The organism is Microbacterium sp. NPDC059771, from assembly GCF_042732495.1.
Classification (GTDB): domain Bacteria; phylum Actinomycetota; class Actinomycetes; order Actinomycetales; family Microbacteriaceae; genus Microbacterium; species Microbacterium sufflavum.
Map to the genome: position 1 here is coordinate 2634594 of NZ_JBHWHK010000001.1, position 107690 is coordinate 2742283.

Annotated in this window: 131 protein-coding genes and 2 pseudogenes (2 of these 133 cut by a window edge); 41 read left to right on the forward strand and 92 right to left on the reverse strand. The window is 67.8% G+C overall.

From position 1 onward, the window contains the following. Positions 1-413, reverse strand: the 5' portion of a protein-coding gene (locus tag ACFV3I_RS12600; RefSeq protein ID WP_136031278.1) for a MerR family transcriptional regulator. The gene continues 274 nt to the left of window position 1, outside the view; only the first 413 of its 687 coding nucleotides appear in the window; its start codon is at positions 411-413; its stop codon lies beyond the left edge, outside the window. Further along, complete coding sequence (locus tag ACFV3I_RS12605; protein WP_378822976.1) at positions 413-898, reverse strand: FHA domain-containing protein; 486 nt, start codon at positions 896-898, stop codon at positions 413-415. Before ACFV3I_RS12605 ends, ACFV3I_RS12600 begins: the two co-directional genes overlap by 1 nt. A gap of 100 nt (positions 899-998) precedes the next feature. On the opposite strand from ACFV3I_RS12605, the gene ACFV3I_RS12610 reads away from it, so the two are divergent. Both ACFV3I_RS12610 and lpdA read left to right on the forward strand, forming a co-directional pair. Further along, positions 999-1649, forward strand: coding sequence for a copper resistance protein CopC (locus ACFV3I_RS12610; protein WP_378822979.1), 651 nt, complete (start codon positions 999-1001; stop codon positions 1647-1649). Between the two features lie 9 nt (positions 1650-1658). Next, the gene (gene lpdA / locus ACFV3I_RS12615; RefSeq protein WP_136031272.1) at positions 1659-3056 is read left to right on the forward strand and encodes a dihydrolipoyl dehydrogenase; all 1398 of its coding nucleotides are present in this window, start codon (positions 1659-1661) and stop codon (positions 3054-3056) included. A gap of 51 nt (positions 3057-3107) precedes the next feature. On the opposite strand, the gene ACFV3I_RS12620 is transcribed toward lpdA, so the two are convergent. The 6 genes from ACFV3I_RS12620 to ACFV3I_RS12645 form a co-directional block, all read right to left on the reverse strand. Beyond that, a complete protein-coding gene (locus ACFV3I_RS12620; protein WP_247638905.1) occupies positions 3108-4229 on the reverse strand; it encodes an NAD(P)/FAD-dependent oxidoreductase in 1122 nt (373 codons plus the stop codon). Beyond that, complete coding sequence (locus ACFV3I_RS12625) at positions 4216-4938, reverse strand: methyltransferase domain-containing protein (RefSeq protein WP_247638904.1); 723 nt, start codon at positions 4936-4938, stop codon at positions 4216-4218. The genes ACFV3I_RS12620 and ACFV3I_RS12625 overlap by 14 nt, the downstream gene beginning before the upstream one ends. After that, positions 4935-6095: a type III polyketide synthase gene (locus ACFV3I_RS12630; RefSeq protein WP_136045486.1), complete on the reverse strand. Its 1161-nt coding sequence runs from the start codon at positions 6093-6095 to the stop codon at positions 4935-4937. The genes ACFV3I_RS12625 and ACFV3I_RS12630 overlap by 4 nt, the downstream gene beginning before the upstream one ends. A 62-nt stretch (positions 6096-6157) precedes the next feature. After that, positions 6158-6775, reverse strand: coding sequence for a CYTH domain-containing protein (locus tag ACFV3I_RS12635; protein WP_136031264.1), 618 nt, complete (start codon positions 6773-6775; stop codon positions 6158-6160). Further along, positions 6768-6980 (reverse strand): hypothetical protein, encoded by a 213-nt coding sequence (locus ACFV3I_RS12640; protein ID WP_046749348.1) that lies wholly within the window; start codon positions 6978-6980, stop codon positions 6768-6770. Before ACFV3I_RS12640 ends, ACFV3I_RS12635 begins: the two co-directional genes overlap by 8 nt. 48 nt (positions 6981-7028) lie before the next feature. Further along, positions 7029-7499 carry an A24 family peptidase gene (locus tag ACFV3I_RS12645; RefSeq protein WP_247638903.1) on the reverse strand — a complete coding sequence of 157 codons (471 nt, stop codon included), beginning with the start codon at positions 7497-7499 and terminating at the stop codon, positions 7029-7031. Between the two features lie 130 nt (positions 7500-7629). Here ACFV3I_RS12645 and ACFV3I_RS12650 point away from each other — a divergent pair, with 130 nt between their 5' ends. The 3 genes from ACFV3I_RS12650 to ACFV3I_RS12660 are packed head-to-tail and all read left to right on the forward strand — an operon-like array spanning position 7630 to position 13402. Then, a complete protein-coding gene (locus tag ACFV3I_RS12650; protein WP_136035397.1) occupies positions 7630-8415 on the forward strand; it encodes a hypothetical protein in 786 nt (261 codons plus the stop codon). Further along, positions 8412-9950 (forward strand): DNA polymerase Y family protein, encoded by a 1539-nt coding sequence (locus tag ACFV3I_RS12655; RefSeq protein ID WP_136031258.1) that lies wholly within the window; start codon positions 8412-8414, stop codon positions 9948-9950. Before ACFV3I_RS12650 ends, ACFV3I_RS12655 begins: the two co-directional genes overlap by 4 nt. Then, positions 9950-13402 (forward strand): error-prone DNA polymerase, encoded by a 3453-nt coding sequence (locus ACFV3I_RS12660; RefSeq protein WP_136031256.1) that lies wholly within the window; start codon positions 9950-9952, stop codon positions 13400-13402. The genes ACFV3I_RS12655 and ACFV3I_RS12660 overlap by 1 nt, the downstream gene beginning before the upstream one ends. Before the next feature lie 91 nt (positions 13403-13493). Here ACFV3I_RS12660 and ACFV3I_RS12665 read toward each other — a convergent pair whose 3' ends face one another. Both ACFV3I_RS12665 and ACFV3I_RS12670 read right to left on the reverse strand, forming a co-directional pair. Next, complete coding sequence (locus ACFV3I_RS12665) at positions 13494-13877, reverse strand: hypothetical protein (protein WP_206253268.1); 384 nt, start codon at positions 13875-13877, stop codon at positions 13494-13496. A 532-nt stretch (positions 13878-14409) separates the two neighbouring features. After that, entirely contained in the window at positions 14410-14637 is a 228-nt protein-coding gene (locus ACFV3I_RS12670; RefSeq protein WP_378822982.1) for a hypothetical protein, read from the reverse strand. Between the two features lie 99 nt (positions 14638-14736). On the opposite strand from ACFV3I_RS12670, the gene ACFV3I_RS12675 reads away from it, so the two are divergent. Next, complete coding sequence (locus ACFV3I_RS12675; RefSeq protein WP_378822985.1) at positions 14737-15600, forward strand: DUF72 domain-containing protein; 864 nt, start codon at positions 14737-14739, stop codon at positions 15598-15600. Between the two features lie 10 nt (positions 15601-15610). Here ACFV3I_RS12675 and ACFV3I_RS12680 read toward each other — a convergent pair whose 3' ends face one another. Then, complete coding sequence (locus ACFV3I_RS12680) at positions 15611-16192, reverse strand: NADPH-dependent FMN reductase (RefSeq protein WP_136031252.1); 582 nt, start codon at positions 16190-16192, stop codon at positions 15611-15613. Between the two features lie 128 nt (positions 16193-16320). Between ACFV3I_RS12680 and helR the strand changes: the two genes are divergently transcribed. Together helR and ACFV3I_RS12690 are read left to right on the forward strand one after the other, a co-directional pair. Further along, the gene (helR, locus tag ACFV3I_RS12685) at positions 16321-18453 is read left to right on the forward strand and encodes an RNA polymerase recycling motor ATPase HelR (protein ID WP_378822988.1); all 2133 of its coding nucleotides are present in this window, start codon (positions 16321-16323) and stop codon (positions 18451-18453) included. A 53-nt stretch (positions 18454-18506) separates the two neighbouring features. Then, positions 18507-18665, forward strand: coding sequence for a hypothetical protein (locus ACFV3I_RS12690; RefSeq protein WP_168442822.1), 159 nt, complete (start codon positions 18507-18509; stop codon positions 18663-18665). A gap of 4 nt (positions 18666-18669) precedes the next feature. Here the strand turns inward: ACFV3I_RS12690 and ACFV3I_RS12695 are convergent, their stop codons facing one another. Both ACFV3I_RS12695 and ACFV3I_RS12700 read right to left on the reverse strand, forming a co-directional pair. Beyond that, positions 18670-18876 (reverse strand): DUF2188 domain-containing protein, encoded by a 207-nt coding sequence (locus tag ACFV3I_RS12695; RefSeq protein WP_136045527.1) that lies wholly within the window; start codon positions 18874-18876, stop codon positions 18670-18672. After that, positions 18876-19193, reverse strand: coding sequence for a sugar ABC transporter ATPase (locus ACFV3I_RS12700; protein WP_136031249.1), 318 nt, complete (start codon positions 19191-19193; stop codon positions 18876-18878). The genes ACFV3I_RS12695 and ACFV3I_RS12700 overlap by 1 nt, the downstream gene beginning before the upstream one ends. A 163-nt stretch (positions 19194-19356) precedes the next feature. Between ACFV3I_RS12700 and ACFV3I_RS12705 the strand changes: the two genes are divergently transcribed. Together ACFV3I_RS12705 and ACFV3I_RS12710 are read left to right on the forward strand one after the other, a co-directional pair. Then, positions 19357-19863, forward strand: a complete 507-nt coding sequence (locus ACFV3I_RS12705; RefSeq protein WP_378822990.1) for an NADPH-dependent FMN reductase — start codon at positions 19357-19359, stop codon at positions 19861-19863. An 81-nt stretch (positions 19864-19944) separates the two neighbouring features. Next, positions 19945-20511, forward strand: a complete 567-nt coding sequence (locus tag ACFV3I_RS12710) for a flavin reductase family protein (protein WP_247638899.1) — start codon at positions 19945-19947, stop codon at positions 20509-20511. A gap of 1332 nt (positions 20512-21843) precedes the next feature. Here ACFV3I_RS12710 and ACFV3I_RS12715 read toward each other — a convergent pair. Beyond that, the gene (locus ACFV3I_RS12715) at positions 21844-22014 is read right to left on the reverse strand and encodes a hypothetical protein (RefSeq protein ID WP_168387267.1); all 171 of its coding nucleotides are present in this window, start codon (positions 22012-22014) and stop codon (positions 21844-21846) included. A 242-nt stretch (positions 22015-22256) separates the two neighbouring features. Here ACFV3I_RS12715 and ACFV3I_RS12720 point away from each other — a divergent pair, with 242 nt between their 5' ends. Next, positions 22257-22514 carry a hypothetical protein gene (locus tag ACFV3I_RS12720; RefSeq protein WP_136029239.1) on the forward strand — a complete coding sequence of 86 codons (258 nt, stop codon included), beginning with the start codon at positions 22257-22259 and terminating at the stop codon, positions 22512-22514. 160 nt (positions 22515-22674) lie between these two features. Here ACFV3I_RS12720 and ACFV3I_RS12725 read toward each other — a convergent pair whose 3' ends face one another. Both ACFV3I_RS12725 and ACFV3I_RS12730 read right to left on the reverse strand, forming a co-directional pair. Then, on the reverse strand, positions 22675-23775 hold the full coding sequence (locus tag ACFV3I_RS12725; protein WP_136029237.1) for an acyl-CoA desaturase: 1101 nt from the start codon (positions 23773-23775) through the stop codon (positions 22675-22677). Between the two features lie 24 nt (positions 23776-23799). After that, entirely contained in the window at positions 23800-24306 is a 507-nt protein-coding gene (locus ACFV3I_RS12730; protein ID WP_136029235.1) for a hypothetical protein, read from the reverse strand. 195 nt (positions 24307-24501) lie between these two features. On the opposite strand from ACFV3I_RS12730, the gene ACFV3I_RS12735 reads away from it, so the two are divergent. From ACFV3I_RS12735 to ACFV3I_RS12745, 3 genes are all read left to right on the forward strand, one after another. Beyond that, on the forward strand, positions 24502-24672 hold the full coding sequence (locus ACFV3I_RS12735; RefSeq protein ID WP_378822994.1) for a hypothetical protein: 171 nt from the start codon (positions 24502-24504) through the stop codon (positions 24670-24672). A gap of 344 nt (positions 24673-25016) precedes the next feature. Further along, entirely contained in the window at positions 25017-25193 is a 177-nt protein-coding gene (locus tag ACFV3I_RS12740; RefSeq protein ID WP_168442779.1) for a hypothetical protein, read from the forward strand. After that, positions 25190-26503, forward strand: a complete 1314-nt coding sequence (locus ACFV3I_RS12745; protein WP_136029231.1) for a hypothetical protein — start codon at positions 25190-25192, stop codon at positions 26501-26503. The genes ACFV3I_RS12740 and ACFV3I_RS12745 overlap by 4 nt, the downstream gene beginning before the upstream one ends. Positions 26504-26570: 67 nt before the next feature. On the opposite strand, the gene ACFV3I_RS12750 is transcribed toward ACFV3I_RS12745, so the two are convergent. The 27 genes from ACFV3I_RS12750 to ACFV3I_RS12880 form a co-directional block, all read right to left on the reverse strand. Further along, entirely contained in the window at positions 26571-28211 is a 1641-nt protein-coding gene (locus ACFV3I_RS12750) for a hypothetical protein (RefSeq protein ID WP_378822996.1), read from the reverse strand. A gap of 172 nt (positions 28212-28383) precedes the next feature. Continuing rightward, on the reverse strand, positions 28384-28845 hold the full coding sequence (locus tag ACFV3I_RS12755; RefSeq protein WP_136029227.1) for a hypothetical protein: 462 nt from the start codon (positions 28843-28845) through the stop codon (positions 28384-28386). Then, positions 28845-29390 (reverse strand): holin, encoded by a 546-nt coding sequence (locus ACFV3I_RS12760; RefSeq protein WP_378822998.1) that lies wholly within the window; start codon positions 29388-29390, stop codon positions 28845-28847. Before ACFV3I_RS12760 ends, ACFV3I_RS12755 begins: the two co-directional genes overlap by 1 nt. Next, positions 29387-29965 (reverse strand): hypothetical protein, encoded by a 579-nt coding sequence (locus tag ACFV3I_RS12765; RefSeq protein WP_378823000.1) that lies wholly within the window; start codon positions 29963-29965, stop codon positions 29387-29389. Before ACFV3I_RS12765 ends, ACFV3I_RS12760 begins: the two co-directional genes overlap by 4 nt. A gap of 2 nt (positions 29966-29967) precedes the next feature. Then, entirely contained in the window at positions 29968-30333 is a 366-nt protein-coding gene (locus ACFV3I_RS12770; RefSeq protein ID WP_136029223.1) for a hypothetical protein, read from the reverse strand. Between the two features lie 30 nt (positions 30334-30363). Continuing rightward, positions 30364-31170 (reverse strand): hypothetical protein, encoded by an 807-nt coding sequence (locus ACFV3I_RS12775; protein WP_378823002.1) that lies wholly within the window; start codon positions 31168-31170, stop codon positions 30364-30366. 2 nt (positions 31171-31172) lie between these two features. Continuing rightward, positions 31173-32147: a hypothetical protein gene (locus ACFV3I_RS12780; protein WP_378823003.1), complete on the reverse strand. Its 975-nt coding sequence runs from the start codon at positions 32145-32147 to the stop codon at positions 31173-31175. After that, entirely contained in the window at positions 32147-33214 is a 1068-nt protein-coding gene (locus tag ACFV3I_RS12785; RefSeq protein WP_378823005.1) for a hypothetical protein, read from the reverse strand. The genes ACFV3I_RS12780 and ACFV3I_RS12785 overlap by 1 nt, the downstream gene beginning before the upstream one ends. A 15-nt stretch (positions 33215-33229) precedes the next feature. Further along, positions 33230-34003: a hypothetical protein gene (locus ACFV3I_RS12790; protein ID WP_378823007.1), complete on the reverse strand. Its 774-nt coding sequence runs from the start codon at positions 34001-34003 to the stop codon at positions 33230-33232. Next, positions 34000-37323 carry a tape measure protein gene (locus tag ACFV3I_RS12795; RefSeq protein ID WP_378823010.1) on the reverse strand — a complete coding sequence of 1108 codons (3324 nt, stop codon included), beginning with the start codon at positions 37321-37323 and terminating at the stop codon, positions 34000-34002. The genes ACFV3I_RS12790 and ACFV3I_RS12795 overlap by 4 nt, the downstream gene beginning before the upstream one ends. A gap of 15 nt (positions 37324-37338) precedes the next feature. Then, positions 37339-37701 carry a hypothetical protein gene (locus tag ACFV3I_RS12800; RefSeq protein WP_378823012.1) on the reverse strand — a complete coding sequence of 121 codons (363 nt, stop codon included), beginning with the start codon at positions 37699-37701 and terminating at the stop codon, positions 37339-37341. Continuing rightward, on the reverse strand, positions 37698-38072 hold the full coding sequence (locus ACFV3I_RS12805; protein WP_136036968.1) for a hypothetical protein: 375 nt from the start codon (positions 38070-38072) through the stop codon (positions 37698-37700). The genes ACFV3I_RS12800 and ACFV3I_RS12805 overlap by 4 nt, the downstream gene beginning before the upstream one ends. Before the next feature lie 94 nt (positions 38073-38166). Beyond that, entirely contained in the window at positions 38167-38937 is a 771-nt protein-coding gene (locus tag ACFV3I_RS12810) for a hypothetical protein (protein WP_378823014.1), read from the reverse strand. A 100-nt stretch (positions 38938-39037) separates the two neighbouring features. Beyond that, on the reverse strand, positions 39038-39478 hold the full coding sequence (locus tag ACFV3I_RS12815; RefSeq protein ID WP_378823016.1) for a hypothetical protein: 441 nt from the start codon (positions 39476-39478) through the stop codon (positions 39038-39040). After that, positions 39475-39765 (reverse strand): HK97 gp10 family phage protein, encoded by a 291-nt coding sequence (locus ACFV3I_RS12820; RefSeq protein WP_378823017.1) that lies wholly within the window; start codon positions 39763-39765, stop codon positions 39475-39477. The genes ACFV3I_RS12815 and ACFV3I_RS12820 overlap by 4 nt, the downstream gene beginning before the upstream one ends. Before the next feature lie 14 nt (positions 39766-39779). Further along, a complete protein-coding gene (locus ACFV3I_RS12825; RefSeq protein WP_378823019.1) occupies positions 39780-40190 on the reverse strand; it encodes a hypothetical protein in 411 nt (136 codons plus the stop codon). Beyond that, positions 40190-40546 carry a hypothetical protein gene (locus ACFV3I_RS12830; protein WP_378823021.1) on the reverse strand — a complete coding sequence of 119 codons (357 nt, stop codon included), beginning with the start codon at positions 40544-40546 and terminating at the stop codon, positions 40190-40192. Before ACFV3I_RS12830 ends, ACFV3I_RS12825 begins: the two co-directional genes overlap by 1 nt. 18 nt (positions 40547-40564) lie before the next feature. Continuing rightward, a complete protein-coding gene (locus ACFV3I_RS12835; RefSeq protein WP_378823023.1) occupies positions 40565-40930 on the reverse strand; it encodes a hypothetical protein in 366 nt (121 codons plus the stop codon). After that, on the reverse strand, positions 40930-41844 hold the full coding sequence (locus ACFV3I_RS12840; RefSeq protein ID WP_378823025.1) for a hypothetical protein: 915 nt from the start codon (positions 41842-41844) through the stop codon (positions 40930-40932). Before ACFV3I_RS12840 ends, ACFV3I_RS12835 begins: the two co-directional genes overlap by 1 nt. 14 nt (positions 41845-41858) lie before the next feature. Beyond that, the gene (locus ACFV3I_RS12845; protein WP_378823026.1) at positions 41859-42221 is read right to left on the reverse strand and encodes a capsid cement protein; all 363 of its coding nucleotides are present in this window, start codon (positions 42219-42221) and stop codon (positions 41859-41861) included. A 2-nt stretch (positions 42222-42223) separates the two neighbouring features. Beyond that, on the reverse strand, positions 42224-43426 hold the full coding sequence (locus ACFV3I_RS12850) for a head maturation protease, ClpP-related (protein ID WP_378823027.1): 1203 nt from the start codon (positions 43424-43426) through the stop codon (positions 42224-42226). Then, positions 43423-44868, reverse strand: coding sequence for a DUF935 family protein (locus ACFV3I_RS12855; protein ID WP_378823029.1), 1446 nt, complete (start codon positions 44866-44868; stop codon positions 43423-43425). Before ACFV3I_RS12855 ends, ACFV3I_RS12850 begins: the two co-directional genes overlap by 4 nt. A gap of 16 nt (positions 44869-44884) precedes the next feature. Then, positions 44885-46477 carry a hypothetical protein gene (locus tag ACFV3I_RS12860; RefSeq protein WP_378823031.1) on the reverse strand — a complete coding sequence of 531 codons (1593 nt, stop codon included), beginning with the start codon at positions 46475-46477 and terminating at the stop codon, positions 44885-44887. Further along, positions 46407-46838, reverse strand: a complete 432-nt coding sequence (locus ACFV3I_RS12865; RefSeq protein ID WP_136036028.1) for a hypothetical protein — start codon at positions 46836-46838, stop codon at positions 46407-46409. The genes ACFV3I_RS12860 and ACFV3I_RS12865 overlap by 71 nt, the downstream gene beginning before the upstream one ends. A gap of 140 nt (positions 46839-46978) precedes the next feature. Continuing rightward, positions 46979-47722, reverse strand: coding sequence for a DUF4145 domain-containing protein (locus ACFV3I_RS12870; protein ID WP_168443085.1), 744 nt, complete (start codon positions 47720-47722; stop codon positions 46979-46981). Between the two features lie 93 nt (positions 47723-47815). Further along, the gene (locus tag ACFV3I_RS12875; RefSeq protein ID WP_136036030.1) at positions 47816-48157 is read right to left on the reverse strand and encodes a hypothetical protein; all 342 of its coding nucleotides are present in this window, start codon (positions 48155-48157) and stop codon (positions 47816-47818) included. Further along, entirely contained in the window at positions 48154-48459 is a 306-nt protein-coding gene (locus ACFV3I_RS12880) for a hypothetical protein (protein WP_136036031.1), read from the reverse strand. Before ACFV3I_RS12880 ends, ACFV3I_RS12875 begins: the two co-directional genes overlap by 4 nt. A gap of 206 nt (positions 48460-48665) precedes the next feature. Between ACFV3I_RS12880 and ACFV3I_RS12885 the strand changes: the two genes are divergently transcribed. Next, entirely contained in the window at positions 48666-48878 is a 213-nt protein-coding gene (locus ACFV3I_RS12885) for a hypothetical protein (RefSeq protein ID WP_136036032.1), read from the forward strand. A gap of 366 nt (positions 48879-49244) precedes the next feature. Here ACFV3I_RS12885 and ACFV3I_RS12890 read toward each other — a convergent pair whose 3' ends face one another. Continuing rightward, entirely contained in the window at positions 49245-49874 is a 630-nt protein-coding gene (locus tag ACFV3I_RS12890) for a hypothetical protein (RefSeq protein ID WP_136036033.1), read from the reverse strand. Between the two features lie 299 nt (positions 49875-50173). Between ACFV3I_RS12890 and ACFV3I_RS12895 the strand changes: the two genes are divergently transcribed. Then, positions 50174-50344, forward strand: a complete 171-nt coding sequence (locus ACFV3I_RS12895) for a hypothetical protein (protein WP_192576694.1) — start codon at positions 50174-50176, stop codon at positions 50342-50344. Positions 50345-50388: 44 nt separating this feature from the next. Next, positions 50389-50709, forward strand: a complete 321-nt coding sequence (locus ACFV3I_RS12900) for a hypothetical protein (protein ID WP_136036035.1) — start codon at positions 50389-50391, stop codon at positions 50707-50709. Positions 50710-50714: 5 nt separating this feature from the next. On the opposite strand, the gene ACFV3I_RS12905 is transcribed toward ACFV3I_RS12900, so the two are convergent. The 9 genes from ACFV3I_RS12905 to ACFV3I_RS12945 all read right to left on the reverse strand — a co-directional run bounded on the left by ACFV3I_RS12905 (position 50715) and on the right by ACFV3I_RS12945 (position 54673). After that, a complete protein-coding gene (locus tag ACFV3I_RS12905) occupies positions 50715-51197 on the reverse strand; it encodes an XF1762 family protein (protein WP_378823035.1) in 483 nt (160 codons plus the stop codon). Beyond that, positions 51181-51738 carry a hypothetical protein gene (locus ACFV3I_RS12910; protein WP_136036037.1) on the reverse strand — a complete coding sequence of 186 codons (558 nt, stop codon included), beginning with the start codon at positions 51736-51738 and terminating at the stop codon, positions 51181-51183. Before ACFV3I_RS12910 ends, ACFV3I_RS12905 begins: the two co-directional genes overlap by 17 nt. Then, complete coding sequence (locus tag ACFV3I_RS12915) at positions 51716-52195, reverse strand: single-stranded DNA-binding protein (RefSeq protein WP_378823037.1); 480 nt, start codon at positions 52193-52195, stop codon at positions 51716-51718. Before ACFV3I_RS12915 ends, ACFV3I_RS12910 begins: the two co-directional genes overlap by 23 nt. Further along, entirely contained in the window at positions 52195-52482 is a 288-nt protein-coding gene (locus ACFV3I_RS12920; protein WP_378823039.1) for a hypothetical protein, read from the reverse strand. The genes ACFV3I_RS12915 and ACFV3I_RS12920 overlap by 1 nt, the downstream gene beginning before the upstream one ends. Beyond that, positions 52479-52712 carry a hypothetical protein gene (locus tag ACFV3I_RS12925; protein ID WP_378823041.1) on the reverse strand — a complete coding sequence of 78 codons (234 nt, stop codon included), beginning with the start codon at positions 52710-52712 and terminating at the stop codon, positions 52479-52481. The genes ACFV3I_RS12920 and ACFV3I_RS12925 overlap by 4 nt, the downstream gene beginning before the upstream one ends. After that, the gene (locus ACFV3I_RS12930; protein ID WP_378823043.1) at positions 52696-53379 is read right to left on the reverse strand and encodes a hypothetical protein; all 684 of its coding nucleotides are present in this window, start codon (positions 53377-53379) and stop codon (positions 52696-52698) included. The genes ACFV3I_RS12925 and ACFV3I_RS12930 overlap by 17 nt, the downstream gene beginning before the upstream one ends. Positions 53380-53715: 336 nt before the next feature. Next, entirely contained in the window at positions 53716-53979 is a 264-nt protein-coding gene (locus tag ACFV3I_RS12935; RefSeq protein ID WP_378823044.1) for a hypothetical protein, read from the reverse strand. Next, on the reverse strand, positions 53976-54278 hold the full coding sequence (locus ACFV3I_RS12940; RefSeq protein WP_136036611.1) for a hypothetical protein: 303 nt from the start codon (positions 54276-54278) through the stop codon (positions 53976-53978). The genes ACFV3I_RS12935 and ACFV3I_RS12940 overlap by 4 nt, the downstream gene beginning before the upstream one ends. After that, positions 54275-54673 carry a hypothetical protein gene (locus tag ACFV3I_RS12945; protein WP_378823045.1) on the reverse strand — a complete coding sequence of 133 codons (399 nt, stop codon included), beginning with the start codon at positions 54671-54673 and terminating at the stop codon, positions 54275-54277. The genes ACFV3I_RS12940 and ACFV3I_RS12945 overlap by 4 nt, the downstream gene beginning before the upstream one ends. A gap of 26 nt (positions 54674-54699) precedes the next feature. Here ACFV3I_RS12945 and ACFV3I_RS12950 point away from each other — a divergent pair, with 26 nt between their 5' ends. After that, the gene (locus ACFV3I_RS12950; RefSeq protein WP_136036613.1) at positions 54700-55179 is read left to right on the forward strand and encodes a hypothetical protein; all 480 of its coding nucleotides are present in this window, start codon (positions 54700-54702) and stop codon (positions 55177-55179) included. An 8-nt stretch (positions 55180-55187) separates the two neighbouring features. On the opposite strand, the gene ACFV3I_RS12955 is transcribed toward ACFV3I_RS12950, so the two are convergent. From ACFV3I_RS12955 to ACFV3I_RS12995, 9 genes are all read right to left on the reverse strand, one after another. Continuing rightward, the gene (locus tag ACFV3I_RS12955; protein ID WP_378823047.1) at positions 55188-55622 is read right to left on the reverse strand and encodes a hypothetical protein; all 435 of its coding nucleotides are present in this window, start codon (positions 55620-55622) and stop codon (positions 55188-55190) included. Next, complete coding sequence (locus ACFV3I_RS12960) at positions 55619-56371, reverse strand: hypothetical protein (RefSeq protein ID WP_378823048.1); 753 nt, start codon at positions 56369-56371, stop codon at positions 55619-55621. The genes ACFV3I_RS12955 and ACFV3I_RS12960 overlap by 4 nt, the downstream gene beginning before the upstream one ends. Further along, positions 56358-57338 (reverse strand): hypothetical protein, encoded by a 981-nt coding sequence (locus tag ACFV3I_RS12965; RefSeq protein ID WP_378823050.1) that lies wholly within the window; start codon positions 57336-57338, stop codon positions 56358-56360. Before ACFV3I_RS12965 ends, ACFV3I_RS12960 begins: the two co-directional genes overlap by 14 nt. Next, positions 57335-57661 (reverse strand): hypothetical protein, encoded by a 327-nt coding sequence (locus ACFV3I_RS12970; RefSeq protein WP_378823052.1) that lies wholly within the window; start codon positions 57659-57661, stop codon positions 57335-57337. The genes ACFV3I_RS12965 and ACFV3I_RS12970 overlap by 4 nt, the downstream gene beginning before the upstream one ends. 65 nt (positions 57662-57726) lie before the next feature. Then, the gene (locus ACFV3I_RS12975) at positions 57727-58473 is read right to left on the reverse strand and encodes a phage antirepressor KilAC domain-containing protein (protein ID WP_378823054.1); all 747 of its coding nucleotides are present in this window, start codon (positions 58471-58473) and stop codon (positions 57727-57729) included. Then, entirely contained in the window at positions 58470-58715 is a 246-nt protein-coding gene (locus tag ACFV3I_RS12980) for a hypothetical protein (protein ID WP_378823055.1), read from the reverse strand. The genes ACFV3I_RS12975 and ACFV3I_RS12980 overlap by 4 nt, the downstream gene beginning before the upstream one ends. A gap of 59 nt (positions 58716-58774) precedes the next feature. Then, a complete protein-coding gene (locus ACFV3I_RS12985; protein WP_378823057.1) occupies positions 58775-59371 on the reverse strand; it encodes a hypothetical protein in 597 nt (198 codons plus the stop codon). Next, positions 59368-59643 (reverse strand): helix-turn-helix domain-containing protein, encoded by a 276-nt coding sequence (locus ACFV3I_RS12990; protein WP_378823058.1) that lies wholly within the window; start codon positions 59641-59643, stop codon positions 59368-59370. Before ACFV3I_RS12990 ends, ACFV3I_RS12985 begins: the two co-directional genes overlap by 4 nt. Next, positions 59640-59912 carry a helix-turn-helix domain-containing protein gene (locus ACFV3I_RS12995; protein WP_378823061.1) on the reverse strand — a complete coding sequence of 91 codons (273 nt, stop codon included), beginning with the start codon at positions 59910-59912 and terminating at the stop codon, positions 59640-59642. The genes ACFV3I_RS12990 and ACFV3I_RS12995 overlap by 4 nt, the downstream gene beginning before the upstream one ends. 77 nt (positions 59913-59989) lie before the next feature. On the opposite strand from ACFV3I_RS12995, the gene ACFV3I_RS13000 reads away from it, so the two are divergent. The 3 genes from ACFV3I_RS13000 (at position 59990) to ACFV3I_RS13010 (ending at position 61875) form a co-directional block, all read left to right on the forward strand. Further along, on the forward strand, positions 59990-60313 hold the full coding sequence (locus tag ACFV3I_RS13000; protein WP_378823063.1) for a hypothetical protein: 324 nt from the start codon (positions 59990-59992) through the stop codon (positions 60311-60313). A 189-nt stretch (positions 60314-60502) separates the two neighbouring features. Further along, positions 60503-60817, forward strand: coding sequence for a hypothetical protein (locus ACFV3I_RS13005; protein ID WP_378823065.1), 315 nt, complete (start codon positions 60503-60505; stop codon positions 60815-60817). A 50-nt stretch (positions 60818-60867) separates the two neighbouring features. After that, positions 60868-61875 carry a tyrosine-type recombinase/integrase gene (locus ACFV3I_RS13010; protein WP_378823067.1) on the forward strand — a complete coding sequence of 336 codons (1008 nt, stop codon included), beginning with the start codon at positions 60868-60870 and terminating at the stop codon, positions 61873-61875. 499 nt (positions 61876-62374) lie between these two features. Here ACFV3I_RS13010 and ACFV3I_RS13015 read toward each other — a convergent pair whose 3' ends face one another. The 4 genes from ACFV3I_RS13015 to ACFV3I_RS13030 are packed head-to-tail and all read right to left on the reverse strand — an operon-like array spanning position 62375 to position 67635. Next, on the reverse strand, positions 62375-63109 hold the full coding sequence (locus ACFV3I_RS13015) for a hypothetical protein (protein ID WP_378823069.1): 735 nt from the start codon (positions 63107-63109) through the stop codon (positions 62375-62377). Positions 63110-63111: 2 nt separating this feature from the next. Further along, the gene (locus tag ACFV3I_RS13020; RefSeq protein WP_378823070.1) at positions 63112-63978 is read right to left on the reverse strand and encodes a DUF5677 domain-containing protein; all 867 of its coding nucleotides are present in this window, start codon (positions 63976-63978) and stop codon (positions 63112-63114) included. Position 63979: 1 nt separating this feature from the next. Next, a complete protein-coding gene (locus ACFV3I_RS13025) occupies positions 63980-66643 on the reverse strand; it encodes a DEAD/DEAH box helicase (protein WP_378823072.1) in 2664 nt (887 codons plus the stop codon). Then, complete coding sequence (locus ACFV3I_RS13030) at positions 66640-67635, reverse strand: DUF1837 domain-containing protein (RefSeq protein WP_378823074.1); 996 nt, start codon at positions 67633-67635, stop codon at positions 66640-66642. The genes ACFV3I_RS13025 and ACFV3I_RS13030 overlap by 4 nt, the downstream gene beginning before the upstream one ends. 301 nt (positions 67636-67936) lie before the next feature. On the opposite strand from ACFV3I_RS13030, the gene ACFV3I_RS13035 reads away from it, so the two are divergent. Next, entirely contained in the window at positions 67937-68614 is a 678-nt protein-coding gene (locus ACFV3I_RS13035; RefSeq protein WP_378823076.1) for a DCL family protein, read from the forward strand. Positions 68615-68679: 65 nt separating this feature from the next. Then, positions 68680-69249 carry a hypothetical protein gene (locus ACFV3I_RS13040; protein ID WP_378823078.1) on the forward strand — a complete coding sequence of 190 codons (570 nt, stop codon included), beginning with the start codon at positions 68680-68682 and terminating at the stop codon, positions 69247-69249. Between the two features lie 146 nt (positions 69250-69395). Here the strand turns inward: ACFV3I_RS13040 and ACFV3I_RS13045 are convergent, their stop codons facing one another. Then, positions 69396-69656 carry a DUF3892 domain-containing protein gene (locus tag ACFV3I_RS13045; protein ID WP_378823080.1) on the reverse strand — a complete coding sequence of 87 codons (261 nt, stop codon included), beginning with the start codon at positions 69654-69656 and terminating at the stop codon, positions 69396-69398. Positions 69657-69840: 184 nt separating this feature from the next. Between ACFV3I_RS13045 and ACFV3I_RS13050 the strand changes: the two genes are divergently transcribed. Next, positions 69841-70389 (forward strand): hypothetical protein, encoded by a 549-nt coding sequence (locus ACFV3I_RS13050; protein ID WP_378823082.1) that lies wholly within the window; start codon positions 69841-69843, stop codon positions 70387-70389. A 207-nt stretch (positions 70390-70596) separates the two neighbouring features. Here ACFV3I_RS13050 and ACFV3I_RS13055 read toward each other — a convergent pair whose 3' ends face one another. Next, positions 70597-71538 (reverse strand): GlxA family transcriptional regulator, encoded by a 942-nt coding sequence (locus ACFV3I_RS13055; protein ID WP_378823084.1) that lies wholly within the window; start codon positions 71536-71538, stop codon positions 70597-70599. 107 nt (positions 71539-71645) lie between these two features. On the opposite strand from ACFV3I_RS13055, the gene ACFV3I_RS13060 reads away from it, so the two are divergent. After that, positions 71646-71957: a putative quinol monooxygenase gene (locus ACFV3I_RS13060; RefSeq protein ID WP_378823086.1), complete on the forward strand. Its 312-nt coding sequence runs from the start codon at positions 71646-71648 to the stop codon at positions 71955-71957. 765 nt (positions 71958-72722) lie between these two features. After that, a pseudogene (locus ACFV3I_RS13065) lies at positions 72723-72994 on the forward strand (ISL3 family transposase); the annotation flags it as partial. A 124-nt stretch (positions 72995-73118) separates the two neighbouring features. Here the strand turns inward: ACFV3I_RS13065 and ACFV3I_RS13070 are convergent. The 6 genes and pseudogenes from ACFV3I_RS13070 to ACFV3I_RS13095 form a co-directional block, all read right to left on the reverse strand. After that, positions 73119-74249: an NAD(P)/FAD-dependent oxidoreductase gene (locus ACFV3I_RS13070; RefSeq protein WP_378823088.1), complete on the reverse strand. Its 1131-nt coding sequence runs from the start codon at positions 74247-74249 to the stop codon at positions 73119-73121. Positions 74250-74391: 142 nt separating this feature from the next. Further along, positions 74392-74694 (reverse strand): putative quinol monooxygenase, encoded by a 303-nt coding sequence (locus ACFV3I_RS13075; RefSeq protein WP_378823089.1) that lies wholly within the window; start codon positions 74692-74694, stop codon positions 74392-74394. Next, the gene (locus ACFV3I_RS13080; RefSeq protein ID WP_378823091.1) at positions 74691-75260 is read right to left on the reverse strand and encodes a type 1 glutamine amidotransferase domain-containing protein; all 570 of its coding nucleotides are present in this window, start codon (positions 75258-75260) and stop codon (positions 74691-74693) included. The genes ACFV3I_RS13075 and ACFV3I_RS13080 overlap by 4 nt, the downstream gene beginning before the upstream one ends. A 1-nt stretch (position 75261) precedes the next feature. Then, positions 75262-76428: a glutathione-independent formaldehyde dehydrogenase gene (locus tag ACFV3I_RS13085; protein WP_378823093.1), complete on the reverse strand. Its 1167-nt coding sequence runs from the start codon at positions 76426-76428 to the stop codon at positions 75262-75264. A 253-nt stretch (positions 76429-76681) separates the two neighbouring features. Next, a pseudogene (locus tag ACFV3I_RS13090) lies at positions 76682-77787 on the reverse strand (transposase). Positions 77788-77932: 145 nt separating this feature from the next. Continuing rightward, complete coding sequence (locus ACFV3I_RS13095; RefSeq protein WP_365768167.1) at positions 77933-80599, reverse strand: excinuclease ABC subunit UvrA; 2667 nt, start codon at positions 80597-80599, stop codon at positions 77933-77935. Position 80600: 1 nt separating this feature from the next. Between ACFV3I_RS13095 and ACFV3I_RS13100 the strand changes: the two genes are divergently transcribed. Next, complete coding sequence (locus ACFV3I_RS13100) at positions 80601-80864, forward strand: hypothetical protein (RefSeq protein WP_378823095.1); 264 nt, start codon at positions 80601-80603, stop codon at positions 80862-80864. 642 nt (positions 80865-81506) lie between these two features. On the opposite strand, the gene ACFV3I_RS13105 is transcribed toward ACFV3I_RS13100, so the two are convergent. Further along, positions 81507-81773, reverse strand: a complete 267-nt coding sequence (locus ACFV3I_RS13105; RefSeq protein ID WP_114552731.1) for a hypothetical protein — start codon at positions 81771-81773, stop codon at positions 81507-81509. Between the two features lie 9 nt (positions 81774-81782). Beyond that, positions 81783-82382, reverse strand: coding sequence for a recombinase family protein (locus ACFV3I_RS13110; protein WP_171467210.1), 600 nt, complete (start codon positions 82380-82382; stop codon positions 81783-81785). Positions 82383-82659: 277 nt separating this feature from the next. Here ACFV3I_RS13110 and ACFV3I_RS13115 point away from each other — a divergent pair, with 277 nt between their 5' ends. After that, positions 82660-83103, forward strand: a complete 444-nt coding sequence (locus ACFV3I_RS13115) for an AAA family ATPase (RefSeq protein WP_378823226.1) — start codon at positions 82660-82662, stop codon at positions 83101-83103. Between the two features lie 139 nt (positions 83104-83242). On the opposite strand, the gene ACFV3I_RS13120 is transcribed toward ACFV3I_RS13115, so the two are convergent. The 3 genes from ACFV3I_RS13120 to ACFV3I_RS13130 form a co-directional block, all read right to left on the reverse strand. Beyond that, positions 83243-84454: an IS30 family transposase gene (locus ACFV3I_RS13120; RefSeq protein ID WP_378823098.1), complete on the reverse strand. Its 1212-nt coding sequence runs from the start codon at positions 84452-84454 to the stop codon at positions 83243-83245. Between the two features lie 167 nt (positions 84455-84621). After that, positions 84622-85836, reverse strand: coding sequence for a chromate efflux transporter (gene chrA, locus ACFV3I_RS13125; RefSeq protein ID WP_378823228.1), 1215 nt, complete (start codon positions 85834-85836; stop codon positions 84622-84624). Positions 85837-85838: 2 nt separating this feature from the next. Then, the gene (locus ACFV3I_RS13130) at positions 85839-86171 is read right to left on the reverse strand and encodes a PadR family transcriptional regulator (protein WP_365763876.1); all 333 of its coding nucleotides are present in this window, start codon (positions 86169-86171) and stop codon (positions 85839-85841) included. Between the two features lie 106 nt (positions 86172-86277). Here ACFV3I_RS13130 and ACFV3I_RS13135 point away from each other — a divergent pair, with 106 nt between their 5' ends. The 5 genes from ACFV3I_RS13135 (at position 86278) to ACFV3I_RS13155 (ending at position 90774) form a co-directional block, all read left to right on the forward strand. Further along, entirely contained in the window at positions 86278-87063 is a 786-nt protein-coding gene (locus tag ACFV3I_RS13135) for a phosphatase PAP2 family protein (protein WP_378823099.1), read from the forward strand. A gap of 291 nt (positions 87064-87354) precedes the next feature. Continuing rightward, complete coding sequence (locus ACFV3I_RS13140; RefSeq protein ID WP_036275916.1) at positions 87355-87714, forward strand: helix-turn-helix transcriptional regulator; 360 nt, start codon at positions 87355-87357, stop codon at positions 87712-87714. Next, positions 87711-89636 carry a cation-translocating P-type ATPase gene (locus tag ACFV3I_RS13145; protein WP_197491836.1) on the forward strand — a complete coding sequence of 642 codons (1926 nt, stop codon included), beginning with the start codon at positions 87711-87713 and terminating at the stop codon, positions 89634-89636. The genes ACFV3I_RS13140 and ACFV3I_RS13145 overlap by 4 nt, the downstream gene beginning before the upstream one ends. Then, positions 89636-90244, forward strand: a complete 609-nt coding sequence (locus tag ACFV3I_RS13150) for a cadmium resistance transporter (protein WP_036275918.1) — start codon at positions 89636-89638, stop codon at positions 90242-90244. Before ACFV3I_RS13145 ends, ACFV3I_RS13150 begins: the two co-directional genes overlap by 1 nt. Further along, positions 90241-90774, forward strand: a complete 534-nt coding sequence (locus ACFV3I_RS13155; protein WP_029264099.1) for a signal peptidase II — start codon at positions 90241-90243, stop codon at positions 90772-90774. Before ACFV3I_RS13150 ends, ACFV3I_RS13155 begins: the two co-directional genes overlap by 4 nt. A gap of 228 nt (positions 90775-91002) precedes the next feature. On the opposite strand, the gene ACFV3I_RS13160 is transcribed toward ACFV3I_RS13155, so the two are convergent. From ACFV3I_RS13160 to ACFV3I_RS13195, 8 genes are all read right to left on the reverse strand, one after another. Continuing rightward, positions 91003-91314 (reverse strand): hypothetical protein, encoded by a 312-nt coding sequence (locus tag ACFV3I_RS13160; protein WP_029153956.1) that lies wholly within the window; start codon positions 91312-91314, stop codon positions 91003-91005. 102 nt (positions 91315-91416) lie between these two features. Beyond that, complete coding sequence (locus tag ACFV3I_RS13165) at positions 91417-91671, reverse strand: hypothetical protein (protein WP_081859903.1); 255 nt, start codon at positions 91669-91671, stop codon at positions 91417-91419. Positions 91672-92091: 420 nt separating this feature from the next. Then, positions 92092-92937, reverse strand: a complete 846-nt coding sequence (locus ACFV3I_RS13170; protein ID WP_378823101.1) for a F510_1955 family glycosylhydrolase — start codon at positions 92935-92937, stop codon at positions 92092-92094. A gap of 143 nt (positions 92938-93080) precedes the next feature. Next, on the reverse strand, positions 93081-93677 hold the full coding sequence (locus ACFV3I_RS13175; RefSeq protein WP_026049681.1) for a DUF305 domain-containing protein: 597 nt from the start codon (positions 93675-93677) through the stop codon (positions 93081-93083). A gap of 86 nt (positions 93678-93763) precedes the next feature. Next, positions 93764-94204 carry a DUF6153 family protein gene (locus ACFV3I_RS13180; protein WP_042538298.1) on the reverse strand — a complete coding sequence of 147 codons (441 nt, stop codon included), beginning with the start codon at positions 94202-94204 and terminating at the stop codon, positions 93764-93766. Positions 94205-94251: 47 nt separating this feature from the next. After that, positions 94252-96390, reverse strand: coding sequence for a heavy metal translocating P-type ATPase (locus tag ACFV3I_RS13185; protein WP_164479519.1), 2139 nt, complete (start codon positions 96388-96390; stop codon positions 94252-94254). 55 nt (positions 96391-96445) lie between these two features. Beyond that, positions 96446-96769: a heavy-metal-associated domain-containing protein gene (locus tag ACFV3I_RS13190; protein ID WP_060921756.1), complete on the reverse strand. Its 324-nt coding sequence runs from the start codon at positions 96767-96769 to the stop codon at positions 96446-96448. A gap of 30 nt (positions 96770-96799) precedes the next feature. Beyond that, positions 96800-97081: a metal-sensitive transcriptional regulator gene (locus ACFV3I_RS13195; RefSeq protein ID WP_053095982.1), complete on the reverse strand. Its 282-nt coding sequence runs from the start codon at positions 97079-97081 to the stop codon at positions 96800-96802. 215 nt (positions 97082-97296) lie between these two features. Between ACFV3I_RS13195 and ACFV3I_RS13200 the strand changes: the two genes are divergently transcribed. Both ACFV3I_RS13200 and ACFV3I_RS13205 read left to right on the forward strand, forming a co-directional pair. After that, complete coding sequence (locus ACFV3I_RS13200; RefSeq protein ID WP_082750002.1) at positions 97297-97698, forward strand: four-helix bundle copper-binding protein; 402 nt, start codon at positions 97297-97299, stop codon at positions 97696-97698. After that, positions 97695-98213, forward strand: a complete 519-nt coding sequence (locus ACFV3I_RS13205; protein ID WP_200838872.1) for a DUF305 domain-containing protein — start codon at positions 97695-97697, stop codon at positions 98211-98213. The genes ACFV3I_RS13200 and ACFV3I_RS13205 overlap by 4 nt, the downstream gene beginning before the upstream one ends. A gap of 369 nt (positions 98214-98582) precedes the next feature. Here ACFV3I_RS13205 and ACFV3I_RS13210 read toward each other — a convergent pair whose 3' ends face one another. The 3 genes from ACFV3I_RS13210 to ACFV3I_RS13220 all read right to left on the reverse strand — a co-directional run bounded on the left by ACFV3I_RS13210 (position 98583) and on the right by ACFV3I_RS13220 (position 101215). Beyond that, on the reverse strand, positions 98583-98732 hold the full coding sequence (locus ACFV3I_RS13210; RefSeq protein ID WP_179516243.1) for a hypothetical protein: 150 nt from the start codon (positions 98730-98732) through the stop codon (positions 98583-98585). 324 nt (positions 98733-99056) lie between these two features. Next, entirely contained in the window at positions 99057-100442 is a 1386-nt protein-coding gene (locus ACFV3I_RS13215) for an FAD-dependent oxidoreductase (RefSeq protein ID WP_365763888.1), read from the reverse strand. A gap of 11 nt (positions 100443-100453) precedes the next feature. After that, positions 100454-101215 carry an MIP/aquaporin family protein gene (locus tag ACFV3I_RS13220; RefSeq protein ID WP_365763890.1) on the reverse strand — a complete coding sequence of 254 codons (762 nt, stop codon included), beginning with the start codon at positions 101213-101215 and terminating at the stop codon, positions 100454-100456. 48 nt (positions 101216-101263) lie between these two features. Between ACFV3I_RS13220 and ACFV3I_RS13225 the strand changes: the two genes are divergently transcribed. After that, a complete protein-coding gene (locus ACFV3I_RS13225; protein ID WP_378823104.1) occupies positions 101264-101938 on the forward strand; it encodes a helix-turn-helix domain-containing protein in 675 nt (224 codons plus the stop codon). A 22-nt stretch (positions 101939-101960) separates the two neighbouring features. Next, on the forward strand, positions 101961-102356 hold the full coding sequence (locus ACFV3I_RS13230) for a low molecular weight phosphatase family protein (protein ID WP_378823105.1): 396 nt from the start codon (positions 101961-101963) through the stop codon (positions 102354-102356). 276 nt (positions 102357-102632) lie between these two features. On the opposite strand, the gene ACFV3I_RS13235 is transcribed toward ACFV3I_RS13230, so the two are convergent. Next, positions 102633-103952, reverse strand: coding sequence for an NAD(P)-binding domain-containing protein (locus ACFV3I_RS13235; RefSeq protein ID WP_365763934.1), 1320 nt, complete (start codon positions 103950-103952; stop codon positions 102633-102635). A 91-nt stretch (positions 103953-104043) separates the two neighbouring features. On the opposite strand from ACFV3I_RS13235, the gene ACFV3I_RS13240 reads away from it, so the two are divergent. The 4 genes from ACFV3I_RS13240 to ACFV3I_RS13255 all read left to right on the forward strand — a co-directional run bounded on the left by ACFV3I_RS13240 (position 104044) and on the right by ACFV3I_RS13255 (position 107029). Beyond that, a complete protein-coding gene (locus ACFV3I_RS13240; RefSeq protein ID WP_156145917.1) occupies positions 104044-104391 on the forward strand; it encodes a helix-turn-helix transcriptional regulator in 348 nt (115 codons plus the stop codon). A gap of 102 nt (positions 104392-104493) precedes the next feature. Then, a complete protein-coding gene (locus tag ACFV3I_RS13245) occupies positions 104494-105060 on the forward strand; it encodes a hypothetical protein (protein ID WP_378823107.1) in 567 nt (188 codons plus the stop codon). Positions 105061-105146: 86 nt separating this feature from the next. Further along, positions 105147-105797 carry a GntR family transcriptional regulator gene (locus ACFV3I_RS13250; RefSeq protein WP_114306374.1) on the forward strand — a complete coding sequence of 217 codons (651 nt, stop codon included), beginning with the start codon at positions 105147-105149 and terminating at the stop codon, positions 105795-105797. Then, a complete protein-coding gene (locus ACFV3I_RS13255) occupies positions 105794-107029 on the forward strand; it encodes an MFS transporter (protein ID WP_051216769.1) in 1236 nt (411 codons plus the stop codon). Before ACFV3I_RS13250 ends, ACFV3I_RS13255 begins: the two co-directional genes overlap by 4 nt. Before the next feature lie 93 nt (positions 107030-107122). Here ACFV3I_RS13255 and ACFV3I_RS13260 read toward each other — a convergent pair whose 3' ends face one another. Beyond that, positions 107123-107690, reverse strand: partial view of an acetoin reductase gene (locus ACFV3I_RS13260; protein ID WP_155049184.1) — the 3' portion only. 215 nt of this gene lie beyond the right edge of the window; the window shows 568 of its 783 coding nt (coding positions 216-783); its start codon lies beyond the right edge, outside the window; it ends in the stop codon at positions 107123-107125.

Below are 107690 nucleotides of genomic sequence, written 5' to 3' on the forward strand. Positions count from 1 at the left end.
GTGATGACGCCGGTGCTGATGGCGTCGTTGAGAAGCTGCGGCCCGGCGCCGGCGGCAGCGAGGAGCTCATCGCGGCGGTAGCGACGCGGCGCGGGTGAGATCGACGGCGGCGGGACGAGGGCAGCGGCATCGCCGGTCGCCTCGGCCTGGTCGAGCTGCTCGCGGATCACGCTCAGTGGAAGGTAGTGGTCGCGCTGGAGCGTGAGCCCGAGGCGCAGCCGCTCGATGTCGGCGGTCGAGAACTTGCGGTACCCCGACTCGGTGCGCGACGGGCGCACGATGCCCTGCACCTCGAGGAACCGCAGCTTGCTGGAGGTCAGGTCGGGGAACTCCGGCGTGAGGCGAGCGAGCACCTGACCGATACTCAGCAGGCCCGCGGACGACGAGCGTTCGCGGGCGGAAGTCGCCGCCATCAGGCGTTCGCCGCCGGACGATCGAGGGGCGAGGCGAAGAAGTTCAGCCGGAACTTGCCGACACGGAGCTCGGCACCGTCGGTGAGCGTGCTGCGGTCGACGCGCTCCCCGCTCACGTAGGTGCCGTTGAGCGACCGCTGGTCGATGATCTCGAACGCGGCGCCGTTGCGCGTGATCTCCGCGTGCCGACGAGACACGGTCACGTCATCGAAGAAGATGTCGGCCTCGGGGTGGCGGCCGACGGTGGTCACGTCGGTGTCGAGCAGGTAGCGTGCCCCGGCCAGGGCGCCCGAACGGACCAGCAGCAAAGCCGAACCGGAGGGCAGCGCCGAGATGGCCGACTGCTCGACATCTGTCAACTCCACGCCGAACGGCACGAACGACAGGTCGGAGTCGTGTCCGAACGTCTGCGTCACATCGTGCTTCTGGTCGCCGGAGCGATGGATGGCGGCTTCACCGGCCGGTCGGCTGTCGCTGTCTGTCACTGTGCCCTCCTGACTGTCCAGACTAACGGATGCCGCAGGCCCCCGGGGAGGTCGCTTTCGCACTCAGCCGTCGCATACCGGTGATTCATAGGGTGGAGGGGTGAAGACCAAAGCCCTGCGCCACCCGGCCACCCCGATCGCCCTCGCCGCGGCCCTCCTCGCCGCCTCCCTCGTGCTCTTCTCCCCCCTCTCCGCCTCGGCACACGACGCCCTGGTGTCGTCGTCGCCCGCAGCGGACTCCTCGGTCGAGACGGTTCCCTCCGAGCTCACCCTCACCTTCAGCGCGAAGCTGATCGACGGCGAGGGCGCGACCGAGGTGGTCGTGACCGACCCCTCCGGCGCGACGGTCACCGAAGGGCCGGCGACCGTGGACGGCGCGATCGTCACCCAGCCGCTCAGCGGCAGCGGCCCCGCCGGCGCCTATCACGTGGTGTGGAAGGTCGTGTCCAGCGACGGTCATCCCACCTCCGGCGAGTTCTCCTTCACGGTCACCGCCGGCGACGAGGCAGCGACCGACGCGCCGACCACCGCCCCCGCGACCACCGCTCCCGCCACCGCGGCCCCGACCGACCAGACCCCGACGCCCGCATCCCCCGCCCCGACGGCACCCGACGACGCGGGCGCATCGGCGTGGATCTGGGTGCTCGTGGTCCTCGCCGTCCTGATCGTGATCGGCGTCGCCGTGTGGCTGACGATGCGCCGTCGCGGCGGCACCGCTCCGTCCGATTCCGACGCCCCCACCGAGCGATAGGCTTAAGGCATGCCACACTACGACGTCGTCATCCTTGGTGCAGGTCCTGGCGGATACGTCGCTGCGGTTCGCAGCGCACAGCTCGGCCTGTCCACCGCGATCATCGAGGAGAAGTACTGGGGTGGTGTGTGCCTCAACGTCGGCTGCATCCCCTCCAAGGCGCTCCTGAAGAACGCGGAGCTCGCGCACACCCTGAAGCACAAGGCCGACTTCTTCGGCATCTCCGGCGACTTCACCATCGACTACGGCAAGGCGTTCGACCGCAGCCGCGTCGTGGCCGACGGGCGCGTCAAGGGCATCCACTTCCTCATGAAGAAGAACAAGGTGACCGAGTACGACGGGCGCGGCACGTTCACCGGCCCGAAGGCCATCTCGGTGGCCAAAGCCGACGGCACGACCGAAGAGGTCACGTTCGACAACGCGATCATCGCGACGGGCTCCAAGGTGCGTCTGCTTCCGGGCGTGCAGCTGAGCGACAACGTGGTGACGTACGAGGAGCAGATCCTCTCCCGTGAGCTGCCGAAGTCCATCGTGATCGTCGGCGCCGGCGCGATCGGCATGGAGTTCGCCTACGTGATGACGAACTACGGCGTGAAGGTCACGATCATCGAGTTCCTCGACCGTGCGCTCCCCAACGAGGACGCCGATGTGTCGAAGGAGATCACGAAGCAGTACAAGAACTACGGCGTCGACATCCTCACCTCCACCAAGGTCGAGTCGGTCGTCGACAACGGCTCGTCCGTCACCGTGTCGTACACGGGCAAGGACGGCCAGCAGAGCTCGATCGAGGCCGACAAGGTGCTCATGTCGGTCGGGTTCGCCCCGAACGTCGAGGGCTTCGGGCTCGAGAACACGGGCGTGAAACTCACCGAGCGCGGCGCGATCGACATCGACGACCACATGCGCACCAACGTCGAGGGCATCTACGCCATCGGCGACGTGACGGCCAAGCTGCAGCTCGCCCACGTGGCCGAGGCACAGGGCGTGGTCGCGGCCGAGACCATCGGCGGCGCGGAGACGATGACCCTGGGCGACTACCGGATGATGCCGCGCGCGACGTTCTGCTCGCCGCAGGTCGCGTCGTTCGGGCTCACCGAGCAGCAGGCGAAGGACGAGGGGCGCGAGATCAAGGTCGCGACGTTCCCGTTCATGGCCAACGGCAAGGCGCACGGCCTCGGCGAGCCGGTCGGCTTCGTCAAGCTCATCGCCGACGCCGAGCACCTCGAGCTCATCGGTGCGCACATGATCGGCCCCGACGTGTCGGAGCTGCTGCCCGAGCTCACGCTCGCCCAGAAGTGGGACCTCACGGCACTCGAGCTGGCACGCAACGTGCACACGCACCCGACGCTGTCGGAGGCCCTGCAGGAGGGCTTCCACGGCCTCGCCGGCCACATGATCAACTTCTGATCGCACGCACACGAAGGCCCGGGCCGCTCTCACGGACCGGGCCTTCGTGCGTCAGAGACCGTGCATCGTGAGGAGGCCGGTCGTCCATGCGCGCAGCGCCGGTGAGCCGAGCGTGCGGACCAGGGACTCCCGGCCCGCGACGACCGGCACCGGCGCGGGGGCGCCCATCGCCATGAAGAACGCCGAGCGCCGCTGGGCCCGCGCGGCGGCCGTCCGCGTGCGACGGGCGAAGGCGTCGAGGTCGGGCCTGTCGCCCGGCTCGGTGTCGCGCAGGACGGCGGCGAGCCGGAGCGCAGCCGTCCAGCCGAGGTTCATGCCCTGACCACCGATCGGGCTCACCTCGTGCGCCGCATCGCCCAGGAGCACCACGCGCCCCCGGTGCACCCGCTCCGCCACATGCTGCGCGGCGACGAAGGACGACACCGTGGCGCGGTCGTCCACGACCAGCCGCTGCCCGGTGCGCGCCGCGACGACCGCCGCGAGCTCGGCCGCGGACGCCACCGGACCACCCTGACCCTCGCGCACCACCCACCGCCGACGGTCGCCGGGGAGGGGGAACGACTCCACGAGGCCGTCCGGCTCGAAGAACAGCACCGCGCGGTGGTCGGTCGTCGGCGCCTCCACGTCGAGCATCGCGTAGCGCGCCCGCCCCGGTCGGCGCGCCCAGTCCACCCCGAACGCGCGACGCAGACGACTGCGCACACCGTCGGCGACCACGACCATCGACGCCGTCTCCTCGCGCCGCCCGTCGGTGCCGTCGACGCCCACCCGCACGACCGTGCCGTCGTCGCGCACCGAGCGGACGGTCGAGCCCAGGCGCAGCGCATCCCCCTGCAGACGCTGCAACCGCTCCCGCAGCAGCCCCTCCGTCCGCGGCTGCGGCAGTGTGTAGACGGGTCGGTCCGCGGTGAAGTCCAGTGACGCGAGGCGCCGCCCCCTGCTGCGCACCTCGCCGCCCGTCAGTCGCAGCGCCTCCGCTCGCGCTGCTGTGCCCACCCCTGCCGCGTCGAGGGCATCGAGCCCCGGACGGTGAATGCCGATCGCGCGCGTCCGCCGCCCGGGCTCCGCGCGCTGCTCGTGCACGCGCACCCGCCGACCGTCCTGTGCCAGCAGGCACGCCACGAGCAGCCCGACGGGGCCGCCGCCGACCACGAGCACGTCATGTTCCGGCACGCGGCGCCTCCCACCGCAGCTCCAGTCGCGCGGGAAGACGACTGCGCACGCTCCATCCCGACGGCGCCAGTGCGGCGAGCTCCCGCGCGGTGTACGAGCGCCGGATACTGCGCAGACCGTCCACGCGGATGAAGGAACCGGCGAGCAGTGTGCGGGAGAGCGGCCACGTGGCACCCGCGAAAGCCGTGTAGGCCAGGCGGCCGCGCGCGATGTCGTGATGCGAGACCAGCCCGCCCGGAGCGGTGAGGGCCTGCGAGTCGCGCAGCACCGCGTCGAACTCCCCGGCATCCAGGTGATGCAGCACGTGATTCGACAGCACCACGTCGTACCGATCGCCCTTCTCGACCAGCTCGGACGACAGCGCACACCGGTAGCGGATGCCCAGCCCCGCGTCGTGCGCTGACGCCCACCGGATCGCGCGCTCATCCGCATCCAGCGCCGTGACGTCGGCCTCGAGCCCGTCCCGCCGCAGCCGCCGCACGAGAAGGCGGCACAGATCCCCGCCGCCCGCACCGATGTCCAGGATGCGGATCCGGCGGGCGGCCGCGCGCGGGCGGATGTCCTGACGGTAGAGGCGTCCGGGCCGGGAGACCACCGCGTTCACGGCACCGAACCGCTGGTACGTGCGACCGAGCATCTCCTCATCGGCCTGCGGGTCGTCCATCAGCTCCCGCACGTGGGTCGCGCGGACCCGGAGATCCACGCTCATGAAGCCGCCGGGGCGACCACGGTCAGCAGCGCGCTCTCCGCCGTGAGACCGGGGCCGAACGCCATCGCAGCCACGCGGTCGCCCGGCTCGGCCCCCTCGCGCTCCAGGATCCGCTTCAGCACGAACAGCACGGTCGCACTCGACATGTTGCCGTACTCGCGCAGCGTCTCGCGCGCCGGTCGCAGCTGTGCGTCGCTCAGCGCCATCCGCTCCTGCACCCTGTCGAGGATGCTCCGCCCGCCGGGATGGATCGCCCAGTGCCGCACCTGTTCACCCACCCGTCCGGCGGCGAACGCCTCCGCGAGGCCGTCCTCCCGGGAGTAGAGCGGGCCCAGCGCCCCGATGATGGACGCGCCGATGATCTGCGGCACCGCGGTCGACAGGATCATCTCGAACCCCGAGTCGCCGATCGTCCAGGCCATGTCGTCCACGCCCTCCGGGACGATCGCGGTGTGGAAGCCGTCGAGGCGGAGCGCGGGAACGGACGAGGGGAGGTCACGCGCGGTGACGACGCCCGCTGCAGCGCCGTCGGCGAAGAGCGAGGAGGCCACGATCGTGTCCGGATCCTCCGAGGAGCGCAGGTGCAGGGTGCAGAGCTCCACGCTCACGACCAGCACGACCGCGTTCTCATCGGCCGCGCAGAACTGAGCAGCGGCCCGCAGCGCCGGCATGGAGGCGTAACAGCCCATGAAGCCCAGGTGATAGCGCTGGACCGCATCGGACAGACCGAGCCCCCGCACGATCTCGTACTCCGGTCCCGGTGCGTGGAAGCCCGTGCAGGACACCGTGATCACGTGCGTGACATCGGCGGCGGTCACGTCGGGATCCGCGTCGAGCGCGCGACGGGCGGCCTCGACGAAGAGCCGCGAGGCCTCCCGCGTGTAGTAGTCGTTGCGTGCTTTCGTGCCCGGGGCGAGCAGTCGACCGGAGCGACGGTCGTAGAACAGCGGCTCGTCCGGCTCCGCCCCCTCGGCGAGTTCATCGATCACGGTGTGCCGTGTGTCGATCCCCGACACGCGGAAGGAGGTCGACACGATGCGCTGAGCCAGCCGACCGAGACCGGGCTGGGCGGCGAAGACCTCACGCACCTGCTCCTGCACGAGAACGGTCTCGGGGACGATCGTCTGCAGCGATCGAAGCACAGGCGGTCGGCTCATGGGCCCACTCAACCACCCGGCGAGCTCCGGGGAAAAGGGGTTGCGTCGTGGCCGTCGCGCGCCTAGAACCCGAGCGCTCTGGCGAGCTTCGACTCGGAGGACGCCTCACGGGCGCCGGCCGCACGCACCACGCCCTCGACCGCGGCGAACAGGGCTGCGCGTCCTGCCTCATCGGCGGGAGCGGCGGGACCGAGCTCCACCTCCCACTCACGCCACGCGCGGCGCGTGCCACGGCGGACGTCGGTCGCACGGACGCGATCGTCCACGAACTCCGCCACGACGCCGCGCGGCCCCGTGAGCAGGTAGGCCGTGCGGTCGTTCTCGATGCGCGCGAGGGGGGTCAGCGGCGCCGTCGTCCAGCCGGAGATCGCCTCGACGACCACGGCGGGAACGGTCTCGCCGGTGTCACCGAGCGGCCATCCCAGCTCCAGGCGTCCGTCGCCCTGCCGCGGCCCCTTCACGTGCCAGCCCTCGTCCGGGCCGCCCGTGCGGCGACGCAGCGCGACGCCCGAGCGCGCGAGGGCGCCGTCGTCGGTGTCGAGATAGTGCGCGTCCAGGGCACGGTGCTCACCGGACGACACGGCATCGACCCCCGGGATCGCCTCCCACCGCGGGAGCGGAGTGTCGTCGTCGACGTCGTACGTGCGCTCGACCTCGACCGTGCGGGAGGGCTCAGTCATCCTCGAGCGTGAGGTCTTCGAGCGACTCCTCGAACCAGTAGTCGACCTCGGTCGGGCCGTCGCCCTCGCCCGTGTTCTGCGGCTCGCCGCGGCGGTTGTACACCACCTGCGTCTCGCTGTAGGGGACGATCAGCTTGTCGTCCGCATCGCCGAGGGGGATGATCTGCCCGTCCAGCGGGCCGCCGTGGAGTCGTGCGAGTGCCATGTGCCCAGAGTAGACCCGACCTCCCCCATCCGCGCGGCGCCCGGCCGCTCAGCCGAGCAGGACACCGAGGACGGCTCCCGCGATCATCCACGGTCCGAACGCGATCCTGGTCGCCCGGTCGGCGCGCCGCAGCGCCATCAGCACGAGCGCGTACAGGGCTCCGAGGACGAATGCGGACGCCGCGCCGAGCGCGAGCGCCGTCCAGCCGTGCCACGCAAGCAGCAGCCCGATGACCGCCGCGAGCTTGACGTCTCCCCCGCCCATGCCGGCGCGACTGATCACGCGCAGCACCAGGTAGAAGCCACCGAGCAGGACGCCGCCGAGCAGGGCACGGATCATCGACTCGGGCCGACCCGTCGCGACGGCATCCCCGGTGACGAGCAGGAGCAGGGCGGCGAGCGTGGGCAGCACGATGCGGTTGGGGAGACGGTGCGTGCGTGCGTCGATCACGACCAGCCATCCGCCGATGCCGAGGAGGGCGCCGTGCACCAGGCCGATGAGGGCGAGTCGGAGATCCATCCGGGCAGGCTAGGCGAGCAGCATGCGCGCCGATGACCCCCTGTGGACAGGGTTTCGCGGATGTCCGATGTACGAATTAGCGTCGTTCACGTCACTTGCTTTATTCGTACATATCTTCGAGGATGGATGCATGGGGATCGGGCTCGATGCGATGACCGCGCTCTCTCCGACCAGCGACAACCGCGCCGGAGAGGTGCTGCGGCTGCGCCGCGAGATCAGCCGGATGCAGCGGCGGCGCAGCGAGCACACCCTGCTCCCCCTCGACCCCGCCTTCGCTGCGCTGCTGCCCGAGGAGGGACTCCAGACCGGCACCTCCTACACGGTCTCCCCCTCCCCGGCCCTCGTGCTGGCGCTGCTCAGTGCCGCCTCGGGCAAAGGGCACTGGTGCGCGGTGATCGGCATGCCGACCCTCGGGGTGGAGGCCGCCGCCGCCTACGGCATCGACCTGACCAGGCTCATCCTCGTCCCGTCTCCCGGAGACCGCTGGCTCGCAGTGACCTCCGCCCTCGCCGAAGTGGTGCCGCTGATCGTCGTCCAGCCGGAGTCGAGGGCCCGGGATGCGGATGTCGCACGGCTGAGTGCTCGACTGCGCGACCGCGGCTCCACCCTGCTGGTCGCCGAGGAACCGGGCGCGGGGCGGTGGGCGCAGAGCGAGGGCACCATCCGCCTGCACGACCCCGACTGGCACGGGCTCGGAGAGGGGTGGGGCCTGCTCTCCGATTGCACGGTGACGGTCACCGCCCGGACCAGGCACAGCCCGCGCGCCTCGAGTGTGCGGGTGCGGCTCCCCGGCGGACACGGTGCCGTCGAGACGGCGGTGGCCGAGCTGACCGCACTGCCCCCGCTCTCCGTCGAACCGGAGGCGTCGGGCACCTCCGCCCCGTCGGAGCTCCTCTTCTGGGCGGAGGCAGGATGAACGCTCCCCTCCGCGTCCTCGTGCTGTGGTTCCCGGACTGGCCCCTGCGGGCGGCCCTGGGTGGCGGGCAGCCGCATCCGCCCACGGCCCTGGTGCAGGCGAACACGGTCGTCGCGTGCACCGCCTCGGCCCGAGCGCACGGCGTCCGCATCGGCCAACGTCGCCGCGTCGCCCAGGGACTCCTCTCCTCGCTCCGGGTCCTCCCGCACGACCCGGGGAAGGACGAACGGGCCTTCGCCCCGGTGCTGCAGGTCATCGAGAGACACGCCCCCGGGGTCACGCTCCTGCGCCCGGGCCTCGCGATCCTGCGAGCCAGGGGCATCTCGCGCTACCACGGGGGCGAGGCGGAGGCGGCGGCGGCGCTCTCCGCGATCCTGGCCGACGCCGGCTACCCCGAGGTGCGCGTCGGGGTCGCCGACGGTCCCTTCACGGCCGAGATCGCCGCACGGGGAACGGCCCCCTGCACGGTCGTCCCGCCCGGCGCCTCCCGGGATTTCCTGGCACCGTACCCCGTCCAGGTGCTCCGCGACGAGCAGCTCAGCGGGCTCCTCCTGCGACTCGGGGTGCGCACCCTCGGCGCGTTCACCGCCCTCGACCCGCTCGATGTGCGCGACCGTTTCGGCGAACAGGGAGCCCGGATGCACGCCCTCGCCTCCGGCGCCGACTCCCGCCCGCTGACCCCGCGCCCGCCCGACCCCGAGCTGGCGCGGAGCATCGAGTTCGACACCCCCCTGGGCGGCGCCGACCAGGTGGCCTTCGCCGTGCGGCAGACGGCCGACGCCGTACTGCTCGCCCTCGCCGATGCCTCCGTCGTCTGCACCGAGGTGCGGATCGATCTGACGGACGATGGCGGCGAGGTCTTCTCCCGCACCTGGCTGCACCCGACGTGCTTCGACGCCTCCGACCTCGTCGACCGGGTGCGCTGGCAGCTGGAGTCCCTGGCGGCGCTGACCGCGAAGGAACCCGTGGACGAGGCGAGGGCGTTCGGCGGCATCGCGGCGGTCCGCATCCTCCCCGTCGCCGTGGACGACGCGGCACACCATCAGCCCGGCCTCTTCGGATCGGGCACCGACGAGCGCCTGCACCACGCGGTCTCCCGGGTGCAGACCATGCTCGGACATCAGGGCGTGGTCACGGCGGCCGTGTCGGGTGGGCGCTGGCTGGCCGACCGTCAGGTGCTCACCCCGTGGGGCGAACGAGTGGTGCCCCCGCGGGACCCCGGGTCGCCCTGGCCGGGCAGCCTCCCCGATCCGCTGCCGTCCGAGGTCTTCCGCCCTCCCCGCCCGGTCGGCGTCGTCGGGGTCGACGGGAGCGTCCTCACGGTGGACGACCGCGGGGCGCTGTCGAACGACCCCGCCCGCATCGACGGTGCCGGGGTGCAGGCCTGGGCGGGGCCGTGGCCGGTGCAGGAACGCCGGTGGGCTCCGGGGGGCGGCAAGCGGGGGCATCGGCTCCAGATCGTCGACGACCGCGACCGCGCCTGGCTCGTCTTCCACGCCGGCGAGCGCTGGTGGGCTGAAGGGAGGTATCGCTGATGGGATGGCACAACCCGCCGCTGAGCTGGGATCAACTGGAGCGCACCCTCAGCGGCGATCCGGCCCCGCCGTCCGCGACCCCCGGGCGACGAGCGGACCCCGGACCCGTGAGCCGACGCCGCAAGCGCCTCCCTCCCGCCCTGCCGAAGCGGCCGGAGGACGCCGTGCCCTATGCCGAGCTGCACGCGCACTCCTCCTACTCCTTCCTCGACGGCGCCTCCTCCCCCGAAGACCTTCTGGCCGAAGCCGAACGCCTGGGCCTGAGCGCACTCGCCCTCACGGACCACGACGGGTTCTACGGCGCCGCGCGCTTCGCCGAGCTCGCGGAGCACATGGAGGTGCAGCTGCAGACCGTGTTCGGAGCCGAACTGTCGCTCGACCTGCCGCTCGCCCCGCAGGGCGCCGCCGACCCGCCCGGCGAGCATCTGCTCGTGCTCGCCCGCGGCATGGAGGGCTACCACCGGCTGTCCGGGGCGATCACCGCCGCCCAGCTGCGGGGCGGGGAGAAGGGACGCCCCGTGTACGACCTCGACGACCTGGCCGCCCGCGCGGACGGACACTGGACGATCCTGACCGGCTGCCGCAAGGGCGCGGTCCGGCGAGGGCTCGACGCCGGCGACGCCGCCACCCCGCTCCGACGACTCGTCGACCTGTTCGGCAGCGACAGCGTGGCCGTCGAGCTCTTCGACCACGGAGAGCCCCTGGACACACGGCGCAACGACGCTCTCGCCGACCTCGCGCGGCGGATGCGCCTGCCGGTCGTGGCGACCAACAACGTGCACTACGCCAGGCCGATGCAGGCTCCCCTCGCGGAGGCCGTGGCCGCGGTCAGGGCGGTGCGCAGCATGGACGAGCTCGACGGCTGGCTGCCCGCGCACGGCGGAGCACACCTGCGCAGCGGGGCCGAGATGACGGCACGTTTCGCGCGCTACCCCGGAGCGATCTCACACGGGCTGGAGATCGCCGCCGCCTCCGCCTTCCCGCTGCGCATGGCACGCCCGGCCCTCCCTCGGCAGGACGTGCCGCCGGGCCACACGCCCATGAGCTGGCTGCGACACCTGGTGTGGGCGGCGGTGCCGACGAAGTACCCCCGGCTGGACGCCGACGGCCACCGCCGCATCGAGCGCGAGCTCGACGTGATCGAGGAGAAGGACTTCCCCGGCTACTTCCTGATCGTGCACGGCATCGTCGCCGAGGCCCGTCGCCGCGGGATCCTCTGCCAGGGGCGAGGCTCCGCTGCGGCGAGCGCGGTGTGCTACCTGCTGGGCATCACCGCGGTCGACCCGATCCTCTACCGGCTGCCGTTCGAGCGGTTCCTCGCCACCACGCGCACGGAGGAGCCCGACATCGACGTGGACTTCGACTCGCGGCGCCGGGAGGAGATCATCCAGTGGGTGTATCGCGAGTACGGAAGAGAGCGGGCGGCCCAGGTGGCGAACGTCATCCAGTACCGGCCGAAGAACGCGGTCCGCGACATGGCCAGGGCCCTGGGGTACTCACCGGGCCAGCAGGACTCGTGGTCTCGGCAGGTCGACGGGTGGGGGTCGGGGCTCGAGCCCGTCGAGGGCCACGACATCCCGGACACCGTGCTCGACTACGCCGCCGAGCTGCTCAAGGCCCCCCGTCACCTGGGGATCCATTCCGGCGGCATGGTGCTCACCGCGCGCCCGGTCGGCGAGGTGGTCCCGGTGGAGCACGCCCGCATGGAGGACAGGACGGTCATCCAGTGGGACAAGGACGACGCCGCCTTCATGGGGCTGGTGAAGTTCGACCTGCTCGGCCTCGGCATGCTCGCGGCCCTGCAGCACTGCTTCGACCTCGTGCGCGAGGCCACCGGCGAGGAATGGACGCTGGAGACCCTGCCGAAGGAGGAGGCCGGGGTGTACGACATGCTGTGCCGCGCCGACTCGATCGGCGTCTTCCAGGTCGAGTCCCGAGCGCAGATCGGCCTGCTGCCCCGCCTGCAGCCCCGCCGCTTCTACGACCTCGCGATCCAGATCGCCCTGATCCGCCCCGGACCCATCCAGGGTGGCGCGGTGCATCCGTTCGTGCGGCGCAAGATGGCGAAGGACCGGACGGACGAGGAGAACAGGGAGCGGGAGGCCAGGGGCGAGGCGCCGGTGGACTTCCCGATCCCCTACCCGCACAGCGACCTGGAGGACATCCTGAAGCGCACCCTGGGGATCCCCATCTTCCAGGAGCAGCTGATCCAGATGGCCACGGCGGTGGGCGACTGCACGGCCGACGAGGCGGACCTGCTGCGGCGGGCGATGGGGTCCAAACGAGGGCTGGAGAAGATCGAGAAGGTGCGGGGCAAGCTCTACGCAGGGATGGCCAGGCGAGGACTCGTGGACGACGACGCCGACCGCATCTACGCGCAGATCCAGGCGTTCTCGAACTTCGGTTTCGCCGAGTCGCACTCGCTGTCGTTCGCGCTCCTCGTCTACGCGAGCTCCTGGCTGAAGCTGCACTACCCGGCGGCCTTCCTCGCCGGGCTGCTGCGGTCGCAGCCGATGGGGTTCTACTCCCCCGCGACACTCACGGCGGATGCCCGCCGGCACGGGGTGGAGGTGCGCCGCCCCGATCTGCACCTGTCCGGGGCCACCGAGCTGCTCGAACCCGTCGCCGCGGACGGCGGCACCGGGCCCACGGGCAGGGAGAGCTGCCTGGCGGATCCGCAACCGGAAGTCCTGCGCTTCGACCGGAGCGCGCCGGACGAGTCGGCGGCACACCGCAGGGACGGGCGGTTCGCGGTGCGACTCGGGCTCAGCGGCATCCGCGGCATCGGCGTGCCGCTGGCGGAACGGATCGTCGCCGAGCGTGAGGCCCACGGCCCCTATCGCGATCTCCACGACCTGGTGCGGCGGACCGATGCGACGGCGGCGCAGCTGGAAGCCCTCGCCACCGCCGGCGCCTTCGCGTGCCTCGGCCTCGAACGGCGGGAGGCGATCTGGCTCGCCGGGGCCGCGGCCGACGACCGCTCCCGCTTCCTGCCGGGGACGACCGTGGCTGTGCAGCCTCCCCTGTTCGCCGACCAGACGAGTTACGAACGGCTCTCGGCCGATCTCTGGGCCACGGGCATCTCGACGGACGACCACCCCATGGCACACTTCCGCGCAGCCCTCCAGACCCGCGGGGTGCTGACCGCGGCCGATCTGCAGAAGCACGAGACGGGACGACGCATCGAGGTCGCCGGGCTGGTCACCCACCGACAGCGACCGGCGACAGCGGCCGGGGTCACCTTCGTGAACCTCGAAGACGAGAGCGGTCTGGTGAACGTGATCTGCTCCACCGGTGTCTGGGGCCGCTTCGGCCGGATCGCCCGCGAGTCGCCGGCACTCATCATCCGCGGCATCCTCGAACGCTCACCCGAGGGTGTGGTCAACGTGCTCGCCGACGCCTTCGAGGATCTGCAGACCGGCGTGGCCCACCGATCGCGGGACTTCCGATGACCCGGGCACCGACAGCGCAGGCCCCTCAGAAGCGAAGGACGTCCGCCGACCGCACCAGGCACCCGCCCCGGCCCCGCGCGGCCCGCGTGCGTCACCAGAAGCGCTCGGGCTCCTCGGCCGGCGGGCGGTCGGTGCCACCCCAGCGGTCGGCCTCCGCCTTCGCCGCCTCCACCGCCGCATCCGCTCCCCGCAGCGCGACCCCGGCCTCGCTCGCCGCAGGCCCGACGGGGTCCACGAGCAGCGCCGTGCGCGTCACGCCGCCGCTGACCGTGACCGTGCACTCCAGAACCCGTCCGATCCAGCGCGAGAGCGCGCCGCGCGCCTCCTCGCCGCGCCGGTACCGGATCCCCGTGTCGAGGTCGACTACCGACAGCACGATCGGCTCTCGGCCCTCTCCCTCATCGTGCTCGGTCACCTCGATCCGATGCCCGAGCGGGAGCGCGACCTGACCGGCGAACACGAGCATCCTGTCCATTCCCCCACCCTACGAAACCGCCACCGGACCCGACAGACACCCCGGGCGAAAACCTCCTCGCAACTTTCTTTGTCCCCCAAATGGCGGACACGGCGATTAAGCGATATTCTGCTCTTCGTAGCGGGGGCTACAGGCTGAGGAACTGGGGAATCAGCCATCGAGAGCAGCGGAAGTTTCGCCGCCTCCCCAACCGTCCGGGAAGGACGGTGAGCCCTCTCGACAGCACCGTGCTGGGGCGGTCCGGTCGAGAGGGCATACCCCGCGCCACGGCGCCCCACATCCTCGCCCGTCAGCCGTCCCCGACTAGCCGTCGGCAGAGCCGCGGTCAACCCCGGCCCGCACACGCCGCCGCGGGGCTAGCGTCGCCCCCCATGACGACCGTGTTCCGAACGACTCGCGCCCCGCGTCGGACGGGAGGCACCCGCGGGGCCTTCACCGCTCCCGCGGCGCCTCTCATCCCACCGGCGCATTCCACAGACTCGGCGCCCGCTCACCGCGCGCACCCGGGGGACGCCGCGCGTGCCGCATCGCCCTACAGCACGTCGTCGTCGGCGTCGGCGTCGTCGAGGTCGTCGTCGTCCAGTGGCACCTCGTGCCGCTGCTCGGCCGCATCGGCCGGGTCGGCCTCGACCGAGTGCACGTCCGGCTCACCGGTCGTCGTCACCTCCGGGTCGTCCGGCACCTCCAGATCGGGCCGCTCCTGCTCCTGCAGGTCGGCTTCCGGCTTGACCTCGTCGATCGGCTGGTCGCTCAGGAACATCGCGTCTCCTCTCGTTCGGCGGATGCTCCCACCCTGTAACGCCCGCCGGCCAGCGGCAAGGGGCTTGACGGCTACGCACCCCCTCGCGGAGGCGGCACCGTGACCGGGGGACCCGTCACCGGGCGCGTCCGCATCGGCGTCTCGGGCTGGCGCTACGCCCGCTGGCGGGGCGACTTCTACCCCCGCGGCCTGCCGCAGCGCCGCGAGCTCGAGTACATCGGGGAGCAGTTCCCCTCGGTCGAGCTCAACGGCTCGTTCTACTCGCTGCAACGGCCCGAGAGCTACCGCACGTGGGCGTCGAGCGTGCCGGACGACTTCGTGTTCGCCGTGAAGGGGTCGCGCTACGTCACGCACATGCTGCGCCTGCGCGCGGTCGACCAGGCCCTCGCGAACTTCTTCGCCTCGGGCGTGCTGGCGCTCGGCGAACGGCTCGGGCCGATCCTGTGGCAGCTGCCGGAGCGCCAGAAGTTCGTGCCGGCGCTCCTGGAGTCGTTCCTCGACAGCCTCCCCCGCACCACCGGGGAGGCGCTCGAACTCGCCCGCGGCCACGACGAACGCCTCCGTGACCGCGCGTGGCTCGACATCGACGCCGACCGGCCGCTGCGCTACGCGCTCGAACCGCGCTCCGCCACCTTCGCCGACCCCGCGAGCCTGACGCTGCTGCAGGCGCACGGCACCGCGCTGGTGGTCGCGGACACCGCGGGGCGATGGCCGAGGTTCGACGCGCTGACCGCGGACCACGTGTACATCCGGCTCCACGGCGCGCGCATGCTGTACCACAGCGGGTACACCGGCGCCGAGTTGCGCGAGTGGGCGACGCTCATCCGGGCCTGGGCCGACGGGTCGGGCGCCGCGGACGGCCGCCCGCGCGACGTGTTCGTGTACTTCGACAACGACGCCCGCGGGCACGCCCCGCACGACGCCCTGGCGTTGCGCGCCCTCGTGGACGCCCCACCGGCGTGATGGCGAGGCGTCAGCGGTCGCCGACGTGTCCTGGCGCGGTGAGCGACAGCACCCGCTCGACGAACGCCCCGTACTCCTCCATGTAGTGCGCGAGGAAGTCTCTCGTGCCCTCGTCGTGCACCTCGCCGTCCGCACCGAACACCTCGGGCCGGAACGTGATGTACGCCTCCGGCGCGTTCAGCTGCGGGGCGTTGAGGAAGCTCAGCACGCTGCGCATGGACGACTGCATGACGGCCGTGCCGATCGCGCCGGTCGACGCACCGATGATGCCGCTCGGCTTGCGGGCGAACGAGTTGTGACCCCACGGGCGCGAGCCCCAGTCGATCGCGTTCTTCAGCGCGCCGGGGATCGACCGGTTGTACTCGGGCGACACGAACAGCAGGCCCTCGGCACTCTCCACCGCGCGCTTGAACTCCGTGACCGCCTCGACCGGCTCGAGCTCGTCGTCGCGGTTGTAGAGGGGAAGGCCGCGGATGGGGATCTCCTCCAGCTCCAGGCTGGGCGGCGCGAGGCGCACCAGCGCCCTCGCGAGGGTGCGATTGATCGAGTCCGACGCCAGGCTGCCGATGAGGTAGCCGATCCGATGGGCCATGGTGAGTCCCCCGTCTCTCCCTGCATTTCCAGGATATCTCCGCGGTGGGGGCTTGCCGCAAGGCCCCACCCCGGGGGCAGAATCGACGGTCTGCGCGCGCTCCGGCGCGTGGAACGCGAAGGAGATTCATGCCCATCGACCCCTTCCACCTCTCCCCCGAGAAACAGGCCAAGACCGCCCCCGCCCTCATCGACGCCGATCGCCGACACCTCCAGCGCATCGCGGCCGAACTCGACGGTCAGCGCGCCGACGTCGCCCGACGGCTCGACGACGTCCGTCGCGTGCGCGCCGGCTCCGGGGGCGCCGCCGTGGACCGCGACCTCGAGATCCGGCGGCTGTCGTCGCGCCTGCGCGTGCTCGAACGCTTCGACATCGACGTGTGCCTCGGCCGCATGACCCCCGCCGACGGCGAGCCCGTCTACATCGGCCGCACCGGGCTCGCCGCGTCCGACGGCACCCGGCTGCTGATCGACTGGCGTGCGCCCGCCGCCGAGCCCTACTTCGCCGCGACGCTGGAGGACCCCCGCGGTCTGATCTCCCGCCGCCGATACCGGTGGACGGACGGCCGGATCAGCGACTACTGGGACGAGGCCCTGACCGCCGACGGCTTCGACGGCGCGGCCTCCCTCGACGACCAGTCCGCGTTCATCGCGAGCCTCGGCACGCACCGCACCGCCCGCATGCGCGACGTGCTGGCGACCATCCAGGCCGACCAGGACGCGATCATCCGCACCCCGTCCCGCGGCGCCCTCGTGGTGGACGGTGGTCCGGGCACCGGCAAGACCGTGGTGGCGCTGCACCGCGCGGCCCACCTGCTCTACGCCGAACCGCACCTCACCGCGAGCGCGGGCGGGATGCTGCTCGTGGGCCCGAACCCGCACTACCTCGCCTACGTGGAAGACGTGTTGCCGAGCCTCGGCGAGGACACCGTACGGCTGTGCACCCTCCGCGACCTCACCCCGGAAGGCGCGACGGCCCCGCCCGAAGCCGACCAGAGGATCGCCGCGCTCAAGGCCGCGCTCGACCCCGAGGCCGTGCTCGCCGCCGCGGCCGCCGCGTTCGAGCGGCCGCCCGGCCACGCGACGCGCCTCGACTCCCCGTGGGCCGACCTGTGGCTCAGCCGCGAGGAGTGGGCGGAGGTGTTCGCGGGTGCCGACCCCGCCGCGACCCACAACGAGGCGCGCGACGAGGTGTGGGAAGAGCTGCTGGAACTGCTGGTGGAACAGGTCAACGATGACGAGGTGCCGCCCCACGCGGTGCGACGGTGGCTGCGGCAGGACGACGAGCTGACCGGCACGTTCGTGCGCGCGTGGCCCCTGCTGACACCGGGCGAGGTGGTGGCTCGGCTGTGGAGCTCCCCCGAGTTCCTGCGGGCGTGTGCCCCTACGCTGACCCCCGACGAGGTGACGCTGCTGCAGCGCGACCGTCCGGATGCCTGGACCGACGCCGACCTCCCGCTGCTCGACGCGGCACACCGGCGCATCGGCGACCCGGAGGCCGTGCGAGCCGCCCACCGCCGCAACGCCGTGATCGCCTCGGCGCAGGAGCAGATGTCGCACGTGGTCGACCACCTGATCGAGGACGACGACAGCGAGATGAAGGTGATGTCGATCCTGCGTGGCCAGGACGCCCGCAACGTGCTCGTGGGCGTGGACGCACCGCCCGTGCTGCCGCCGGACGAGCTCGCCGGGCCGTTCGGGCACATCGTGGTCGACGAGGCGCAGGAGCTCACGGATGCGCAGTGGCGGATGCTGCTCGCCCGGTGCCCCTCGCGCAGCATCACGATCGTCGGGGATCGCGCCCAGGCGAGACACGGCTTCACCGAGACGTGGCAGCAGCGGCTCGCCCGGGTCGGCGTACGGGAGGTGAGCGTGGCCCACCTCGGGGTGAACTACCGCACCCCCGCGGAGGTGATGGCGGTCGCGGCCCCCGGAATCCTCGCGGCGCTGCCCGACGCGAACGTCCCGACCTCGGTGCGCGAGAGCGGCATCCCGGTGCGGACCGGTGCCGTGGCAGAGCTGCCCGCCGTGCTCGCCGACTGGCTCGCGGCGAACCCCGACGGTGTGGCCTGCGTGATCGGGGACTCCTCGTTCCCCCCGACCGACCGCGTGCGCTCGCTCACGCCGACCTCGGCCAAGGGACTCGAGTTCGACCTCGTGGTGCTGGTGCACCCCGAGCGGTTCGGCGACGACCTGACCGGCGCGGTGGACCGCTACGTCGCGATGACCCGGAGCACGCGGGAGCTCATCCTGCTCGGGTGATCCCGGACGAAGGTCGCTATCCGCCCGCGGTCCGGCGGTTCTACCCTGAGACGATGACGAACGCCGCGCGCACGGCACCGCACTGTCCCGAGGACGACGTGGTGATGCTCGCGGTGCCCGGCGGCTGGAGGTGCCCGGAGTGCGGGCACCTCCAGCAGCCGCAGGACGGCGAGGAGCCGCGGGACCGCGAGGACCTCGGCCGCCTGCGCTGAGGGCTCAGACGCTGTCGTCCTGGTCGACGATGGTGCCGGTCGGTTCGCTGATCTCGACCGTGTGGCGCACGCCGTGCTCCGACGCCAGCGCCTCGCCCTCCTCGATCGCCTCATCCCGGCTGGCGTAGCTGCGCGAGAGCTCCGGAGCACCTTCGGCCTCGTTCACCCACTGGCCGTTCTTCGACCGCGTGACCACGGCGGTGACGGTCATCACACGTCACCGGGGCCCAGGTCGCCCTGTCCCTCGTCGCCGAGGTCGGCGAGCACCGGGTCCTCGCCCTGGCTCTCGGGCTGCGGGCCGGAGCCGGGCAGGTCGTCCGCGGGGACCTCGTCGTCGGGATCGGGGATCTCGTCCGGGTCGCGCCCGGTCGCGGTCGCCGTGTCGAGCTCGTCGGCGGAGGCGCCGTCGTCGAGGGCCTCCGTGCGCTCCCATTCCGCCTGCGCCGGATCGTCCCGCGGGTCTGCTTCGGTGGTCGCGTCGCCGTCGCGCAGCGGCTGACCGCCGACGTCGTCGGGTGTCGATGCCATGTCTCCTCCTTCGATCGGTCCGCCCAGTGTGCCGCCCGGAGTTCCCGGTGCCGAGGGGGTTGAGCGGGCCGACCACAGCGGGTAGGTTCCGGCGGCGTCGGGTTTCGTGACGCTACGCGTCGCTGCGCTTGCCCGGCCGCGCCCGCCGGGCTGGAATCGACTCATGACGTCGATCGCGGTCCTCGTGGGGAACCCCCACCCGTCCTCCCGCACCACGAGCGTCGCGGAGGAGGTCGCGGCACAGCTCGCCGACCTCACGGGCGCCGAGGTGCTGCCCACCATCGAGCTCGCGGCGTATGCGGACCGGGTCTTCGTCGTGCCCGACCCCGAGATCGACGCCCTGGTCGAGGAGGTGTCGACGGCGGATGTCGTGGTCGTGGCGAGCCCCACGTACAAGGCCGCCTACACCGGGCTGCTGAAGGCGTTCCTCGACCGCGTCGACGCGGGCGGGCTGGACGGAGTGGTCGCCGTGCCCGTCCTCACGATCGGCTCCCCCGCGCACACCCTCGCCGTCGAGCACACGCTGCGCCCCCTGCTGGTCGAGCTCGGCGCGACGGTGCCCGTGCGCGGCCTCGCGTTCCCGGCCGCCGAGGTCGACGACCGCACGCGCCTCGTGTCCGCGTGGCTCGCCCCGCACCGCCGGGCGCTGGAATCGCTGCTCGCGCACTGACCAGGGGCGGGTGACGCGAGCGGAACGCGAGTGCCGCGGTCGAGGGCCGGTCCGAGCGGGGGCCGTGCGTACCGTCGTGGCATGACCGCCCCCGCCGCTTCGTCCTCGTCCCCCGCCCGCGAGCGTGCCGCCTCCGACGTGCTGGACCGGCTGTCGGTCGGCGCCGACACGTTCAAGGCCGTGTTCCGCGGGCACCCGGGAGGCGTGGCCGTGATCACCGCGCAGGGGGCGGACGGCCCCGTGGCGCTCACGGCGTCGTCGGTGTCGTCGGTGAGCGTGGATCCTCCGCTGCTGGTGTTCTCGGTGTCGGCGCTGTCGTCGGCGGCGGAGACCCTGACCTCGGCCGCGACGGTCGTGGTGCACCTCCTGGATGCGGACGACATCGAGCTCGCGCGCCTAGGGGCGACCAGCGGCATCGACCGCTTCGCCGATACGAACGCCTGGGCCCCGCTCGCCACCGGGGAGCCCGTGTTCGCGGGAGCCCGCGCCTGGGTGCGCTGCGCCGTCGTGAGCCGGATGGAGGCGGGCGGCTCGACCGTCATCGCCGCGCACGGCCTGCAGGCGCACATCGCCCGGCACGCCGAGCGCGCCCTCGTCTACCACGACCGCACGTGGCACGCCCTGGGCGCGCACTCGCTCCTCCCCTGACGGCGGGTACACACCGGCGTTGTCCGCCTCTCCGCCGCAGCGGTGCGAGATCCGCAAAGCCGGAAACGACGAAGCCCCGGTGAGAAGGATGCTCTCACCGGGGCTTTCTGGTCGGGCTGACAGGATTTGAACCTGCGACCCCTTGTCGACAAAACACGATACGACACGTACCGACTCTCACGGACATAGACCCGTTTATACCCTTGTGATCAGGGTGTTTCTCCAAACGGTAGCCGACATCAACAGACAGAGAGGGACACCCGCGAACTTCGCCATGTGAGACGAATGTGAGACGTCCATACTCGGATGATCGAAGCAAGACTGGCGCGACGCCATACCGGAGGCTACCGCTGCGAGGGTCGCCCTAGACTCGCCGGCATGACAACGCGCCCTTCGCATCAAACGACGTGGCTGACTCTAGGGGAAGCCGGGACGGTAGTGCCGGGGCTAACGCCCGCGCGTCTCTTGGCGCTTCTGCGCTCCCCTGCAGGTCTTGGCCCTCCGGTATGGACATTGACGGATGGGCAGACACTCTTCGACGAGCTCCTCTTTCGACGCTGGCTGGAAGCTACTGTCGCCACGGACTGGGTGCTGGGTCCCGCCGCCGGGTACCGCACTCCTCCGAGCCCAGATCGCCGATACGTCTACGCCGACGCCGATCTTGCCACGCTGCGGCGGCGAACCTACGTGAGCGAGTCGTCGCTCAGCGTCCTCGTGCCGAAGCTTCCGCTTTGGCGAGTACGCGATCTCAGGTTCCGCGGCGCCGGTCCACGTTTCCTCAAGCCGACGCCGCGAACCGTGGTGTACATCGCCGAGGAGGTGAGCGACTGGGCGGAAGGCGTCAGCGATTTCTCCGACCGCGTGCCTGTCAGCCTAGATGGGTCGCGCGAGCCATACACTCCTCCCCCTCGATTGTCACCGCTGCCGTAGAGCCTGCCTCGAGGCGAGCGTCACGCTCCGCCAGGTTCTCCAAGATGCGAACTGCGATGTCGCAGGAACGGCGCCGCGCGGCATCGGAAGGCTCTGCGGCGCCCACATTCGCCGGACTCTTCATGCTCGCATCCTCTCAGCAGCACGGGATCGACAGCGGCCGTGATCGCTGGCGAGCAGTGCGCGATCACCACCCCAGGATCAGAACCGCAGGAGCCCCCTCCCCGGGGGACAGGGAGGGGGCGCGAGTCGAGCGACCACCCCGCCAAGGGCTGCGCCAGGCCACTCTAGGACCCATTGTGCGTCGCGCCGCGGTGGAGCTGAAGCGCCTTCGAAGCGTCTCACCAGGGTGAGTTCAGTCGTGCCCCGTCCATTCCGGTCGGCGCGTCAGCATCAATCCGCTCACTCCGCCTCAGCCGCCGCGCGACTGGCAGCCTCCCTCGGGCTCAGACCACGTTCGAAGGCCCCCAGATAGTCCCAACGCACGAGCCGGTCGGACCGCAACCCGGTCAGCCGGTGCAGCTCGTCATCGGTCGCGGCCATCCATTCCCGCCATCGGCTCCGCTCACTCATGCTGGGAACCTACCGCGTCTGGATGCTCGGGCGGAGGACACGGCGGCTGCCAGGGACTTCCGCAGCCGCCCATCGCTCCGATCCCGTCGACGCGACCGCTATCCCTAGTCACGAGGCAATCCACCAGGTGGGAGCAATACCGCGCACGATCGATCCCGGAGTGCAACCCCCGGTCGCACCTGTGACCACGCAGCTAGCCTTGAAGGGGCGGGCGGCCAGCGCGCACCAACATCGAGGTGATCATGACGCAGAGCACGACGATTACGTTCGACGACGAGACCTACCCGCTTCCACCGGGTAGCGACGTGGTGGCTCTCATGGATCGCATCGAGGCCGCCGCCCACAGCGACACCGCCGCGTTCGTTACCTTCGCCACCGCAGGCAGCCTAGTCAGCGTACTCATCGGCGCCCACACCAGGGTCACGGTCTGCGTCGATCCGACCGCTCAAGCCGCAGCGATGGGACTATTGCCCGACGACTGGGCGGACTGGAACCTGTAGTTCGATCCGCCTCACAGGAGAAGGGCTCTCGCGGCGGGCGAATCGCAACCGCGGGGCAAGAGCCCCTCAACCGGAGCCTTCACAAGGGTTCTCCCCAGAGTCCCGAGCTGCGCTCTGCTTGCAACACTACGCGCAATCGGATCAGCCCATAACCCACACCTCACGCGACGTAAGCAGTTGATCCGATCGAGGCTCTCGCCTCGACGAGCGGGCAGGCGAAGGCATCCCTTTCGCCCAACCCAACCCGGTTGATGTACGCGACAACGATGGCGTATGACCGAAACAGGCTTACCCCGGTGTAGGGCACGCCTTGTGCGCGACAGTAGTCCTCGATGATGGGCGCTGCGCGGCGGAGATGAGGGCGTGGCATGGAGGGGAAAAGATGATGCTCGATCTGATAGTTCAATCCCCCCATCGCAACATCGAGCAGCCTGCTACCACGAACGTTCCTGCTCATCATCACCTGGCGACGAAGAAAGTCGAGCCTCAGATCGCGTGGCACCACCGGCATGCCCTTGTGATTCGGCGCGAACGATACGCCCATGTAGAAGCCGAAGAGCCCGAGTTGCACGGCGAGGAATGTGAAAGCGATCCCTGGCGAAAGAACCAAGAAGACAACGACCAGGTAGCCACCGATACGGACCCCGAGGAACACGATCTCCACCCATCGACGATCCAGGTGCCCTCGAGCGAACACCCGACGGACTCCAGACGCGTGAAGGGAAACTCCCTCCAGAAGAAGGATCGGAAAGAAGAACCACCCTTGATGTGCGCGCAGCCACCGCAACGGCCCACGCTGGTACTTCTTGGCACTCTCGTCAGTGACAGCGATGACCGGAAGCTCGATGTCCGGGTCGACACCGAGCTTGTTCGGATTGCCGTGGTGCCTGGTGTGCTTGTGCTGCCACCATCCATAGCTCATGCCCACAAGCAAGTCACCAAGGATGAGACTCACCCAGTCGTTCCACCGGCCTGAGACGAAGATCTGCCGGTGCGCCGCGTCATGACCGAGGAACGCGATCTGAGTGAAAAGGACCGCGAATCCTGCGGCCACAAACAACTGCCACCAGGTGTCTCCCAACCACACAAAGAGAAAGAGACCCAGCGCGACCGCAAGAGGGGCCCCAACCAACTTGGTCCAGTAGTACCCGTATCGTCGGCGGAGCAGACCAGCGTCACGCACCTGCTGCGCGAGAGCCGTGAACGAACTCGCGGCACGGTCACGCGGGCGAGTTCGGATGACCGAAGCGGTGTCACCCATGATGACCTCCCAGCGGTGGAGCCCCTAACTTAGGGGTGCCCCACCCTCCTCTTCCCAGTCGCTCGCCCGGGATGCGTCGTCGCTGTACGCGGTGTGGGCTCCCGCGGCGAACACCACGGACTCGGCGAGCGATGCCACGAGCGCGACTCGTTCATGCTCGCGCGCCGAAGCCTTCTCGAGCCCCAGCGCGGACACGAGTCGTTCCGCGACGAGGCGCCGGTTGATTTCTACCAACTGTTCCGCGATGACTGCGGCAAGGCCGTCTCGCAACTCAGGCAGATTGGTGTTGGCGATCTCCAGTCGGCGATCTGAGACCTTCAACTCCACCGTCGGATATCCACGGGCGGAAAGAAAGTCGCGCATCGGCACCCCGTGGATCGCGGCGACTTCGTCGCGATCGGCCTGACGCGTGAACACCGCTTCGACGGTGTAGCGGTCCGGGGCATCATCCGTCATGAGCGTCGCCGGAAGCGAGCTGAGCATGACCGCTTTGAGCCCCAGCGGTTCTACGTTCTTCAATTGTGCGTTCATCTTCAAACGTTACGCCCCGAAGATGTGCGTGCTCACAGCTTCCAGCGCGGGCCGGTGGACCGAGTTCCTTCGCGAAGCTCTCGCTGATCCGGCGTGCACCCGGGTACTAATCGCCAGCGCGTGTCGGCTCCACTATGAGGCAGCTCACTGAAGTTGGCATATCTATCCCGAGTCGATGCGCGTAGCGTGAGCGACATGTGGACAGTCCTCGTTATCTTGCTCATCCTGTGGGCCGTCTTGGCGGTGGTCGGCTTCGCCATCAAGGGTCTCCTATGGCTAGCCATCATCGGAATCATCCTGTTCCTCGGGACGCTCATCTTCGGCTTCGTACGGAATCGCAGCCACAAGACGCGATCCGAGCCCTGACCCGTCGCGCGACTCGTCACGGACGAGAGCAGCCTTCCAACGCCCGTTCGAAGGCCACACTTCAACCGTTGCCGCGCGCGGAATCGAGCTCCCCCCCCCCCCCCCCCAGAATCGAATTACTCGCGCGACTAGAGTTACTCGCGTGAGCACAGCCCCCCGTGCTCACAAGGAGCACCATCTGCTGCAACGCTGGGGCGACGAATGTTCTGGGGAACTTCGGCACAGACGATGACTCCCGTCCCGGGCCTCTTCACGGGGGCGAGTAGAGGCCCAGGGCGCCGTCCGGGCACGCGGCAAGATCGTCGTCGTGCAGATGAATGCTGGGATCGCTTAGAGTCGTGACTGTGAGCACCCTGAAAGACCTGATGTGGGCCGTCGCCGTGATGGTGATCGGCGTGCTGGGGATGGTGCTGAACTACGGCACAGCGATGTTCTGGTATGCAGCGATTCTGCTCGTGGGTGGTGCCGGGTGGGCCCTGACGATCCGCATCCGCAAGGCGACGTCAGACCCGCGAGCATGATCACGGCCAAGCTCACCGGTCCCCACACCGACGCGCGCCGCTCCCGCCTCGCGGGCTTCGTCGTGACCTGCCTCGCCCTGGCGACGTTCGGGCCCTACCTCTGGGAGAGCATCCGCACCGAGCAGGCAGCTGTGTACGGGCTCTTTCTCCTCTTGCTTCCGGTGGTGTTCTCACATTTCCGCCCCCAAGGTGGACTCCGGTTCTTCATTCCGTGGGTGCTGTACATCGTGATCGCCACGCTCGGAGTGATCGCACCGAGTGCGGGCGAGATGCCGTACGAGGCAGGCTCCTTCCTCGGCGGCATGGACAACGTACTTGCTCCCCTCGCCCTCATGTTCCTCATCTGGTCGGTCGTCCCCGAACATGACGCGGAGCGGTTGCTGAAGCGGTTCGCGAAAATCGTTGCCGTCGCGATGGCGGTGAACGGCGCCATCGCCGTACTCTCCACCCGCGTGGATGTCGCCGCCTTCATGCGTCCGTTCTGGGCCAGCGAGGACAGCGCGACCACTGCTGACCTCGCCGCCCAACTGGGCCGCTACTCGGGCATCTTCAACCTCCCGTCCGAGGCCGGTGCGCTCTACGGGGTCGCAGGGCTCGGCGCGATCTACGCGTGGAACAACCGGCCCGTGCTGGTCGCGCTGCTCGTGACGCTGATGACCCTCGGCGGGCTGATCAGCGTGTCGAAGGTCTTCATCTTCGGGGGCCTTCCGGCGATCGTCATCTACTGGTTCTGGTCGCAGCGCGGCGGGCGGAAGGTCGCCGCCGTCTTCGGCCTGGCCCTCATCGCGCTAGGCGTGCTGCAGTCGGGAGTGTTCGCGCAGTGGACGGGTGCCAACTACCTCGGTCGGCTGTTCGTGACCTCGAACAACCAGGGGTTCTTGGAGCTCTACAGCGCCGGCCGCTTCGACACCGACTCCACCTTCACGACTGTGATTGGCCAGGTGCTGGCCTACAACCCGCTCACTGGAGTTGGCGCGGCCGGTTGGAAGATGCCGTACGACGGCGCCGTCGCCGAGGCGCTGATCGTCGGTGGAGTGATCGGGCTGTTCCTTCTCGCCTTCGTCACAGCGGCGATTTTCACGCTGCGGCGCGACCAGGACAAGTCGGCGAAGTGGTTCGCGACGTGGCTCGCGGTCGTGACCGTCGCGGGCTCCGCCGGATTCTCCCCGCTCACCGCGAACCGCATCTCCACGGTCACTTGGGTGATGATCACTCTTCTCGTGCTCGTGGCACGCGACCGACGACGCCAAGCGGCCGAAGAGAGGTCTACGGCTGCGCTCGCGTCGCGGCGACCGCAGCCCGTTAGTTAGCTCCGCGCACACACGACGAAGGGCCCCAGCCGCATCACTCGATGCGGCTGGGGCCCTTGTGGTCCAGCTATAGGTTGCCCTCGGAAACGACGGCGCCGGATGAATCCGCCATGTACTCCCAGGAGGCGGTTCCATCATTCCCGAGCTCGCCGATCGCGGTGGGGTTCGGCTCGGCCGTTCCGGTCGTCCCGGAGGAGCGGTAGCGGATCACCCGGCCGTTCGCCAGCTTCCACCATGCGCCAGCGACCACCGCGGTCGACGCCGCCCACGTGGCGCTGGAAAGCGCACCGTTCACGGTTTGCGTCCACCCACGAGGGGCGCCGGACGATGGGGCTGAAGCGCTCCATCGCATTCCACGTCGGAACAGTCCCTTATTCGGAATCGATCCGATGAGGTACGCGTTGCCGTCGCCCCACGCGTTGTTGTAGCACTGCGCGAACTCTTCGACGGGGATCGGGTCGTATGTCGATCCGCCGCCGACCGATCGGACGTTGGGCAAGTTCCAGCCCGCCGCGCGCCCGTCCTCCGCCCCGTTGCCGAGACGAACCGGTCGGTTCGCTGTGCCGCGCGCGTTCACGAGGATCGCAGGGATCGAGAACGCTCCGACCCCGCGCAGGGAGACCTCTGCGCCGGCGTTGCTCGTGTTGCGGCTGGTGACCGTGATGGATCCGATGTAGCCGCTCTCATCGAGGATGAGGAGCACCGACTCCGTGTTCACGCCCGTCGCCTTGTCGACGGAGACACGCCCGATGTTCGGGCGCTTGCAGGTCTCCGTGCCTACGAGCTCGACCAAGCGCGAACCCGTCACTGCCGTCTTGACGTTCTGTCCCAGAATGCCTTCCGCTGTGAAGTCGTGGCAATTCTGAATGCTGACGACGCCTGCGGATCCGTTGCCTGACAGCGTGCCCGCAACCACCCCGTCGGTGAACTTCAGCTGGAACGGGGCTCCGCTGAGGTTGTTCTCGACCGTCCACTTCCCGATCCGTCCGCCCCGGGAACGGAACGTCGATGATGCAGAACCATAGATGGCGTGGGTCGGATTGACGCCCCCGGAGTCATCGAGGTCGTCGTGGCAGTACGCGTCTCCCCAGTCGTATCCCTCTTGGCTGACGAACAGCAGTGCGAAGTTGTAGCGGGTCGCCTCGAGGTATCCGATCCGGTTGCCGACTCCGGTGCGGTCGTTCACGCTGCTCCCGTCCCACGACGAGAAGAAGATCGGGGTCGGCATGCCGTCGGTGCGCAGGTACTCGACGTAGTTGCGGTCGCCGTTCGACCAGACGGCGCAGCCGGAGCAGTACGGCGCCGATCCGCGAATCGGCGCCCCTGTGTGGTTGCCTCGGGTGCCGACGAAGCGCACCAGGCCGATGCGCCACGTGTGCCCATTCGCCCCGACGCCCAGGGAGGACCGAACAGCCAAGAAGACCGGCGTCCCCCAAGTCGACACGAGGAACTCCACACCCATGGCGTCGACCGTCTGGTTGTTCGCCTTGTGCTGGAAGCTGCTCGGAGGGACAGTGACCGGGCTCATCTCCGGCGGGAAGTACAGGCGCGCGCCGTCCGGTGCGGCGTCGAAAGCAGCCTGAACGGTCGGGAAGCGCGCCACATTGATCACGAGCTCGTCGGCGCGCGTGAAGGACTCGGCCGCGGCCTGGTAGGTCTGCGAGTCTGGTGCGCCCAGGTACGTGGCGACCGCCTGGTCGTTCTCCACGGCGTTCACACCAGGGAGCCCCCGGGGGACGTCGACCTCAATCTGCCGGTTCTGGTCGGGCCCCGTCATGCGAGCTGCAGCGGGCTGATCAGCCGGCACGGTCTTCGCCGTGAACGAGGAGATGCGCGCGGCGGGCCCGCGGAGGTTCGTGATGGGGATGATGTCGGCCATGTCAGCTCACCAGCCTTAGCTCCCCGATGAGGGGGTCGTCGAGGGGCATCTCCTGCCCCTGCGCGGGGGAATACAGCCACCAGCCCTTGTATCCGGGCGGTGGCGGGTCGAGGGACACGAGGACGCTCTGCGGCGACAGGGGCGCACCCGGGAGCGAACCGATCGGCCCGCCCTGCTCGGGCACGAACAGCCGATAGCCGAGCACGTCGTAGTGCGTGTACTCACCGCCGGGCTGCAGGTGCTCGATCGACACCGAATACCAGACGGTCGGCACGACCCCGTCGGTCGCCTCGAGCGTGACGGACCCGTTGCCGGCGGCGTCGGGGATCGTGACGATCGGGGTCGTCGGGAACAGCTGCGCCCCCTTCACGCCAGCCGACGACGGCGTGAAGATGACGCGCGGCGACTTGTCGGTGAGCGTCTCCAGTCCGAAGTCGGTCAGCGTGAAGGTGACGACGGCCATCACTCCCCCTTGAGGTCTCGACGCAGCTGCGTGGACGTGAGCTCTGCCGCCTCGCGCGGGTCCGTGGTGTCGAAGTGGTTCACCTGGTCGACAACGATCGCTGTCCCCGAGAGACGAAGCGGGCCGCGGATCGTGATGCCGTCGGAGGGCTGCATCGTCGGGTCCTGCGGAAGCGTGGCGAGCACGAGGCGCAGCAGCGAGGTGAGCGCGGCGATGAGTGCGGCCTGGACCACGGTCGACCAGGGGACGTCGGAGAGCAGTGTCGCGCCGAGGAATCCGGCGGCGAGGGCCTGGGCGAAGGTCTTGACGACGCGCTCGACGGCGGCGAGCCACCAGGGCAGGTTCGTGCCCTGCGTCTCGGGGAGTCCGGCGATGGACGTCGCGAGCGAGGCGAGGAAGCCGAGCGCGGCCGCGGATGCCGCGGTGATCCACGGGACATCGGCGAGCAGCGCGCCGCCGAGGTACGGGAGGACGATCGCGATGGCCGTGTAGAGAGCGCGCAGCAGCGCTGCCTTCCACCAGGTGCGGTCGGTGAGCTTGCTCATGGGGTGACTCCTGTCGTTGGGTGGACGCAGACGGTCGCCTGCGTCGGGGTGAACGGGCCGAGCTCGGTGCCGGCCATGGTGATCCAGCCGGTTACGGCCGTGGACCCGTCGGAGCAGAGCGGACCTGCGGGTCCGGTGGGGCCGGTCGCGCCGGTGGCGCCGGGAGGCCCGGCGGGGCCCATGTCGCCCTTGGGGCCGGTGGCTCCCGGTGTGCCCTGCGGTCCGGGGTCGCCGGTGTCACCCTTCGCGCCGGGTGCACCTGGGAGCCCTGCCGCGCCGGGCTGGCCGTCATCGCCTGCAGGGCCAGACGGTCCGCGCGGGCCGGGATCTCCTGCGGGTCCGGGGACGACCTCGGCGGGCGCTTCGCCCTCCGGCTCGACGCCCTCAGCGAGCAGCTGCTCGTAAAGGCTCTGCGCGTTGGCCTGCGACGCCTGCAGGTCGGCGTACATGTCCTGGTTCTCGGCGCGCAGCTGCGCGTTGTTCAGCGAGACCAGGACGATCGCACCGAGCACGAGCACGACGATCAGCGCGCCCATGACCTTGTAGCCGACGGTCCACATCTTCGTCGAGAACATGCTCAACCTCCTGCGATCTGTTGCAGACCGGTCGTCACGGTCCAGAGGACGATTCCGCCGATGACGGAGAGCAGGGCACCGAATCCGGCGAGGCCGATGGAGAACATCTGCTGCGCGCGGGTCTTCCGCTGCTCCTCCGCGATGCGGCGCGCTTCCTTCTCACGTTCGGTGTCGGCCTCTTCGAGGTCGCGGAGTCGCGCGTCCTGCCGGTCGTCGCGCTCCTTCTGGTTCGCCTGGACTTGCGCGAGCATCGAGGCGGTGACCATGTCGCGCGAGAGCCCGTCGAGGCGTCCGTTGATCTCGGTGCGCGTATCCCGGAGGTCGCTGCGCAGGATGTTGAACAGGGACGGTGGGAGCTCCTCAGCCATGCGCACCTCCCCCGACTACGCGCGTGCGCATCAGGCGACGCCGGTCAGCGCGTCCTTGACGCCGGCGGTGATCATCGCTTCGAGGCGTGTGAAGTCCCCGTCGGACAAGCCGCCCCGCTGGATGGTCGGCTTCGGGCAGAGCAGCCCGAACATGGCGAGCTTGTTCTTGTAGAGCTCGGTGCCGCCATCCGTGACCTGCGCGCCGTTGACGCGAGCGAACCGGAGATCCTGCCGGATCGACCCCATGTAGGAGCCGATCCAGTCGGCCTCGGCCTGGGTGTGCACGGCGACGAGAGCGCCGGTGCCCCAGTTGAGCCAGCACCAGGACGGCACGCCGTCGACGATCGCGAACATGGAATCGGGCATCTCGTCCTCCTCGGACTCGGGTCGTGCGGTGGTGGCGGGCGCGGTCGCGCTGCCGGTGGGGATCGGTTCGCCGAAGTGGCGGTCGCGCTTCTGGACGTACTCGAAGTGGTGGTCCTCACCGGGCACGTGCAGGCGGGTACGAATGAAGCCGTGCTCGGCGAGGATCGCGACGATCCGCGGGATCTTCCAGTCGTCGGAGTCGAGCGCGAGCCCGCTGACGTGGAACGACTCGGACGGGTGCACGGCCTTGCTGTGCCCCGGGTACAGCGCCGGCAGCCGCCCGGAGGCGACGTACCGGTTCCAGTTCGTGAACATGAGCATCTGGTCCGACCAGGACCGATACGTGGAGTTCGAGTCGATGTCGCGCCCGAACTCGGCCCGCACCTGCGCGTTGGCTCGGCGGAACGCGGCGGCCGCGACCGGGACGAACTGCACCCCGGGGCGTACGGTTTCGATGACGAGTCCACCCATGGCTACTCCTCTCCTGCCCGCACGCCGGGAAGCTCCCAGATCGATGCGGGCTCATCCGCGGGACCCTCGGGCTCCTGCGGCCGCTCGGGTTCCGCCTCGGGCTCCGGCTCGGTCGGGATCTTCTCCTCGAGGGGGAAGTCGGCCCCTTCGCGTTCGGCCTTCACAATCCAGTCGACGTCGCGGCCCGGGTCGCCGTAGATCGTGACCTTCCCGTCACGGGGCTTGTCGGCACCCACGAGGAAGGGCCGCCCGACCGCGGTGACGTGCACAGTCCGGCCGTCGGGCTTGTTCAGCGCCTCGAAGTAGTCCGGCAGCTCGACGTCGACGGACCCGTCCGGCCCGATGGTGGCCGTGCCGGTGTACTCGGTGCCGGAGACCGGTGATTCGGTCGAGCCGTGGCGCAGCCAGTAGCCGGGCTTCGTGGGGTGGTCGATCCGGAAGTTCTTCGGCCCGTCCACGTCGAGGCCGTCGGTGAGGAGGATTCCGCGGATGTCGACGTCGTTCGGGATGAGCACGGCGTTCGCTGCTTCCAGCACGAGGATGCTCGACGAGTACACGCGGCCGCCGTAGCCGCCCGCGCGGTCGATCCGCAGCGGGCCGGCCAGGACGCGACCGGTGCCGAGGGTGAGGTCGTTGTTCATCGTGACGGCGCCGTTCAGCGTCGTCGCGCCGGCCACGGTCAGTAGCCCGGCGATGCCCATCTGCCCGGAGGTGTAGAGGTCGCCGGTGACGTTGACCTCGCCTCGCAGGATCGAGGGACCCCACCAGTCGAAGGTGCCGCTGCCGGTGAGCTTGCCCGCGACAGTTGCGATGCCGTCGACGTTCAGGCCGCCGTTCTCGATGGTGATGAACCCGCCGCTGTGCACGCGGAGGCCGGCGCTGCCGATGCCGGAGCGCTGGATGAGCGCGGTGGTCTGATCCTTGATCAGGCGGACGAGCTGGGCGTAGGTCATCTTGAGGTCGAGGTGGTCGACCATCAGGCACCTCCGGTCGGCTGGAACGCGACGCGCACCTGCTCGGACAGGTCACCGGAGATCCGGACGGCCTGCCGCGAGTGCCATCCGCTGGGGATCCACCAGTCGCGGTCGACGTGCATGCGCGCGGTGTCGCCGATGTCGATCTGGGTGTCGGCGGTCACGGTGACGTCCCACTGCTCGGTCGGGGAACCGAACGTCTTGAGGTCCTGGAGGGTGAGCGCTTGCAGCTGGACACTGTCCGCCACGGTCTTCGATGCGGTGACCCGCTCGAGGAGCGGGAGCGGTGAGGACGGGTTGACGTTGGATCGGGTGAGCATGTCCTGCTCGGACCCCTCGCCCACGCGGATGGCGTTGTTGGTGACCCGGGCGGCGTCCTCGCGCCACTTCAGCGCGGTCACGGGTGACGTCGGGGTGGAGACGTAGATATCTCGGCTCAGGCCGCTCGTCCAGCCGATGCCGGCGCGTACGTACCAGTAGACCTTCCCCTGCTCGCTCAGCCGCGGCTCGAGGTAGATCTCCAGGCCTTCCGCGACGAGCTCGGCGAACATGTCCGCCACCGTCTGCAGGTGGTAGCCGTAGTAGGTGCGGGTGACGGCGGGTGCGTCGGCGTGGCCGGGGATGGTGACGGGGAACATCGCGCTGGGCGTGCCGGTGTAGCTGTCTCGCGCCCAGATCAGGGCGACGTTCGCGTGGGTGGCGAGCGACGCGGTGATCGTGACCTGCCACTTCTCGACGCCGTTGATGGAGTGGTCGACGGCGAGGCGCTTCTCCAGCAACGCCCACAGGTCGCCGAGCTGCACGTGCAGCAGCGGCGACCCGAAGTCGTACTCCCGGCCGGTGATGTACCCGGCGTAGGCGACTCGTCCACCGCGCACGAGCGCGAGCATCCGCTCCCATGGGCGGGTCAGCCCGCGGAAGTCGAGGTCGCGCCACGGGGAGGCGAGCGGGATCGTCGCGGACCCGTCGCCGCGTGCGGACAGCAGCCGGTCGTACGTGAACGCTGTGACCGGCAGCCGGTCCAGCACGTCCCCGGTGATGCCGTGGCAGGCGAGAACGGCGTGCTGCATGGGCACCTCCAGGCGTCAGACGAATGTGTCCCGGACATCGACGCGCAGCGCGCCGGCGCTGATCGTGTGGGCGAACGCCGTCACGCCGGGCGCGATCGTCCACGGCTCCCACACGGTGATGCCGCCTTCGACGCGCGTCCCGTTGATGAGCAGCCCGCCGGTGGCGGTGTCGATGACGTGCGGTTGCGCGGCTGTCAGCGCGCGGGTGACGACGATGCGGCGCCCGCCGGGCCCGTTGATCGTGTACCCGCCGGGGGCGGTTCCGGTGACCGTGAACGTCGGCCAGGCGGGGAAGTTGCCGAAGTGGGTTGCGGGCACCCCGGCGGGGAAGGACTGGACCGCGCCGAAGCGGCGCGGGTCGCGGCAGACGAACTGCCAGGTGAACGTCGCGCAGTGGAACCCTTCCCGGATCCCGGCGGGCTTCACCCGGGTCATCCCCCGGCGCGCGTTCGCCCAGGTGGTCTCCCCGTAGAGGTCGACCTCGACCTGGAATGCGTCGCCGGTCGCGCCGAGCCAGCGCAGCTGGTTTCCTCGGCGCACTCGGTCGGGGCCGGTCGGGGCGAGGATGACGCCCTCGACGGATACGACGCGCGCGGACTGCAGCACTTCGAAGTCGAAGTCGCCGTGCTCCGAGGGGCGGGCGATCGCCTCCGAGCGCGGCTCGGTCGAATCCTCCCACCCCTCGAAGCCGTCCTTGGTGACGTAGAAGCCGCCCGCGGGCGGGATGCCGTGCAGGGGTGCGCTTTCGATGAGGAGGCCACCGGATCGGATCCGCAGATCGTGCATCACAGCAGCCCCCTCAACGTCGCCATCAGGTCGTTCTTCGTCATCTGCGAAGCGACCTCCGGGTCCAGGTGCGCGAAGTTGTTCGTCTGTTGCACCACCGGCGCGTCGGACGTCCCACTTCGCAGCGAACCGTTCGGCGCGTCACCCGGTCGCGGGTTCGCGGCGACGGTGGCGGTGACGGTCGTCATCGCTCGCTGCGCCTTGGCCGAGGCGTCTTTCGCGACGTCGACCAGCGTCGCCCCGAAGTCCCCCGCCCCGTCCTTCGCTCCCGCGTTGAACTGGTCGAGGGTCGCCCGGCCGGACTCCTTCAGCCGCCGCCACCCCGACCCCGACAGGGGGCCGCGCTTGGCGGGCGAGTGCGGGAAGAAGTCGGTGATCGTGTCGACGATGTCGCCGACCGCGTCGCCGAGAGATCCCACCATGCTGAAGAAGCCGTCGATGATGCCCTGGATGATCTGCGCTCCGAGGTCGAGCCAGTCGACTTCGGCGAGGCCGTTCCAGATCGCTTCGATGATCTGCGGGATCATCGCGATGATCTGCGGAATCGCTTCGATCAGCCCGGTGATGATCGCGACGACGAGCGTGATGCCTGCCTCGATCAGTCGCGGCAGCTGCGTCAGCAGGTTCGAGACCAGCTGGACGATCAGGGTGATCGCGGCCTCGATCAGCATCGGGAGCGCGTCGATCAGCCCGGTAATCAGCGACATCAGCAGCTGGATGCCGGCCTCGATGATCATCGGCAGGTTGTCGATGATCATCTGGGTCACGCCCGCGACCAGGTCGATCACGGCCTGCAGCAGGACCGGGAGCGACTGCACGAGGCCCATGACGAGCGCCATGAGCAGCTGCACGCCGCCGCTGATGATCTGCGGGAGTGCGGCCACGATCGCGGTGAGCAGACCACTGACCAGCTGCAGCGCACCTTCGACCAGGACCGGCAGCGCGCTGATGAGGCCCTCGACGAGAGCGCCCACCACGGAGATCGCGCCGTCGATGATCGCCGGAAGGTTCGACACGATCGCATCGATCAGTCCGGACACGAGCGCGACCGCGCCCTGCACCAGCAGCGGCACCGCCTGGACGATCCCGGCGATGAGGCTCTGCACGATCGACCCTGCCGCCGTGAGCAGCTGCGGGATCGCTGCGACCAGGCCGCCGACGATCGACGGCACGACCGAGACGACCTGATCGATCAGCCCGGGGAGGCCCGCGATGATCTGGTCGACGATCCCGGTGATCCCGGACGCGAGCCCGGCGAAGTCCCCGCCGGACAGCGCGAGCCCGGCGAACGCGGCCGCGACGATCCCGAGGGGACCGCCGAGGGCTGCCAGTGGGCCGGTGAGCCCGCCGAGCATCGACCCGACCAGAGGCAGCCGGGACAGGATCCCGGCCAGTCCCCCGGCCCCGAGTGCCGCGAACGCGGCGCCCAGCGGCGCGAGCACACTGGTCAGCCCGCCCAGTCCGGCACCGGCGAGGGATGCGCCTTCCCCGATCTTGGTGAACAGGCCGGTGAGCCAGTCCATCGCGGGGCCGACGACGCGCACCAGCACGGCACCGAACGCCGTGGCCCGCTCCTCGATGGGACCGAGCGCGGACGTCGCCGCTGCGATCAGGGGCCCGATCTTGGAGTAGACGGGCTCGAGCGCGTTCGCGCCGATGCGGCCCATCGCGGCGAGGAAGTTCTTCGCCGCGCCCGGGACGGTCTTGCCCATCTCCGCGGCCACGGTGCCCGCAGCAGCTTCGGCCGCACGCGAGAACGTTTCGAAGTCGATCTCGCCACGGGAGGCCATGTCGAACACTTCGCCGGCGGTGACGCCGAGCTGGTCCGCGAGAGCCTGATAGATCGGGATGCCGCGGTCGGCGAGCTGGCTGATGACGTCGTTCTGGACACCGTTCGCCTGGGTGGCGGCACGGTTGAAGATCGACCCCATCTCTTCCATCGAGAGCCCCGCCGCGGAGGCGTTGTTCGCGATGTTCTTGAGGTGGGACTGCAGCTGCTCGCCGGGCTTGATGTTCGCCGCGACTGCGGCGGCGGCCACGGTGGCCGCCTCGCCGAGCCCGAAGCTCGTGCCGCGCACGGACGACATCGCGTCGCCCATGATCGTCTTCACGGACTCGGCGTCGTTCCCGAGGCCGGTCAGCTTCGCGCGCGCGGTGTCGATCGCGGTGAGGCGGCTGAAGCCCTTCCCGAACGCGACACCGATGCCGATCGCGGCGGCGGAGACCGCGCCGGTGGCGGCTGTCTGGATGCCGCGGCCGAGAGCACCACCCGCGGCGGACGCCGCGCGGCCTGCAGCGGAGACGACGCCCTGGAACGCGGAGGCCGCGGCCGACCCCAGCCGAGGCAGACCGGAGACGAAGCTGCTGACCAGGCGCTGAGCGGCCGGGCCGCCGACGGCGGCGATCTTCGCGAACGCGCCCCGCACCTGGGTGGTGACCGGGCTCATCCACGACGCGACCCGGGAGCCGAGCTTCACGAACGGCGACGCCAGGAGCGTCGCCTGCGCGGAGACGTACCCGGTGAGCGGGCTGAGCGCGCCGCGCACGGTCGAGCCGACCGACCGCAACGACTTCGACAGCCCGGCGGCCAGGCGTCCGCCGACCTGCGTGGCCAGCGCCGCGAACGCGCGCGACGCCTGCGCCGCGGCGGTCCGGGCGATGGTGCCCAGCCGGGTCAGGCCGGACATGTCGGACACGGCGCGCAGCACGCCGCCGATGGACCCGGCAATGCCGGTGAATGCGGACTGTGCCGCACGGGCGTCCGTCCATCCGGCGCGGAGGTTCTGCACCATGCCGAGCAGCGAGGTCGATGAGCGCCCCGCCGTGTCGGCGAGCTGCGCCGTGGCGGCACGGGCGGCGACCTGCGCGGCTGCGAGGCGCGCGGACGCGGCGGTGACGGCGTCGGCGGCGACGGCGTGGGTACGGCGCACCGCGGCGAGGCGTTCCTCGGCGGCGACCGCGACGGCGGAGTCCGCGCCGGACTTCGCGATCGCTTCCTGCAGCCGCACCTCGGCGACGCGCACACGCCCGGCCTCGTCCTGCTGCTTCAGTCGCGCCCGGGACAGCGCGGCGGACGCGGCGGCGACTTCGCCGTTCAGCTTGCGCATCGCGTCAGCGCCCAGTCCGGCCGCCGAGGTGTTCAGTGCGGACTTCAGGTCGCGGCCGAGCGCACGCCCGGCCGCGGTCCCTGCGCCCTTGAAGCCGCCCTCGAAGGTCTTCGCACCGGCGGCGCCCGCCGCCCGGGTCTCCTTCGACACGCGCGACTTGAACCCGGTCATCACCGGGAAGATCGACACGTGACCGGAACCGACCTCGGAGGACATCAGCACCCCCTCGGGTCAGGACGCGAACACGAGGCCCGCTTCCATGTCGGCCTGTGCTTCGGCAACCTCCGCGGCGTCCGCGGTGGTCGTGGTGCGCCGCGGGTCAGGGAGAACCCACGGCACGAGTTTCTTGGACGCCTTCGGGCCGAGCTCGGCCACCAGCGACAGCAGTTCCCGGGTGGTCGCGGGATACGACCACCCGGCGAGCTTCGCGCCCAGGTGCGTGCCGGGGTCGGCGGAGGCTTCCTCGATGAGGAGGCGCGCTTCGCCCCAGGTGAGGCCGTCGCCCAGGTCAGAGATGCCTACACCGAACGTCTCGCGCAGCGTGCGCGCGACGCTTCCCCGGTGCTCTCGGATGACCCGGGCGACGGCGATCATTCCGGGAAGGCCGCCTGCTGGACGCGCTGCAGCACACGGAAGTACTTCTCGGCGAGGATCGCGCCCTCGACCATGTCCCGCTTGCCGAAGTCGGCGGAGATCGCTTCGCCGCCGATCTCGGTGAGGATGGCCTTGAACTGGTCGATCGGGGTGGAGTAGTCCGCCTGCAGCTGGTCGATGAAGTCGAAGCTGAGCGTGAGCGGCACCTCGATGATCGTGCCGTCACTGAGGCGGCCGATGAACCGCTTCTCGACGATGATGTACTTCACCTCGGGGACGGCCGCGGCGATCGCCTTCTCTTCGGCCTCCTCCGACCAGTTGTCGAAGTCGTACTCCGGTGCGGCTTCCGTCTTGCTCTTGGGTGTTGCCATGGTGATGGTCTCCTAGTCGGGTCATCGGGTGGTGTCGGGTGGGTGTGGAGTGGCTGGTCGGGATGACCCGACGACATCCCGACCAGCCGGTCTGTCAGGCAGCGGCGCCCGCGGCCCAGCTGTCGCCGTCCCAGTGCGCCTGGGAGGCGTTGCCGAGCACGACGTACTGCCCGGTCGTCCACGCGGTGGTCTCCCCCAGCGCGCCGAGCGCCTGCAGCGCCGCGAGCGTCGCGGGCGCGGACGCCCCGGCGGGGGTGAACGCGCCGGGGGTGCCGGCCGTGACGCCGGTCGCCGCGACGGAGCCGGGGATCGCGGGGCCCCACTGCCAGAACGGCGCGCCGTTGAACAGCTCGTCCTCCTGCCAGGTGAACGTCACCGCGATGCCCTCGACCTCGCCGCGCGTCTGCTGGTCGGGCTCGACGGCGGTGACCGACGCGACGCCGACCTGCCGCTTCTCGAGGCCGCCGCGGTAGCGGGTGACGACGTAGAGGATGAAGCGGTTGCCGGGCAGCGACGACGAGACCTCGATCACGCCGTTCTCGTCGGGCTCGGCGCCCTCGGTGAGCGCCATCACGGCGGCGTTCTGCTCGGCGAGGTTGATGACGACGGCGCGGGTGCCCTCACCAGCGAGCGTGTAGCCCTTCTGGAAGAACTCGATCGCGTCGCCGGTCTCGCGCGAGGGCGCGGGCCCGCCGTCGACCTTGTACAGACCGAGGCGGCGAGCGGCCGCCGGCAGCACGAGCGGGCTCGCGCCGAGCGCTTCCTTCGCGATGACGTTGGCGAGATCGACCGGGGCGAACGCGCCCATACCGGTGATCGGAACGCCAACGGCCGCGAGGTCGTTGCCCTGGGAATCGGCAGTCATGGGTGTTCTCCTTCACATGAAGAAGGCCCCGCGGGTGCGAGGCCGGATGGGGTGGAACGGTCACGTCGACTGCCGACGTATCCGTGTGTCGGGTGATGGCTCACCAGGAGCCGGCCGCGACGTACTGCGCCGTCAGGTAACGGCGGGCGACGTCGAGCTGTTCGGGGACCGCATACGGGCCGTTGCACCCCGACGGGTCGACGGCGGCGATCGGCGGTGCGGAGATCGGGGGCGGCACGTCCAGCCCAAGGGGGAGATCGAGATCGAACAGGACGCCGGCGAGCCAGAGCGCGAGGTCGTTCGCGGGCTTGTCGTTCAGCCGGGTCCCGGCGAGCACGGATGCCCCGATGGAACGCTCGAAGGTCACGTGCGAGAGCCGTGGGCCGGAGTCGTCACGGATGACGATGAGCGGCCGGGTCATCGGCACGGTGAGCTTGGGCGGCTCCTTGTTCGACACCGAGACGTCCAGCCCCTCGGCCGCGGCGAGTGCGCGCACGTAGCCGGTCAGCCACAGCTCGAGATCCGGGGGCGTGACCCTCATTGCTTGGCCTGCTTCAGCGCGCGGGCAAGGTTGCCCGTCCTCGACTCGATGAGGAGGGTCTTCTCGTCAGAGCCGACGACGCGGGTCGTGCGCCGGTAGCGGGACTCGTGGTGCTCGATGTGCAGCCCGTCGCGGTACTCCTCGGTATCGACCGGTGCGGAGGCCTGCGCGATCCCCAGAGCACGGTTGCCGATGCCGTCCACGAGCGCCTCGACCCTCGGCTGCCGAAGGATGGTCTCGAAGAAGGCCTCGTTGAACTCGACGTCGGTGTCACCGCTGCGTGCCATGGATCCTCCTCGGGTCAGCCGACCGCGCGGGTCAGCGGGATCTCTCGCGGCGGCGTCCAGCCGGTGAACGGGTTCGTGTCCGCCGCGGGCGGGACGCCGTCGATGCTGTACGTGTCCCCCGTCATCACGGTCCCTTCGGGAACCGTGGTCGCATCGTCGGGCAGCGGCGGGGCGAAGGTGCCGGTGAAGATCCGGTCACCCTTCTGCACGTCGAACGCGCCATCGCAGAACAGCGACTTGGCTTCGAGCGCCTGCTCGCGGGTCGCGCTGGTCAGCATCGACGTCGACGTCTGCGCGACGAACGCGCCAGGAATGGGGAGCACGGCGGGGACCGACCAGTCGCCGGGGATCTGCTCGCCGGAGTACGGGTCGGTGATGGTGCCGGCGCGCAGCCGGTAGACGGTGGATCCGAATGGGAAGTCCATCAGTATCGCTCCGGCCAGATTCGGGCGATGGGGCGCTCGAGCGGGAACGATCCGCGCGGGGAGCCTGCGGCCGACGGCGCCGGGCACAGCGAGCGCAGTGCACGGCGGGGCTGTCCGTCGAACGCGGACTGGATGTCGGCGTACTCGACGGATGCCGCGCCGATGCGCTGCCCCTTCACGAAGCGGGACCCGCGCGTGGCGATGTCCTTGTAGACGCGCTTGAGGATGGCGAGGGCGTCCTTCTGCCCCTCGCTGCCGTCGGCGAACGAGGAGATGCAGGGGGCGATGTCGCGAGCCACGATGAGGACCTCGCGTGCGAGGTCCTCATCGGTGCCGATCTTGTCGTGCGTGATCACTCCATCGCCCCCTGACTCTTACTGCTTGTTGTCGTCCGCGATCAGCGCGGCGACGATCTGCGGGCGGTGGCCCGGTTCGGCGGGGACGATCTTCGCGGCGTCCTCGCGGTCGCTGTTGCGCTTGTCGATCTCGGCCTTCAGGTCGGGGACCTTCACGCCCTTGTAGACGCCCTCATCGACGTCCTCGGCCTCGTCGGGCTCGGCGGCGTCCTCGACGTCGACAGCCTCGATGAGACCGCGATCGATGAGCCGCTCGAGCTGCTCGTCGGCCACGCCGGCGGGGACGACGTCGCCGCGTCGCAGGATGACCGCGACGCGGTTGCCGCCCGCTGCGCCGATGGACACCTTCGCGGCGGCCGCCGCCACGATGTGCTGGGTGCTCATCACGGCGCCTCCGTTCCGGTCAGGTAGAACCCGGCGAGCGGGTTCGTCACGATCGGCACGTGGACGTTGCGCGCCTGCAGGCGGGTCTTGTCCGCCTTCGGCTCGCGGATGGAGGCGATCTCCACACCGGTGTCGCCGCCGATGGCGCGGTATTCCGGCGAGGGGATCTGCTCGCGGGCGATGCCGCCGAGACGGCGCCGGTCGACGAACAGCGGATCGGTGATGTCGTCGCCGTCGTCGGAGATCCACGTCAGCCCGCCCACGGTGGGGAAGGTGTCGGTGAGCGCCTGACGGTCGTCCTTGGGCAGGATCTCGAGCAGCTCGGGGATCACCTCGGCGTACTGCTCGGAGGGCAGCACGACCACGTCGACGTCGTAGCCGAGCTTCTGGCGGCGCACGGCCGCCTTCACCCGCAGGGCGTCCTTGTAGATCTGCTTGCCCGTGGTCCACGCCGCTCCGGCCGCGATCGTGTTCGTGATCGACGACGCGACGGCGCCGAGCGCTGCCTCGTTCGCCGAGAACACGAGCTCGGTCTGCAGGAACGCGAACGCCTCGTCGACCGGCTGCCGCAGGAGTCGGCCGACCTGCTCGTCGGTGATCTCCGTGGCGAGGCCGTCCTTGGCGGCGGAGTAGAACTCGTACTCCTCGGCCGACATCGGCGTGAGCTTGTACTCGGCGCCGGGGGCGACGATCTCGGCGCCACGCTGGGCGCGGATGACCTCGTTGATCGGGACGCCGATGGCGCCGCCGGTGATGGTGTATCGACCCTGGAGCAGGTACAGGCCGAGGAACTGCTGCGCCTGGAGGATCTCCGCGAATCGTCGAGCGACGAGCGTGGGGGACTTCAGGAACGCGATCACATCCGCGGCCGTGGTGTTGGCCTGCTGGCTGGGCGTCAGCGGGTAAGTCTGCATCGTGCTCTCCTTTCTCAGAGCTGGATGGCGCGCACGAGCGCGCCGTCCGCGGCGGACGTCAGGGCGAGGAAGACCGGATCGCCGGTGCTGACCGTGCGGACAGCGCCTGCGGCGGCGGTCTCGAGCTTCTGGCCGCGGGTGATGGCACCCGATGCCTTCAGCTCGTGGATGGGCTTGCCGATCTCGACGGTCAGCTTGTCGCCGACGGCCGCGTCGTGGCCGGCGACGCCGACGTACTTCGCGGATGCCGCGGCGGCGGGTGCGACCGACATGTCGGCGGTGCCGACCTCGACGGCCTGACCCGCGGTGACGGCGGCCGTCACGTTGCAGGTGACGGTGTCACCCGGACGGAACAGGGGCAGGTAGCTCTTGGCCATGATCAGGCCTCCTTCTCGGTCGAGCCGTACACCGAGCCGTACAGCGCGTCGTCGGCGCTGGTGAGGGTGTCGGAGTGGCCGACCTCCTCGACGGGCACGGCGTTCTTCGGCAGCGTCGCCAGGAACGCGACCGTGCCGGTCTCGTTCTCGTCGAGCTGGGCGCGGATCACGTCGCGCGATGCGGCGGCGATGCGACCTTCCCGCAGCGCGGTCGCGACGATGCCGTCGCGGCGCGTGCGCTCCTGCTCGCTGTGCGCCTGCGCGCCACGGTCGGCCTTCGCCTGCAGGTCGGCGAGCACCGCCTTGTCGATCGCGGTGAAGCCCTCGGGAAGGGCCGCGGCCGGGGCCGCCGGGGTGTCGGCCTGCTCGGCGAGGACCTCGTCGAGAGCTTCGAGCAGCATCTCGTCCGAGGCTTCGGCATCGGTCACGCCGAGCCGCTCGCGAAGGCCAGCCTTGATGGTGTCGCTCACGATGAGCTCCTCCTTCTGGTTGGGGGTACCCGGCTCGGTCGAGTCCGGGGTCTTGAGGTCGGCGCGCGCGGCGGCTCGGCGGCCGTCCTTCCGCGCGAACACCGACAGGTCGAACTTCGCCTTCGCGGCCTCGGCGTCTCCGACGCCCTCGATCCGGTCGGCGAGCTTCTCGGCGACGGCCTGCTCGGCGGTCAGGAAGCGGTCCTTGTCCATCTCGGCGAGCCAGTGCTCGACCGTGTCGCCGGACTTGGCCGCGTACACCGAGGCGATGTTCCGGTCGAAGGAGGTCTCGAGCTCGTCGGCGACGTCGCGGAGATCCGCGGCGTCACCGATCACGACGGCCCAGGCGTTGTGGATGTAGAGCTGGCTGTTCTGCATCATCACCAACTCATCGGCGGCGACCGCGATGAACGAAGCCGACGACGCGGCGATGCCCTCCACGACCGCGGTGACCTTCGCGGGGTGCGAGCGCAGCGCGTTCATGATCGCGATGCCCTCGAACACCTCGCCGCCGGGCGAGTTGATCAGCAGGCGAATGTCGGTGACGTCGTCGGGCAGCTCGTCGAGGACGCGGGTGAACTCCTTCGCGGAGACGCCCCACCACTCCCCCCAGCTGTCGATCGGGTCGTACAGGCGAAGCGTCGCGGTCGTGCCGCTGGTCTTCGCCGACGGCAGTTCGGCACGGATCGGGGTGCGCTCGACGCTCGCGCGCCCAGCGGGTCGGAACGGGTTCATGCGGCCTCCTCGGGCGGTTCGGTCTCGGTGGCGGGCATGCGACTCACGTCCGGCCCGTCGCCCTCGAGCCAGTCAGCGCCAGCTCGTCGGATGAGGTCGCGGACCTCCTCCTGCCGCAGCGGCGGCTTGTCGGTCGCGAGGTATCCCTGCTGGGCGGCGCGCACGGCGGCCGCGGCGCGCTCGGCTTCCGTACGTCCGTCCTCGCCATCGGCGATGAGCTCCTCGACGGGCAGGCCGAACTTGTCGCGCACGTAGGCGCGCAGCCCGGCGTCCGGCGTCACGGCGCCGGAGTCGATGAGTGCCTTGATGGCCTCGGCGGTGATCTGCTGCTGTTCGCCGATCATCGCCGGCACGAGCCGCGGCGCGGGCTCGGTTGGACCCCAGTTATGGTCGACGAGGTCCTCGATGACGTGCTGGTTGATGACGTCGGCGACCTGCTGCGCGACCGCGTTGAGCGAGTCCGTGAAGAAGTTCGCGAACGTCGACCCGAGCGCCCACGACCCCGTCTCCGTGCCGAGGTTGAGGAAGTGCGCGAGCACGGCGCGCGCGATCTGCTCGTCGTAGTACCGGATCGGGCCTTCGGTGTCGGGCAGCTTGCCGTTGACTCCGATGAACTTCAGCTCGGCACCATAGGGCAGGGACACGCCGGCGTTCTCGCCTGCCCGTGCATCCTTCGCGACGGCGAGCCCGTTCGCGATCTGCTCCTCGAGCCACGCGACCGTCTCCTCGAAGGATCCGTTCTCGGGCGGCTGTCCGCTGATGTAGACCGGGAGGCCGAGGCCGTTCCGCTCGGCTGTGAGCGCCTGGATGCGCAGCAGCCGATCCTTGAGCAGCCACATCTTGTAGGCCGCGCGCAGCAGCGACTCGCCGACCCAGTTCGCGCCCTCGCGCTCGTTGACGAAGGCGACCAGCCGGTCGACCGGGATCTTCACCTCGGCCTTGCCGCCGATCCCGTGCTGCTTGATCGCGACGAGTCCGCCGTCCTTCGCGACGTCGATGTCCGAGATCGTGCGCGGCGGGCGCCAGGCGAGCTTCGCGAGATGGGTCGCGCCGGATGACTGGTCGTAGACCTGCTCGAAGAAGCTGTGCCCGTAGACGAGCATCAGCAGCGCCAGGCGCAGGAACTCCTTGAACGAGAACCGGCCCTTGGTGCGCAGCGGTGCCGTGAACGCCTCGCCCTTGATCGGCAGGCCGAGGTCGGCGGCGATGTGAGCGACGACCTCGGGGCGGCATCCGGTTCCGTCGATGACCCACTCGGTGCGCATAATCGGCAGCGTCACTGCGCGGAGCACGGACTTCACCTGCGGGTCCTCGCGGCGCATCCGGTCGAACACGTTGATCGACTGTGGCCACTGCAGGTCCGGGTTGTCCTCGTGCGTCTCCACGGTGAGCTTGCCCCATCCGAGAAGTCCGGCATCCGCCTGGTATCCGATCTCAGCCAAGGCGGGACCTCCTTCGTCAGAATCGCGCGGTCGCGAGATCCAGTTCGTCTCGGGCGACGGCGTCGCGCTTGAGCACCGCCGCCTTCGGAGGCGGCGGTGTCTTCTTCTTCGGCGACGCCTCGGACTTCAGCACGCCCCACAGCGCCCAGGTCACGGCCTGCGCCTGGCTGACTGGCTTGGTCGGGTCGGACTGCTCCCACGTCACACCGGCGCGGCCGATGTTCCGCGTCGTCGCCAGCTCGAGCGAGCGTGTGACTTCGTCCTGCGGACGATGCGGGACGAGCCCGGCGTTCACGTGCTCGATGAACAGCGTGTGCGCCGCGGCGATCTCGTCGAGGTTCATCGCGAGGTACTTGATCCCGGCGGCGTCGAGCGCGCCGATCACGGCGGCCGCGTTCTTCGCGTCGAGCACGACGAGCGCATTGCCGTACTGCGCTTTCAGCTCCTTGAGCTTCGGCGCGATCCAGCGGGTCTGTGCGGCGGTGTGGAGGTGCTCGACGGCGATCGATTCGGAGTCGACGCGGACGGCGGCGCCGATCGTGCCGTACCCGCCACCGCGGCCGAGGGCCAGCGAGAGCACGACGCCGTCGCCTCCGACCGCGGCCGCCTCGTCGGCGTGCCGCTTCCACGCCTCGAGGTCGAGGTCGGACAGCTTCGCGGCCACCTCGGGGCGCCGGCTTGGCCAGATCGAGCAGCGCTGACGTGCGAACGCATCCGGGTTGGTCTGCCCCATTCGGTTCCAGTCGTCCTGCACCGTCTTGAACGCCAGGCGGATACCAAGGCCCGGGTTCGCTTCGCGCCATGTCTGCGGGTCGCCGAGGTCGATCTTCGCCGCGGTGTCAGGGTCGTCGGAACCGACCGGGGTGTGCTCGATCCATCCGGTGCGCTCGAGGCCGCCCTTGCGGCCACGGTCGCGGAGTCCCTCGAAATACTCGCCGTCCTGATCCTCTTTCGGGACCGTGCCGGTGAACAGCACCTGCTTGTTCGGGCTGGCGTCGGTCGCGGGAAGCAGCGCCTCGAGGATCGTCAACGGGGTGTGCTGCGCCTCGTCGATGATCAGCACGTCGAAGGAGACACCGACGCCGGCGGCCCCCGTACGCGTGAAGAACACCAGCCGGTTGCCGTTCTTCAGCTCGATCGCCCAGTTGCCGTTGCCGGTCGAGATGCCCGTCACGCCCTGCGCGGTCTGCTTGCCACCGCCGACGAGCTCGGCGCGCAGGATCGGTGACGCCAGGATGATGCGGCGAGCGCGGCGGAACGCCTCGCGGGCCGTTGCGCCCTCGTGGGCGGTGTGGCCGATGAGCTTCGGTGCGCCGTCCTCGCGCGGCCACAGGTACAGGTGGGCGAGCTCGTACGGGAGCAGGATGTTGCCCTTGCCCTGCTGGCGAGACACGAGGATCCCGAACTCAGTGGCGGCCCACTGACCATCGGCGTCGATGGATGCCACCGCCTCGAGCGCGCCCTCCTGCCAGGGGTCGCACTGGACGTTGGCGAGGTCACAGATGTCGAGGACGTCGTCGAGGAGGGTGTCGACTCGGCTAGCCGGTAGCGCCCGTACCCGCGGCTCTTGCAGCCCGAGCGGCGCGAGCTTGGGCGAGTTGGTCGGCAAGGCTCAGCTCCTTCGGCGGCTCCACTGGCCCGCGGGTCGCTTCGACCGCCTTCTGGAACACGGTGGCGATGGGAGCGATGCGGGTCGGGTCCTTCTCCGCCACGGTCTTGAACACGGTGCGGAGTGTGTCGACGATGAGCTTCATGTCGTCGGTCTCGCCACCGGATTGGTCAGTGGTGTCGGCGTCGCCATTGGGCTGCTCGGTGCCGGTGGCCGCGTCGAATTTGGGCGACTTGCGACCGGACGACTTCCGCCCGGCTTCGGTGTGCGCCCGACGGCACGCCTCGTCGACCTCGACGCCCTCGCGGAGGTGTCGGCGGTAGGCCGCGTCGGTGCCACAGGGCGCTTTGGGACGTCCCATAACTCCCCCTGACTCCCAATTCCCCCATGCGCCGTTTTTACCTGCGGAGAGAGCTGCCAGGACCGCGCGGGAGGTGGGCAGCGACCGGGCGACCCTGGATTTTCTGACGATCCGGCGCCGGGCTCAGCGCGTGCAGGTTGCTACTTGTCCGTTTCGTGGCGAGCGAGGAGCCGCTTCAGACGATCGGTGACAGCGAACACGTCGTTGAGCACTTCGTCCATAAGCAGCAGCACGTCAGCTGCGTCTTGTTCGGTGACGGCGGTAGTAGCGAAGTCGCCGTGGGCCATGTCATTGCCGAGCAGTCGAATGGCGTGCGCAGCTTGCACGATCTGTGGTCGGATCAGCTGGCTCGTGCCCATCGCCTCGATCTTCGCGAATAGACCTCTTTCAGTGACGTCCTTGCTCTTCGCTGTCGCCTCGATCACAGCTCGAGCCATCAGCACGGCTGCGCGGTGAGCACCTATGCTCAGGCATCGATGCGCTTCGTCGGCCGGGGCCGCGATCTCAGGCAATATGTCGTGATACTCCATGCCGACGGGCGCGATCGGTTCCCAGTACTGCACCCCTTGTCGCAGAAGCGATGCAAGCTCGGTGCGACGCATCTGAGGGTGCGCGTGGGACACGGAAGTTTGCACTCCGTCAACGGCGTCGAGCACACCGATTTGGGTTGTGCCGCCGATGACGAATCGATGGCACGCGGTGCACTGAAAGGCTGCCTCAACCCGACGCGAGCGCTCGTCGATCCAGCGCACGCTGTCTTCCACGTAGACCATGTGCGTGATCTTCTTGCAGTGAGGGCAGGTGTGGTCAGCCTGGGCGGTCATGACACGACCGTACATGCGGTGCACACCGCGGTAGAAGTCGGCGAGGTCAAGCGTCGCCATGGTGTACTCGCCTCCTATTCGATGGGTACCCATTGGCGCGCGGGATGCCGAGGCCGCCGACGGCGTATCTTCAGCCCACCGGCAGGACTGCCGTCAGTCTCCCCCGCTCGTCGCGAGGGCCGGGGCGGCCTCGATCATCAGGGCGTCCCGCTCCTCGGGGCTCAGACCGTCAGCCTCGACGATCTCGTCCGCGATCATGCCGCGTGCGCCATACGGGCTGCGGGGCGTGACGATCGCGACCGGGTCGATGCTCAGTGCGTCGGCGTGCTCCTGCCCTGCCTGCTTCGTGGGAGCGAGGACGATGATGCGGCGCGTCGGGTCAGGTGCGACGTCGACCGCCTCTACGGGATCGCCCAGCACGTCGGCCAGGTCCTCCCAGCCGGCCCCCGGCTCGCCCTCAGCGACGACGACGTCGACGTGGTTGCTCGTGGTCATGATGCCTCCCAGATCTCGGTGGCGGCGTGGTCGCTCTTGAGCGAGTTGCAGCGGCGGTGCATCGGGACGAGCACCTGGCCGACGAGGCGGCCGCCGTTCGCGATCGCGGTATCGTGGTCGGCGGTGAAGCTCATCCGGTCAGTGGATGACAGGTCAGTGTCGATCGGCTCGCCGCATCCCCAGCCAGACGGTGAGCCGTGGCCGCAGGGCAGGTTCTCCGCCTTCGTGCGGCGCTTCAGCGCGGCTTGCTGGCGGCGGTAGGCGCGATGCCCCTTTCCGTCCCGAACTCTCTTCGCAGCCACGATGACACCTCCATAGGCGCTGGCGCTCGGACTGAGGGGCGGACGCACTCACGGACCGGAACGCGGCGCGAACCCTCAACCCTCCGCCCGAGGAGCCTTCGAGCATTCATCTATGGTGCGATCGCGTGTCGAGCCTTGTAGATGTTGCTCATCCACGGGACGATGCGGGTCTACCGAAGCGCTGGGCTGAGGACGAACGGAGCATCATGGCAGTGATCCAGGTGGAGGTGCCGGATAGGAAGATCTTGGAGCACCTCGTAAAGGAGCGGAGACTCATCGTGGGCGAAGTCATCGCAGCGCCGCAACTCGAGGTGGCGACGATACCTGCGACAGCTAACACGGACGTTCGGCATCAGGTGCAGGTGTCGCTCGTGTACCAGATCAGTGGCGAAGAGATGGAAGCTCTGCGCAAGGCGTGATTCCCGGCGGGCGGCCGGTGGACATGCCGGCCGCCCTTGGGCGTGTCCGGCCTGCTCAGCCCACGCGCGAGATAGGTGCGCCGCAGCGAAGGCAGGCCGGAAGACTGGGCCCCGCCGCCCATCACCGTTCGAATGTGCGCATCATGCGACCTGGGGACGAGGCTGCTCGCCCTCGACCGGGCTCCCGTTCATGCCGGGCGGCGAGGGGCCATGGCTAGCGAAACGGTCGCTCTGCAGAGGGATGAGAACGTGTGGTGGCGGGGCGCCCACCTGGGAACGACGGAAGCCCCGCCGGATCGGCAGGGCTTCGGTCACAGTTCAGGTGCAAGCACAGCTTAACACCGACTGGCGACACACGCGGAATCATCACGTTCGCGCGTCGGATGGGATGGATCGGGACGCGCGCTGCTTCTCCTGCATGAGTGCGGCAACCTCGTCGACGGATGAAGCGTGGACGTACTTCATGACCGTGCCGCGTGGTCCCCGGTGCTGAGCAACCACGGTCAGGTGCTCCTTCTGCACCCACCGCTGCACCTGGCGCTGGTCGACCTTCGCCCGTACAGCGGCCTGCTGCAGCGTCAGCAGCGGGTCGTACCACTCGCGCACCGGGGCGCTCGCGGGCTCGTCCTCGGTCTCGTCGTCCGGGTAGACGAACACGTCGGTGCGGCGCTCGGTCCCCCACTTCGCCATCGCGTCAGCGACCGACCAGCCGTCGCGCAGCCCCTCCACCTCTGGGTGCCGGTCGAGCACAACCTCACCCATCCACGTCATCACCTCGCGGTCGTTCGAGTAGTCCGACAAGGTGACGTGCCACCACGGCTCGAGCTTCTCGAGGACGGCGAGCGCATCGATGAGGTCAGCGTCGATCGGTGCCGGCGGCTCGGTCGCGGATGAGCGGCCACCGGGCGCCTTGTCTGTCGGTGTGGCCTTCATCGGGTCCGCCAGCGACCGCACCCGGCCGATCAGGTCGGGGCCGTCGGCGAGCAGAGCTCTCATCCGGCCGAAGCAGCGATCGCAGACCAGCGACCCGTCGCGGCACTCGCGCGGCGCGCAGCCATCGCAAGGGAACGGACCCACGTAGTCGGGCCCGCTGAACCGGCACGCGGCATAGTGCTCGCCCGGGCGCACGCACCCCCGGATGCAGTGACGGTCAGACATCGGCGATTCCTTCCGCTGACCGCAGCGCAGGAACGGGCTCGGTGATGACCATGCGATGGGCACTCATCTTGGTGCGCTTGCTGGGCTGAATCCAGAACCCGTATCTATCGGGTGCGGATGCGCGTAGCGTGAGCAACATGTGGACCGTCCTCGTCATCTTGCTCATCGTGTGGGCCGTCCTGGCCGTTGTCGGTTTCGCCATCAAGGGCCTGCTCTGGCTGGCAATCATCGGAATCATCCTGTTCGTCGGCACTGTGATCTTCGGGCTCTTGAGGAACCGCAGCCGTAACGGTCCCTCCGGGCCCTGAACGTGCTCCGCCGATCCCGGCGGAGATAACGAAGGAGCAATGCCATGTCTGTTGGAGACCACATCAAGGCGGCGTCTGAAGGCGCCTCGCATCTCACCCAGCGCGTGGTGGACGCGGTCGAACGCAAAGTCAACGATGCGACAACGGCCGTTGAAAGCGCGACGGGAACGACCGGAGAGAAGATCCGCGAGATCATCGGCCGAAGCGGGAAGGAGGAGGAGACTGCCCGTGCGGCCGCAGACGATAGGTCCGATCGGGACGCTACCGAACACTGGGCTGACGACGGCGGTGAGACGCTTACTGCGCCTCACGATCGTTCTCTGAAGCCCAAGCACATCGCTGGCCAGCATCCGGAACGCGGATAGCGAGTTCACTTTTCCGCTCCTTCCTGCTTCACCGGCACCCGGCCAGCTCTCCAACGGCGCTTCGTCTCGGTGGGCGCCGGGTCCTCTCGCGGGCGGTCCTCTCGGTCCCACGACCCGCCGCCTGTGAGGCCGTCGTCGACCCATCCGGCCGCGCGCAGGGAGACCCCGCTCTCGCTGGCGAGGGTGTAGGTGATGATCCGGTGGGGCGGGTAGCCGAGCGCGACACCGGCGCGGCGGAGCGACCCATAGATCATCGAGCAGCCGTTGCGGGTGCCGTCGGTGCAGACCCTCACGACTTCGAGGTATCCGTCACGGTCGAGCATGCGCGAGCGCGGTCGGCTCGCGATGCCCACGCCGTGAAGCACGCCGTCGGCGTCGCGGATCGACACGGTGAACTTGTGCCCGCGCGACGCCTTGTGGTGCCGGTGGTGCTCCGAGACGTAGGCATTCGCCGCCCGGAGCCCGATCGGCTCAACTCGCAGCGGCACGGTTCTCTCCCTGCTCGGTGACGGCGGATGCAGCACGCAGAGCGGCACGCATCCACAGAGCGCCCTGCAGGAAGGAGAGCCGACGGACTGCGCGAGCGGAGGCAACGTTCGCGTCGCTGGGATCGTGCGGCCACTTGCGTACCGCCTCTGCGGTCACCTGCGCGTCGGACGGTTCGCCCTGCGGCTCCTCGATGCTCCTGCAGTTCCGTGATGCTCCTGCAGTTGCGCGCTCGACCTGCACCACCTCGGAACGACGGAAGCCGAAACCAGCCGCAGCGAGTCGACCGGCGACATCGGCATAGGGCAGATCCTCCGGGCCTCGCGAGTAGCTGCCCTGCGCGATGATCCGGCGCATCCCTTCCCGCTCGTCGTCGGTCGGAGTGTGCGCCTCGCCCACGACCTTCGCCGCGGTCACTGCCAGCCCCCGCACGTAGTCCGTAAGCTGCTCCGGCGACAGTGCACCCATCCCGCCGTCGTACACCTCATCGCGCAGCGCCTTCTCGAGCTCGTCGATCAGCTCAGAACGGTGTGTCGTCGCCATAGTTCCACTCCCCTCCAGTGGGCGGCTCCGAAGTCACCCACTGCTGTTCCTGCGCCGGCGCGGACGCTGCCGGGCGCTGCTGGCCGTTGCCGTGTGCGGCGCGCGTGACCTGCGCCGTCGCGAAGCGGAGCGACGGACCGATCTCATCGATCTCGAGCTCGAACGTCGTGCGCTGGTTGCCCTCACGGTCCTGGTAGTTCCGCTGACGGAGACGACCCTGGACGATCGCGCGCATGCCCTTCGTGAACGTCGCGGCGATGTGCTCGGCGGTGTCGCGCCAGGCGACCGCACGGAGGAACAGGCTCTCGCCGTCCTTGTACCCGCCAGCCTCGCGATCGGCGATCCGGGCGGTCGACGCGATCGTGAGGTTCACGACCGGGACGCTGCCCTGCGTGAAGCGGAGCTCGGGATCGGCGGTCAGGTTGCCGACGACGGTGATGATCGTTTCGCCGGCCATCAGTCCTCGTCCCCCGGCTGCTGCGCGAACGTGACCGGGACGATCTGGCCCGCGTCGAGCGTGATGCGCGCGGACGGCATGGCCTCGATGAAGAACTCGGCCGGGACCGACACCTCGAGCTTCACGATGAAGTCGCCGGGCGCGACCTCGGCGTCGGTGGACTTGACCGTCTTCACGACCGTCATCCCTTCGAGGTTCCCGTAGTAGCTGCTCTTCGGGCGGAGGTGCAGGTACACCGTGTCCGTCAACGTCTTCGGCGTGAAGCTGCCGATCTTGATCTCGCTCATGCTGTCTTCCCCTCTTCTGCGAGCCACCGCTCGCGCTCTCCGGCGAGATACCGCCGGAGCTGTTCGGTCTTCTCCTGGAACGCCTGCGCCAGCGCGTCCTTCACCGGCAGAGCGACGAGGCGCTCCCGGCGAAGACGACGACGCCGTGCCGACGACTGCTCCAACTCGGCGATGAACTCCGCGAACCACTCGTCGCAGAGCCGCCAATCGGCCTCAGAACGGATCACCACCCCACTCCTTCCCGTGCTGGTCGAGCTCCTCGTGGTAAGTCGCGAGCTTCTCCTCGTAGATGCGGCGCGCGAGCCACTCGTCGCGCTGCAGGCGGGCCGTCCGGCAGGGCCCGCACGAGACCTTCTGGATCCCGTTCGGGTGCTCGGAGCAGCCGATCGGCGGAGCATCGAGCAGCAGCGGGCGTGCCGGCGGTGCGGGCACCGCTTCGCGCTCCCCCGCCACCGCGGCCCAGGCGTCCGCCCTCGCCGCGTCCTCCGCGCGCACCTGCGCCCTCGCGCGCTCCCGCGCCTGCTCGCGCGCCCGCGCTCCCCCCACAGCCACGGACGTCCATGGACGCTCCGACGGCGGCTCCGGGGTGTCGATCCGAGCGCCGCGGGCGTCGACCCGCAGCGGTCGGGCGAGGGCGATCCAGTGCGTGCCGCGGGCGGGGAAGATCGTCAGGAACCCGACGTCGTCCAGCATCAGCAGGTGCTCCTCGACCATCGCCGTCGCTGCTCGGCCCGGGTACAGGTCGCCTGCGATCAGCTCCGGGATAAGCTCCCGGCGCCCCATCACGTCCGTGTGTAGCCACAGCCCCATCGCGGTCGGTTTCGCCTCGTCCGGCACCCGCAGGTACTCCGGCGACTGCAGGTCGCTCGGGCTGATGAATCGTTGCTTCGTTGACACCTTGGTCGTTCCCTCTCGCGAAGCCCTCGATGCACCTGTCGAGGGCGAACTGCAGATCGTGCTCGTCAACGGCGAAGCACTCGGTCCACCCGCGGCCCATGGGCAGCAGGCCGAGCGCTTCCGTCTCCCGGCGGAACGCCTGCGGGAACCAGCGGCGCAGCACGCGCAGCGCCTCCGCCTCCCACGACGCATCCGTTCCGCGAGCGCACACGATCACCTGAGCGCCGGAGCGGATCATCATCTCCACCCGGTGCCACTTCCACGCCCGGCCCACCTTCAGCACCCGGGCCTCGGGCCAGTAGACGACGTAGGTCATCGCGAATTCAGGCATCGCACTCATCGCGTCCTCGCCTTCTTCGACGGCGCGACGTCGCCGCGCCACTCCCGATGTGCGGGCGAGACCTTCGAGCACAGCCCGAACCGGTCGAGCGAATTCGTGATCTGCCCGCAGAGGCGGCAGGCGGGCTTGCCCTCGTGGATCATGTCGACGATGCGGAGCTGCTCGAGCGTGACCGCGCGGCTCGGCGCCCACGGTTTCGCCTCGGCCTCCTGTACGGCGACGATCGACCGGGCGATGTTCGCCTCGAGCACGGCGCTCATGCTGCGTCCTCGATCAGCTCAGCCTCACGCCGCGCCTGCCATTGCCGCTCGAACTTCGCGAACGTGATCCGCGGGTGCGACTGCCAGTGCTCGACGAGCTCCTCAGACGCGTACGCGAGCGCGCGGGTCTCGTTGCCCATGAACAGCGAGAACGGGTCGATGCTCTTCTCGCGGCCACGGGCGTTCAGCATGGCGCCGTTGGTGGCCTCCTCGGCGGCCACGAACTGCGCGTACAGGGTGTCGTCGTAGTCGGCGCGGCACTCACGCCACGCGGAGAACGCCTCGCTGATGATGCTCATGCGATGGCCTCGTGCCAGAGCAGCCACTCGGCGCCGTAGACGCTGCAGCCCATCTCCATCGCGAGCGCGCGGGAGATCCGCACCCGGGTGATGCCCTCGAGGCGGAACCAGGACATCTCGAGCGGGTAGAACACGGGGACACGCTCGGGGTTCGTCACCCAGCGGCGGACCTTCCACCCGAAGCGGAGCGCCTTCGCCTGCATGTCACCCTCGCAGCCGGCGTTGCAGACAGCACAGAGCGACAGCCCGTCGACCGGGGACGGGACGTTCTTCGAGCCGCCCATGCCGACCGCGCGCCGGTGCTGGAAGGTGAGCACCATGACGCCGCAGGCGGCGCAGCGGCGCTCGTCACGGCGGTACACGGCGTCGCGCGTGGCCGCGGTCGGGGCGCTCATCGGGTCACCCCCGATAGAGTGCGGGCATGAGACGAGTCTTCGCGACGATGACGATCGCCGCTGCGGCGCTGGCCCTCGCCGGATGCAGCGGAGAGGTGGTACCGGAGGCGGCTTCGCCCGACTGCGACGCAGCTTTCGCGACGGCGAGCGAGGCGATGAACGTTCACTACGCGAACCATCCGCTGTTCGGCGCGGAGTACGACGCTATCTACGCCGACGGTGCAGTCTCGGACGAGGAGCAGGTCACCCTGGACGCGATGCTCGCTGACGAGGAAGCCAAGTTCGCCGCCCTCGTTGATCCGGTGTACGACGCGTGCGATGGGGTCGAGGACCTCTACGCGGGCGCGTTCGCTCACCGCGACGATGCCGACTGGGCTCTCCTCGACGTCGAGTCGATGAGCCGGGATGACATCAAAGCGGACTTCATCTTCGGCCATTGCTACGGGAACGAGTCGCGACCGGCCTGTTCGGACTTCGTCGTCGACGACTGGAACCGACAACTCTGAGTTCAGCTTCATCGGTGCTCTCCTCGGAAGTTGGCATTGAGGGACCGGAGGATCTCGATGTCCTCGGTCAGGGTCTTGCGCATCTCGCGTGCGTACTCGAGCGCGAGCTCGGCGACGTCGATGCGCTCCCATGCGGTGAGGACGTCGGCGTCGGACTCGGCGACGATGCGGCGGGTCTCGGCATCCCGGCCGACGGCGCGCTGTCGGGCGTAGCCGCGGGCGATGATGAGCTCGCGCTTCGCGTCCTTCACGCGCTTCGAGCGGTCGGCGAGGATAGCGGGCGCCTGCGCGATCATCGCGCGGGCCTTGAGCAGCGCGCCGGCGCACTGCACCGGCGACGGGAATAGCTGCAGGAGTTCGCCCTCGTCGAGCGCGGTGAGGTTGAGCGGGACGAGCTCGACACCCTGCTCGGTGACGGTCCCGTCGGTGTCGTCGACGATCATCGGCGTGCACCCTTCTTCTTGCGGGCGGCCTTGCGGCGGTCGGCGCGATTCTGCGGCGGGAGGTAGTCGCGCGGCGCGGGGCGCTCCGCGACGGGCGACTCGGTCGCCGCGAAGGCCGGTGCGGGCTCAGCAGTCGAGATCGCCCAGGCCGACTCGACGAGCGCCTTCCGCTGGTTGCGGGCGGTGCGGTGTAGGTCAGTGCCCGCCCGATCCGGGGTGAACGCACGAACGGCGCGTGCCTCCGTCTCGAGGGCATCGATCTGCTCGATCGTCTCGGCGGCCAGGAACTCGGCGGCCCAGTCGCGCGTAGTCGGCGCGGCCACGGCGGCACCCGCCACGGCAGCATCCGCCACGGCGGCGGGCAGGTCGCGCTCGTCGATCTCCTCCTCGATACGGATATCGCCGAGGAGGTCGCGGAACGTCTGCCGGAATGCGACCATGCGCACGGTGCGACCGAAGTGGCGCATCGGCGAGCGGTCCCACTTTCCAGACCACTCCTCCGAGGCGGCCGGGTACTGCTCCGACCAACGGATCGTGACCGTCGTCGGGATGCGCACGCCCTTGCGGTAGACCTCGACGCGCGCGAACTCCGGGTGCGCGGCGTCAGCGGTCGGCGCCCACGCCTGCAGCCAGACGACGCCATCGTCGGAGAACTCGACCGGGCCGGTGCCGTCCCACTCCCCCGAGGCGTGCACGATGTGCTCGACCTCGCCGATGGTCTTCTTCTCGATGAGCTCAGTTGTTGACATGCTCGACCTCCTGGAACTTCAGAGCGGGCGCCTTGCGGGTGGTGCGGGGGAAGTGCTTCAGCGCCGACGCCTCGAGCACTGCGAGCTCGACGCGCAGCGCCTCGACGTGCGCGTGGACCTCCGGGGCTGCGGCCTTCCATGCGACCTCGTCGATCGACACCGTCTCGGAGACCGTGGTCTGGAACCCGCCGTGCTCGGTCATGCCGACGGCGCCGAAGCGCTGCGCGCCGGGGAGCTTCGCGGTCGCCGCCTTGACCTTCTCGTTCGCGGCCTTCTCCGCCTTCATCGCGGCGTCGAGGTCGCGCTTCAGCGGCGCCCATGCGGCGACGGCGTCCGCGACCTCGTCGGGAAGGTCGTCTACATCGGGGCATCCGGCGTCGCGCCAGGCGATGAAGTTGTCGGCGCGGTCGACGAGGTACGCGATCATCTCCTCGTCGCGGGGCACAGGGATCCACGTCGCTCCGCCGACGGGCGGCATGTCGTCTTCGTCGCGGACCTCGAACCCATACAGGGCGTAGTCGGCTCCGAGGACGTGGATCTGCCACTGCATCTGCGCCATGTGCTCGACGGGGATCGACCAGGAGTCCCAGCCGAACTCGTGGGACTTCACCTCGACGACGACGAGCGCGCCGTCCTGGTCGATGCCGATCGCGTCCGGGGTCGCTCGGTGCAGGTCGTTGTCGAGCGCGGCCCACAGCGCGGCGTTGGGGGTGAGCGATGCGAGACGCTCGGCGGCCTCGTCGAGCAGGGCGGCCTCGCGGGCATGCCCGGCCTTCGTCGCCTTGTTGCCGCGGAAGGTCGAGCCGTTCATCTTCTGCTCGACGATCGTGCGGCGCGCCTTGATGCCGGCGCGTGCGATGTGCCAGGCGTCGGAGGCGGTGACGCCCTCGCCGCGCTCGAGCATCCACACGGTACGGGGTGCGTCACCGGGGACGACGACGCGGGCTGCGGTGATCTGCGGGGTCATGACTGGTCGCCCTTCTTCGGGAGCGGGATGAGGAACGCGGCGACGAACGTCGCGAGGCTGATGAGGACGCCCAGGTCGGCGCCGTTGACTCCGGTCGTCGGGTCGGCCGCGGCGGGCCCGCAGAGGGCCGCGCCGAGGAGCGCGGCGACGACCGCGCCCATGCGTCCGGGAGACAGCGGCCAGAGGCCGGGGCGATCGGTCGCGATCGGTCCGTCGATGACGGGCGCGGTGCGCTCGACGACGCTGAGGTGCCTGTCGGCGGTGAGCGGTGCGAACTCGCCGACCGGGGCGACGTTGTCGTCGGTATCCTGTGTCTGAGGCATGTGCTTGCCTTTCGTTCTCTGGTGGGGCGTCCGTTGCCGCGGGCGCCCCGCTTTCGTGTGTGGGGTCAGGGTGTGAGGGCGCCGGCGCCGAGGCGGACGCGGAGGCGTTCGATGCCCTTCGGGGTGATGCGCACCTGCGGGGCAGACGGGACCAGTTCGCCGGTGTCGCGGTCGCGGTGAGGGGGCATCGCGCGCACCTTGACGAGGCCGGCGTCGACCGCGCGGGCGTACGGGGTCCAGCGGTTCTTCTCGCCGCGGTAGATCCAGCCGAGTTCGTGGAGCTTCTCGAACAGGCGCTGCGGTCCGGTCTCGATCCCGGCGCGGGAGAGCATCGGGGCGACGTCGCGGACCGCGTAGTCGGTTCCCGCGTCGGCGATCTCCTCCCACGCCTCGGCCATCGGCGCGAGCGCGGCGATCTGCTCGTCCTTGCGGGCGATGATCTCCTGCGCCTGCACGACGGCGCGCGCCATCAGCTGCTCCGGCGTCTCGACGGCGTAGGTGCCGGTGCGGCGGATGGCCGGGATGACCTCGTGCGTCACCCACCAGCGGAAGCGGCGGGCCTCGGGCTTGTCGGACCGGATGACGACGTCGTACATGCCGGCTTCGGCGACGATCGTGACCGCGCGGCGCTGGCCGCCGGAGCTGATGTCCGTCTGGCGGATATCAGCCTCGTCGAGGCGGGCGGTGACGTTGCCGACGTTCGTGACGCCGAGCACGCCGCAGATGTCGGCGAGCACGAACCACACCTCGCCGTCGACCGGGACGGTGCGCACCTGCCGGTCGGCGTACTGGAACACCTCGAGCGCGCTCATGCGGGATCGCTTTCAAGCTCGGCGATCCCGGTCGCGAGGAACGCGCACAGCGCAGCAGCGAACAGCGCACCGAAGGCGAGCACCAGCATCAGGAGCCCCCACGGGGCCAGCACGAACGACACCCACACGAGCGCGAGCCCGAGCACGAGGTATCCGACCGCCACGCACCAGAGCACGGGGCTGAGCAGCGCCACCGCCAGGTCGACCGGACCATCCGGCGTGGTCGGGGCAGCTGTCCCCACGGTGCCCCGACCCGCCTGGCCCGATATCCCAGCGGGCACCCGGCCCCCAGACCGGGACATCATGATGCGTCCTTCGATTGCGGAGCGGCGTCCGACGCGGTGGCGGAGGGGTACACCGCCGCGTCGGACGCGTCCCCTACGATCGGGTCACAGACCGCCGACGCTGGCACGTCGGTGGCACCGATCGAAGGGGAGCCATGAGCGTTCGACACAACGGACCGAAGACGATGCAGCAGCACGCCGAGAACGCGGTCGATCACGCGGACTCCGCGGCGCGCGTCATGAACGACGCCGAGCTGCCCGACTTCAGGGACCGCGCGTTTGAGGAACTCAGCTTCGCAGTTCTGGAACTCGGGCAGGCGCTGGTGAAGCTCGCGGAGAGCAAGAGCCTCTGAGTCGATCGCATCCGCGATCTTTCGGATCCGCGCCGCGACAACCTCGGCGCGTACCGAAACAAGGTACCCGTCGTCGATCTCAGCGAGTCGGCAAGCGAGAACGTCCATGTCGACGACATGGCTTCGGCCGATCGCGCCCCGGACGAGAGCAGGGGCGACCGCCGTTTCAATAGGCTCTGCCGCATGGATATGACGCGTGAGGAACGGATAATGGCGGCCGCGATCATCATGCGGGACGCCGTCGAAGAGATGCTCGTTCACGAGGCCGCCTCCGCTTCTCGGCAGGCGGCGAACCACTCGATCACGTCGGTACGCGAGTAGCGGATCAGGCTCGACCCCGGGATCTTGTGCCAGACCGGGCCGGCTTCCTCCCCGCGCGCCCGCGCATCGCGCCAACGCTCGAGAGTCTTCGTGCTCACTTCCAGGATCTCGGCGAGTGTCTTCGGCGACATCACCATCGGCATCTGCTCGAAGCCCTCTGGCGCTTCCGACGTGGCATCGGCCGTCGCGACCGGGAAAGCAATCGTGCTCACGATGCAACCGCCTCGGCGGACTCGATCGCACGCTCAGCGCGGGCGATGATGCTCGAAGCCGACGTGCCGAGCTCCGCCGCTACCGCCGCCAAAAGAGACGGGGTGAAGGCCGCGTGCCCGTTGACGCGAGACGACAGGGTTGCGCGTCGGATTCCGAGCTTCTCGGCGATTCCCTTCACAGAAGCCGTCCGGCTCCGGGCGATCTCTGACCGCACTTCGGCGGCGACACCGGCATCAAGGCCGGTGAACCCAATTCGGTTCATCTCCATGCCGTCCACTGTGAACCGAACTCGGTTCGAAGTCAAGTTGCTTGCACCGAATGAACCGAAATGGGTACACTCGGGGCGTGGCCAAGAACCTGCTCCCTATGGACGCCCTAATTGCCGGATACCTTCACGAGGCGGTCCAGGATGCGGGCATTACCTACCGCAAGCTCGCCGCAGCCACGGGAATGTCGATCAACCGGATCGGGATCATTCTTCGCCAGGAGTCGCCGCCTGCAACGCTAGGCGAGATCGGCATGATCGGGTCCGCGGTCGGCCTTACCGCATCGGAACTCGTCGAGCGAGCCGAGAACGTCGTACGCACCAGACAGGACTACGACCTGGTCGCTAACGACTCGATCAACGAGTTCCCCGAAGGCGACGACGCGGATTACGACCACGCGTGACACCAGCCCTGTCGATCACGCATTGCAACTAACGACCGCCACCATGCCCGATCGAGGGGGTTACGCATGGACGTCTGGAATCTAGCTGCCGACATGGGGCTAACCGTCCGGGAGCGGCGAGGCGCACACCGAAGCGGCTACGCTCCCGACTCGAACCACATCGACCTAACCCCTGGAATGCGGGGGCGCGTGCTCCGCGGCGTCATGTGCCATGAGATCGCGCATCACGTCCTCGGGCACCGCCCGACGGATTTCGGCCTGATCCGCAAACGCCAGGAGGCCGCCGCGAACGCGTGGGCGGCGCAAGCGCTCATAACGCCAGCGGCTTACGCCGAGGCCGAGCATCACTACGGGGGTCACGTAACCTCGATGGCGATCGCGCTAAGCGTGCCCGATGAGCTCGTGGTCGTCTTCCGAAGCCTGTTGCTTCGCACGGAAGGCGCCGTGTACGTCGACCCGCGCATGGGCGCAGGGCAGTTCGCGCACCGCATCGAGGTCGGATAGTGGCGAAGGCCTGGATCTCGGACCGATGGGTGAAGGACGCGACGGTCACAATGCCCGACGGTTCCGCCACGAAGATCAGCCCGACAAGTGCACAGATGAAGTCGCTCAAGACGCTTCCCGACCACTTCCGCACCGCGAAATTCGGCAAGGGCTCGCGCTGGGAGGCTGGGTGGTACGACCCCGACGGTGTCCAGAAGAAGCGCCTGTTCGCTCGGCGCACGGATGCCGAGTCGTTCATCGCAAGCATCGAAGACGACATCCGGTCCGACCGATACATCGATCCTTCGGCGCGTGAGCGCACCTTCGCCGCAGCTGCTGAGGCATGGCTATCGTCGAAGAACCGGATCAAGGACTCGAGCTGGCGGCGCTACAGGCGGGAGCTCGACAACTACGTCTTGCCGCGGTGGGGATCTCGCGCCGTCGGCAGCATCACCCGCCCGCAGATCGACGAGTGGATCTCGCAGCTACGGACCGGCACGGCCGTGTTCGAGTTCGACAAGAACAACCACCTGACCGGCGCTGGTCGGAAGCCGGTCGCGATGAGCGCCGCCTACCTGCGCCACGTGGTTGGCTCCACATTCGGCGGCGCACTGCGCTATGCGGTCGCCGAGCAATGGATCGGACGCAACCCGCTCGCGAAGGTCGAGTTCCCCCGCGACGAGGGGGACATCGAGAACGACCTGCCGTCGCTGTCCTACGTGCAGCTCGACAATTTATCCGCGGCCGTGGTGTCGATCACTCATCGCCCGAGCGACGGCGTGCTGTTCGACATGCTCGCGCACAGCGGCCCTCGAATCGGGGAAGCGACCGCGCTCAAGATCAAGGACCTCGATCTCGACCACAAGCGCGCGCGCATCCACCGCACGTGGACGACCGATCGCGCCGGCCTGCGGAAGCTCGGCCCGGTGAAAACGTGGGAGAAGCGCTGGCTCCCCCTCGCGGACTTCGTCGTCGAGGGGCTGCGCGCGATCGTCATCGGACGCGACCCCGAGGACTTCGTCTTCGTCGAGCGCCGCCGCGCCGCGGCTCTCGGCCGCGGCCAGCTTCGCGCGATCTAGCCGGGTCGCGGATTCCCATGTGAGACGCATGTGAGACGGGCGTGTCCCGGACGCTTGGCGGGAATGAAGAAAGCCCCGGAGTTCCGCGTCTTTCTGCGGTTCTCCGGGGCTTCTCGGTGGGCTGTTGGCACAACTACTCACTGCGCCGATCAGCGCCCCGCTGCCTTCCTGTCTTTCCTGTTTCCGCGTCTGTATTTTCCTGCGACGAGCATGAGCGGATCAGATGAGGCAGGGTTCGCCTTCGGCACCGACGCGGATCCCCCCTCTGGTTGGCGCGACTCCCACGGCGCGTCAACATCGACTCGCCGTCTCTGTCAACGCACTCGCTGGCGGGTCAGCGCCGCGCCATGAACCTCGCGTAGCGGCGTGACCACACACGCTGCTTCGTCGCCGCACTTGCCGCGATCAACGCCCGGATCCGACGACGTCAGCCCACCCCAACTATCAGTCGGCACGGCGGAGGTTTCCCTCGGGAGGTCTTCGGCGAGCGTGTCTCAGTTCAATCCCAGAGCTTGATCCTGAAAAACCCGCCCTGAGGGGTGTCATGAAAGTCGAATCCAAGCTCGTCAGCCCATGTCTGCAGGTGCAACGCCATCTCGCGGACGACCTCGTCGGTGGCTGCGATGTTCACCTCGACGGTCATCGGGATCTCTTCCAGAAGCTCCAGGTACCGGTCCCGCCACGGTTCGATGGCTTCACCCCAACCGGGCAGCGCAGCAATGTCGCTGGGCAGGGCGCGGAAGCCATCTTCGGCTCGAAGCGCCGCCGCTAGGTAAGCAAGGGTCTTCCAGAGAATGTGCAGAGCATTGAAGGTGACGAGCATGCCGCGCTGGAAATAGTCGGGGTCACTTCTGGGGATGGCTGGGAGTTCGGTCGCCAGCGTGTTCTGCCATGCCTCGATTGATGCCTCGACGTTGCTCGCGGACTGCTCGACTTCGTGTCCCGTGATCTGCGAGCCGAGGTACTCGGCTAGGTGCTCCTCAATCTGTTCGCTCGCCATCGAGATGAAGTTCATCGCGGCATACCCGAACTCCTCCCGGTGATGGAGATCGAACGGCTCATCTCCGATGTGAAAAATGCTGGCGTGGACCGCCTCGTGCGCCGCGAGATGCCGAATTCGCTGGGACTGCTCGGCAGTTTCTTCCGCATCTTGGCCCGGAAGGAGCCAGAGAACCGGGATCAGGATGTCAACGAAGCCATCGGCGTCCGGTGGCATCGTCTTCGCCGCAACCATGCCTACCGCTCGTGCTCGTCGTCGACGTCACGCAGAAGCGCCACGAGTGCGCGACCACGCTCATCGAAGCCCTCCGCTAAGGGCGCGCCCAGGAACACGCGACTGTAGTCACCCAGCGTGATCAGCGACAGGAGCGCCATAGACAGAAGCGGCTGCGGACGAAAGCGCTGAGGTCGCATCTCGATCTCGAAACCACCAGCCACCTCATCGAGATGGTTCTTGTAGATGTCAGCGAAGGTGCCATGCACCGCGCCAGATCCGGTTCTATACGCGGCGTAGGCGGTGGGACCGAGCGTCTCGAGGCGCACCTGGGCGTTTGGCCACCCGTTGTTCCGCCGAGACGGGATATCTTCTTCGCGCACCCCGGCCGCTGCAAGGGTTTCAGCGATTGAGCGATTGATCCGCTCCTCTATGGGGAGCATGACACTACCACGCTGCGTGACTTGTTCGCGCACATCCTTCAGGAACTCACGCTCGGCGATGAGGCTGTCCATGACGTAGGACGTGTATCTACTCCCGTCGCCCGGATCAGCGAGAAGATACGTCACTGTGGATACCGAGTCCATGAACTCACGACTCACCGCGATCTGTTGATCGCCGCCGTGCCCATCGGCAATCTGCCGAATCAGACACGTAGTGAGCTTCGCCATGCGTGCGTAGTGACCAACAATGATGGCGTGGTCACGCAGAAGTCCACCTGTTTGGCCCTCCGCGCGGATGCCAGCCACCGCGATCAGCAGCATCGACGCTTGCTTCAGCAGTTCGAAGCCTTCGCGCACGAAAGGGTCCTCTTCTGTGGCCTGCCTGAGCTCATCGAAGTTGACGACGTGGAGTTCCGGAAGTATCGACGGGTCATATTCGGTGTGCATGTCAGCTCGCAACCTCGACGTCAACCTTCACCATGATGTTCTGAACCTCATCCCGGGCCTCGTCGGATAGCTCGGCACTGGCGAGAACTTTCTCGTAGTCGAAGCCGTCTAGTTCATCCGAGGACGAGAACGAGAACGCGTCGAAATGGTCCGTCAGCAGCTCTGTCGCTACGGTTCGGCCGAAGCCAACCTCCTGCAGCTGGATGGCGCGTTGGTCCGCTGTACCGTACTCGACGAGCGTCGCGACGTTGATCCCAGATGCGTCATGACCGAGCGCCATGACACTGACGTCGAAGAAATTCTGAAGGTAGCCAATAATGCGGAACCGCAAGCCGCCTTCGATGTCGCGGAGCGTCCACTCGATGATGAGATTGATGTGCTTCGCAGACTTTCGGTCAAACGGCTCGCGTACGAGGCTCTCCTCCAACGTGTAATCACGGTAGGTGATCCACCCGTTGCGCGAGTAGTAGGCGACTGAGCTCGAAATGACTCGACTGATCGGATCGCCCCTCACCCACCCCCGCATAAGTAGGGCCCAGTAGTAAAGACGCCGATCCCAGCCATCTGCATTAGCATTCTTCGGCATGAGCGGGTCGGTACCTGCGACCTCGGTTGTGCGCCAGCCGTATAGCCCACTCAAGCGGCGAAGGACGTTGAGGAACGTCTCAACATCGTTGAGGTCGGCGTCGTCCGCAACAAGCGGTTCCGCGGCACCTGAGGTGAGTTCTGCCCAAACCTTGTCCTGGTACTCCGGCAAGATGTTCGGCGATCTTCGCAGCACGTCAGGCGGAACAACCACGGATGCAGCCGCCTTTTTCAGGATGTCGCGGCCGCCTTGCACTTTGTCGAGGAAGTAGCTGCGCAGTGGTGTCTGCTGGTTGTCGATTTGATGCAAGGTCAGGATCGATGCATACTGCTCGACGCTTCGCTGGTGGTCCGCAGAGGGCTTTCCCGGGAGCGCTTCGCCGCGAAGAATCCGCGCAATGTCGGTGTACTCCTTCTTGCGATTGTTGGGCGGGCTCACGAGGAAACTTTCGGCCCTCGCCGGTTCGGCGCGAGGGATGAGCGACCGTGTTGTGTCCGCCCATCGATTCACCTCCTCACGGACGCAAACGACGTTCCCGGAGAAGTCGAAGGTGAGGCGGCCAGCACGCCCGGCGAGGTTCTCAAAGTCGATCTTGGTGAACGAGCTGTTTCCGTGCTTGTCGCTCAGCACGAAGATGTTCTTCGCCGGTAGATTGACGCCTTCGAGGAGCGTCGACGTGCAGACCACAAACTGGATCGGCGAATCTGGATCGGAGAAGGCCTCTTCAACTCGCTCGCGCACCTCCTGCGGCATCTTGCCGTGGTGGAAGGCGACGCCTCTGCTGAGGGCACTTCCTAGGAAGTAGTCCTTGTGCACATACTCGCGGACGTGTTTGATCAGCTCGTCCACTTTGTCGCTGGTCACGGTGGGGCGCTTCGCAGCGAGACGCATCGCGAACTCAGCAGACTTCAGCGACCCGTTGATGTAGATGATTGCTTTGCGCTCGCCACTGCGAGTGAGCACCAGGTCGACCACGTTGGTCTCGGTCGGCGCCTGAACCATTTCCTGTGGGGCGGTGTTGAGCCCAGAGAAGTAGTACTGCTTCTTTGCGACGAGGTCGACGAAGTAGCGCTGCTGCGCCACGGTGCGTTCGCGCACCGTAAGGGCGCCGTTCGTGGCTTTGCCGAACAGCTCGAGGAATAGCTCCGGGTTCTCAATGCTCGGCGATGCGAACACGAGCTTTGTCGCGAAGCGCCGCGTTGCTTCAACGATGGCGTGGTAGTACAGCGAGCTTCGGGCATCGTTGGTCGCGATGACCCTCTGCGCCTCATCAACAACGAGGTAGTCAATCTCTCGCACCGGGTTGGCGAGGTAGCGCAACAAGCGCTCGGGAGTCAGCACGAAGATCGTGCGCCGATATTTCTGGCGCAGCAGCTTCGGGAGAGACGGGTAGGTCGCCACGTTGACCTCGGGCACCTCGGCGAGGAGGTTCCGAAGGTCTGCCGCTGTCTGCCCGATGAGTGCCTTGGTCGGAACGAGCACGACGACGCAGTGGTCGTTGAGATCGTCGCGTCGAACGATGTCGTACAGCGCATCCTTGATGATGAAGGACTTGCCGAGCGAGGTGGGTCCGGAGAAGCTGAAGTAGTCTTCACCGCGCATCTTCTCGGTGATTGCGTACTGCGTGTCCGTCAGGATGGCGTCGCCTTTACTGGTGCGCTGCAGGACTTCTTTCGCGATGCGCAGCGTGCCCCGCGACAGCGGAAGGGCGTAGCGGCTCCCGACCCCCTTCTGGAGGGTACTGATTCCAGGGAAATTGCCTAGTTGCGCCAAGACCGCCTCGGCAATTGCCAGCACTCGGTCGCTGAGCTCGTCGCCGAGTCCGACTGCAGCGTCGTACTCGCGGAGGAGCGCGATGGTCGTGTAGGCCAGTTCACGATGACCTGCGTCTCTGGAGTGCGACAGCACGTCGGCGTAGCGGAGCAGGTGCTTCGCCTCGGTCGCGTCGAGCAGAACGGACGCGTCGCTCGACAGGAAAGAGCTGGCGACAGCTCCCTCGAGCTTGCCATACACCGCACGAAAGTCCGGGCGAGCGACGATCATCTCGCTGAGCACGTCGGCAGCGGTACGCTCGGTCACTTTGTCACCTGCTTTTTGGGAGGACGGAGATTCTTGCCGCTTAGCTCCGAGGCCAGATCAATACGAACATCTTCAATGCCGCGCACCGTGCCGTTGACGTTCCGCTTCAGGAACGGCACGGCGTAGATATGGAACTGGTAGCCGCCGAGACCCCGTTTCTGGATCTCAGACTTTACGGTGTCAATCTGATCCGTGATCGCCGTCAGCGCTATTGCCCGTAGGTGTTCTTCGATCTGGGTGGCGGTGTATTCGGCGAATGGATACTCCGTCACGTCGAGTTCAAAACCGATGAAGACACCGAAGGCGTTGGACTTGGTGATCTGCACACCACCGGAGGCCGGCGGGAGCAAGATCGTCGCCAGCAGCTCGACCTTCGCCGGGTCGAGGCTTTCCTTGAGCAGTTCGGACTCGACGAGCCAGGTGTCAAAGTCGAAGTCATCTTCCTGAACCTTGCCCATTGAGGTGAACGCTGCCTTGATACCCCGCTCCACGCTCGCCCCGACAACTCCAGCGTCACCGTACATCTTGGACTCGCCGAAAATCAGCTGATAGTCCCCTTCGGCGACCTCGAGCAGGTGTACGCCGTCCGTGCCGTGGACATAGTGCTCCGGAGAGGTCTTGAGTTCCATCTTCGAGAGTATCTTTGGCGCCCCTAGATGCCCCTCGAGGAACGAGTACAGCAGTAGCTCACCGCCCTCACCGGCGTTCGGATCCGGTGCTTTGAACTGCATCTGAGTCTTGCGAAAGAACTCGCCCATGCGGCTCAGATCGCTGGTGAGCTTCTCAAGGTTTTGCCTCGACAAGACATAACTGATGCTGTTGTTCACTAGCTCTTTGAACAGCGGCTTGATGGCGAAGTCTCCACCATCAACACGAAGAACATGAAGGTGCAGGACAGTCTTCGCATGGATGTCGAACCGCTCGGGCTCGTAGAAGAGCGCCAGGAAGCGATCTCGGTTCATAAGCGAGAGCGGGAGCGCCGGATCACTCACAGACACTTCTCCCTGCGCGAGGCGCGGGAAGTGTCCCGTCCGCCTCTAAGCAACGACGATGCGGGAAGTCATGACCGAACATGTCTCCAAAGTAGTGGGATATCGGCGGCTCCCGCGACCCACAGCGACCACCGAAGGAGATGCGACATCGTCGCGGCCACGACCGGTTCGAATCCAGAAAACATGGTCGCCTGGCGCATCGATACGTCGGTCCTAACGGACAAGTCATCCAGCGGCATCCCTGTGTGCGCTACGGTATCGCCAGCGCATCTGGCGCGCTGCCGACAGATCGGGGACTGAGTTGGCGATTCCTTTTGTACTCCCGTCGCGGACGTTCGCTTCACGCACCGCAGCGAAGAACTACATCCGAGACGAGATACTGCACGCCTATGACGTAGGCGAGCGGATTCCCACGGGAACGCATCACCAGATCCTCTCCGAGGTGCTTGAGTTGCACTCAGACGCGACAGAGAAGATCGGTCCCGGAATCGACCATTTCTACATCGAGGCGACGTGGCGTCTGCCCGGGAAGGAAGCGGTGGGGCGTAATCAGCGCGCCATCATCGTCGTTCGCACCGATGGTGAGCAACGGGACTGGAGCTATCACCACGTGATTGACAGCCCGACGAAGGCCGCGAATGTCAAGAGCGCGCTTGCTTTCGCCCTAGACAGCGGACGCCTCGCACGGAGAGATATCGACTTCGCCGCGGGTGAGGTACGTTGCGCTGTCTCGGGAGAGGTGATTCCCCAGAAGCATCAAGCCGATACCCGGCACTTGAACCCGACATGGCATGAACTCACTAGCGGGTTCGTCGGGCAGCATGGCGGGTGGGACGAAATTGAAACTCACAGCGGGAACGGTGGGGTGTTTGTCGGGCGGGACATTGAAGACGTTGTGCTCCGCGATGCATGGCTGGAGTATTACCGCGTCAACGCGAATCCGGTTTACGTGAAGAACGAGCAGCCTGCGCGGATGTAGCGCTCGGGTTGAGCGGAGGTCCAACCGAGAATCGCCAGCGAGAAAACGGCCGATAGGCTCGCGGCATGACAATGGTCGAGCCTCCCCCACTGGACCCCCTGACCGGTGACGAGCGGCTACTCGGAGTCAACGCATCGGTCGCTGACTTCTGGCGGTTCGCGTTGCCCGACGTGACGACGAACAATGTTCGTGGTTGGCTGGCCGAGTACCTCGTCTGGCGAGCCACCGGCGTGGAGCGGCCGGTGCGCGTCGAGTGGGATGCGTTCGATGTTCTGTGGGGGGATATCCGCATTGAGGTGAAGTCCAGCGCACTCGTGCAGCGGTGGGCGCAGCGCCAGCCGTCCACGCTCGCGTTCTCAGGTCTCCGCGGAAAGCTCCTCGACCCTGAGACGAACACCTACGCCGCCGAGTCGACCTACAACGCCGACGTTTACGTTCTCGCCGCGAATCTCGCCGGGCGAGAGCAGTTCAACCAACTCGACATCGGGAATTGGCGATTCGCCGTGCTTTCGCGCGTTGCGCTCGAGGCGACCGGGCAGTCAACTCTCACCTGGGTGCGAGCGCAACAGCTCGCTACCGCGGTCGTCGGTTACTACGAACTCGCAGCGGCGATTCAAGAAGCTTCCGAGGGATAGCGCTGGGTTCCGCGGGTCAGCGGAACACCGTGTCGAACTACCCAGCACGACAGCGGTTCGCTGGGATGGCGGGCCCCCACCCGCCGCCCTCCCAGCGAACCCGCGACACGAGATCAACTCGGTCGCGCCCCGTCCGGACCTGTCCCCTACAGGTTCGGCATGTCGTCGAGGTTGTTCCGAGTGGTGGAGTCCCGGTCGGTGCGCAAGTACTTGCCCGTGGCGCCCTGAACAACGCGAACCTCGGTCCGCTTCTCCGGCCACTGCACGAAGTACGTGTGCGCCCGGGACTCGATGTCACGGATCGCATCGGCCGTCGGCCTCGGCGACCAGTACTGGCCCGGGTAGCCGACGGCGGTGATGTTCCCGCGGGTGTCCTTGCGGCTATGCGTGATGCGGCGATCTGCCATGCTCTGTCCTCCTGACAGGTGAGTAGTGCTGCTGAGATGCCACCGGCTGGCGACCTCACGAGCCGATGATCGACCCGCAGCACCGACGATAGGGAGAACGTCGACAGCATTGCGCAGAAGCATTGATAAGGGCGCTTATCAACTAGATTTAAGGAACGACCGTAGTCTTCGCTAGCTTGTATCCATGACCACCGCCGCCGCACTCGAGAACGAGGACATGCCACCTCGCATACTCGTGTCGATGCAGGGCATTGCGGACCTCGCACACGTCCGGTGCCCCGTTGTGTCGATGTGGCGGCGTCGCTTCCGCGAAGGGCAGGATGCGTTTCCAGAACCGACTCCCGGCGACGGTCCGGGGTTGATGTTCGATGCGTCGGAGGTTGCTCGGTGGCTGGAAGCCACGGGGCATGGCAACAACGTCGACGCAAGCGCCGACGCCGCCGCTGTGGCCACGCCCGCCGGCCTGATGTTCTCCGACCCCGCGCACGTCGAGGAGCTCGAGGCTCTTGTCGTCCTTCAAGCTCACCTCGGGCCGCTCAGAGGGCGTTTGGGTAGCGCCCTCCTCGAAGCCGCGATGCAAGTAGATCCCGAGGACCTATCTATGCGGACAGAGGTCGAAGGAGGTTCCTACGCCATCCATCCGAAAGACCTCGACGTGTCCGACGCTACCCCGCCGGCCGGCTTCGGCCGCCCTGACCTGACCACCTTCGCGTCTTATCCCAATCGACTCTGATCGGGTCTGCTGATGCTCTCGACGAGAACGCAGCGACATCACAGCCACCCAACCCCGACCGTCCGGGAAGTCGGGACACGTCACATGGCCTGTGCTGCGGGCGTGTCGAGTGGGTCGTCCAGGGGGCGACGCAGGAGCGTCGACGCGACGTGCTGAGAGGTGGTTCCAGTCGAGCACTAGCACACCGGCTACAGGCATGGCGATAGGTCAGGAACGGCGTCGCTCCCTGCGCAGGAGGGAGCGCAGAGTCTCGGCGTTCGCGTAGCCGACCCGTAGCGCGATCTCGGCGGAGGTGAGGTCCGTGGTTGCTGAGAGGTGCCGAGCTCGTTCGATGCGAAGCCGTTGGACGAAGCCGAGCGGAGTGAGGTTGAGCGCCGCACGGACTCGTCGTTCGAGGGTGCGCCGGCTGGTGCCGAGCGACTGCGCGACGAAGGCGACGTTGAACGGTTCGTCCAGGCGGGCGCGCACGAAGCGTTCGAACTCGACGACGATCGGGTCCTCGTGCCGGAGATGTTCGTAGGCGACGAAGGCCGCCTGCGACGGGCGCTCGTCGATGAGGAGGAGCTTGGCGACATGTTGGGCTAGGTCGGGGCTGATCGATCGCACGAGTGAGAGCGCGAGGTCGATGTGGGCGAATGCGGCGCCTGCGGTGACGAGGTTCCCGTCGACCACGACCATGGTGTCGAGATCGAGGGCGACGGTCGGATAGCGCTTCAGGAACTCCGGCCCCAGGAACCAGCTGGTCGTCGCCCGCCGATGATGCATCCGTCCGGTCTCGGCGACGGCGAACACGCCGGTGCACGCCGCGGCGATCCGTGTGGTCGCCTCGTCGAGGCGCCCGAGCGAGGCGATGACCGAACGAACATCTCGGCTCTGGAGGGCGTCGTTGGTAGCCGCGGCCGTAAGGGTTCCAAGCGCAGGGACGACGACCACGTCGAACTCTCCGGACTCCGACAGCGGGTGGTCCACCGACAGGGTCATCGATGCCGTCGTGGTCACTCGCCGTTTCGGTCCGAGGATGGCGAGTTCGATCGGGTCGATCCGCGGGTCGACATCGCCGCGGGCTCCGTCGGCCACCCGCACGATGTCGATGATCGACGCGATAGCCGAACCGAAGCAGCCGTCGATCGCGATCAGTCCAATACGCATGACGTAAACAATAGCAATACTGCCGTATACGCCACTCCTAACCGGCCCTCGCTCGTCATACGCTGAACTCGTCCCACGAAGAACCCCGAGCTCAAGGAGAGTCCCTCATGTCCACACCCGCATCACTTCCGTATGCCTTCCTCGCCAAGATCGTCGCGACCGATGGACAGCACGACGCGCTCGCCGATCTGCTCGCCGGCGCTGTCGCACTCGCCAACGAAGAAGTAGGAACAATTGTCTGGTTCGCGGTCAGGACCCACGCCGACACCTTCTGGATCTTCGATGCATTCCCCGACGAGGCCGCTCGCGACGCCCACGCCAACGGCGCCATCGTCGCAGCCCTGATGGCCAACCAGCACCTTCTCAGCGAAGCACCCGAGATCCTGGCGGCCGACGTCCTCGCGTCCAAGCTCCCGTAGTCCGCCAACGCACGAGACGATCGAGCCCCGTCGAGCCGTCGGACCCGACCGCCTCGACACCCGTACCACGTTGACGGCCCCCGACGGGCCGATCCCGGGGAGGCCAGGCAACACCAGGCGCAAGCCTGGAGCGGCACTGGTTCACCGGTGGTCATCGAGAGAGCAAGCGCGGTTCCATGGCAGCGCAACTGTGGCAACCTGCCCTCCCGTCCCACTAGGCGCTGTGGGCGGGTCTTGGCTGCGATCCGTGGCCGTGACGGGAGACGCGTTGCGCGTCGCAGCGATGACGGGTCGTTGGTGTTCCGGGGCCGTTGCGTTCGTGCGCGCCGCGCGTGCGGCGTGGAGCATCTCGCTGCGCACACAACGATCACTGCGCCGACGCACCGTTGACACCTCGCACGTCCAGGTCGCGACACAACACCCCGCCGCGTTGCCAAGCGGAGCGAGGCCTACCGGCGCACGGACAGGATGCCGGCCGCGAGCGCTCAGCCGGCGAGGGGTCCGTCGCAGAGGAGAGCGACGTCGGTGTCGGGCAGAGCCGTGAGGCCAGCGTATCGCGCGACCACCAGAACCGAACAGCCCCTGTCCTGCGTTTCCGCAGGTCAGGGGCTGTTCGCCGGAACCGCCTGTCGGAATCGAACCGACGACCTGATCAGGCTCATCCCAGATGAGGGTGTAGTTGGCGTCGGCGTGGCGGTCCCGGGATAGACGTCGCGGTCTCCCGAGGATGAAGGTTCCCACACGCTGCATCCGAGAGACCTCGACTTGTCTGACGCTACCGCCGGCGAGCGCTCTGGCGCGTTCGCCCGCCCTGACCTGACCTGACCACGTTCTGCCGCCTCGATGAGCTCGACCTCGTCGTGACCGATCAACGCCTCGAGCCCGCGCGATCGGTGCTCGCCTGCCGGGTCCTGACCCCTGATGAGTGGTGCCGACGCTGCGGCGCCGAGGGCGCTGCTCGGGACACGGTCATCCGTCGACTCGCGCACGAGCCGCTGGGGTGGCGACCCACCGTCCTTGAGGTCGCGGTGCGTCGTCGCGGACAAAGGTGTCCGTGCTTCCGCGGGCTACCTCACCGCCGCACTGCACGCAGCCCCCAACGTGACCCCATCGTGACGAGTCCAGAATTGCGGGTCCCCCCCGGCGATTGGGAGACACGCCCTAGCTCTGGGCCTCGCCGAGGCGCGCTTCGTGCGTGAGCTCGGCGCGGAGACCGCCGCCGGTCGCAGCCCGGGCAAGAGCGCGACCCAGCGCAGGTGCCTGCTTGAACAAATTGTGACCGGCCACAAAAAGGACGGAGCCTGCCTCCCACACGGCCACGCCGTCCTCACTCCACGGGAGATCGGTCACCCAGCAGTGAAGGAAGTCGCGCGGCTCCGGGTGGAGACCGGGCAGCGCCCGTGTCACGTACTCGCGTGCGCGTTCATCCAGCGATCGAATCGCCGCCGGGTCGATGAAAGTTCCGTCGTCGCGGACGCCGACGGTGTCGCTGAGCCCGACCGAATAGCTGCTGTTGCCCGGTAGCGGCGTCGCGTAGACGCCGACTTCGCCGAATACGCCGCTGCTGTCCTGCAGGCACGCGACTCGTGCCGGGGCGGCGGCTTTCACGTCGAAGGTCAGCCTGACGTGAGCGGCAAGGCGAACCGGCAGCGACAGGCCGACGCTGCGTGCCAGGCGGGCGGTTTCGCGGCCGGCGCACACGACCACCTTGGAGTAAACAGCCCGATCGGTGACGCTGCGCACCTCGACCCTCCCGTCGCCGCGGGGATCGATGGAGATGACCTCACCGGTGGTGACAGCATCTGCGAGGGCACCCGTGAGTGCCGTGATCGCGGCGCGGGTGCGGATCGCGCCGCCCGACTCGTCGAGCACCGCTGGCCCCGAGTACCCAGCAAGCAGCGGCATCCGCTGGGCGACCTCGGCCGCATCGATCTCGTGCGCTTTCACGCCGCCGACCTGGTCGAGCACCCGCAGCCGCGCCAGGGCGCTGTCTCCGATCGCCAGGACACCGTCTGATGAGACCAGTTCGACGTCGAAGTGTTCGGACCACTCATCCCAGACGCCGCGGCTTTCGCGCGCGAAAGCGACGAGTCGCGGGTCGTCGTGGGCATGCCGGAAGATCCGCGACTCGCCTGCGGACTGACCCGTCCCGGGCACACCAGCCTCGTACAAGCGCACCGGTACGCCCTGCTCCCGCAGCGCGTACGCCGTCGACAGACCGACGATCCCGGCCCCGATCACTGCTACCTCGGGTGAACGCGTCGTGGCAACGCCGTCGTCAGTTCCTGTCATCGCGGTTCCCCGATCTGTTGGTGATTAGCGGTAGGACGGCAAGGGAAGGGGCCGCTGCCACGACGTCAGCGGGCTGTGCAAGCCCGAAGCCACCGCGCGCAACGACCCCTCCTTTCTGGGCCAGTACTCCCGGTCTGTGGTGTCAGGCGGGGAGTTTGGAGCCCAGGACGTCGAGCTTCTCGATCGTCGGCTCGCTGAACAGGTTGCCCGTCTGCTCGCCGAGAGCGGTCGCAACTGCGCCGGACAGGTGCGCGTCGCGGCCGGCGTCATCGGGGAACACATCGAAGATCCCGAATGAGGACGGGCCGAGACGGATCGCGAACCACGCGGCGGTCGCCTGCTCGTCCTCAACAAGCGCACGGCCGCTGTCAAGGAACTCCTTCACGTCGTCCTCCTTCCCGGGCAACGCCTCGAACCTGACCAGCAATCCCTTGGTCACACTCATGACTTCTCCTCTTTCTTTGTCGTGGTGCCCACGAGTTGGGACACTATCGCTTCGGAGAACGCAGGCAGGTCGTCGGGCGAGCGGCTGGTGATCAGGTTCCCGTCCACCACGACGTCCTGGTCGACGACGTCCGCACCGGCGTTGCGCAGGTCCGTTCGGATGCTCGGGAAGGACGTCAAGGTGCGACCTTCGACCACGCCGGCCTCGATCAACGTCCACGGCCCGTGACAGATCGCGGCAACGGGCTTGCCAGTTTCGACGAACTCGCGGACGAAGGAGACCGCGTCGGGGTCAACCCGGAGTTGGTCGGGGTTCACCGTGCCGCCGGGAAGCAGCAGGGCGTCGAAGTCGCCCACCGAGGCGTCGGCGACCAACCCGTCGACGGTGAACGTGCCCGCTTCATCCAGGTCGTTCTCACGGGCCTTGATCTCGCCGTCGTGGATCGAAAGGACCTCGGTCTGAGCGCCGGCCCGTTCCAGTGCTTCGCGGGGTTGCTCGAGCTCAACGCGCTCGACCCCGTCGGCGGCGAGGATCGCGACCCTCTTGCCCTGAAGATCTGCTGCCATCTCAGTTTTCCTTCTTTCCGTTTGACATGCCGGGCTTGATGAGGACCTTGGTCCAACCCTTGGACCGGGCGTCGAAGTTCTTGTAGGCATCGGCAGCCTGGTCCAGCGAGATTTCGTGGGAGACGATCCAGGAAGGAGTCGCCTTGCCGGCCGCGATCAAGTCTCGTAGCCGGCGGTTGTACCGCTTGACCGGGGCCTGACCGCTTCCCATGGTCTGCCCCTTGAACCAATGTGTGCCGAAGTCGATGGCCGCCTTGCCCTGCTTGGCCAATTCGCCCTCGGCCCCCGGGTCCTGGGGGACGAACACGCCGACGGTGCCAATCCCTCCGGTGAAGCGGACCGAGTTGATGAGCATGTTCAAGGTGGCGGCGGTGTCCTCGTTGCCCTGCGGATCGTGGGCCTGGTAGCCCACGCATTCGCAACCACGGTCAGCTCCGAGCCCCATCGTCTCGTCCAGCACAGCCTGCACGGGGTCGACCTTGGAGTCGTCGATAGCAATAGCGCCGATCTGCTCGGCCAGCGCGAGCCGGTCAGGGTGGCGATCTACCACCATCACCTTTGCGGCACCCTTGATCGTCGCGGACAGGGCGGCCATCAGCCCGACCGGACCCGCCCCGGCGATCACGACGCTGTCACCGGGGATCACGCCGGCCATCTCGGTGGCGTGGTAGCCGGTGGGGAAGATGTCGGAGAGCATGACGTAGTCGTTCTCCTTCTCCTCGGCATCCTCGCCCAGGCGAAGAGCGTTGTGATCACCGAAAGGCACCCGGAGCAATTCTGCCTGGCCACCGCCGTAGGGACCCATGTCGGCGAACCCATAGGCCGCACCGGCGAGTGATGGGTCGGGCTGAGTGGTGAGGCAGTAGTTGGTCAGGCCGCGTTCGCAGTTCTTGCAGAACCCGCACGAGATGTTGAACGGGAGCACAACCCGGTCTCCGACCCTGACCTTCTCCACGCCACTACCGACCTCGATGACCTCCCCCATGTTCTCGTGGCCGAACGTCCGGCCTACCTCGAAGGAGGTCCGCCCCTCGTACATGTGGAGGTCCGAGCCGCAGATATTCGTCGTCGTCACCCTGACCAGGACATCGGTGGGCCGCTCGATCTTCGCGTCCGGGACCTCCTTCGTGCTGATCTGACGGGGTCCCTCGTACACCACTGCTTTCATGTCTACTCCGATCTGATGGTGTTGCTCGGTAGCCTTCTGGCCTTGATAGCTTCCTGGCAGGGACTTGACAATGCAGCCCTTCGCGAGTTAGCGGACGCCCTCAGGAACCACGTGTCAAGGGGCTCGCTTTGCGTTGATGTGTGTAGCGATCGAGCTGGGATAGTGAACGGGTCCGCTGCTTGATCCCAGGGCATACGCTCTGTACACGCTTGCGGGGGTCGCGCCATTCGGGCTCTTCGCCGTCGAGCGTGGGTCATGCGAATAGCCCGCCGCCGATGAGCAGCATGCGCAGGCGGTAGTTGTCGCGGTTGCGGAAGCCGCGGGCGATGCGGCGGTGGAGCTCGATGAGGCCGTTGATGGCTTCGGTACCGCCGTTGTTCGCGCCGCCGGTGTCGAAGTAGCCGAGGAACTCGCGCTGCCAGATTCGGCTACCCATGCTCGCTTGAGCCTGGCGCGCTGCCGATCGGTGAGGTGTTCCTCGCCTGCGCGCAGCATGTTGCGGACTCCGTAGAGCGGGTCGCCCTTGCGGCCGCGGTGCCCGTGCATCTGCTGCTGCACGCGGCGTCGCACGTCGTCGACGACCTTGGTGCCAAGCTTCACGATGTGGAACGCGTCGAGGACCGCGCGGGCGTCTTCGAGCTGCTCATCGATGGTGTTCTTGAAGCCGCGGAACGGGTCGAGCGTCGCGATCTCCACCCGGTCACGGAACGCCGGGCCGCGATCGTGCAGCCACGACCGGTACGCCTCGCCGGACCGGCCAGGGACGAGATCGAGCAGTCTCGCCCGCGTGCCGCCGTGGACGTCGCGGGTAGGGTCGATCATGCCGGTGAGCTCCTTCGCCCCGCGCCCGCCGGAGCCGATCGGCCTCGTGGAGACGTGGTGCCAGATGTGCGGGTCCACGCCCAGCACGGTCACGTCATCGAACCTTGCCGGGTCGGCCTCGGCAGCTTCCAGCAGCGGCCGGATCGTGTCCCAGACGGTCCGCCGGCCCGTGCCGAGCTGCCGCCGGATGCCGTTGACAGAGGCGTGCTCCCGGCGGATCTGCTCGGTCGCCCCCCATGCCGCCCGCCGCGTCAGCTTCGACCGCGGCGCTGCGACCGTCTCATCCTGTTCCAGGAAGGTCACGACCACGCAGGCCGGTTCGGGGCAGCGCCAGCGGCGCTTGCGCCAGAGCAGCAGGACCGGTCGACCCTTCGCCGGCGCATCCACCAGCGGCACCGGCGCGCGGCCGTGACCGATCGCGAGCACGCCGCAGCCCGGGCAGCCGATCGGACCCGGCGGCGACTCGACCGTCACGGTCAGCGCGTCGCGCCCGCGGCGCTCGACCGGGATCGCTCTTAGCCCGTCGAGACCGACCAGCAGGTCGTAGGCTCGGTCATCGTCGAGGTCCTCGCGATCAGATGAGGTAGAAGTCCTCTGATCCTCGGGGACCTCGACCCATCTCCCGAGCAGCCCCGGCTACCGGCGCGTCACCCGTTACCCACACTCCACGGCGAAGAGCCGGTTATGCCTCTGACGTCAGCGTCGCGGCCTCGGCGAGGGCGGCGGCGAGATACGGTGCTGTAGCGCTGTTTCTCGACGCGGCGAGCTCTGCTGGCGTTCCGGACGCGACCACTGTGCCGCCGTTGTCACCGGCTCCCGGCCCGAGATCGATGACGTAGTCGGCTGCGCCGACCACTCGCATGTCGAGTTCCACCATCACGACTGTGTTGCCGGCATCCACGAGAGTCTGGAGGTGCGTGACGAGCCGGTCCGCGTCAGCGCAGTGCAAACCGGAGGTGGGCTCATCGAGCACGTAAAGAGTGCCACCGCGCTGCGCCCGTTGCAGCTCGGTGGCGAGCTTCACGCGTTGTGCTTCTCCACCCGACAACTCCGTAGCGGGCTGCCCCAAGCGCAGGTACCCGAGCCCGACATCGACCAGCGAGGTGAGCGAGCGCATCACATCGTACTCGCCGGCGAAGAAGTCGTGGGCCTCTTCGACGCTCATCGCGAGGATCTCCGCGATGTTGCGGCCTCGCCAGGTGATCTCCAGGGTGCTCGACTGATAGCGGGTGCCGTGGCAGTCGGGGCACACGGTGTAGACCGAAGGCAGGAACAGCAGCTCGACCATCACGGAGCCTTCGCCTTCGCACGTCGGGCAGCGGCCGCCTGCGACGTTGAAGGAGAACCGACCGGGCTTGTACCCGCGCGCCCGAGCTTCGGGAGTCTCTGCGAACCGGCGGCGCACGTGATCGAAGAGCCCCGTGTAGGTGGCGACATTGGAGCGGGGGGTGCGGCCGATGGGCTTCTGATCTATGCTCACGACACGTCGGACCGTCGTGAGGTCGCCCTCGACCGACCCACCCAGTTCATCGGACTCGTCAGCGAGAAGCAGATCGTCGGCCTCTGCGTTGTCCTCCTCGATGCGACGGGTGTCTCCGTGCCTGGCACCGATGAGGGCTGGCAGGACCTGACTGACAAGGCTGGACTTCCCCGACCCGGACACGCCGGTGACCGCCGTGAGCGTCCCGAGCGGCAGAGCCACAGATACGTCCCGCAGGTTGTTGCGTGTGACGTGCTCCAACTGCAGCCAATCGTGAGCGGCACGGGGCTCGTGCGGTGGGAGGCCGCTGCCCCCGAAGATGTACCCGCGTGTCACAGAATCGTCGACGTCCGCGAGCCCGCCCGTGGGGCCGCTGTAGAGCACGCGCCCGCCACGTTCACCCGCACCCGGACCGATGTCGACGAGCCAGTCCGCGTGCCGCATGACATCGACGGAGTGTTCCACGACGAAGAGGCTGTTGCCGCGCTGCTTGAGGCCGTCGAGGATACCCAGCAACGCGGTGACGTCGTGCGGATGGAGACCGGCTGACGGCTCGTCGAGGACGTAGACGACACCGAACAACTCCGACGTGAGTTGCGTGGCGAGTCGAAGTCGTTGCAGTTCCCCGCCGGACAGCGTCGGCGTCGTACGGCTCAGCGAGAGGTAGCCGAGTCCGAGGTCGATGATGGGGCGCAGTCGGTCCAGCAGCTCGGCACCGAGGCGCGCTGCCGCGGCGCGCTTCTCGGCGGACCGATTCGGCGTGCGACGGAGATCGGGTGCAGCGGAGTGCGCAGACCCGCCTGCAGCGACGCGTTGTGCGACGGCCTCGCGCCTGGTCTCGACGTCTATCGTTGCGCCGGAGGTCTCGTCCTCGAGGTCGGATTCAGCGACGACGGGCACGAGAAGTTCTGCCAACTCACGCAGCGGCAAAGCCGAGAAGTCGGCGATGTCCAGGCCTTCGAACGTGACCGTCAGCGCTTCGGGCTTGAGCTTCTTCCCCTGGCACACCGGGCACACCGCTGCGCTCATGAACTGGGCGACGCGGCGCTTCATCGACGCGCTCTTCGTGTTCGCGAACGTGTCGAGCACGTATCGTCGCGCGCCGACGAACGTGCCTGAGTAGCTCGGTTCGATCCCCGCTTGGATCGCCCGTCGAGCCTCAGCGAGCGTGAGTCGCGAGTGAACCGGGACGAACGGAGTCTCGTCGGTGTAGAGGATCCAGTCCCGATCCTTCTTTGGCAGATCTTTCCACGGCACATCCACGTCATAGCCGAGCGCGACCAGCACATCGCGCAGCTGGTGTCCGTGCCAGGCGGTCGGCCACGATGCGATGGCGCGTTCCCGGATGGTGAGTGAAGGATCGGGGACCATCCGCGCCTCGGTCACCTCGTAGACTCGTCCGATGCCGTGGCACTCGGGGCAGGCGCCCTGCACGGTGTTCGCGGAGAAGTCCTCGGCGTAGAGCATCGGCTGACCATCTGGGTACTCACCGGCTCGCGAGTACAGCATCCGCACCACACTCGACAACGTGGTGATGCTGCCCACAGAGGAGCGCGCGCTACGCCCGCCGCGCTGCTGCTGCAGCGCGACGGCGGGCGGCATCCCAGTGATGGAGTCGACGTCGGGGACGCCCGCCTGGTCGATCAGACGCCGCGCGTACGGGGCAACTGACTCCAAGTAGCGCCGCTGCGACTCCGCGTACAACGTACCGAAAGCCAACGAGGATTTCCCCGAACCGGACACGCCCGTGAACACAACCATCGCATCGCGCGGGACGGTGAGATCGACGTCCTTGAGGTTGTGTTCCCGGGCACCACGCACCTGGACATCAGGCTGGACGTGCGCGGACGCTGAGGCGAAGTCATCCATTTTGGAACTGTACCAAGCGGCTCTCGTGGTAAGCAGGTTCATCGACCGTGGGAGGCAAGATGATGCGGCTGTCTACCGGCTCTTCAAGGTTCGTGGTGAAGGGCGCTTCGTCGGCATCGTCTTTACCAACATGTTCGAGGATCCCCTCCCCTCTACGGGAGCAGATGGGGCAACAGCGATACTCGCGCTGCTTCTTGGTCTCGGCATCCTTGGCAGGTGCGCCTGGCTGGTGACGACAAGTAGGAGGAGACGTATCACGCGATGAAGAACCTCCCCACCGTCGCCGCCGGACGGAGATCACCGCGGTAGGTCCCTGTCGTCGATCTCACGCCAACCGCATCCGGCTCACTAGGTGGGCGTCTGTCCTGAATGCTCCTTGTAGAACCTCCGGGTTATCACTCAGTTACCGCAGCCCTACACCGAAAATCGACGACGATGGCGATCCTTGCTGGCGTCAAGAGCCACAAAACACATCGCGGATGTTCGACGTGCGGCGGACTCCTCCGCTCCTTGACTTTGTCGATGGCCACGGCACAGAGAATCAGTGCAGGCACGCCAAGCACGCTCCGCATGCTGCCCTGGAGCAGCACCACGTTCAGCTTGGGCGCGAGCTCCAGCAGCCGCAGGATTGTCTGGACACCGGCGTCCAGTTGGGCGATGTTCGGTGCCCGGTTGATGTACCAGGAACTCGGCACACTTGTGCATGCACGAGGAACCCGGGAAGTTCGTAGTCAGTCTTATGAATCTGGCGCTGCCGCACGCCGCACGCCGCACGCCGCACGCCGCACGGGCATGGTCATGGAGTTCACAGACGTACACGTTCCGAGCGTCACCCGCACACCCGAATCAACGGCGGTCTCAACCGATCAACGCACCACCTTCACTCCGAGGAACTCTAGCGTCGAGCTCAGCGGGGATCGTGGGTGCGCATGCGCACCGTGGCCCGTGTCCCTTGGGCGGGCTCGAGGACAGAGATCCGGGACGCGAGCCCGTCGATCACCGACGCGGGAGCTGGGATCCTCGCGGACTGCAGCGCGGTTCGGACCTCGTCTTCCGAGTGTCCGGCGTGCTGGTGCGCGATGGTGTTGAGCCGGTCCTCGACGGTGGCGGACTGGCCCTCGTTGATCCAGCGATCGACCTCATCCAGCGGCTTCGGCTTATGACGTCTCCACATGGATCGAGGCTAGGCCTCGCCCGAGCGTGCTGCCAGAGGTCGAGCACGTCCGACGGCGCGGTAGACGGTCGCGCGGGAGACCCCGAAGAGCTCGGCGATCTCGGCGGAGGTGTGGTTGCCGGCGTGGTGGAGGTCGACGAGGTGACGCTCCTGGGCAGGAGTGAGCTTGGGCTTGCGGCCCTTGAGCTTGCCCTTTGCCTTCGCGATGGCCATGCCTTCGCGGGTGCGGGCGCGGATCAGGTCAGCCTCGAACTCGGCGACCATCGCGAGCACGTTGAGCAGCAGCCGGCCAACCGGGTCGTTGGGGTCGTGGACGGTGCCTCCGATCTGCAGCCGGACGCCGTGGGTGGTGAGCTCGTCGACGATGTCGCGCGCGTCGCGGATCGAGCGGGCGAGGCGATCGAGCTTGGTCACCACGAGCGTGTCCCCGGACCGGGTCGCGGCCAGGGCCTCGCGGAGCCCGGGCCGGTCGCGGTGGGTGCCGGTCGCGCCCTGGTCGACGTAGACGCGTCTCGGGTCGACTCCCATCGTCTCGAGCGCTTGGCGTTGGGCGGTGAGGTCTTGTTCGGCGGTCGAGCAGCGTGCGTACCCGATGAGCGTCGCGGTCATGCCGTGAGTGTCGCAGATAGGCAGCCCTCACCGGGCATATTTTCGAGCGGGTCTATCGAGACAGTCGACATCAAGGTGCTGCCTCGCCGCGTGGGCGTGCGCGGGGTGTCTCGGTAGGGGATCGGCTTACGGCACGGCGGTATGGTCAAGCGGATTTCCGGGTGATGCCGGCCGTAGGTGGTCATGCAGCCCTCGACTCCTACCCGGGCGTCACCGCCTTTGTCCCTCACCAGCGTTGAGCCCGCATAGGGTTGGCTACGTGGACCAGGTCATCCTCATGTGCGGTCCGGCTGGATCGGGGAAGTCGACCTACGCGCGTGGCCTGGAGGCCCGGGGCTATGTCAGGGTCTCGTTCGACGGCGAGGCGTGGGCCCTCGGGCACCGGACCCACCCGATCGGCGACGACGCGCGCCAGGTCGTCAACGGAACGCTCCAGGACAAGCTCGTCGACTGTGTGAAGCAGGGGAAGGGCGTCGTCGTGGACTCCTCGTTCTGGTCCCGTGCCTCGCGCGATGAGTTCAGGCGGCTCTGCGCCCCCTCGGCGTCGTCCCGGTCGTCTACTACCTGGACACCAGGCGGTCGATCCTCCTGGACAGGTTGGCCCAGCGCGAGAACTCCGGCCCGGACGACATCGCTGTGTCGCGCGAGCGAGCGATCGCGTACATCGACGGGTTCGAGACGCCCACACCTGAAGAAGGCCCACTCAGGATCGTCCACGTGACAAGCCCGATGTGATCGTGGCTGCGCCCAGACCGGCGCCACGCCCACGCTGGTCGCCCTCCTGACTCGAAGGGGTATCCCCGGTGGGCGGTCTCGCAGAGACACATCACAGTCGCCGATTCTCATTGCCTGCCCCGGCTTCATTCCTCAGCTACAGCTCGCACGCCTGCGTCGGATCTGCTCATCGACCGGCGCAATTCTCGAGCCGCCGCTGCGGTCTCAAGAAACCTCTCCGTCGGCGCCGCCCATTCAAGGACCTGCCGAGGCCGTTCGTTGAGGAGCCTCTGGATGCGTTCGAGCTCGTCGTTACTCGTCGCGTTCATGTTCGTGCGCCGCGGGAGGTACTGGCGCAGGAGGCGGTTATTGTTCTCGTTGGTGCCGCGCTGCCACGGGCTGCGGGGGTCGCAGAAGTAGACCGGGGCGTCGATGAGTGCGCTGAGGAAGGCGTGGTCGGCCATCTCGCGGCCGCGGTCCCAGGTCAGGGACTTGCACATGCCGGGTGGGACGTTGAACAGGGCGCGGGCGACCGCGATGCTGACGTCCTTGGCCTTGATCCCGTCGGGCAGCGGCACGATCTTCAGGTAGCGGGTGGTGCGCTCGACGAGGGTCGCGACCGCGCTCGGGCGCTTGCCCATGACGAGGTCACCTTCCCAATGACCCGGCTCGAGCCGGTCGGTCACGGTGGCGGGGCGGTGGTGGATGGAGACCATGTCGCGCAGATGCCCTCGCCCGTGCGATCGCTTCACGAGCCGGGGCCGGCGCATCGTGCGACCGGACCGCAGCCGCTGGTACGTGCTCTTCGGCAGGTTCCGCGATGCCAGCAGATAGACAGCGCGGTAGATCGTCTCGTGCGAGACCCACATGCCCGGCTCGTGGGGATGTTCGCGGCGCAGCCACGCCGCGATCTGCTGCGGGGACCAGTCCAGCTCGAGCCGCGAGAGCACCACCGCCCGCAGCCGCTCGTCGCTCGCGAGACGCGGCACCCGCGACCGCCGGGCTTCGACGCGGGCACGCTCATCGGCGACCGTCGCACGGTAGGCGTCACGGCCGCCGTTGCGGGCGATCTCGCGCGAGACCGTCGACGCCGACCGCCCCAACCCTTCGGCGATCGCCCGGGCAGAAAGACCAGCAGCGATCCCACGCGAGATCTCTTCCCGCTCACCTGGACTCAGATGCCGTGGGGAGCGTCTCGGCAACGCGGGTCGCACCCCACCATGACGCAGCAAGTACCGGCGCACGTGATGCGACGGGACGCCGGCCCGATCGGCGATCCGCCGCAGTGACTCGCCCTCGCCCCATGCCTGCCACACGACGTCCTGTACTGCCGCTGGCAGCGACGTCACCACACTCATCCCAGCCTCCACGACAACGCATCATCTACCCTCGTGGTGCGTTGGTGGGTTGAGACCGCCATCGTTTGCGGCGGAGTGTCCCCGCAGCGGTGAAGCTGGGGTCCGAAAACCCCAGCCGCATCTACGTTTCGGCAGACGTATCCGGCGAGGTTGAGTCGGCTTTTCGGTCAGCTGACGAGGGAGACGAGGATGCCGCCGCCGGCTCCGACGAGGACCACGGCCCAGGCCGGCATTCTCCAGGCGGTGAGGAGCACGAAGCAGGTCAGTGCGAGTACGAATGGGCCGGTTCCGGTGATTGCGGTCGTGAAGACGGGGTCGTAGAGTGCGGCTGCCAGGATGCCGACGACGGCGGCGTTCGCGCCGCGCATGAGGGCTTGCGCCCATGGTCGGGACCGGAAGTCGTTCCAGAAGGGCAGTACGCCGGTGAGGAGAAGGAACCCGGGAAGGAATACGGCGGCAAGGGCGATCGCTGCTCCCGCGACGCCGCCCGGTCCGACGGTTGAGAGGGTGCCGAGGTACGCGGCGAAGGTGAACAGTGGTCCGGGTACGGCTTGGGCGGCGCCGTATCCGGCGAGGAACTGGTCGGATGTGATCCAGCCGGTGTCGACGAGGCCGCTTTGCAGCAGGGGGAGAACGACGTGCCCGCCGCCGAAGACGAATGCGCCGGCGCGGTAGAAGGTGTCGAAGAGGGCGAGAGATCCCGACTGTGTGGTCGCTGCGAGCACCGGTAGGCCGACGAGCAGCGCGACGAACAGGATCAGTGAGATGATCCCTGCGAGACGAGTGACCGGGAACCGAACCATGGCCGAGGCTGCGGTGGCGGAGCCTCGGCAGAGGAACAGCCCTGCGAGGGCTCCGACCACGATCGCTCCGATCTGACCCGCCGACCCGGTGAGGAGGAGGGCGCTGGCTGCGGCCGCCACGGCGATCGATGCCCGGGTGGCGTCAGGGGTGAGGGAGCTTGCCATTCCCCACACGGCCTGCGCGACGATGGCGACCGCGACGACCTTGAGTCCGGTGAGGATGCCAGCCCCCACGGCTCCTTCGAACAACGGGGCACCGTAGGCGAAAGCGACCATGAGCGCGGCGGATGGGAGCGTGAAGGCGAGGAACGCGGCGATCGCACCCATGGGGCCTGCTCGGAACAAGCCGAGCCCGAAGCCGACCTGGCTGGAGGCGGGGCCGGGGAGAAACTGGCTGAGGGCGACCAGATCCCCGTATTCGGTGTCGTTGAGCCATCGGCGTCGTTGGACGAGCTCGTCTCGGAAATATCCTAGGTGCGCGATCGGGCCGCCGAACGAGGTGACTCCGAGCTTGGAGAACACTCGCAGCACTTCCGCGCTCGAGCCCTGGCGTGATGGCTGCGAGACGTCAGCATTCACGGTCACGCTTCCGGGCCCTTCCCTGTGAAGATCCGCATCTGTTCTCGCGCTACGGCGAGCCCGCGACGACCTTTGTCGGTGGCGGCGTACAACTTCCTGGCGGTGCGACCATCGCGTTCGGTTCGCACGGTGAGGTATCCGTTGCGGACCATCTTGTGGAGCATGGGATAGAGGGTGCCCGCGGACAGGCGGTACCCGTGTCCGGCCAGCTCTTCGATCATCCACGTCCCGTAGATCTCCTCTTCCGATGCATGGTGCAGCACGTGCATGCTCACCAGCCCCCCGAGAAGATCGCGGTGCTCATTGAGGTCGTCCGCTGACACTTCAACTGCCATGAATCCGTTATAGCGGATTACGATAGCGAGAATCGATAACGAAGATGAATGTCGGGTGAACCACAACGGGATCTCCGCGCTGAATCGATCGACGTCGCGAGAGGACATGATGAAGCCACCGCCCGAAGACGCAGACTCCTTGGACAAGAACGGCGATGACACGCGCCGGGACCGATTCATCGGAGATCGAGATCTCACGACATGGCGCTCCCGGCTCGGGCGTCAGCTTGCTCGCGTGACCCAGTGGTTGGGGCCCTACGCCACTTTGACCACCACACTGGTCATCGGCATGGTCGCCGTGGTCGCGCTCACCGCCATCGCCGCCGAGATCTACGAAGCGGTCACAGAGTCCGACGGTGTCGCCGGGCTCGACAAGCCACTCCTCGCCGCAGCCATCAGCATTCGCACGCCATGGCTCGACACCGCCGCGACCGCCCTCACCGACGTCGCGGGAGTGATCGGAATGCCGATCATCGCCGTTCTCTCAATCATCGTTCTCACGATCCGTCGACACTCATGGACCCCCGCCCTACTCATCACAACAGCCGGAATCGGCTCTCTGCTGATGACGATCGCCGGAAAGAACTTCATCGGCCGAGCACGCCCCGATCTCACCGACGCCGTCCCGCCCTACGAGCATTCCCCCTCGTTTCCCAGCGGTCACGCTCTCAACGCCGTGGTCATCGCGGGCATCATCGCCTACCTGCTCATCCTTCGCCAACAACGCCTGACCACCAGGATCATCACGATCACCATCGCGGCGACCTTACCGTCGCAATCGGGGCGACCCGTGTGTACCTCGGGCACCACTGGTTCACAGACGTCCTCGCGGCCTACTTCCTCGGGGCCGGGTGGCTTGCCCTCGTCATCACCGCGCACCGCCTGTACTTGACCGCCCGCGTCGGGAAGTCGCTCCAAGCTGAACCATCAAAGAGCAGCCTGCAGGAAACGGGTAGTGAGCCAAAACCTGACGCGTGAGCGCATACACCCCGCCGTAAACGATCGTTTGCGGCGCGGTGAGTGAAGGCACACCAGATCGAATGCCAGAAACGTGCGCCGTAAGCGGGTTTCGGTAGGCGTATTCGGTGGGGTGTGAGCCGGATGTACTTACACCCAGGCCCCAGAGATGTCGCCTGGGGTGAAGCCGTTCCAATAGGTCATCAATCACTGTATAGTTCAGTGTGTGCTGACTATTTCCTCACGCCTCGATGTCATGAACCGGCTCGGCCGGGCCATGGCCGATCCCACGCGTTCCCGAATCCTAATGTCTCTGCTCGGTGGACCGAGCTACCCGGCTGTGCTCTCTCGTGAGCTGGAGCTGACGCGTTCGAACGTGTCGAACCATCTCACCTGCCTGCGTGACTGCGGGATTGTCGTTGCCGAGCCGGAGGGTCGCCAGACTCGTTACGAGATCGCCGACCCGCATCTTACGGCTGCGCTCGTCGCGCTCGTGGACGTGACGCTGGCGGTCGATGAGCACGCGCCGTGCGTGGACTCTGCGTGCACGGTGGCTGGCTGCTGTGGGACGGGGGCGGACGCGTGAGCGCGGCGTGTGGCTGCGAGCACGAGCCTGCCCAGCCTGCCACTGCGGCGGAGGATGAGACCGAAGAGGTTGTGCGGCCCTGGTGGAGGGACCGTGGGATCATGGTGCCGGTCTTCTCCGGTGTCGCATTCCTGGCCGGTCTGATCCTTGAATGGTCCGGCCTCGAGATCCCGGCGCTGGTGTTGTTCTGGGCCGGTCTGCTCCTCGGTGCGTCGACGTTCACGCCCGGCGCGATCCGGAAACTGTTCAAGGGCAAGCTCGGTATCGGGCTGCTGATGACGATCAGCGCGATCGGCGCGGTCATCCTCGGCTACGTGGAGGAGGCTGCGGCTCTGGCGTTCTTGTACTCGATTGCTGAGGCGCTCGAGGACAAGGCGATGGACCGTGCCCGGGGCGGGCTGAGGGCGCTGCTGAAGCTCGTGCCGGAGACAGCGACCGTGCTGCAGAACGGCGTCTCTGCGCAGGTGCCCGCGAGAGAGCTGACGGTCGGCCAGGTCATGGTGGTCCGTCCCGGCGAGCGGATCGCAACCGACGGGATCGTCCGTTCTGGCCGCTCCAGCCTGGACACCTCGGCGATCACCGGGGAGTCGATCCCCGTCGAGGTCGAGCCCGGCGATGCGGTGTCGGCCGGTGCGATCAACAGCGCCGGCGCGCTGGAGGTCGAAACGACCGCTGCGGGCACCGACAACTCGCTCACCACGATCGTGGAGCTGGTCGAGAAGGCGCAGACCGAGAAGGGCGAGCGTGCACGTCTCGCGGACAGGATCGCCCGCCCGCTCGTACCCGGCGTTCTGATCCTCGCAGCGCTCGTCGCGATCATCGGGTCGCTGCTGGGCGATCCAGAGGTGTGGATCACCCGCGCGCTTGTCGTGCTGGTCGCCGCTTCTCCGTGTGCGCTGGCGATCTCGGTGCCGCTGACGGTCGTCGCCGCGATCGGCGCAGCAAGCAAGTTCGGCGTGATCATCAAGTCCGGCGCCGTCTTCGAGCGCTTCGGCACGGTCCGCCACGTCGCGGTCGACAAGACCGGCACCCTCACCCGCAACGAACCTGCGGTCACCGCGGTGCTCACTGCGAACGGCGTGACCGAGACACAGGCGCTGGCCTGGGCGGCCGCACTGGAGCAGCACAGCACGCATCCCCTTGCCTCTGCGATCACCGCCGCGGCCCCGGGCACACCGGCAGCTGCAGATGTGACCGAGCAGGCCGGGCACGGCATCGACGGCACTGTCGGCGGATCGAGAATCACCGTCGGCAGTCCTCGCTGGCTGGACGCGGGCGACCTCGGGAAGCAGGTCGCGGAGTTGGAGGAGCAGGGCATGACCGTCGTGATCGTCCACCGCGACGGAACCCCCGTCGCCGCGATCGGCGTCCGCGACGAACTGCGCCCTGAAGTCCCCGAGGTAGTCCGGACGCTCACCAACCAAGGCGTCGGCGTGACGATGCTCACCGGAGACAACGCCCGCACCGCTCGTGCACTGGCCGCGCAGGCCGGGATCAGCAACGTGCGCGCGGAACTGCGTCCCGAGGATAAGGCAACCGCGATCGGCGAGCTGTCAAAGGCGGGGCCGGTCGCGATGATCGGCGACGGAATCAACGACGCACCGGCCCTCGCTGGCGCAGACATCGGTATCGCGATGGGCGCCACCGGCTCCGACGCGGCAATCGAATCCGCCGACGTGGCCTTCACCGGCCATGATCTGCGCCTCATCCCGCGAGCGTTCGATCACGCCCGCCGCGGTCGACGGATCATCAACCAGAACATCATCCTGTCGCTGCTGATCATCACTGCACTGCTCCCGCTCGCGCTCTTCGGCGTCCTGGGGCTCGCGGCCGTCGTCCTGGTCCACGAGGTCGCGGAGGTCATCGTGATCCTCAACGGTCTGCGCGCCGCACGCACCCGCACGCCACGACTGGAAAGCTGATGCTCGCAACTATCGGTTCAGCGATCGGCCTGTTCGCGGCAACCAACATCGACGACATTGTCGTGCTCACCGTGCTGTTCCTGGCTTCCAGTCGAGGGAAGCCCCGGCCGTGGCAGATCGTCGCGGGCCAGTATCTCGGGTTCATCACCCTCGTCGTGATCAGCGTGATCGCCGCTCTCGGTCTCACCATCGTTCCGGACGAATGGGTCGGTTTCCTGGGTCTGATCCCGCTCGGCATCGGCATCTGGACGCTCATTCGCGGCCTGCGCCGTAACAGCGATGACGATGATGACGACTCCAAGATCACCGCGGTCGGACTATGGGGCGTCGCAGGGATCACGATCGCCAACGGGGCCGACAACATCTCCCTCTACACGCCGATCTTCCGCACCAGCGCCCCCAGCGACGTCGCGATCATGATCGTCGTATTCCTGATCCTCGTCGCGGTCTGGTGCGCGGCCGGCCGGCTGATCGGCACCAACAAGGCTGTTACCGAGGGGCTGGAGCGCGTCGAGCACTGGCTCGTACCGGCCGTGTTCATCGGCCTGGGCCTGTTCATCCTGATCGAATCTGGGGTCATCGTCCGTCTGATCGAGGTGCTCGCATGACCTCCTCCCAGTCAGAGGCTCATCCGCCCGCTGCGCGCAAGCTGTCGTCGACCCGGCGGCGGCAGCTCACTGGTGGAGCGCTCTTGATCGCCGTGGTCGTCGTGCTGATCGATCAGGGAACCAAGGTGTGGGCCGAAGCGACCCTCACCGACCGTGAGCGCATCCCGCTGATCGGTGACCTGCTGGGTTTGCAGCTCGCCTATAACCCCGGAGCGGCATTCTCCTTCGGGGAAGGCTTCACCTGGGTGTTCGCGCTGCTCGCTGTCGCCGCCACGGTCACAGCGATCGTGTTCGCGTTCCGAGTGCAACGCGTGAGATGGGCGATCGTCATCGGCGCGCTCGGCGGCGCTTCCGCCTCACACGCAGGCGACCGCCTTTTCCGGGACCCCGGATTCGCCCGTGGTCACGTCGTGGACTTCCTCGCCTACGGAAACTGGTTCATCGGCAACATCGCCGACATCGTAATCTTCGCCGCAGCGATCACCGGAGCAGTTTTCATGATCCGCGCCGGGGATGAGAGCACCGAGTGAGATCCGTTGTGCGGTGGTGGGACACCCATCAACTCGCCCTCTACATCGGCGCGATCGCCGTGGGCAGCCGTTGAGTGAGTTCACGCTTAGGCAGGCGGGCGGTCGCGATGTAGGCGCAAAGCCACCCACCAGCCGCATCGTCGACAGATGAAAGCGCGATCGTCTCCGAGTGCGTGCAGCTTCTTGCGTGGCAGATGTCGCCCGCAGCACGTGCACGCAACGTCCTCGTCAGTCGCCATGAGCGGAGAGCGCCTCTCGAATCTGTTCAACCGTTGGCATCCCGGCCAGCCCAGCAGGGGTGCTGTAAATACGGCAGGCGAGGTCATTGCTTCGCCCCGACCCCGGAAAGAGATCGTTGCCATCCAGGGTGATCGTGGGGGAGCCCGCGAACGAGACTGCGCCCGCGTCCTCCTCCGTCCGGATGAGTCGGTAGTGAACCTCCGATTCGTCGTGGCCTGTTTCTCGTAGCGCCTCAGAAACACGACGGCCAGCCTCAACCCAGCTGGGGCAACCGGCGATATAAAGCAGCTCAATCTCCACGACTCAATCATCCTCGACTTCGCTGTTGATGTCGTGCCCGGGCTACCACCGAAAACGATCGTTTCCGGCGAGTTCGCGTCGCCCGTCATCGTGCGCCCGCCGTTAACGTTCGCCGGTATCTGCTTTCGGCAGACGTTTCCGGCGTTCAGGTAGCGGGTCTCGCTCGTCGTCCGCCGATGCGAGTTGGCGAGGATGGTTTCGTTCCGCGCGGAGTTGTTGCTCGATCTTGGCGTGTGCTTTTCGTTCGTTGCGGTCGGCTCTGATGATGGACCGCAGGACGAACCAGAATGCTGCGACGACGGCGATCGTGGGGATGACGGACCAAAAGGCGTTGGTCCAGTAGTCATTGAGATTCATCCGCGCCTCCCGGGGGTTCACGCAGCACGAGCGCCAGTCCGACGATCGCGAGGATGAACGCTGTTTCGTAGCTTCCGAGCGTGTATGCCCAGAGTGACCGTTGGTCTGGAACGGTTGTGTCGATGAGGAGATGAGTTGCGATCAGTGCGACGGCGGCCAGGAGAAGGAAGGCCCCGATACGTACGAGGCGATCGTGACGCCGCTGTGGGGACATGTGGCTGGTGCGCGTGGGAACGTGTGCTCGTGGACGGTGCCGAGCTGGGTGCAGGTGGCGGGTCATCTGAATATGGCTCCGATGAGGTAGAAGCTCGCAAGGGCGAGAAGCAGGGCGAGGACTGTGGCGCACGCGATGAAGACGGATATGCGTCGGAAGGGATTGCGGCGGGGGACCATGGGTGGCCGTTCTGGTGGTGGCGTTCTCTACCGGGCGGGGGCGAGGATGGTTGTGTCGTCGGCTGTGATCTGGACGATGCCGCGGTCGTCGACAACGATGAAGCGTTCGTCATCGATCGCGGTGAAGGCCTTAGCGGCCCCTTGAAGCGCGTCGAGGCGTTGCCATGTTCCTTCGGTGTTCTGTGACCAGAGGGCACCGTCGGTTCCGACTCCTGCGAGCGAGCCATTGGGTTTGGCGTCGAGTGTGTAGAGCAGCGGGGCGTCGGCGACGGGGGTGAAGGTGGCGCCGTTGTCGGTGCTGAGGAGCAGTCCTTCTTCCGCGGCGGCGTAGAGACCGTCGCCGGTGGCGGCGAGGTCTGCCGCGGCAAGTGTTGCGCAGCGGGTCCATTCGAGACCGTCGTCAGTGCTGATGAGCAGATCGACGCCATCGGAGGCGATCCCGTAGAGAGTGCCGTCTGGTCCGGCGGTGAGGACATGGAAGTCCGTACTGCCAGTGAGGGCGATCGGTGACCACGATTCGCCGAAGTCGTCACTACGAATGACACCTAGGTTCGGGGAGCCGAGCTCTGCGGGTGTCTGTGTGCCCGGGTGACCGGATGCGAAGAGGGCGTCGTCGAGGACGGTAAAGCCCATCGCATCGAAATCGTGGCCTCCGATGGGACCGGCGATCGCACCTTCAGGAGTGAGGGTGAAGAGTCCTCCGTGGGTGGCTATGAAGAGGTCCTCACCGCGGGGGTCAGCGGCAACACCGTGAATGTGTTGGATAACGGGGGGGACCGCGTTGGTGCCGGAGGCCTGCGGCACGGCGCAGCCGGTGAGGGCGACGGCTGCGAGAGCGATCGCGAAAGCGGGTAGGGGCGAGTGGCGGTTCATGAGACTCCGACGTGAAGAAATGCATGCAGGTGCGCGAGCGGTACGCGAATGAGAGTCGCGACATGGCACCAGCGCGGTGGCGTGGGTTACTGCGAGAAGGCCAGTTCGGGGGTGCGGGCGAGCGCCGCACCCCCGAAGGTAGATCAGAGTGTGTCGAGGAGGTCTTTCATCGTGGCGATCTCCGTGGTCTGTGCCTCGATGATCGTCTCGGCCAGGGCGACCGCGTCACTGTTCTGGCCGTTGTCGACTTCGTCTTGGGCCATTTCGACGGCACCCTGGTGGTGCTCGATCATCTGCTCGAGGAACAGACGGCTGGCGTCCGCCCCGGTGGCATCTTCGAGGGCCTGCATGTCGTCGTCGGACATCATGCCGCCGCCGTGGTCCATGCCTTCCATGTTGGAGGTATCAGCGCCCCACTCTTCGAGCCACTGCTCCATCTTCTGGATTTCGGGGCCCTGCGCTGCCTTGATCTCTTCCGCGAGGGCGGCGACGCGCTCGTTGACGCCGTCCTTGCTGAGGAGCATGTCAGACATCTCGATGGCCTGAGCGTGGTGCTCCTTCATCATGCTGGCGAACATGATGTCGGCGTCATTGGCGTCCGCCGACGCCGGGGCGGAGCTGCTGCTCTCGTGATTCATGCCGGGCATATCGCCTCCGCCGGAGGTGTTTCCAGCGCAGCCGGCAAGGGCGAGCACAGCAGTGAGAGTGAGTGCGGCGGTCGCCGCAAAACGGGTCTTCATGATGGTTCTCTCCAAGAGTCGATGATGGTGCCCAGCGAGACAGGCTGGGCGAGGGGGCGTTGCCCATAGAACGGGCATGCCAGCCATCAGGTGCGACTGATGCAGAGAACGGTGAGAGACGGCGGCCGCAGCGGGTACAGCGCGCCGCGAAGCGCAAAACGTGAAAGGAGCGGACCAGGGGTTTCGGTGAGTGAGCGCCACCAGGCGGGCGGCCGGGTGACCAGCACTACGGCGATGAGGAGCGCGAGAACGCAGGCCATCCACGACATGCCGTGATCGTCAGAGCACGTCGCACAGCCCGTCTCATCCATCGCTGCAGCTTCGCCTGAGGCGTGTGCGGGGTGAGCGTCGGCATGCGCGGGTGCGACCGCGATGGTTTCGCTGTGCCCGGAGGGCATGGTGTGCGTGTTCATCGAGTGCATCGCCAGAAGCCCGAAGATCACGGAAAAGGCGACGGCGACGACGGTCAGCAGGGTGCGGGTGAGGGTGCGCTGGTCATGCACGCGCCGTGCGATCGTCGTCAACACTGTCCCACCTCCCTTTCTTCCAGGGTACGTCGCCGCCGCCCATGCGCCTACTTGTCGACGACGGCGTCCGGGCTGAGGTTCAGCCGTCGCAGCAACTGCGCATTCAGCGCGACAACGATCGTGGATAGTGACATCAACACTGCACCGACCGACATCGGCAACACGAACCCGACGGGGGCGAGCGCACCGGCAGCCAACGGCACCGAGAGAAGGTTGTACCCGGCGGCCCACCAGAGGTTCTGTTTCATCTTCCGGTAACTGGCCCGCGACAGCTCAATCACGGAGATCACCGATCGGGGGTCGTCGCTGGCGAGGATGACACCTGCGGAGGCGATCGCAACGTCCGTTCCTGCACCGATCGCAATCCCTACGTCTGCCTGGGCGAGGGCGGGGGCGTCGTTCACGCCGTCACCGACCATCCCGACCTTGCGGCCTTCGTTTTGCAGTTCTTTCACCTTGGAGGCTTTGTCCTCCGGACGGACCCCGGCGAAGTACCGGTCGATACCCAGCTCGCCGGCGACGGACGCGGCGACCGCGTCAGCGTCACCGGTGATCATGACCACCTGCACGCCGCGCTCGTGAAGCGCAACGACCGCGTGACGCGACTCGGAGCGGATTTCATCCGCGAGGCGCAGCGCGCCCGTCACCTGACCGTCGACGAGCACGTGGAGGATGATCGCACCCTCACCGCGCCACTCGTCGGCAACCGGCAGCTCGGCGGCGTGTTCTTGCTCGAGCATGTACGGGCCGCCGACCTGCACGACGTGTCCGTCGACACGGGCACGCACCCCCACGGCGGGGGAGGATTCAAAATCGGTCGATCGCGGAACGGTGAGGTTCTTCTCTTTCGCTGCGTTGACGATCGCACGGGCGAGGGGGTGCTCGGAGTCCGCTTCCGCGGCCGCCGCCCACGCGAGCAGCTGATCGGCGTCGGCCCCTGTGACGGGATCGATCGCGGTCACGGCGGGGGTGCCCTTGGTGAGCGTGCCGGTCTTGTCGAACAGGATCGTGTCGACGGTGCGCATGCTCTCCAGGGCGAGACGATCCTTGATCAGCACACCTCCACGGGCGGCGCGTTCGGTCGCTATCGACACGACCAGTGGGATCGCGAGACCCAGCGCGTGCGGGCAGGCGATGACCAGCACGGTGATGGTGCGGATCACGGCTGCCTCGGGCTGGCCGACGAGAGTCCACACAATCGCGGTGATCGCGGCAGCGCCGAGCGCGAACCAGAACAGCCACCCCGCTGCCTTATCCGCGAGTCGTTGCGCCCGCGACGATGAACTCTGCGCCTCCGTGACCAGTTTCTGGATGCCCGCGAGTGCGGTGTCTTCACCAATGGCGGTGATCTCTACCCGCACCCCGGAATCGGTGGCTACGGTTCCAGCGATTACCGGGTCACCATCGCTGCGGCGCACCGGCCGAGACTCTCCGGTGATCATCGACTCGTCCATGCTGGCCGAACCCTGCACGATCCGCCCATCCGCGGGGACCCGCCCGCCCGGACGCACCACCACCACGTCTCCGACCTGCAGATCAGCCGGTGCGACGGTGACAGTGGTGTCTCCGTCGACCTTCTCCGCCTCGTCGGGCAGCAATGCGGCGAGGGAATCCAACGCCGACGTCGTCTGGGCGAGGGAACGCATCTCGATCCAGTGGCCGAGCAGCATGATCACGATCAGCAGCGCCAGCTCCCACCAGAAATCCAGCTCGTGGTGCAGCAGCCCGATGCTCGCCCCCCAGGAGGCGAGGAACGCCACGGTGATCGCGAGGGCGATCAGCAGCATCATCCCCGGTTTGCGGGCACGAAGTTCACCGACCGCACCGGTCAGGAACGGGGCACCGCCCCACACGTACATCACCGTTCCGAGAGCCGGTGACACCCACGCGACCCACGCCGCGTCCGGCAGCGGGTACCCCAGGATCATCGAGAACATCGTCGAGAATCCGACCACCGGCACGGCGAGGAGCAGCATGATCCAGAACAGGCGCCGGAACTGCCCCACATGATCCCCGTGGCCGCCATGCCCGCCGTGACCGGCGTGATCTTCGTGGCCGCCGTGCCCGGTGTCTTCGTGCGGTGCAGCGTGATCGTGGCTCATCGCCCCATGGTCGTGCTCCGTCGTTGCCGCCGCCGTGTGGTTGCGGTGCGCGGTGTGATCGGTGTGTTCGTCGTGCTGGCTCATCGGAGACTCCTTGCTCAGGTGCGCCCGGGGTAAGCCGGAGGCCGACAGATGCAACTCAGGGCTGGCTGGTCGCGAGAGCGTAGCCGGCCTCCTCCACCGCAGCCTTCACAGCGGCGGGGTCAACCGGGGCGGTGCTGCGGATGGTCACCCGGGAGGTGCCACCCGCGTTGAGATCCACGGTGACGGACTCGACACCGTCGACAGCGCCCAGCTCCTCACTGACGCTCGATGCGCAATGCGAGCATGTCATCCCGTCGACGAGCACCTCCGATGTGACCGCAGAATCGTCGTGGACGGCTGTCTCTGTGTTCGATGGGGCAGCGCAGCATGCGCAACCAGCGTTCGCATCCGTCAGTCCCAGCTCGATGCGATCAGTCATGGTGTTCTCCTTTACTAAACAGACGTGTGGTCATGAACGAACCAGGCGGGCGATGGCTTCGTTGGCCTCACGAACCTTCTCCGCTGCGAAGTCGCCACCCTCAGCACTTGCCTGAGCGACGCAGTGACTCAGATGATCGCTCAGCAACGACAACGCCACCGTCTCCAGGGCCTTCGTCGCCGCAGAGACCTGCGTAAGGATGTCGATGCAGTACTTGTCCTCATCAACCATCCGGGAGATCCCCCGCACCTGGCCTTCGACGCGATTCAACCGCTTGCGCAGGTCGTCCTTGCTTCCGTCGTACCCGTTCATGCCTCGAGCATACCCCCTGGGGGTATCTAACTCAATGTTTTCGCTTCTATTCCCGCTAGGCGAACGTGGTCGCCGACTCTGTTCAGCTCACAGGCTGATCTGCGCAGCGCGGCGGCTTATCAATACCGGGTTACCAGACCCCAGCGGGGTATTCAAGGGCCTCAGTGCGCGGGCGATGCGAGCGTACTTTCGTGGCTCACGAAAGGAGTTCTCTCATGACCGTCACCGAAGAAATGCTCAGCACGTATCCGAAAGATCTGGGCGGAATTGATCAGAAGAAGCTCGTCGACTGCATCGACGCGTGTCTCGCGTGCGCGCAAGCCTGCACCGCATGTGCCGACGCTTGCCTCAGCGAGGACATGGTTGCTGACCTAATCAAGTGCATTCGCGCGAACCAGGACTGTGCAGACCTTTGCGTAACCACCACCCGGATCCTCTCCCGTCGCACCGGGCACGACGCCAGCGTCACCCGTGCCGCGCTCGAAGCTTGCCGAGCGGCGTGCCTGAGCTGTGCTAACGAGTGTGAACAGCACACCATGCACGAACACTGCACGATCTGCGCTGAGGCATGCCGACGCTGCGAACAGGCGTGCGTTGCACTGCTGGAGTCGCTATGACAAGCCAGCACGCCGACAACGGTTCACGCCCGCCGGCCGGCCACTCCCAGGGGAAGAATCAGGGCGGGATGTCGAGCTACCTTAAGCTCGCCGTCTCGCTATCGCTCAGCTTCGTTGTGATGTACTTCCTCACGTTTGCGATGATCAACGTCCTGGACGATCTCTTCCTCAACATCAGCAACCTCTACATGGCACTGATGATGGTCTTCCCCATGGGCATCATCATGGTCATCGTCATGTGGAAGATGTTCCCGAACAAGGCCGCGAACATCAGCTTGCTCGTAGGTTTCGCCGCGCTTTTCCTTGTCGCCTTCTTCATGGGACGCTCGGAAGCGTTCGTCGGTAACGACCAGTTCCTCCGTTCCATGATCCCGCATCACTCTCGAGCGATTCTGGTGTGTGAGCAATCAGACATCAGCGACCCGGAGATCCAAGATCTCTGTGAGCAGATCATCTCGTCACAGCAGGAAGAGATCGACCAGATGAATGAGATTCTCGACCGTCTCGACGATTAGTGGGGCGTCGGCACCACCCTTGCGACGAGTGGACCGGCTACCGCGCTCATGACGAGCGGACCGGATCACCGCCGTCGACAGGGTCCGGGTCGACCAGGCAACCTTACGCCTCAGCCTTACGCGAGAGCTGCCGAAAACGATCGTTTCTGGCGACCAGGCCGACGAGGACCATCAAGCGCGCGACACGCCGAAGCGTGACCCGCCGAAACCCTCCGCCGAAACCTAACCGCACCGAAACGCGTGTGGTACGTATTCGGCGGAGTGTCGGACGGGCGTTCTCGACAGCGAATACGCCGGTCACGATTACGCCGGGTCACCAGTAGATCTTGGGCAGACTCCTCCTTAACCATCGGCGTTGGGCGCTTTTTGCTACTTGCTCCGCTTGGCCCGGATCAGCCGAACGGCGAGCTTGTTAGCTCGCTTCGACAGAAGGGGCAGCAGCCGGCAGGTGACCTGACCGGCTGCGATCAGCAGAGCAGGCAGCAACAGCGGATCCGAGAACAGGCTCGAAAGATCCACGTTGCGACCTCCCCTCTGGGTGGTCCGTCCACGAAATGTGGTCGGTGGTGCCCGCAGCATCAGCCGCGAGCATCGCGCGCGAAACGGGTGACCCTGGGACCAGGGCTCACGCAGATGCCTGTTAACGACAAAACCCGGCATCAGATGCCGGGTTTGAGGCGCACTTCTATCGCGCACCATCACTCTAGGGGAGTCCAACGGATCGCGCGGTGACGACACGCCGAACGGATAGAGCCTTGCCGAGAGGTTTTCACTCTGACGCTAGGGGGTGACAACACTCCGCCCGACGCCCGCCACGCCGGGGTAAGAGAACAAGATCAGCGGCTACACCGCCGAGACGAGCGAGCGCGCTTCACGCTCCCACGCCTGCGTTGCAATCTGCACAGCATCCCATGGGGAGCCGAGCGGGGGCGTGTAGGAGAGGTCGAGGTCACTCATCGCGGCGACAGTCATGCCGTGGTGCAGAGCCGTGGCGTAGGTGTCGACGCGCTTAGAAACTTCCGCACCGCGGGTGCCGACGAGCTGCGCGCCGAGCAAACGCCCGTCGTTGGTGTTCCCGGTGATGCGGATGCTGATGGGCGTGGCGCCCGGGTAGTACCGCTTGTGGTCGTCCGCGATCGCGGTGTGACTGTGCGGGGCGAAGCCGGCCGCTGTCGCTTCGTGGTCGCGGAGCCCCGTGCGTGCGGCCACGGCGTCGAACACTTTCACAACCTGCGTGCCCAGGCTCCCAGCGAACCGTGTATCCCCACCGATTGCGTTCTCCCCCGCGACACGTCCCTGCTTGTGCGCCGTGGTGCCGAGAGGAAGGTATGTGACGCCGAGCAGGCGGTGGTGGGTGACCACACCATCGCCGGCCGCCCAAACATTCGGCAGGTCGGTACGCATCTGTTCGTCGACAACGACAGCGCCGCCCGCGCCCGTGGTCGCGCCGGCTGCGGTGAGAAGGCTGGTGTTGGGTCGCACTCCGACGACGACGAGCACCACGTCAGCGGTGCGGGAGAGTGCCTCTCCGTCGTGGGTGCCGGTGACGGTGATCCTGCCGCCGTCACGGGCGACGGCTTCGACGCGCGTGCCGGTGAGGACGTCGACGCCGTGTCGGGTGAGTTCGTCGTGGACGAGGGAGCCGAGTTCGGGATCGAGGGTGGAGAGGACTTCGGGGCCGCGCTGGAGCTGGGTGACCTGGAGGCCGCGCACGGTGAGCGCTTCGGCCATTTCGAGGCCGACGTAGCCGGCGCCGACGATGATTGCCGTTTCGGGCTGGTGTTCGTCGAGGTACTTCTCGAGCGCGAAGGTGTCGCCCATCGAGTGCAACAGGTGCACGCCGTCGTCGGGGCCGAGCTGGTCAAGACCTGCGATGCCCGCGGTTGACGGGGAGGCTCCGGTGCCGACCATGAGCTCGTCGTACGCGATGGTCGATTCGGTGCCGTTCGCGTCGCGGACCGTGAGTCGTCGGCTGTCGACGTCGATGCCCGTGGCGAGGGTGTCAAGTCGGAGGTTCATGCCGGTGGCTTCGAGGTCCGCGTGGGTGCGGTGCGCGAGTGACTGCCAGGGCTGTACCTCGCGGGAGAAGTAATACGGGATGCCGCAGATCGAGAAGTTCGGGTACGAGTCGGCAACCACCACGGTGACATCGACAGACGGGTCGAGTTCGCGGGCGCGGAGGGCGGTGGAGATTCCGGCGTCGCTTCCGCCGATCGCTACAAGATGCATGAGGGTGCCTTTCAGCGCTGGTGTTCGAGTTGTTGAGGGACCACGACGTCGCCGGCCGTGCGGGCGGCGGTCGGGTAGAGGGCGAGCAGCAGGCCGAGGCCGATCGCGGCCCCGACGAGCTGTACAGCGATGAACGGCGGGACAGAGGCGGGTGCGATGCCGGCGAAGGTGTCGGTGAACATGCGAGCGATCGTCACCGCGGGATTCGCGAACGACGTGGAGCTTGTGAACCAGTACGCCGCGCCGATGTACGCGCCGACCGCGGCTGCCGTGGTCGATCCCTTGCCGGTGCGGGCGAGCGCGAAGATCAGCAGCACGAGGCCCGCCGTGGCGACCACCTCCCCGACCAGGTGGCCACCGGTCGCGCGGTCATTGGATGAGAGCGCGGGGGCGGTGTCGAACATCACTCCTGCCAAGAACGTTCCGGCGATCCCGCCGAGAACTTGCGCGAGCAGGTACGGGGCGAGGTCGCGCAGCGGGAGTCCCGTCCGGGCGCGGCCTCCGAGCAGCCAATCCGCGATCGACACCACGGGGTTGAAGTGCGCGCCAGACACGGGGCCCAGCATGAGGATCAGGACCGTCAGACCGAGCGCGGTGGTCAGGCTGTTCTCCAGCAGTTGGAGGCCGACGTCATCCGGTGAGAGGCGCTGCGCAGCGATGCCGGAACCCACAACGATCGTGACGAGCAGGCCAGTTCCAAGGAACTCGGCGGCGGCTCGGCGCAGCAGGTGAGGTCGCGCGGGCTCGGGCTGGGAGCGGGTAGCAATGTTCATGTCGGTTTATCTTGACCCGAGAGGGGTAGTTCAGTCAAGATTGAAACAATGAACACTGAACGAACTGATCAGGTGGAGGCGCGCGCGGCGAAGCACGCCGCGCTGGGTGACCCATCTCGCCTGCGGATCGTCGACCGTCTCACGCTGGGCGACCTCTCCCCCACCGAAATCGGGGTGGCGTTGGGCCTTCCTTCCAACCTCGTCACGCACCATCTGAATGTGCTGGAGTCCGTGGGGATGGTCTCGCGTTCTCGCTCGGAGGCCGACAAACGGCGCAGCTACGTTCACCTGGCCGAAACTGCACTTCGCGGGCTCACTCCGGGCCGAGTGGAGCGCGCGGATCGCGTCGTGTTCGTCTGTACGGCGAACTCCGCCCGGTCGCAGCTTGCTGCGGCATTGTGGTCTACCCGCAGCAGCATCCCGGCGTCGTCGGGAGGAACGCACCCTGCCGAGCGGATAGATCCGGGTGCGGTTGCCACAGCCGAGCGCCACGCCCTCGCGCTGCCTACGGAATCACCGCGCTCCCTGACTTCGGTCCTGACCGATTCCGATTTCGTGGTGACGGTTTGCGATAACGCTCACGAAGAACTCGGGGTCACGGGGCACCTGCACTGGTCGATCCCGGACCCCGTGCGGATCGGCACCGATGACGCCTTCGATACCGCTTACGACGAGCTGGAGCGCCGCATCGCGGAACTCGCTCCCCGTCTCGCCGCCAGCTGAAACCCGACCCGGAAGAGAACCCGTGACCGACGCTCCCCCGACCGTCCTTTTCATCTGCCAGCACAACGCCGGCCGCTCACAACTCGGCGCAGCGCTCCTTGAGCACCTGGCCGGCGACCGCTTCACCGCGACGTCGGCAGGTCTCTCCCCTGCCGACGAAGTGAATCCGGCCGTGGCCGCCACCGTCGCAGAACTCGGAATGAACATCACCGATCGCGTGCCGCGCGCCGTCACAGTCGACGACCTGGACGCCGCCGACGTCGTGGTCCTGATGAAGCCCGGGCTCTCCCTGCCGTCGACGCCTCGTGGGGAACTTCTGGAGTGGTCGTTCCCCAACCCGGAATCGTGGGACGCTGACGCTGTTCGCCCGCTGCGCGAAGCGGTGGCCGAGAAGATTCGTACGGCGATTCTCACCTGAGAAGCGCCGTACGAACCCGGCCCCGGTGCGGCTGCTCAGCAGGCGGCGGCGGCGGTGGCGCAGCAGGGGACGGGCGACGGGCGAGCCACACGGCCGCCCAACGACGCCTTCCACCACAGCTGCACGGGGGAGCGCCAGCCTTCCCGCGGAGTCCCGTGTATCGCGCCGATTCTCTCCCGCGCCACACGCTGAAGCTCCAGCCGCCGCGTTAGTTCGATTTCCCTCCGCTTGTAGACCTCGAAAGCGAAATGCGGGTCCATCGTCGACTCCCTCTCGTCAGACGGATGCCGGCATGCGGCCGATCTGGAGGACCTGAGCGGGCGGCGCGCAGCACGACCCGCCCAGCGATGCCCCGGATGCGTCGAACAGTCCCGCCCCACCGCACACTCCCGTGTCCGGCAGCACAAGCTCGACTCGGCGCGCGGCCTCGTGATCGCCGGCCAGCTCAGCGACGACACTGCGGACCTGCTCATACCCGGTCAGAGCGAGGAAGGTGGGTGCTCGGCCATACGACTTCGCGCCGACCAAGTAGAAGTCCGGTTCCGGCTGAGCCAGGTCGACCGCGCCCGTGGCGGCGACAGAGCCGCACGAGTGCACGTTGGGATCCACTTCCGCGGCGATACGCACTGGAGCTTGCAACGTCGCGTCCAACTCCAGGCGCAGCTCCGACAGGAACGAAAGATCCGGGCGGAAACCGGTCAAGACCACCACCCGATCGGCGGCGAGGGTACGGCCGTCTTCGGCGACCAGCACCGGCCGCTCACCGTCGCGGGTGACCCGCTCCACGCGGAACCCCGTGACGAGAGAAACCAGGCCAGCGTCGACGAACTCCTTCGCCCTGATGCCGAGCGCTCCGCGAGCTGGCAGCTCGTCGGCCTCGCCGCCTCCGAAAGCGTTGCCCGCGGCAGCACGCCGCAGCACCCAGGTCACTGTCGTGTTCGGATCGCGGCGCGCCATCTGCCCCAGCGCCAGAACGGCGGTGACCGCAGAGTGCCCGGACCCGATGACCACGGTGTGATTGCCGCCGAACTGCTCACGATCACGGAAGTCAGGGATGCGGTAGGACAGCAGATCCGCGGATGCCCGTTCTCCAAGAGCCGGCAGGCCGTCAGCACCAGCAGGGTTCGGAGTATCCCAGGTTCCCGAGGCGTCGATGACCGCCCGAGCCTGCAACCGGTACTCGTCGCCTTCCCCGGGCTGCACGTGCACGGTGAACGGCTGCTCTCCGCGACCCGCGTCGACAAGTCGGTCACGCCCAAGGCGAGATACTCCCACGACTCGGGAACCGAAGCGGATGTGCTCGCCCAGCTCGGCGGCGAGGGGTGCGAGATACCCGGCGATCCACTGCTCCCCGGTGGGATATCCCGTCGTGGGGGCGGTCCAGCCAGTGGGCTCGAGAATGCGAGCCCCGGCCGCATCAACCAGTTCCGGCCACTCAGAGAACAACCGCACGTGCCCCCACTCGCGCACAGCCGCGGCAGGGCCATACCCTGCTTCCAACACCAAGACCGGGACATCGCGCTCCACCAGATGCGCAGCCGCGGCCAGCCCCTGCGGACCAGCACCGATAACAACGACGGGCAACGTGCTCTCCATCAGCCTTCTCCAATACGCATCGACAAACCTCGATGCATCGAGACTTGTCGATGTATCGACAAATGTCAATACGAAGTGAGAGAATTCGATCATGCCTTCCCCTCTGACTCTCCTGCCAGCCGATGTGGCGGTCTGCTGCTCGCCGGTTACCGGCGGGGTGCTCACGGCCGATGAAGCGGAGCGGATCGCCCACACATTCAAAGCGTTGGGTGACCCGACGCGCGTGCGACTGCTCTCACTCATCGCCGCATCCGACGGCGGCGAGGCCTGCATCTGCGACCTCACCGACCCTGTGGGGCTGTCACAACCCACCGTCTCGCATCACATGAAGCTGCTCGTCGATGCCGGCCTGGCAACCCGCGAACAGCGAGGCCGCTGGGCGTACTACCGCGTCGTCAGCGAAACTCTGGAACAGGCATCCCGCACTTTGAGTGCATAGGGGTCTCGGGCGCGCGGACGACTCAATTGCGCCAGTCACTGCGGCCGATACTCGTTATCGGGTCACAATCGGACGCCGTGGCTACCGTGCAATGCTGTCCGGATGGACCGCGACCAGCTCAAAGCACTCCCCGCCTCAGACCGCTGGGTCTTCGTGCGCGGCCGGATCGTGTCTGACTCTGTGGACATGGACGCAGCGCTTCGAGGCCTTCATGCGGCTCTGCGCGGCCGCGACGATCGCAAGGCGCTTCTTGATGCCCCAGCCAACTGGACCGAGGCCGTCAAGAATTGCCGGCAGCTGCTCGACCGATACGAGCCCATCGATGCCGACATGCGCGGCGCGATCCACAGCGCGATCGACGCGGCCGCCGAAGCGTGGAGCGAGCGAAACCGGTACATGCATGATCTGCTCGACGCACGCATTCAGGGCGAGGATGATCCGTCGAGGATCGCAGAGAACGTCGAGCCCCGCGCCGATGATGACCGGTACCGTTTCCGACTCGCTCGGCAGAAGGATGCGCCCGAGGTTGAATCAGTTTCCCTGGACGACGCGATCAGGGAGGTCGAATCGATCGTCGCTGCAATGTGGCGGCTGCGTGCAGCTCGCAACTTCCTGGCGTACGGCTCGTGGCAAAGCATGCTCCTCGCCGCCGGCGGCCTCACCCCATGACCCCCACCGAATGTCCGAAGAGCCACTTTGCACCGGGCTGAGATGCAACTAGTATCTATCTTGTTCATCAGCACGGGGACGGGGTCATGGAGCATCAGGAGACGGAGGCATCCGCCGCGGATGCCGCGTACGCGAAGGTCAAGGAGCGGATCCTCGACGGCGATCTCGCCGGCGGGACGATGGTCAGCGAAGGAACGATCGCCGACGAACTCGGGATGAGCCGCACCCCCGTCCGCGAGGCGTTCCTGCGCTTGCAGGTCGAGGGGTGGATGCGGCTGTACCCCAAGCGCGGTGCGCTGATCCGCGATGTGACGCCGGGAGAGCTCGACGACGTCGTCGAGGCGCGCATCCTCATCGAGACCGATGCCGTGCGGCGGCTCGTCCGTGACTCCGAACGGGTGCAGGACGTCGTCGACGAGCTCTCCGACATTCTCGACGAGCAACGCCGCGCGTACGAGGCATCCGACCTCGCGCGGCTCGCCGAGGCAGACACGGCCTTCCACGCCCGGATCGTCGCGGCCGGCGGGAACGCCCTGCTCGCAGAGTTCTTCGCGACGCTGCGCGATCGGCAGAGGCGGATGCTCGCGTGGTCGCTCTGGCGACGCGACGACCGAGCCGAGCAGGTGCTCGACGATCACGGATTGCTCGTCCGCCTCATCGGCGATGGCGAGACCGCGGCGTTCGAGGTGGCACTCGGCCGTCACATCAAGAAGACCCACCGGGAGCTGCTGTCATGAGTGAGATGTCCTCCGAGGGAGCCGCCGCCGGAGAGCGGATCGCGATCGTCCCCTGGATGCGCGTGAGCGCTGCCCTGTTCGCTGTCGCGTGGGGTGGAAACGAGTTCACACCGCTGCTCGTGATGTACCGCCAGATCGACCAGATGAGCGCCTTCAGCGTGAATGTACTGCTCGGGGCATATGTCCTGGGCATCGTGCCCGCGCTCCTTCTCGGCGGCCCGCTGTCCGACCGGTACGGCCGCCGACCGCTGTTCGTCCCCGCCCCGATCATCGCGATTGCGGGCAGCACGCTCCTCGCCGTCGGGGCTTCCTCGATGCCGCTCCTGTTCGCCGGGCGGGTGCTGTCGGGTATCGCGCTGGGGCTCGTGATGGCAGTCGGCACGAGCTGGGTGAAAGAGCTCTCCGAGCCTCCGTTCACGACCCGCGCCGTCGACGGCCGTGGCGCCTCACGCGCTGCACTCGCACTGACGTCCGGGTTCGCGCTGGGCGCCGGATTCGCTGCGGCGCTCGGGCAGTTCGGCCCGATCCCCACCGCGTCGCCCTACCTCCTGCACATCGCTCTCACCCTCGTCGCGCTCGTGCTGCTGTGGGCGGCGCCGGAGAGCCGGCCGCGCCGAGACACCTCTGGGCCGCTCCTCGCCGACCTGCGCATCCCCACCGCGATGCACCGCCGGTTCCTCCTCGTCGTCGTCCCGATGGCGCCGTGGGTCTTCGGCACCGCCGCAAGCGCGTACGCGATCCTGCCGGGCCTCATGATGTCGCAGGCGCCGGGACTGCAGATCGGTGTGTCGGGTCTGCTGTGCGTCGTCGCGCTCGGCTGCGGTGTCGCGGTGCAGCGGTTCGCCGCGAAGGTCGACACCCCGCTGTCGGCCCGCGGCATCGGGATCGCGCTGACGGTCACCGTTCCCGCCATGATCCTGGCCGCCGTCGCGGTGAGCCTCAACTCGCTCGCCTGGGCGTTCGTGGCCGCCGCGGCACTCGGCGCGGCCTACGGCATGCTGCTCGTCGGGGGACTGCGCGAGATTCAGCGGATCGCCGGTCCGCGCGATCTTGCCGGACTCACCGCGGTGTACTACTCACTGACGTATCTCGGGTTCTTCATCCCGGCGATCCTCGCCGCGCTCGGCGCGTGGATCCCGTACACGACGATGTTCCTCGCCGGCGCGGTCCTGGCGGCGGTCAGCGTCGGGATCGTCGCGCTCAGCTGGCGCCGGCACCTGCCAGCGGCCTGATGAGGAACCGGCCGGGCGCGGCGTCCTCGCGAAGACTTCGCAAAAAAGGGGGCGCGGGAAGGACATGTCCTCCCCGCGCCCCCTTCGGATGCATCAGTTGTAGAGCATTCCGCCGTCCACGAGCAGCACCTGGCCGGTCACGTAGTCGGCCTTCTCGCTTGCGAGGAACGACACGACGTTCGCGACGTCTTCGGGCGTCTCGATGCGGCCGAGGGCGATGCTCTCGACGTTCTCCTTGAGGTTCTGGCCCCGCGGCTTGCCGTTGATCTCCGACAGCTTCTCGTCGATGAGGTCCCACATGCCCGTGCCGACGATGCCGGGAGCGTACGCGTTGACGGTGATGCCCTTCGGGGCGAGCTCCTGCGCCGCGACCTGCGTGAGGCCGCGCACGGCGAACTTCGACGCCGAGTACGCGCCGAGGATCGGGAAGCCCTTGATCGACGCGATCGAGGCGGCGGAGATGATCTTGCCCTTCACACCGAGCTCGATGAACTTGTCGGCAGCGGCCTGGATGCCGAAGACCACGCTGTTCACGTTGATGGAGAAGATCTTGTCGAGCTCTTCCGCCGTCACGTCGAGGATCGGCTTGACCTGCGCGATGCCCGCGTTGTTCACGATGACGTCGAACCCGCCGAGCTGCGTGGCGGCTGCGTCCACAGCG

Excerpts from the sequence above, each read along its gene's own strand:
- ACFV3I_RS13040 (WP_378823078.1), top strand. The coding sequence starts at position 68,680 with ATGACAATGGTCGAGCCTCCCCCACTGGACCCCCTGACCGGTGACGAG.
- ACFV3I_RS12625 (WP_247638904.1), bottom strand. The coding sequence starts at position 4,938 with ATGAGCGTGGATCTCCGGGTCCGCGCGACCCACGTGCGGGAGCTGATG.
- ACFV3I_RS12885 (WP_136036032.1), top strand. The coding sequence starts at position 48,666 with ATGGCAGTGATCCAGGTGGAGGTGCCGGATAGGAAGATCTTGGAGCAC.
- ACFV3I_RS13150 (WP_036275918.1), top strand. The coding sequence starts at position 89,636 with ATGCTCGCAACTATCGGTTCAGCGATCGGCCTGTTCGCGGCAACCAAC.
- ACFV3I_RS12640 (WP_046749348.1), bottom strand. The coding sequence starts at position 6,980 with ATGGCACTCGCACGACTCCACGGCGGCCCGCTGGACGGGCAGATCATC.
- ACFV3I_RS12690 (WP_168442822.1), top strand. The coding sequence starts at position 18,507 with ATGACGAACGCCGCGCGCACGGCACCGCACTGTCCCGAGGACGACGTG.
- ACFV3I_RS12815 (WP_378823016.1), bottom strand. The coding sequence starts at position 39,478 with ATGAGGGTCACGCCCCCGGATCTCGAGCTGTGGCTGACCGGCTACGTG.
- ACFV3I_RS12705 (WP_378822990.1), top strand. The coding sequence starts at position 19,357 with ATGACGTCGATCGCGGTCCTCGTGGGGAACCCCCACCCGTCCTCCCGC.
- ACFV3I_RS12995 (WP_378823061.1), bottom strand. The coding sequence starts at position 59,912 with ATGGAGATGAACCGAATTGGGTTCACCGGCCTTGATGCCGGTGTCGCC.
- ACFV3I_RS12850 (WP_378823027.1), bottom strand. The coding sequence starts at position 43,426 with ATGAACCCGTTCCGACCCGCTGGGCGCGCGAGCGTCGAGCGCACCCCG.
- ACFV3I_RS12720 (WP_136029239.1), top strand. The coding sequence starts at position 22,257 with ATGACGCAGAGCACGACGATTACGTTCGACGACGAGACCTACCCGCTT.
- ACFV3I_RS13245 (WP_378823107.1), top strand. The coding sequence starts at position 104,494 with ATGGACCGCGACCAGCTCAAAGCACTCCCCGCCTCAGACCGCTGGGTC.
- ACFV3I_RS13060 (WP_378823086.1), top strand. The coding sequence starts at position 71,646 with ATGTCCACACCCGCATCACTTCCGTATGCCTTCCTCGCCAAGATCGTC.
- ACFV3I_RS12780 (WP_378823003.1), bottom strand. The coding sequence starts at position 32,147 with ATGGTCGACCACCTCGACCTCAAGATGACCTACGCCCAGCTCGTCCGC.
- ACFV3I_RS13085 (WP_378823093.1), bottom strand. The coding sequence starts at position 76,428 with ATGAAAGCAGTGGTGTACGAGGGACCCCGTCAGATCAGCACGAAGGAG.
- ACFV3I_RS13095 (WP_365768167.1), bottom strand. The coding sequence starts at position 80,599 with ATGGATGACTTCGCCTCAGCGTCCGCGCACGTCCAGCCTGATGTCCAG.
- ACFV3I_RS13050 (WP_378823082.1), top strand. The coding sequence starts at position 69,841 with ATGACCACCGCCGCCGCACTCGAGAACGAGGACATGCCACCTCGCATA.
- ACFV3I_RS13205 (WP_200838872.1), top strand. The coding sequence starts at position 97,695 with ATGACAAGCCAGCACGCCGACAACGGTTCACGCCCGCCGGCCGGCCAC.
- ACFV3I_RS12770 (WP_136029223.1), bottom strand. The coding sequence starts at position 30,333 with ATGGCTGAGGAGCTCCCACCGTCCCTGTTCAACATCCTGCGCAGCGAC.
- ACFV3I_RS13120 (WP_378823098.1), bottom strand. The coding sequence starts at position 84,454 with ATGAGTGTGGTGACGTCGCTGCCAGCGGCAGTACAGGACGTCGTGTGG.
- ACFV3I_RS13010 (WP_378823067.1), top strand. The coding sequence starts at position 60,868 with ATGCCCGACGGTTCCGCCACGAAGATCAGCCCGACAAGTGCACAGATG.
- ACFV3I_RS12655 (WP_136031258.1), top strand. The coding sequence starts at position 8,412 with ATGAACGCTCCCCTCCGCGTCCTCGTGCTGTGGTTCCCGGACTGGCCC.
- ACFV3I_RS12795 (WP_378823010.1), bottom strand. The coding sequence starts at position 37,323 with ATGTCCTCCGAGGTCGGTTCCGGTCACGTGTCGATCTTCCCGGTGATG.
- ACFV3I_RS12835 (WP_378823023.1), bottom strand. The coding sequence starts at position 40,930 with ATGAGCACCCAGCACATCGTGGCGGCGGCCGCCGCGAAGGTGTCCATC.
- ACFV3I_RS12900 (WP_136036035.1), top strand. The coding sequence starts at position 50,389 with ATGTCTGTTGGAGACCACATCAAGGCGGCGTCTGAAGGCGCCTCGCAT.
- ACFV3I_RS12890 (WP_136036033.1), bottom strand. The coding sequence starts at position 49,874 with ATGAGAGCTCTGCTCGCCGACGGCCCCGACCTGATCGGCCGGGTGCGG.
- ACFV3I_RS13015 (WP_378823069.1), bottom strand. The coding sequence starts at position 63,109 with ATGGTTGCGGCGAAGACGATGCCACCGGACGCCGATGGCTTCGTTGAC.
- ACFV3I_RS12765 (WP_378823000.1), bottom strand. The coding sequence starts at position 29,965 with ATGTTCTCGACGAAGATGTGGACCGTCGGCTACAAGGTCATGGGCGCG.
- ACFV3I_RS12870 (WP_168443085.1), bottom strand. The coding sequence starts at position 47,722 with ATGGCGACGCTTGACCTCGCCGACTTCTACCGCGGTGTGCACCGCATG.
- ACFV3I_RS12715 (WP_168387267.1), bottom strand. The coding sequence starts at position 22,014 with ATGAGTGAGCGGAGCCGATGGCGGGAATGGATGGCCGCGACCGATGAC.
- ACFV3I_RS13185 (WP_164479519.1), bottom strand. The coding sequence starts at position 96,390 with ATGAGCCAGCACGACGAACACACCGATCACACCGCGCACCGCAACCAC.
- lpdA (WP_136031272.1), top strand. The coding sequence starts at position 1,659 with ATGCCACACTACGACGTCGTCATCCTTGGTGCAGGTCCTGGCGGATAC.
- ACFV3I_RS12785 (WP_378823005.1), bottom strand. The coding sequence starts at position 33,214 with ATGCAGCACGCCGTTCTCGCCTGCCACGGCATCACCGGGGACGTGCTG.
- ACFV3I_RS13240 (WP_156145917.1), top strand. The coding sequence starts at position 104,044 with ATGCCTTCCCCTCTGACTCTCCTGCCAGCCGATGTGGCGGTCTGCTGC.
- ACFV3I_RS13070 (WP_378823088.1), bottom strand. The coding sequence starts at position 74,249 with ATGACAGGAACTGACGACGGCGTTGCCACGACGCGTTCACCCGAGGTA.
- ACFV3I_RS12725 (WP_136029237.1), bottom strand. The coding sequence starts at position 23,775 with ATGGGTGACACCGCTTCGGTCATCCGAACTCGCCCGCGTGACCGTGCC.
- ACFV3I_RS12840 (WP_378823025.1), bottom strand. The coding sequence starts at position 41,844 with ATGCAGACTTACCCGCTGACGCCCAGCCAGCAGGCCAACACCACGGCC.
- ACFV3I_RS13105 (WP_114552731.1), bottom strand. The coding sequence starts at position 81,773 with ATGTGGAGACGTCATAAGCCGAAGCCGCTGGATGAGGTCGATCGCTGG.
- ACFV3I_RS13075 (WP_378823089.1), bottom strand. The coding sequence starts at position 74,694 with ATGAGTGTGACCAAGGGATTGCTGGTCAGGTTCGAGGCGTTGCCCGGG.
- ACFV3I_RS12910 (WP_136036037.1), bottom strand. The coding sequence starts at position 51,738 with ATGGCGACGACACACCGTTCTGAGCTGATCGACGAGCTCGAGAAGGCG.
- ACFV3I_RS12700 (WP_136031249.1), bottom strand. The coding sequence starts at position 19,193 with ATGGCATCGACACCCGACGACGTCGGCGGTCAGCCGCTGCGCGACGGC.
- helR (WP_378822988.1), top strand. The coding sequence starts at position 16,321 with ATGCCCATCGACCCCTTCCACCTCTCCCCCGAGAAACAGGCCAAGACC.
- ACFV3I_RS13080 (WP_378823091.1), bottom strand. The coding sequence starts at position 75,260 with ATGGCAGCAGATCTTCAGGGCAAGAGGGTCGCGATCCTCGCCGCCGAC.
- ACFV3I_RS12775 (WP_378823002.1), bottom strand. The coding sequence starts at position 31,170 with ATGGGTGGACTCGTCATCGAAACCGTACGCCCCGGGGTGCAGTTCGTC.
- ACFV3I_RS12710 (WP_247638899.1), top strand. The coding sequence starts at position 19,945 with ATGACCGCCCCCGCCGCTTCGTCCTCGTCCCCCGCCCGCGAGCGTGCC.
- ACFV3I_RS12645 (WP_247638903.1), bottom strand. The coding sequence starts at position 7,499 with ATGGATCTCCGACTCGCCCTCATCGGCCTGGTGCACGGCGCCCTCCTC.
- ACFV3I_RS12865 (WP_136036028.1), bottom strand. The coding sequence starts at position 46,838 with ATGGGACGTCCCAAAGCGCCCTGTGGCACCGACGCGGCCTACCGCCGA.
- ACFV3I_RS12800 (WP_378823012.1), bottom strand. The coding sequence starts at position 37,701 with ATGATCGCCGTCGCCCGGGTCATCCGAGAGCACCGGGGAAGCGTCGCG.
- ACFV3I_RS12975 (WP_378823054.1), bottom strand. The coding sequence starts at position 58,473 with ATGAGCGCGCTCGAGGTGTTCCAGTACGCCGACCGGCAGGTGCGCACC.
- ACFV3I_RS12960 (WP_378823048.1), bottom strand. The coding sequence starts at position 56,371 with ATGTCAACAACTGAGCTCATCGAGAAGAAGACCATCGGCGAGGTCGAG.
- ACFV3I_RS13190 (WP_060921756.1), bottom strand. The coding sequence starts at position 96,769 with ATGACTGATCGCATCGAGCTGGGACTGACGGATGCGAACGCTGGTTGC.
- ACFV3I_RS13155 (WP_029264099.1), top strand. The coding sequence starts at position 90,241 with ATGACCTCCTCCCAGTCAGAGGCTCATCCGCCCGCTGCGCGCAAGCTG.
- ACFV3I_RS13165 (WP_081859903.1), bottom strand. The coding sequence starts at position 91,671 with ATGAATCTCAATGACTACTGGACCAACGCCTTTTGGTCCGTCATCCCC.
- ACFV3I_RS13055 (WP_378823084.1), bottom strand. The coding sequence starts at position 71,538 with ATGCGTATTGGACTGATCGCGATCGACGGCTGCTTCGGTTCGGCTATC.
- ACFV3I_RS12920 (WP_378823039.1), bottom strand. The coding sequence starts at position 52,482 with ATGAGCGAGATCAAGATCGGCAGCTTCACGCCGAAGACGTTGACGGAC.
- ACFV3I_RS13255 (WP_051216769.1), top strand. The coding sequence starts at position 105,794 with ATGAGTGAGATGTCCTCCGAGGGAGCCGCCGCCGGAGAGCGGATCGCG.
- ACFV3I_RS12970 (WP_378823052.1), bottom strand. The coding sequence starts at position 57,661 with ATGCCTCAGACACAGGATACCGACGACAACGTCGCCCCGGTCGGCGAG.
- ACFV3I_RS13235 (WP_365763934.1), bottom strand. The coding sequence starts at position 103,952 with ATGGAGAGCACGTTGCCCGTCGTTGTTATCGGTGCTGGTCCGCAGGGG.
- ACFV3I_RS12735 (WP_378822994.1), top strand. The coding sequence starts at position 24,502 with ATGTGGACAGTCCTCGTTATCTTGCTCATCCTGTGGGCCGTCTTGGCG.
- ACFV3I_RS12630 (WP_136045486.1), bottom strand. The coding sequence starts at position 6,095 with ATGAGCCGACCGCCTGTGCTTCGATCGCTGCAGACGATCGTCCCCGAG.
- ACFV3I_RS12845 (WP_378823026.1), bottom strand. The coding sequence starts at position 42,221 with ATGGCCAAGAGCTACCTGCCCCTGTTCCGTCCGGGTGACACCGTCACC.
- ACFV3I_RS12935 (WP_378823044.1), bottom strand. The coding sequence starts at position 53,979 with ATGAGCGCCGTGCTCGAGGCGAACATCGCCCGGTCGATCGTCGCCGTA.
- ACFV3I_RS12755 (WP_136029227.1), bottom strand. The coding sequence starts at position 28,845 with ATGGCCGTCGTCACCTTCACGCTGACCGACTTCGGACTGGAGACGCTC.
- ACFV3I_RS13200 (WP_082750002.1), top strand. The coding sequence starts at position 97,297 with ATGACCGTCACCGAAGAAATGCTCAGCACGTATCCGAAAGATCTGGGC.
- ACFV3I_RS12695 (WP_136045527.1), bottom strand. The coding sequence starts at position 18,876 with ATGACCGTCACCGCCGTGGTCACGCGGTCGAAGAACGGCCAGTGGGTG.
- ACFV3I_RS13130 (WP_365763876.1), bottom strand. The coding sequence starts at position 86,171 with ATGGCAGTTGAAGTGTCAGCGGACGACCTCAATGAGCACCGCGATCTT.
- ACFV3I_RS12950 (WP_136036613.1), top strand. The coding sequence starts at position 54,700 with ATGAGACGAGTCTTCGCGACGATGACGATCGCCGCTGCGGCGCTGGCC.
- ACFV3I_RS12665 (WP_206253268.1), bottom strand. The coding sequence starts at position 13,877 with ATGGACAGGATGCTCGTGTTCGCCGGTCAGGTCGCGCTCCCGCTCGGG.
- ACFV3I_RS12745 (WP_136029231.1), top strand. The coding sequence starts at position 25,190 with ATGATCACGGCCAAGCTCACCGGTCCCCACACCGACGCGCGCCGCTCC.
- ACFV3I_RS12825 (WP_378823019.1), bottom strand. The coding sequence starts at position 40,190 with ATGGACTTCCCATTCGGATCCACCGTCTACCGGCTGCGCGCCGGCACC.
- ACFV3I_RS12730 (WP_136029235.1), bottom strand. The coding sequence starts at position 24,306 with ATGAACGCACAATTGAAGAACGTAGAACCGCTGGGGCTCAAAGCGGTC.
- ACFV3I_RS12760 (WP_378822998.1), bottom strand. The coding sequence starts at position 29,390 with ATGAGCAAGCTCACCGACCGCACCTGGTGGAAGGCAGCGCTGCTGCGC.
- ACFV3I_RS12945 (WP_378823045.1), bottom strand. The coding sequence starts at position 54,673 with ATGAGCGCCCCGACCGCGGCCACGCGCGACGCCGTGTACCGCCGTGAC.
- ACFV3I_RS12955 (WP_378823047.1), bottom strand. The coding sequence starts at position 55,622 with ATGATCGTCGACGACACCGACGGGACCGTCACCGAGCAGGGTGTCGAG.
- ACFV3I_RS12805 (WP_136036968.1), bottom strand. The coding sequence starts at position 38,072 with ATGGCAACACCCAAGAGCAAGACGGAAGCCGCACCGGAGTACGACTTC.
- ACFV3I_RS13020 (WP_378823070.1), bottom strand. The coding sequence starts at position 63,978 with ATGCACACCGAATATGACCCGTCGATACTTCCGGAACTCCACGTCGTC.
- ACFV3I_RS13115 (WP_378823226.1), top strand. The coding sequence starts at position 82,660 with ATGTGCGGTCCGGCTGGATCGGGGAAGTCGACCTACGCGCGTGGCCTG.
- ACFV3I_RS12810 (WP_378823014.1), bottom strand. The coding sequence starts at position 38,937 with ATGACTGCCGATTCCCAGGGCAACGACCTCGCGGCCGTTGGCGTTCCG.
- ACFV3I_RS12965 (WP_378823050.1), bottom strand. The coding sequence starts at position 57,338 with ATGACCCCGCAGATCACCGCAGCCCGCGTCGTCGTCCCCGGTGACGCA.
- ACFV3I_RS12940 (WP_136036611.1), bottom strand. The coding sequence starts at position 54,278 with ATGAGCATCATCAGCGAGGCGTTCTCCGCGTGGCGTGAGTGCCGCGCC.
- ACFV3I_RS12635 (WP_136031264.1), bottom strand. The coding sequence starts at position 6,775 with ATGACTGAGCCCTCCCGCACGGTCGAGGTCGAGCGCACGTACGACGTC.
- ACFV3I_RS13250 (WP_114306374.1), top strand. The coding sequence starts at position 105,147 with ATGGAGCATCAGGAGACGGAGGCATCCGCCGCGGATGCCGCGTACGCG.
- ACFV3I_RS13110 (WP_171467210.1), bottom strand. The coding sequence starts at position 82,382 with ATGACCGCGACGCTCATCGGGTACGCACGCTGCTCGACCGCCGAACAA.
- ACFV3I_RS12670 (WP_378822982.1), bottom strand. The coding sequence starts at position 14,637 with ATGTTCCTGAGCGACCAGCCGATCGACGAGGTCAAGCCGGAAGCCGAC.
- ACFV3I_RS13225 (WP_378823104.1), top strand. The coding sequence starts at position 101,264 with ATGAACACTGAACGAACTGATCAGGTGGAGGCGCGCGCGGCGAAGCAC.
- ACFV3I_RS12895 (WP_192576694.1), top strand. The coding sequence starts at position 50,174 with ATGTGGACCGTCCTCGTCATCTTGCTCATCGTGTGGGCCGTCCTGGCC.
- ACFV3I_RS13170 (WP_378823101.1), bottom strand. The coding sequence starts at position 92,937 with ATGAACCGCCACTCGCCCCTACCCGCTTTCGCGATCGCTCTCGCAGCC.
- ACFV3I_RS13135 (WP_378823099.1), top strand. The coding sequence starts at position 86,278 with ATGATGAAGCCACCGCCCGAAGACGCAGACTCCTTGGACAAGAACGGC.
- ACFV3I_RS13175 (WP_026049681.1), bottom strand. The coding sequence starts at position 93,677 with ATGAAGACCCGTTTTGCGGCGACCGCCGCACTCACTCTCACTGCTGTG.
- ACFV3I_RS13045 (WP_378823080.1), bottom strand. The coding sequence starts at position 69,656 with ATGGCAGATCGCCGCATCACGCATAGCCGCAAGGACACCCGCGGGAAC.
- ACFV3I_RS12660 (WP_136031256.1), top strand. The coding sequence starts at position 9,950 with ATGGGATGGCACAACCCGCCGCTGAGCTGGGATCAACTGGAGCGCACC.
- ACFV3I_RS12875 (WP_136036030.1), bottom strand. The coding sequence starts at position 48,157 with ATGACCACGAGCAACCACGTCGACGTCGTCGTCGCTGAGGGCGAGCCG.
- ACFV3I_RS13215 (WP_365763888.1), bottom strand. The coding sequence starts at position 100,442 with ATGCATCTTGTAGCGATCGGCGGAAGCGACGCCGGAATCTCCACCGCC.
- ACFV3I_RS12820 (WP_378823017.1), bottom strand. The coding sequence starts at position 39,765 with ATGGCACGCAGCGGTGACACCGACGTCGAGTTCAACGAGGCCTTCTTC.
- ACFV3I_RS12915 (WP_378823037.1), bottom strand. The coding sequence starts at position 52,195 with ATGGCCGGCGAAACGATCATCACCGTCGTCGGCAACCTGACCGCCGAT.
- ACFV3I_RS12650 (WP_136035397.1), top strand. The coding sequence starts at position 7,630 with ATGGGGATCGGGCTCGATGCGATGACCGCGCTCTCTCCGACCAGCGAC.
- ACFV3I_RS13195 (WP_053095982.1), bottom strand. The coding sequence starts at position 97,081 with ATGAACGGGTACGACGGAAGCAAGGACGACCTGCGCAAGCGGTTGAAT.
- ACFV3I_RS12680 (WP_136031252.1), bottom strand. The coding sequence starts at position 16,192 with ATGGCCCATCGGATCGGCTACCTCATCGGCAGCCTGGCGTCGGACTCG.
- ACFV3I_RS13220 (WP_365763890.1), bottom strand. The coding sequence starts at position 101,215 with ATGAACATTGCTACCCGCTCCCAGCCCGAGCCCGCGCGACCTCACCTG.